General features: G+C 67.9%; 103 protein-coding genes and 2 pseudogenes (2 of these 105 only partly in view). 38 read left to right on the plus strand and 67 right to left on the minus strand.

Annotated elements, in window-relative coordinates; genetic code table 11:
- Positions 1-699, minus strand: partial view of a quinone oxidoreductase family protein gene (locus QTI17_RS02175; RefSeq protein WP_286530736.1) — the 5' portion only. Its footprint begins 270 nt before the window's first position; only the first 699 of its 969 coding nucleotides appear in the window; the start codon lies at positions 697-699; its stop codon lies beyond the left edge, outside the window.
- Positions 700-892: 193 nt separating this feature from the next.
- Between QTI17_RS02175 and QTI17_RS02180 the strand changes: the two genes are divergently transcribed.
- The 4 genes from QTI17_RS02180 to QTI17_RS02195 all read left to right on the plus strand — a co-directional run bounded on the left by QTI17_RS02180 (position 893) and on the right by QTI17_RS02195 (position 5,060).
- Positions 893-1,861, plus strand: a complete 969-nt coding sequence (locus QTI17_RS02180) for a Bug family tripartite tricarboxylate transporter substrate binding protein (RefSeq protein ID WP_286530737.1) — start codon at positions 893-895, stop codon at positions 1,859-1,861.
- A gap of 217 nt (positions 1,862-2,078) precedes the next feature.
- On the plus strand, positions 2,079-3,047 hold the full coding sequence (locus QTI17_RS02185; protein ID WP_286530738.1) for a Bug family tripartite tricarboxylate transporter substrate binding protein: 969 nt from the start codon (positions 2,079-2,081) through the stop codon (positions 3,045-3,047).
- A 31-nt stretch (positions 3,048-3,078) separates the two neighbouring features.
- On the plus strand, positions 3,079-3,921 hold the full coding sequence (locus QTI17_RS02190) for a TauD/TfdA dioxygenase family protein (RefSeq protein ID WP_286530739.1): 843 nt from the start codon (positions 3,079-3,081) through the stop codon (positions 3,919-3,921).
- Between the two features lie 68 nt (positions 3,922-3,989).
- A complete protein-coding gene (locus QTI17_RS02195; protein WP_286530740.1) occupies positions 3,990-5,060 on the plus strand; it encodes a beta-keto acid cleavage family enzyme in 1,071 nt (356 codons plus the stop codon).
- A gap of 12 nt (positions 5,061-5,072) precedes the next feature.
- On the opposite strand, the gene QTI17_RS02200 is transcribed toward QTI17_RS02195, so the two are convergent.
- Positions 5,073-6,104, minus strand: a complete 1,032-nt coding sequence (locus QTI17_RS02200) for an AraC family transcriptional regulator ligand-binding domain-containing protein (RefSeq protein ID WP_286530741.1) — start codon at positions 6,102-6,104, stop codon at positions 5,073-5,075.
- Positions 6,101-7,030, minus strand: a complete 930-nt coding sequence (locus QTI17_RS02205; RefSeq protein ID WP_286530742.1) for a LysR family transcriptional regulator — start codon at positions 7,028-7,030, stop codon at positions 6,101-6,103. Before QTI17_RS02205 ends, QTI17_RS02200 begins: the two co-directional genes overlap by 4 nt.
- Before the next feature lie 114 nt (positions 7,031-7,144).
- Here QTI17_RS02205 and QTI17_RS02210 point away from each other — a divergent pair, with 114 nt between their 5' ends.
- Positions 7,145-7,915: an SDR family NAD(P)-dependent oxidoreductase gene (locus QTI17_RS02210; RefSeq protein WP_286530743.1), complete on the plus strand. Its 771-nt coding sequence runs from the start codon at positions 7,145-7,147 to the stop codon at positions 7,913-7,915.
- Positions 7,916-7,925: 10 nt separating this feature from the next.
- Here the strand turns inward: QTI17_RS02210 and QTI17_RS02215 are convergent, their stop codons facing one another.
- From QTI17_RS02215 to QTI17_RS02230, 4 genes are all read right to left on the minus strand, one after another.
- On the minus strand, positions 7,926-8,579 hold the full coding sequence (locus tag QTI17_RS02215; RefSeq protein ID WP_286530744.1) for an aspartate/glutamate racemase family protein: 654 nt from the start codon (positions 8,577-8,579) through the stop codon (positions 7,926-7,928).
- Between the two features lie 19 nt (positions 8,580-8,598).
- Positions 8,599-10,050: an MFS transporter gene (locus QTI17_RS02220; protein WP_286530745.1), complete on the minus strand. Its 1,452-nt coding sequence runs from the start codon at positions 10,048-10,050 to the stop codon at positions 8,599-8,601.
- A 233-nt stretch (positions 10,051-10,283) separates the two neighbouring features.
- Positions 10,284-11,129 (minus strand): MurR/RpiR family transcriptional regulator, encoded by an 846-nt coding sequence (locus QTI17_RS02225; protein WP_286530746.1) that lies wholly within the window; start codon positions 11,127-11,129, stop codon positions 10,284-10,286.
- 97 nt (positions 11,130-11,226) lie between these two features.
- Positions 11,227-11,898 (minus strand): hypothetical protein, encoded by a 672-nt coding sequence (locus QTI17_RS02230; protein ID WP_286530747.1) that lies wholly within the window; start codon positions 11,896-11,898, stop codon positions 11,227-11,229.
- A 79-nt stretch (positions 11,899-11,977) separates the two neighbouring features.
- Between QTI17_RS02230 and QTI17_RS02235 the strand changes: the two genes are divergently transcribed.
- Both QTI17_RS02235 and QTI17_RS02240 read left to right on the plus strand, forming a co-directional pair.
- Positions 11,978-15,151: an adenylate/guanylate cyclase domain-containing protein gene (locus tag QTI17_RS02235; protein WP_286530748.1), complete on the plus strand. Its 3,174-nt coding sequence runs from the start codon at positions 11,978-11,980 to the stop codon at positions 15,149-15,151.
- A 22-nt stretch (positions 15,152-15,173) separates the two neighbouring features.
- Positions 15,174-15,827, plus strand: coding sequence for a peroxiredoxin family protein (locus QTI17_RS02240; RefSeq protein ID WP_286530749.1), 654 nt, complete (start codon positions 15,174-15,176; stop codon positions 15,825-15,827).
- Between the two features lie 39 nt (positions 15,828-15,866).
- Here QTI17_RS02240 and QTI17_RS02245 read toward each other — a convergent pair whose 3' ends face one another.
- Positions 15,867-16,571 (minus strand): Crp/Fnr family transcriptional regulator, encoded by a 705-nt coding sequence (locus QTI17_RS02245; RefSeq protein ID WP_286530750.1) that lies wholly within the window; start codon positions 16,569-16,571, stop codon positions 15,867-15,869.
- A gap of 76 nt (positions 16,572-16,647) precedes the next feature.
- The gene (locus tag QTI17_RS02250; protein WP_286530751.1) at positions 16,648-17,400 is read right to left on the minus strand and encodes a sulfite exporter TauE/SafE family protein; all 753 of its coding nucleotides are present in this window, start codon (positions 17,398-17,400) and stop codon (positions 16,648-16,650) included.
- A gap of 96 nt (positions 17,401-17,496) precedes the next feature.
- Between QTI17_RS02250 and QTI17_RS02255 the strand changes: the two genes are divergently transcribed.
- Both QTI17_RS02255 and QTI17_RS02260 read left to right on the plus strand, forming a co-directional pair.
- Entirely contained in the window at positions 17,497-18,390 is an 894-nt protein-coding gene (locus tag QTI17_RS02255; protein ID WP_286530752.1) for a LysR family transcriptional regulator, read from the plus strand.
- Positions 18,391-18,396: 6 nt separating this feature from the next.
- On the plus strand, positions 18,397-19,590 hold the full coding sequence (locus tag QTI17_RS02260) for a M20 family metallopeptidase (protein WP_286530753.1): 1,194 nt from the start codon (positions 18,397-18,399) through the stop codon (positions 19,588-19,590).
- Between the two features lie 9 nt (positions 19,591-19,599).
- Here the strand turns inward: QTI17_RS02260 and QTI17_RS02265 are convergent, their stop codons facing one another.
- Complete coding sequence (locus tag QTI17_RS02265) at positions 19,600-20,013, minus strand: hypothetical protein (protein WP_286530754.1); 414 nt, start codon at positions 20,011-20,013, stop codon at positions 19,600-19,602.
- Between the two features lie 83 nt (positions 20,014-20,096).
- Positions 20,097-21,008 (minus strand): LysR family transcriptional regulator, encoded by a 912-nt coding sequence (locus QTI17_RS02270; protein ID WP_286530755.1) that lies wholly within the window; start codon positions 21,006-21,008, stop codon positions 20,097-20,099.
- 161 nt (positions 21,009-21,169) lie between these two features.
- Here QTI17_RS02270 and QTI17_RS02275 point away from each other — a divergent pair, with 161 nt between their 5' ends.
- Positions 21,170-22,264, plus strand: a complete 1,095-nt coding sequence (locus QTI17_RS02275; RefSeq protein WP_286530756.1) for an Ldh family oxidoreductase — start codon at positions 21,170-21,172, stop codon at positions 22,262-22,264.
- Between the two features lie 28 nt (positions 22,265-22,292).
- On the plus strand, positions 22,293-23,261 hold the full coding sequence (locus QTI17_RS02280; protein WP_286530757.1) for a Bug family tripartite tricarboxylate transporter substrate binding protein: 969 nt from the start codon (positions 22,293-22,295) through the stop codon (positions 23,259-23,261).
- A gap of 100 nt (positions 23,262-23,361) precedes the next feature.
- Here QTI17_RS02280 and QTI17_RS02285 read toward each other — a convergent pair whose 3' ends face one another.
- The 6 genes from QTI17_RS02285 to QTI17_RS02310 form a co-directional block, all read right to left on the minus strand.
- Positions 23,362-24,060: an aspartate/glutamate racemase family protein gene (locus QTI17_RS02285; RefSeq protein WP_286530758.1), complete on the minus strand. Its 699-nt coding sequence runs from the start codon at positions 24,058-24,060 to the stop codon at positions 23,362-23,364.
- An 18-nt stretch (positions 24,061-24,078) separates the two neighbouring features.
- Entirely contained in the window at positions 24,079-25,242 is a 1,164-nt protein-coding gene (locus tag QTI17_RS02290) for an ATP-binding protein (protein ID WP_286530760.1), read from the minus strand.
- 110 nt (positions 25,243-25,352) lie between these two features.
- Positions 25,353-26,180 (minus strand): MetQ/NlpA family ABC transporter substrate-binding protein, encoded by an 828-nt coding sequence (locus QTI17_RS02295; RefSeq protein WP_286530761.1) that lies wholly within the window; start codon positions 26,178-26,180, stop codon positions 25,353-25,355.
- A gap of 42 nt (positions 26,181-26,222) precedes the next feature.
- Positions 26,223-26,885, minus strand: coding sequence for a methionine ABC transporter permease (locus tag QTI17_RS02300; protein ID WP_286520809.1), 663 nt, complete (start codon positions 26,883-26,885; stop codon positions 26,223-26,225).
- Entirely contained in the window at positions 26,878-27,756 is an 879-nt protein-coding gene (locus QTI17_RS02305; RefSeq protein ID WP_286530763.1) for a methionine ABC transporter ATP-binding protein, read from the minus strand. The genes QTI17_RS02300 and QTI17_RS02305 overlap by 8 nt, the downstream gene beginning before the upstream one ends.
- A 142-nt stretch (positions 27,757-27,898) precedes the next feature.
- Entirely contained in the window at positions 27,899-29,263 is a 1,365-nt protein-coding gene (locus QTI17_RS02310; RefSeq protein ID WP_286530764.1) for a replication initiation protein, read from the minus strand.
- 625 nt (positions 29,264-29,888) lie between these two features.
- Between QTI17_RS02310 and QTI17_RS02315 the strand changes: the two genes are divergently transcribed.
- The gene (locus QTI17_RS02315) at positions 29,889-31,085 is read left to right on the plus strand and encodes a ParA family protein (RefSeq protein WP_286507121.1); all 1,197 of its coding nucleotides are present in this window, start codon (positions 29,889-29,891) and stop codon (positions 31,083-31,085) included.
- Position 31,086: 1 nt separating this feature from the next.
- A complete protein-coding gene (locus tag QTI17_RS02320; RefSeq protein ID WP_286520805.1) occupies positions 31,087-32,142 on the plus strand; it encodes a ParB/RepB/Spo0J family partition protein in 1,056 nt (351 codons plus the stop codon).
- Between the two features lie 112 nt (positions 32,143-32,254).
- Here QTI17_RS02320 and QTI17_RS02325 read toward each other — a convergent pair whose 3' ends face one another.
- The 4 genes from QTI17_RS02325 to QTI17_RS02340 form a co-directional block, all read right to left on the minus strand.
- Positions 32,255-32,929 (minus strand): hypothetical protein, encoded by a 675-nt coding sequence (locus tag QTI17_RS02325; RefSeq protein WP_286530765.1) that lies wholly within the window; start codon positions 32,927-32,929, stop codon positions 32,255-32,257.
- A 613-nt stretch (positions 32,930-33,542) separates the two neighbouring features.
- Complete coding sequence (locus tag QTI17_RS02330; RefSeq protein WP_286530766.1) at positions 33,543-34,970, minus strand: hypothetical protein; 1,428 nt, start codon at positions 34,968-34,970, stop codon at positions 33,543-33,545.
- Between the two features lie 1,144 nt (positions 34,971-36,114).
- Positions 36,115-36,492, minus strand: coding sequence for a hypothetical protein (locus QTI17_RS02335; RefSeq protein WP_286530767.1), 378 nt, complete (start codon positions 36,490-36,492; stop codon positions 36,115-36,117).
- A gap of 1,211 nt (positions 36,493-37,703) precedes the next feature.
- Complete coding sequence (locus QTI17_RS02340; protein ID WP_286530768.1) at positions 37,704-37,946, minus strand: DUF3606 domain-containing protein; 243 nt, start codon at positions 37,944-37,946, stop codon at positions 37,704-37,706.
- 196 nt (positions 37,947-38,142) lie between these two features.
- On the opposite strand from QTI17_RS02340, the gene QTI17_RS02345 reads away from it, so the two are divergent.
- The gene (locus QTI17_RS02345; protein ID WP_286530769.1) at positions 38,143-38,760 is read left to right on the plus strand and encodes a hypothetical protein; all 618 of its coding nucleotides are present in this window, start codon (positions 38,143-38,145) and stop codon (positions 38,758-38,760) included.
- 303 nt (positions 38,761-39,063) lie between these two features.
- Positions 39,064-39,537, plus strand: a complete 474-nt coding sequence (locus QTI17_RS02350; protein ID WP_286530770.1) for a hypothetical protein — start codon at positions 39,064-39,066, stop codon at positions 39,535-39,537.
- 88 nt (positions 39,538-39,625) lie between these two features.
- Here the strand turns inward: QTI17_RS02350 and QTI17_RS02355 are convergent, their stop codons facing one another.
- Positions 39,626-40,906, minus strand: coding sequence for an IS256 family transposase (locus QTI17_RS02355; RefSeq protein WP_286530771.1), 1,281 nt, complete (start codon positions 40,904-40,906; stop codon positions 39,626-39,628).
- Positions 40,907-41,030: 124 nt separating this feature from the next.
- Between QTI17_RS02355 and QTI17_RS02360 the strand changes: the two genes are divergently transcribed.
- Positions 41,031-42,017, plus strand: a complete 987-nt coding sequence (locus tag QTI17_RS02360) for a hypothetical protein (RefSeq protein ID WP_286530772.1) — start codon at positions 41,031-41,033, stop codon at positions 42,015-42,017.
- 139 nt (positions 42,018-42,156) lie between these two features.
- On the opposite strand, the pseudogene paoC reads toward QTI17_RS02360, so the two are convergent.
- From paoC to paoA, 3 genes and pseudogenes are all read right to left on the minus strand, one after another.
- A pseudogene (paoC, locus tag QTI17_RS02365) lies at positions 42,157-44,366 on the minus strand (aldehyde oxidoreductase molybdenum-binding subunit PaoC).
- A 2-nt stretch (positions 44,367-44,368) separates the two neighbouring features.
- Positions 44,369-45,319: an FAD binding domain-containing protein gene (locus QTI17_RS02370; protein ID WP_286530773.1), complete on the minus strand. Its 951-nt coding sequence runs from the start codon at positions 45,317-45,319 to the stop codon at positions 44,369-44,371.
- Complete coding sequence (paoA, locus tag QTI17_RS02375; RefSeq protein WP_286530774.1) at positions 45,316-45,954, minus strand: aldehyde dehydrogenase iron-sulfur subunit PaoA; 639 nt, start codon at positions 45,952-45,954, stop codon at positions 45,316-45,318. The genes QTI17_RS02370 and paoA overlap by 4 nt, the downstream gene beginning before the upstream one ends.
- Positions 45,955-46,202: 248 nt before the next feature.
- Between paoA and QTI17_RS02380 the strand changes: the two genes are divergently transcribed.
- The 3 genes from QTI17_RS02380 (at position 46,203) to QTI17_RS02390 (ending at position 51,499) form a co-directional block, all read left to right on the plus strand.
- The gene (locus QTI17_RS02380; protein ID WP_286530775.1) at positions 46,203-48,989 is read left to right on the plus strand and encodes an ATP-binding protein; all 2,787 of its coding nucleotides are present in this window, start codon (positions 46,203-46,205) and stop codon (positions 48,987-48,989) included.
- A 288-nt stretch (positions 48,990-49,277) separates the two neighbouring features.
- Positions 49,278-50,639 (plus strand): alpha/beta fold hydrolase, encoded by a 1,362-nt coding sequence (locus QTI17_RS35010; RefSeq protein ID WP_353506683.1) that lies wholly within the window; start codon positions 49,278-49,280, stop codon positions 50,637-50,639.
- A 68-nt stretch (positions 50,640-50,707) separates the two neighbouring features.
- Positions 50,708-51,499: an SDR family NAD(P)-dependent oxidoreductase gene (locus QTI17_RS02390; RefSeq protein WP_286530776.1), complete on the plus strand. Its 792-nt coding sequence runs from the start codon at positions 50,708-50,710 to the stop codon at positions 51,497-51,499.
- Positions 51,500-51,689: 190 nt separating this feature from the next.
- On the opposite strand, the gene QTI17_RS02395 is transcribed toward QTI17_RS02390, so the two are convergent.
- The 3 genes from QTI17_RS02395 to QTI17_RS02405 all read right to left on the minus strand — a co-directional run bounded on the left by QTI17_RS02395 (position 51,690) and on the right by QTI17_RS02405 (position 54,453).
- Positions 51,690-52,364: a nitroreductase gene (locus tag QTI17_RS02395; RefSeq protein ID WP_286530777.1), complete on the minus strand. Its 675-nt coding sequence runs from the start codon at positions 52,362-52,364 to the stop codon at positions 51,690-51,692.
- A gap of 3 nt (positions 52,365-52,367) precedes the next feature.
- Positions 52,368-53,354: a tripartite tricarboxylate transporter substrate-binding protein gene (locus QTI17_RS02400; protein WP_286530778.1), complete on the minus strand. Its 987-nt coding sequence runs from the start codon at positions 53,352-53,354 to the stop codon at positions 52,368-52,370.
- A 118-nt stretch (positions 53,355-53,472) separates the two neighbouring features.
- Entirely contained in the window at positions 53,473-54,453 is a 981-nt protein-coding gene (locus QTI17_RS02405; protein WP_286530779.1) for a LysR family transcriptional regulator, read from the minus strand.
- Positions 54,454-54,570: 117 nt separating this feature from the next.
- On the opposite strand from QTI17_RS02405, the gene QTI17_RS02410 reads away from it, so the two are divergent.
- Positions 54,571-55,383, plus strand: a complete 813-nt coding sequence (locus tag QTI17_RS02410; RefSeq protein WP_353506685.1) for a nitroreductase — start codon at positions 54,571-54,573, stop codon at positions 55,381-55,383.
- Between the two features lie 68 nt (positions 55,384-55,451).
- Here QTI17_RS02410 and QTI17_RS02415 read toward each other — a convergent pair whose 3' ends face one another.
- From QTI17_RS02415 to pdxR, 3 genes are all read right to left on the minus strand, one after another.
- Positions 55,452-55,772 (minus strand): DMT family transporter, encoded by a 321-nt coding sequence (locus QTI17_RS02415; protein WP_286531312.1) that lies wholly within the window; start codon positions 55,770-55,772, stop codon positions 55,452-55,454.
- A gap of 18 nt (positions 55,773-55,790) precedes the next feature.
- Positions 55,791-56,246, minus strand: coding sequence for a carboxymuconolactone decarboxylase family protein (locus QTI17_RS02420; RefSeq protein WP_286530780.1), 456 nt, complete (start codon positions 56,244-56,246; stop codon positions 55,791-55,793).
- A gap of 116 nt (positions 56,247-56,362) precedes the next feature.
- Positions 56,363-57,787, minus strand: a complete 1,425-nt coding sequence (gene pdxR / locus QTI17_RS02425; RefSeq protein ID WP_286530781.1) for a MocR-like pyridoxine biosynthesis transcription factor PdxR — start codon at positions 57,785-57,787, stop codon at positions 56,363-56,365.
- A gap of 123 nt (positions 57,788-57,910) precedes the next feature.
- Here pdxR and QTI17_RS02430 point away from each other — a divergent pair, with 123 nt between their 5' ends.
- On the plus strand, positions 57,911-58,540 hold the full coding sequence (locus tag QTI17_RS02430; RefSeq protein ID WP_286530782.1) for an FMN-dependent NADH-azoreductase: 630 nt from the start codon (positions 57,911-57,913) through the stop codon (positions 58,538-58,540).
- Positions 58,541-58,950: 410 nt separating this feature from the next.
- On the opposite strand, the gene QTI17_RS02435 is transcribed toward QTI17_RS02430, so the two are convergent.
- Complete coding sequence (locus QTI17_RS02435; RefSeq protein WP_286530784.1) at positions 58,951-63,777, minus strand: NAD-glutamate dehydrogenase; 4,827 nt, start codon at positions 63,775-63,777, stop codon at positions 58,951-58,953.
- Positions 63,778-63,946: 169 nt separating this feature from the next.
- Between QTI17_RS02435 and QTI17_RS02440 the strand changes: the two genes are divergently transcribed.
- Positions 63,947-64,204, plus strand: a complete 258-nt coding sequence (locus QTI17_RS02440) for an SWIB/MDM2 domain-containing protein (protein ID WP_286530785.1) — start codon at positions 63,947-63,949, stop codon at positions 64,202-64,204.
- A gap of 158 nt (positions 64,205-64,362) precedes the next feature.
- Here the strand turns inward: QTI17_RS02440 and QTI17_RS02445 are convergent, their stop codons facing one another.
- Together QTI17_RS02445 and QTI17_RS02450 are read right to left on the minus strand one after the other, a co-directional pair.
- Positions 64,363-64,959 carry an Ntn hydrolase family protein gene (locus QTI17_RS02445; protein ID WP_286530786.1) on the minus strand — a complete coding sequence of 199 codons (597 nt, stop codon included), beginning with the start codon at positions 64,957-64,959 and terminating at the stop codon, positions 64,363-64,365.
- Entirely contained in the window at positions 64,950-65,369 is a 420-nt protein-coding gene (locus tag QTI17_RS02450; protein ID WP_353506688.1) for a penicillin acylase family protein, read from the minus strand. The genes QTI17_RS02445 and QTI17_RS02450 overlap by 10 nt, the downstream gene beginning before the upstream one ends.
- A gap of 137 nt (positions 65,370-65,506) precedes the next feature.
- Between QTI17_RS02450 and QTI17_RS02455 the strand changes: the two genes are divergently transcribed.
- The 3 genes and pseudogenes from QTI17_RS02455 to QTI17_RS02465 form a co-directional block, all read left to right on the plus strand.
- Positions 65,507-65,737, plus strand: a complete 231-nt coding sequence (locus QTI17_RS02455) for a hypothetical protein (RefSeq protein WP_286530787.1) — start codon at positions 65,507-65,509, stop codon at positions 65,735-65,737.
- A 316-nt stretch (positions 65,738-66,053) separates the two neighbouring features.
- On the plus strand, positions 66,054-66,251 hold the full coding sequence (locus QTI17_RS02460) for a hypothetical protein (RefSeq protein ID WP_286530788.1): 198 nt from the start codon (positions 66,054-66,056) through the stop codon (positions 66,249-66,251).
- A 27-nt stretch (positions 66,252-66,278) separates the two neighbouring features.
- Positions 66,279-66,410, plus strand: a pseudogene (locus tag QTI17_RS02465) (ABC transporter substrate-binding protein); the annotation flags it as partial.
- Between the two features lie 69 nt (positions 66,411-66,479).
- On the opposite strand, the gene QTI17_RS02470 reads toward QTI17_RS02465, so the two are convergent.
- The 7 genes from QTI17_RS02470 to QTI17_RS02500 form a co-directional block, all read right to left on the minus strand.
- Positions 66,480-67,301: a MetQ/NlpA family ABC transporter substrate-binding protein gene (locus QTI17_RS02470; RefSeq protein WP_286530790.1), complete on the minus strand. Its 822-nt coding sequence runs from the start codon at positions 67,299-67,301 to the stop codon at positions 66,480-66,482.
- Between the two features lie 143 nt (positions 67,302-67,444).
- Positions 67,445-68,512: an ABC transporter ATP-binding protein gene (locus tag QTI17_RS02475; RefSeq protein WP_286530791.1), complete on the minus strand. Its 1,068-nt coding sequence runs from the start codon at positions 68,510-68,512 to the stop codon at positions 67,445-67,447.
- A gap of 24 nt (positions 68,513-68,536) precedes the next feature.
- Positions 68,537-69,460, minus strand: a complete 924-nt coding sequence (locus QTI17_RS02480) for a carbohydrate ABC transporter permease (protein ID WP_286530792.1) — start codon at positions 69,458-69,460, stop codon at positions 68,537-68,539.
- A gap of 7 nt (positions 69,461-69,467) precedes the next feature.
- Complete coding sequence (locus QTI17_RS02485; RefSeq protein WP_286530793.1) at positions 69,468-70,355, minus strand: carbohydrate ABC transporter permease; 888 nt, start codon at positions 70,353-70,355, stop codon at positions 69,468-69,470.
- Positions 70,356-70,366: 11 nt separating this feature from the next.
- Positions 70,367-71,722, minus strand: a complete 1,356-nt coding sequence (locus QTI17_RS02490) for an ABC transporter substrate-binding protein (RefSeq protein ID WP_286530794.1) — start codon at positions 71,720-71,722, stop codon at positions 70,367-70,369.
- 14 nt (positions 71,723-71,736) lie between these two features.
- A complete protein-coding gene (locus tag QTI17_RS02495) occupies positions 71,737-72,693 on the minus strand; it encodes a TauD/TfdA dioxygenase family protein (protein WP_286530795.1) in 957 nt (318 codons plus the stop codon).
- Positions 72,694-72,824: 131 nt separating this feature from the next.
- A complete protein-coding gene (locus QTI17_RS02500) occupies positions 72,825-74,441 on the minus strand; it encodes a rhodanese-like domain-containing protein (RefSeq protein WP_286530796.1) in 1,617 nt (538 codons plus the stop codon).
- Positions 74,442-74,573: 132 nt separating this feature from the next.
- On the opposite strand from QTI17_RS02500, the gene QTI17_RS02505 reads away from it, so the two are divergent.
- The 5 genes from QTI17_RS02505 to QTI17_RS02525 all read left to right on the plus strand — a co-directional run bounded on the left by QTI17_RS02505 (position 74,574) and on the right by QTI17_RS02525 (position 78,658).
- A complete protein-coding gene (locus QTI17_RS02505) occupies positions 74,574-75,509 on the plus strand; it encodes a fatty acid desaturase (protein WP_286530797.1) in 936 nt (311 codons plus the stop codon).
- A gap of 52 nt (positions 75,510-75,561) precedes the next feature.
- On the plus strand, positions 75,562-76,602 hold the full coding sequence (mgrA, locus tag QTI17_RS02510; protein WP_286530798.1) for an L-glyceraldehyde 3-phosphate reductase: 1,041 nt from the start codon (positions 75,562-75,564) through the stop codon (positions 76,600-76,602).
- A gap of 122 nt (positions 76,603-76,724) precedes the next feature.
- Positions 76,725-76,982: a helix-turn-helix domain-containing protein gene (locus tag QTI17_RS02515; RefSeq protein ID WP_286530799.1), complete on the plus strand. Its 258-nt coding sequence runs from the start codon at positions 76,725-76,727 to the stop codon at positions 76,980-76,982.
- A gap of 3 nt (positions 76,983-76,985) precedes the next feature.
- Entirely contained in the window at positions 76,986-78,281 is a 1,296-nt protein-coding gene (locus tag QTI17_RS02520; protein ID WP_286530800.1) for a M16 family metallopeptidase, read from the plus strand.
- A 116-nt stretch (positions 78,282-78,397) separates the two neighbouring features.
- Positions 78,398-78,658, plus strand: coding sequence for a hypothetical protein (locus QTI17_RS02525; protein ID WP_286530801.1), 261 nt, complete (start codon positions 78,398-78,400; stop codon positions 78,656-78,658).
- Between the two features lie 23 nt (positions 78,659-78,681).
- On the opposite strand, the gene QTI17_RS02530 is transcribed toward QTI17_RS02525, so the two are convergent.
- Genes QTI17_RS02530 through QTI17_RS02575 form a run of 10 tightly spaced genes read right to left on the minus strand, consistent with a single transcriptional unit; the run spans position 78,682 to position 88,598 of the window.
- Positions 78,682-79,101, minus strand: coding sequence for a DUF3830 family protein (locus tag QTI17_RS02530; RefSeq protein WP_286530802.1), 420 nt, complete (start codon positions 79,099-79,101; stop codon positions 78,682-78,684).
- Between the two features lie 20 nt (positions 79,102-79,121).
- On the minus strand, positions 79,122-80,630 hold the full coding sequence (locus QTI17_RS02535) for an amidohydrolase family protein (protein WP_286530803.1): 1,509 nt from the start codon (positions 80,628-80,630) through the stop codon (positions 79,122-79,124).
- Positions 80,627-81,679 (minus strand): ABC transporter substrate-binding protein, encoded by a 1,053-nt coding sequence (locus tag QTI17_RS02540; RefSeq protein ID WP_286530804.1) that lies wholly within the window; start codon positions 81,677-81,679, stop codon positions 80,627-80,629. The genes QTI17_RS02535 and QTI17_RS02540 overlap by 4 nt, the downstream gene beginning before the upstream one ends.
- 44 nt (positions 81,680-81,723) lie before the next feature.
- On the minus strand, positions 81,724-82,503 hold the full coding sequence (locus QTI17_RS02545) for an ABC transporter permease (RefSeq protein ID WP_286530805.1): 780 nt from the start codon (positions 82,501-82,503) through the stop codon (positions 81,724-81,726).
- A complete protein-coding gene (locus QTI17_RS02550; RefSeq protein ID WP_286530806.1) occupies positions 82,500-83,390 on the minus strand; it encodes an ABC transporter ATP-binding protein in 891 nt (296 codons plus the stop codon). The genes QTI17_RS02545 and QTI17_RS02550 overlap by 4 nt, the downstream gene beginning before the upstream one ends.
- An 8-nt stretch (positions 83,391-83,398) precedes the next feature.
- On the minus strand, positions 83,399-84,517 hold the full coding sequence (gene atzD, locus QTI17_RS02555; RefSeq protein ID WP_286530807.1) for a cyanuric acid amidohydrolase: 1,119 nt from the start codon (positions 84,515-84,517) through the stop codon (positions 83,399-83,401).
- A complete protein-coding gene (allB, locus tag QTI17_RS02560) occupies positions 84,514-85,974 on the minus strand; it encodes an allantoinase AllB (RefSeq protein WP_286530808.1) in 1,461 nt (486 codons plus the stop codon). The genes atzD and allB overlap by 4 nt, the downstream gene beginning before the upstream one ends.
- A gap of 17 nt (positions 85,975-85,991) precedes the next feature.
- Positions 85,992-86,783, minus strand: coding sequence for an SDR family NAD(P)-dependent oxidoreductase (locus tag QTI17_RS02565; RefSeq protein WP_286530809.1), 792 nt, complete (start codon positions 86,781-86,783; stop codon positions 85,992-85,994).
- 22 nt (positions 86,784-86,805) lie between these two features.
- Positions 86,806-87,849, minus strand: coding sequence for an ABC transporter substrate-binding protein (locus QTI17_RS02570; RefSeq protein ID WP_286530810.1), 1,044 nt, complete (start codon positions 87,847-87,849; stop codon positions 86,806-86,808).
- Positions 87,850-87,851: 2 nt separating this feature from the next.
- On the minus strand, positions 87,852-88,598 hold the full coding sequence (locus QTI17_RS02575; protein ID WP_286530811.1) for a cysteine hydrolase family protein: 747 nt from the start codon (positions 88,596-88,598) through the stop codon (positions 87,852-87,854).
- A gap of 232 nt (positions 88,599-88,830) precedes the next feature.
- Here QTI17_RS02575 and QTI17_RS02580 point away from each other — a divergent pair, with 232 nt between their 5' ends.
- Complete coding sequence (locus QTI17_RS02580) at positions 88,831-89,754, plus strand: LysR family transcriptional regulator (protein WP_286530812.1); 924 nt, start codon at positions 88,831-88,833, stop codon at positions 89,752-89,754.
- 34 nt (positions 89,755-89,788) lie between these two features.
- On the opposite strand, the gene QTI17_RS02585 is transcribed toward QTI17_RS02580, so the two are convergent.
- From QTI17_RS02585 to QTI17_RS02615, 7 genes are all read right to left on the minus strand, one after another.
- Positions 89,789-90,331 (minus strand): M23 family metallopeptidase, encoded by a 543-nt coding sequence (locus tag QTI17_RS02585; RefSeq protein WP_286530813.1) that lies wholly within the window; start codon positions 90,329-90,331, stop codon positions 89,789-89,791.
- A 13-nt stretch (positions 90,332-90,344) separates the two neighbouring features.
- Positions 90,345-91,361, minus strand: coding sequence for a L,D-transpeptidase family protein (locus tag QTI17_RS02590; protein WP_286530814.1), 1,017 nt, complete (start codon positions 91,359-91,361; stop codon positions 90,345-90,347).
- 13 nt (positions 91,362-91,374) lie between these two features.
- The gene (locus QTI17_RS02595; RefSeq protein ID WP_286530815.1) at positions 91,375-91,644 is read right to left on the minus strand and encodes a hypothetical protein; all 270 of its coding nucleotides are present in this window, start codon (positions 91,642-91,644) and stop codon (positions 91,375-91,377) included.
- Positions 91,645-91,773: 129 nt separating this feature from the next.
- Complete coding sequence (locus QTI17_RS02600; RefSeq protein WP_286530816.1) at positions 91,774-92,901, minus strand: PAS domain-containing sensor histidine kinase; 1,128 nt, start codon at positions 92,899-92,901, stop codon at positions 91,774-91,776.
- A 6-nt stretch (positions 92,902-92,907) separates the two neighbouring features.
- Positions 92,908-93,714 (minus strand): alpha/beta fold hydrolase, encoded by an 807-nt coding sequence (locus QTI17_RS02605; RefSeq protein WP_286530817.1) that lies wholly within the window; start codon positions 93,712-93,714, stop codon positions 92,908-92,910.
- A gap of 130 nt (positions 93,715-93,844) precedes the next feature.
- Entirely contained in the window at positions 93,845-95,458 is a 1,614-nt protein-coding gene (locus QTI17_RS02610; protein ID WP_286530818.1) for an FAD-dependent monooxygenase, read from the minus strand.
- A 7-nt stretch (positions 95,459-95,465) separates the two neighbouring features.
- The gene (locus tag QTI17_RS02615) at positions 95,466-96,467 is read right to left on the minus strand and encodes a tripartite tricarboxylate transporter substrate binding protein (RefSeq protein ID WP_503011009.1); all 1,002 of its coding nucleotides are present in this window, start codon (positions 96,465-96,467) and stop codon (positions 95,466-95,468) included.
- A 71-nt stretch (positions 96,468-96,538) separates the two neighbouring features.
- Here QTI17_RS02615 and QTI17_RS02620 point away from each other — a divergent pair, with 71 nt between their 5' ends.
- From QTI17_RS02620 to QTI17_RS02640, 5 genes are read left to right on the plus strand one after another with little or no spacing between them, the layout of a single operon-like run.
- On the plus strand, positions 96,539-97,462 hold the full coding sequence (locus tag QTI17_RS02620) for a LysR family transcriptional regulator (RefSeq protein ID WP_286530819.1): 924 nt from the start codon (positions 96,539-96,541) through the stop codon (positions 97,460-97,462).
- Between the two features lie 34 nt (positions 97,463-97,496).
- A complete protein-coding gene (locus QTI17_RS02625; protein WP_286530820.1) occupies positions 97,497-98,444 on the plus strand; it encodes a YihY/virulence factor BrkB family protein in 948 nt (315 codons plus the stop codon).
- Position 98,445: 1 nt separating this feature from the next.
- Positions 98,446-99,288: a hypothetical protein gene (locus QTI17_RS02630; protein WP_286530821.1), complete on the plus strand. Its 843-nt coding sequence runs from the start codon at positions 98,446-98,448 to the stop codon at positions 99,286-99,288.
- A gap of 47 nt (positions 99,289-99,335) precedes the next feature.
- Positions 99,336-99,788: a hypothetical protein gene (locus QTI17_RS02635; protein ID WP_286530822.1), complete on the plus strand. Its 453-nt coding sequence runs from the start codon at positions 99,336-99,338 to the stop codon at positions 99,786-99,788.
- Between the two features lie 11 nt (positions 99,789-99,799).
- On the plus strand, positions 99,800-100,624 hold the full coding sequence (locus QTI17_RS02640; RefSeq protein WP_286530823.1) for an NAD-dependent protein deacetylase: 825 nt from the start codon (positions 99,800-99,802) through the stop codon (positions 100,622-100,624).
- Position 100,625: 1 nt separating this feature from the next.
- Here the strand turns inward: QTI17_RS02640 and QTI17_RS02645 are convergent, their stop codons facing one another.
- The 5 genes from QTI17_RS02645 to QTI17_RS02665 all read right to left on the minus strand — a co-directional run bounded on the left by QTI17_RS02645 (position 100,626) and on the right by QTI17_RS02665 (position 106,090).
- On the minus strand, positions 100,626-101,291 hold the full coding sequence (locus tag QTI17_RS02645) for an FHA domain-containing protein (protein WP_286530824.1): 666 nt from the start codon (positions 101,289-101,291) through the stop codon (positions 100,626-100,628).
- Between the two features lie 101 nt (positions 101,292-101,392).
- Positions 101,393-101,599 carry a hypothetical protein gene (locus tag QTI17_RS02650; RefSeq protein WP_286530825.1) on the minus strand — a complete coding sequence of 69 codons (207 nt, stop codon included), beginning with the start codon at positions 101,597-101,599 and terminating at the stop codon, positions 101,393-101,395.
- A gap of 90 nt (positions 101,600-101,689) precedes the next feature.
- Complete coding sequence (locus QTI17_RS02655) at positions 101,690-104,158, minus strand: response regulator (protein ID WP_286530826.1); 2,469 nt, start codon at positions 104,156-104,158, stop codon at positions 101,690-101,692.
- Positions 104,155-105,861 carry a SpoIIE family protein phosphatase gene (locus QTI17_RS02660; RefSeq protein ID WP_286530827.1) on the minus strand — a complete coding sequence of 569 codons (1,707 nt, stop codon included), beginning with the start codon at positions 105,859-105,861 and terminating at the stop codon, positions 104,155-104,157. The genes QTI17_RS02655 and QTI17_RS02660 overlap by 4 nt, the downstream gene beginning before the upstream one ends.
- Positions 105,862-105,919: 58 nt before the next feature.
- Positions 105,920-106,090, minus strand: a complete 171-nt coding sequence (locus QTI17_RS02665; protein WP_286530829.1) for a hypothetical protein — start codon at positions 106,088-106,090, stop codon at positions 105,920-105,922.
- Between the two features lie 123 nt (positions 106,091-106,213).
- Between QTI17_RS02665 and QTI17_RS02670 the strand changes: the two genes are divergently transcribed.
- Positions 106,214-107,086: a carbonic anhydrase gene (locus QTI17_RS02670; protein ID WP_286530830.1), complete on the plus strand. Its 873-nt coding sequence runs from the start codon at positions 106,214-106,216 to the stop codon at positions 107,084-107,086.
- 49 nt (positions 107,087-107,135) lie between these two features.
- Positions 107,136-108,779 (plus strand): mechanosensitive ion channel family protein, encoded by a 1,644-nt coding sequence (locus QTI17_RS02675; RefSeq protein ID WP_286530831.1) that lies wholly within the window; start codon positions 107,136-107,138, stop codon positions 108,777-108,779.
- Positions 108,780-108,794: 15 nt separating this feature from the next.
- Here QTI17_RS02675 and fabI read toward each other — a convergent pair whose 3' ends face one another.
- The 4 genes from fabI to QTI17_RS02695 form a co-directional block, all read right to left on the minus strand.
- Positions 108,795-109,574 (minus strand): enoyl-ACP reductase FabI, encoded by a 780-nt coding sequence (fabI, locus tag QTI17_RS02680; protein WP_286530832.1) that lies wholly within the window; start codon positions 109,572-109,574, stop codon positions 108,795-108,797.
- Between the two features lie 11 nt (positions 109,575-109,585).
- On the minus strand, positions 109,586-110,767 hold the full coding sequence (locus tag QTI17_RS02685; RefSeq protein WP_286530833.1) for an acetate/propionate family kinase: 1,182 nt from the start codon (positions 110,765-110,767) through the stop codon (positions 109,586-109,588).
- A 61-nt stretch (positions 110,768-110,828) separates the two neighbouring features.
- The gene (locus QTI17_RS02690) at positions 110,829-111,764 is read right to left on the minus strand and encodes a phosphate acetyltransferase (RefSeq protein ID WP_286530834.1); all 936 of its coding nucleotides are present in this window, start codon (positions 111,762-111,764) and stop codon (positions 110,829-110,831) included.
- A 61-nt stretch (positions 111,765-111,825) separates the two neighbouring features.
- On the minus strand, positions 111,826-112,129 hold the 3' end of the coding sequence (locus QTI17_RS02695; protein ID WP_286530835.1) for a TerB family tellurite resistance protein. The gene runs 1,913 nt beyond the window's last position; 304 of the gene's 2,217 nt are visible here — the last part of the coding sequence; its start codon lies beyond the right edge, outside the window — the gene reads right to left on this strand; it ends in the stop codon at positions 111,826-111,828.

The raw sequence follows: 112,129 nt of genomic DNA on the forward strand, positions 1-112,129 counted from the left end.
CGTTCCGCGCGTCTGAAGACAGGCGAGCGAAGCCTCCAGCGTGTCCTTGCCGACCGAGTCATAGACCACCGGAACGCCCTTCCCTTCGGTGATCTCGTGCACCCGTTGGGCGATGTCTTCGCGCGAGGTCACGATGGTGTGGGCGCAGCCGTTGGCCTTCGCCGCGGCAGCCTTCTCGTCCGTGCTGACGGTACCGATCATGGTGACGCCCATGGCGCGCGCCCACTGGCAGGCGATCAGGCCCACGCCACCGGCGGCGGCGTGGTAGAGGATCGTCTCGCCGCCCTGGAGCGGATGGACCTGGCGAAACAGATACTGGGCGGTCATGCCCTTCATGATGAGCGAGGAAGCGCTGCGATCCGAGATGCCGTCGGGCAGCGGGATCAGCACGTCCGCAGGCATCACGCGGGCCTGCGAATAGGCGCCCGGCGGTCCGACCAGGTAGCCCACGCGGTCGCCCACGCGGATGTCGGTCACGCCGGCCCCGACGGCCTCGACCACGCCCACCGCATCGGTGCCCAGGCCATTGGGCAGGTCCTGCGGGTAGAAGCCGGTGCGGAAGTAGATGTCGGCGAAGTTGACGGCGATGAAACTGTGGCGCACGCGAGCCTGGCCGGGTCCGGGTTCGCCGACTTCGACGTCCTCGAATTTCAGGACGTCGGCGCCCCCGGTTTCGTGAAAGCGAATGGCCTTGGTCATGCTGCGTCTCCTTGTGAATGCATGCGAGGACGCGATTCTTGCGGGACGCTCACCAGACGGGAAGCGGGTCGCCAGCTATGCCCCAAATAGACAAGTTGACGTCCCCATTAAGCAAGTACCAATCGTCGGTGCGGCAGATACTGACGGGATTGATACCCTTCCCGTGCGACACGGGGACGAATCGGAGACACAGATGAAACTGAAGCAATTGGCACGCCCTGCCCTGGTGTTGATCGGATGCTCGCTGGCACTCAGCGCCTGGGCGCTTGGCGACAAACCCTTGAAGGTCATCGTTCCGGCACCGGCGGGCGGAACGACGGACATCGCCGCCCGTGTGGTCGGACAACAGATTTCCGTCGACATCGGCCGGCCGGTGATCGTCGAGAACCGCCCCGGCGCCAGCGGGTCGATCGGCCTCCATGCCATGTTGCAGGCGGCGCCCGACGGCGACACGATCCTGGTCGGGCCGAACAACTTGCTGGTGGAATCGCCGCAGGTGATGAAGGTGCCTTACGACCCGCTGAAGGACGTCGTCAGCATCGCCAGAGTGGCCAAGACGAGCTATGCGCTCGTGACGGGTGCGAGCTACCCGGCCAAGGACTTCCAGGGTCTTCTGGCCCAGCTGAAGACGCGCAAGGGCAAGTCCAGCTTCGCCAACTATGGCAACGGCACCACCTCGCACTACTCGGGCCTGATCTTCAGCGACCAGGCCGACCTCGGGATGCAGAACGTGGGCTACCCCGGCTCGCCGCCCGCGCTGCAGGACGTGATCGGCGGCCAGGTCGACATCATGTTCGATGGCATGGCGACATCCTTGCCGCTGATCAAGGGCGGCAAGCTGCGCCTCTATGCCGTTTCCGGCAAGAGCCGATCGCGCTATTTCCCCGAGGTGCCGACCATGACCGAGCTCGGCTATCCGGAGATCCAGTTCCAGGGACAGATCCGTTTCTATGGCTCCAGCAAGCTGCCGCCCGACGTGCTGGCGAAGCTGCAGGCGATCATCAAGAAGGCGGCGGATGCGCCGGCGGTGCAACAGAAGCTGTTCGACGTGGGCCTGGAGCCCGATGTGAGCGTCGACACGCCGGCGATGCTCGCCGAGGACAAGTCGCTGTTCCAACGCAACGCGGCCATCGTCAAGAAGTTCAACATCCAGTTGAACTGAATCGCCCCGGGATTCGGGCAGACCGGCCCCGCCAGGCCACCGACAAGGTGGCTCGGCGGGGCCGGCGGCCTTCTGGCAGCACAGAACGGCAGCGCGACTGACTTTGACCCACATTGGCAAATCTCAGTCCCCGATAAGCAAGAACCAAACGCCCGTGCGCCAGATACTTTCATCACGTCGGCACCTCGGTCCGACACGAGATGAACTGGAGACAAAGATGAAACTGCAGCAATTGGCGCGCCCCGCCATGGTGTTGATCGGGTGGTCACTGGCGCTCAGCGCCTGGGCGATCGGCGACAAGCCCTTGAAGGTGATCGTTCCGGCACCGCCGGGCGGAACCATCGACGTCGCCGCTCGCGTGGTCGGCCAGCAGATTTCCGCGGACATCGGCCGGCCCGTGATCGTCGAGAACCGCGCCGGCGCGACCGGCTCGATCGGACTCAGCGCCATGCTGCACGCGGCGCCCGACGGCGACACGATCGCCATGGGCGCGATCAACCTGCTGGTGGAAGCACCGCTGGTGATGAAGGTGCCGTACGACCCGCTGAAGGACATCGTGCCGATCGTAAGGGTGGCCCAGACCAGCCGCGTGCTGGTGAGCGCCGCCACCAATCCGGCCAAGGACTTCCAGGGTCTTGTCGCACAGCTGAAGACGCGCAAGGGCCAGACCAGCTTCGCCAGTTTCGGTACCGGCACGTCGTCGCACTACGCGGGACTGATCCTGAGCGAACAGGCTGGACTGGGCATGCAGCACGTGGGCTACCCCGGGGCGCCGCCCGCGCTGCAGGACTTGCTGGGCGGCCAGGTCGACATCATGTTCGACAGCCTCCTGACTTCGCTGCCCCTGATCAAGGGCGGCAAGCTGCGCCCCTATGCCATTGCCGGGAAAAGCCGGTCCAGGTATTTCCCCGACGTGCCGACCATGACCGAGCTCGGCTATCCGGAGATCCAGTTCCCGGGAGAGGTCAGCTTCTACGGGTCCAGCAAGCTGCCCGCCGACGTGCTGGCGAAGCTTCAGGCGGCCATCAAGAAGGCGGCGGAAGCCCCTGCCGTGCAGCAGAAGCTGATCGACCTGGGCCTGGAGCCCGACGTGAACGTCGACACGCCCGCGATGCTGGCTGAGAGCAAGGCGCTGTTCCAGCGCAACGCCGCGATCGTCAAGAGATTCAACATCCAGCCGAACTGAACGGCAACACGCAACCCTACGGAGACGAGACATGAAGATCAGCCGAATCACGCCCGCCATCGGCGCCAGAGTCACGGATGTCCACCTCGGCGAAGCATCGCGCAACCCCGAACTCTTTGCCGAGATCAAGTCCGCACTGCTGAAGCACAAGGTGCTTTTCTTCCGCGGCCAGGAGATCACTCGCGCCGACCACGAAGCCTTTGCGCGCTGCTTCGGCGAGCTGGAAGATCACCCCGTGCTCAACAGCGATCCCGAGCACCCGGGCCTGGCGCTCATCTATCGCAGCGAAAGCAGGCACAGCTACGAGAACGCGTATCACTCGGACGGCCTGTGGCGCCCGAACCCTTCGATGGGCGCCGTGCTGCGCTGCATCGAATGCCCCGAGATCGGTGGCGACACCATCTGGGTCAACATGGTCCAGGCGTACGAAGAGCTGCCCGAGGACATCCAGCAGAAGATCCTGAAACTGCGCGCGCGGTCCAGCATCGAGCAATCGTTCGGCGCGGTGATGACCGACGAAGCCCGCAGGAAGCTGAACCAGGACAACCCACCGGCAGAGCATCCGGTGGTGCGCACGCATCCGGAAACCGGCGAGAAGATCTTGTACGTCGGCAGCTTCACCACGCACTTCGTCAACCACAACACGCCGGAGAACATTCGCCACGGCATCGACAAGACGCCCGGCGCATCGCTGCTGCTGAACTACCTGCTCAGCCGCGCCACCATTCCGGAGTACCAGGTGCGCTGGTCCTGGCAGCCTGGGGACATCGCTGTCTGGGACAACCGCAGCACCCAGCACTACGCCGTGAACGACTACTGGCCGGCACCGCGAAAGATGGAGCGCGCCGGCATCGTGGGCGACGTTCCGTACTGAGCTTCCAAAGCCTTTCCATCACGTTCGACATTCCCGATTTCTGCATATCAACCCGGAGACCACTCACCATGAACTTCCTCGACGGCCACCTGTATCCCGAAAACCAGCAGCCCCTGATCATCACGGCCGCGCCCTATGCGCCGGGCTGGATTCCCTCGGACTTCCCGGAAGACATTCCGGTCACCATGGCAGACCAGATCCAGAAGGCGGTGGATTGCTACGAAGCCGGCGCCACCGTGCTGCACCTGCATGTGCGCGAAGAAGACGGCAAGGGCAGCAAGCGCCTGTCCAAGTTCAACGAGCTGATCGCCGGAGTGCGCGCCCGCGTGCCCGAGATGATCATCCAGGTCGGCGGCTCCATCAGCTTCGCGCCTGAAGAAGGCCAGGGCGCCAAGTGGCTCAGCGACGACACGCGGCACATGCTGGCCGAACTCCAGCCGAGGCCCGACCAGGTCACGGTGACCGTCAACACCTCGCAGATGAACGTGACGGAGCATGCCGGCCTGGACGACTTCAAGGGCGTGTCCCGGGGCTTCCCGCATCTCTATGCCACCTACAAGGACATGGTCGTGCCCTCGAATCCCAGCTGGGCCGAGGAGCACATCCGGCGTCTGACGGCCGCCGGGATCCAGAGCGAATTCCAGGTCTACAACATCAACAGCTTCGAGACCATCGAGCGGATGATCCGCCGCGGCGTCTACAAGGGGCCGCTGGTGATGAACTGGGTCGCCATCAGCGGCGGCATGGACCAGGCCAACATCTACAACCTGGCCAACATGCTGCGTGCGGTGCCCGACGGCGCGGTGGTCACGGTGGAAAGCTCGGTGCTCAACGTGCTGCCCATCAACATGATCGGCATCGCCCTGGGCCTGCATGTGCGCTGCGGCATCGAGGACGTGCTCTGGAACCAGACCCGCACCGGCAAGGCCAGCACGGTCGACCAGATCAAACAGCTGGTGCGCATCTCGGGCGAATTCGGCCGTCCCATCGCAACCGCGCAACAGGCGCGCGAGATCATGCAGATCGGGGTCTTCTACGACACGGCCGAAGAGACCCTTCAGCGCAACGGCTTCGCACCCAATCGCAACGGGGGCAACCAGGGCTTCCTGCGCAAGCCGGACGCCGATCTCGGCCGCTGAGCCCGGACCGGCCTAGGCTTCCTGGGTCGCCGCGGCTTCGGCCGACTGCTTGCTCCATTGCGAGGCGCTGCAGCCGAACAGGCTGTGGAACCAATGGCTGAAGCTGCTGGGGCTGGAGAAGCCCAGCAGCTCGGCCACCTCGCTGAGCGGCAGGTCACCCTCGCGCAAATGGCTCTTGACCAGGTCCGAGCGCACCTGGTCGAGCAGGCCGCTGAAGGTGAGGCCCTCGGCGTCGAGCCGGCGGTGCAGCGTGCGACGATCGACGCGCAGGTGCCGAGCAACCTCCCGCGCGGTGCAGGCGCCGCCCGGCAGCAGTGCCAGGATCAGCTGGCGGCAGGTCTCCTGGACGCTTTCACTGCGATCCTTGAGCTCCGCCTCCAGGAACTTGCGCGCGAAGCCCGCGGCCACCTGGTCTCCGAGCTCGCGCGGCTTGGACAAGTCGATCGCCATGCAGACCAGCCCGTTGAATTCCTGGTTGAACTTGACGCTGCGTCCAAAGAATGCCCGATGGGCGGCGACGTCAGTCGGCGGGCGATGCGTGAAGCAGACTTCGAGCGGTCGCCAATGCGGTCCGATCAATTCGCTCAGCATGCGGAACAAGCTGCCCACGGCGAGTTCCACCGACTGCCGCATCGGCAAGCCGGGGCTCGGCAGCAGGTCTTCCCGGATGATGACCACGCTGTCGGCGTCTTCGACCCGAATCATCAGCGAGGGGTTCACCAGCTTCAGGTAGCGGCACAGCGTGTCGAGGGCATCCCTGGGCGTGGGCTCTTCCCTCAGCACGAGGCTGATGGGTCCGAGGGCGGAGAGCTTGCGCTGGGCCGCGAGACGCAGCGCCAGGTCTTCCGTCTTGGTGGCACGCGCGGTGATCTCCAGCAGCTCGCGCGCGGCGTCCCTCGGGATCAGTGTCTCGGGGTCATCCAGGAATCTCGCCTGCAGCCCCACGGTCCGCAGGAATGCATAAGGATCCCGGCCCAGCGATTTCACCAGTTCGACGTAGCCGTTCAGGCTCGCGCTGCGCATCAGTCGAGCGATGTGTCTCATGGGTGGCTAGTTTGCCCCAATGTCGCATCGACGAGGTACGGCTCGACCACCTGCGTGAGCCAGTTCAGCACCGCCTTCACGCGCGGCGCCAGCTGGCGCCGGTGCGGGTAGAGCAGGGAGACCGGCATCGGCGCCGCCGTGAGGTGAGGCATCACGTCCACCAGCAGGCCGGCATCGACCAGCCGCTGCGTGCCATGCGCCGGCGCCTGGATCAGCCCCAGGCCTGCCAGGCACGCAGCCTGGTAGGCATCGGTGCCGTTGACCACGATCGCGCTGCGCATCGGATGCACGCGGATCGCGCCGCCCTCCTCCTGGTACTCCCAGCCCGCGCCCTGCACGCCGAGCTTGGGCGCGTAGTGCACGATGCGGTGCCGGGCCAGGTCGGCCAGCGTCTTCGGCGTGCCGTTGGCACGCAGGTAGGCCGGACTCGCCACGTTGCGCATCTTCATCATCCCCAGCGGCCGCGCCACCAGTTCCGCGTCGACCAGCGGCCCGACGCGCAGCACGCAGTCGAAGCCTTCCTGCACCAGGTCGACGCGGCGGTCGGTGGTGCTGATGCCCAGCTCCAGCAGCGGATGCGCCGCCAGGAATTCCGGCAGCCGCGGAATGACCAGGTCGCGCGCCAGCGAGTTGGGCAGGTCGATGCGCAGCCGGCCCCGCAAGCCGCTGGCCGCCGGCTGGAACATGGCCTGCAGCTGGTCGGCGTCGGCGATCAGCTCCTGGCCGCGTTCGAGGAACTGCTCGCCATCGGGCGTCAGCCGTACGCGCCGCGTGGTCCGCTGCAGCAGCCGCGCGCCGACCTGGGCCTCGAGCCGCTGCACCACCTGTGAGACGCGGCCCTTCGCCATCCCGAGCTGGTCGGCGGCCTGGGTGAAGCTGCCGAGTTCGGCGACCCGGGCGAAGATGCGGAGCTGGTCGAGATCCATTTTTTGATTGTCCTTTGTGGAAGAACAGTTTGGACGATTTTCGACCATTTATCGTTTTCCGGTGAACTCCTAAAGTCAGGCCATCCCAACCCTTCCAGACTCAGGAATTCACCCATGAACGCCACCACCACCCCCCGCATCGCCCTCGTCACCGGCGCCAGCCGCGGCCTCGGCCGCAGCGCCGCCCTGAAGCTGGCCGAGCAAGGCAGCGACCTGATCCTCACCTACAAGGGCAGCGAGGCCGAGGCCCACGCCGTGGTGCGGCAGGTCGAGGCGCTCGGCCGCCGCGCGGTCGCGCTGCAGCTCGACGTGGCCGACAGCGGCAGCTTCGTCGGCTTCGCCGAACGCGTGAAGGCCGCGCTGGCCGGCACCTGGCAGCGCGAGCACTTCGACCACCTGGTCAACAACGCCGGCATCGGCGTGGCGGCGCCCTTCGCGGAGACGACCGAGGCGCAGTTCGACCTGCTTGCCAACATCCACCTCAAGGGCACCTTCTTCCTGACCCAGAAGCTGCTGCCGCTGATCGCGGACGGCGGGCGCATCGTCAACACCTCGACCGGCCTGGCCCGGTTCACCTTCCCGGGCTACGCCGCCTATGCGGCCATGAAGGGCGGCATCGAGGTGCTGACCCGCTACATGGCGAAGGAACTGGCCCCGCGCGGCATCACGGTCAACACCATCGCGCCGGGCGCCATCGAGACCGATTTCCGAGACGGCGCGGTGCGCGACGACCCGCAGGCGAATGCGCAGATCGCCGGCATCACGGCGCTGAGCCGGGTCGGCCAGCCCGACGACATCGGGGGCGCGGTCGCGGCGCTGCTGTCCGACGGCAACCGCTGGCTCACCGGCCAGCGCATCGAGGTCTCGGGCGGGATGATGCTCTGAGAGGCCGGCGTCAGTGGGGCGCCAGGCGTGACATCAGCAGCCGCATGGCGGCCGGAATGGGCGCGATCACCGGCACGGCGAAGCGCCCCTGGAGCCCGATCGCCGCCTGCCCCAGCGGCCCGCCGCCGATGATCACGGCCTCGGCGCCGTCGTCGTCGATGGAGCGCTGCACGGCCCGCGCCAGGGCCTCTTCCAGCGCCTGCGGATCGGCCGCGAGCTGGCGCGGGTCGCCGTCGGTCAACCGGATGCCGGCGTAGACGGCGAGCAGGCCGAGGGCGCGGGCACGGCCTTCGATCGGGCCGACCAGGTCAGGTGTCACGGTCGCGATGCCGAAGCGCCGGCCGCCGGCACTGGCCTCGCGCATCGAGGCCTCGGCGATTCCGACCACCGGCACCCGGCAGGCGGCGCGCACGCGCTCGATGCCCGGGTCGCCGAAGGCGCTGATGATCACGCCGGCCCAATGGGTTCCGCCGTCGCGCCAGGTGCGCTCGACCTCCAGTGCGGCCTGCTCGAGCTCGCCGGGGTTGACGATCATCGGCGGGCCATCCTGCGCGGTCCGGCCTTCCACCCGGTAGCCCGCGGGCGCATCGCCCGCGGCGATCGCCACCATCATGGCCGTGGTGGCGGAGGACGAATTCGGGTTGATGAGCAGGATGTCTTGCATGGTGTCTGCGGGTTGGATGTCAGTTCGCCTGCGGCGCCGCGACGACCGGTTTGGCGGGCGCGGCGTCGTCCGGCAGCGGCAGCGCATCGGGCGACTTGCCGTAGGTCTCGGGCACGCTCTGCACGCTGATCACGAAGACCGCATACATCGCGGCCGCCAGGCCGAACACGCCGACCAGGCCGAAGGCATCGAAGAGCCGGCCGGCCACCAGCGGCATGAAGGCACCGGCGGCCGTGCCGGTCGCGAGGATGAAGGCGGTGCCGAAGGCGCGCACCCGGGTCGGATAGAGCTCGGGCGCGAAGATCCAGATGGTCGTGTTCAGCAGCAGCACGAAGAACTGGAACACCGCGCCCGCGATCAGGATCACCACGATGCTCTTGGCGACGAAGCCGATGGTCAGGGCCGCCATGCAGGCGCAGACGGCGCCGGCGGTCAGCACCCGCTTGCGCGGGAAGTGGAAGCCGAGCAGCGACGCGGCAATGGCGCCCAGCAGGCTGCCGCCCTGCATCACCATCGTGAAGAGCAGGCTCTTCGACATGCTGTAGCCCAGCGCGACGAGGATGGTCGGCATCAAGGTCAGTACCGAGATCTGGGCGCCGTAGGTCATCCAGATCGTGATGCACAGCGGAATGGTGCGGCGCGCCAGCGCGCCGCGGAAGATCTCGGTGACGCGCACCTTGACCTTGGCCTTCGGCGCCGCGGCGCCGTCGTCGCTGATGTACTGCTGCTGCGGCACGTTGCGCGCCGTGAGCCGGCCCGAGGCCAGCCGCGACAGCACCGCATTGGTCTCCTTCACGCGGCCCTGGGCCAGCAGGAAGCGCGGCGTCTCGGGAATGTAGCGGCGATAGAAGGCGCCCAGCAGCGCGGGCACCATCAGGCAGGCGAACAGCCAGCGCCAGGCGTTGTCGCCCGGGAACAGCCAGAACACCAGCAGGCCGAAGCCGGGCGCGAGGAAGTTGCCCAGCCCGCCCGCGCCGACGTTGACCAGGCCGACCGCGGTGCCGCGGAACTTGGTCGAGCAGAACTCGGACAGCATCGTGACCGCGATCGCGATCTCGCCGCCGAGGCCGAAGCCGACGATCGCGCGGCCGATCGCCATCACGGTGAGGTTCGGCGCCATTGCGCAGACGCCGGCGCCGAGCGTGAACAGCAGCAGGTCGATGGTCAGCATCACGCGGCGGCCGAAGCGGTCGGCGATGTAGCCCGAGACGATGCGGCCCACCGCCGCGCAGGCGAAGGTGACGGTGTTGAGCAGCCCGATGTCGGACGCCGTGAGCCCCCACTGCTCCTTGAGCATCGGGCCCACGATGCCGACCGCGTTCTGCTCGAAGCTGTCGAAGAGGCAGCCGATGAGGATCAGGAAGATGATCGTGTGATGCGAGCGCGTGACGCCGATCGTGTCGAGCGCCCGGTCGAGCTCGGCGACTCGGGGTGAGTCGGTCCCGGAAGAGAGTACAGGTCCACCAGCCATTGGAAGGCTCCTTGTCGAAGGATTTGCGTGCTCGGCGCTGCTCGGAATCGCGTGTCGGATGCTAGATCGCGGCGCCTCGGATTGCCATATGGATTTCACCTATATGGTGCGCATGAAATTAGAATTTCATCCGCAACAAAGCACATGCAATCACCGTGCCAATCTCATCGGCCATATGAAATCCCGCTTGCAGGGTCGACCGGCGCACCAACGCAGTGCGCCTGTGGGCGGTTTCAGAGCTCGCCGGTCTCCGCGTGGCCCTGTTCGATGGCGGCCAGCCGCTTGCGGCCGGCGGGGCCCGAGGCTTCGATCACCATGGTCGCGATCAGGTCGCACACCGCCATCACCGCGGCATGGTTGTCCAGCAGCCCCGGGCCGCGGCAGTCGCACTGCAGCGACCAGGTGGCGCCAGCGAAGTCCGGCGAGGCCTGGTCGCTGATGAAGAGGACCTTGGCCCTGGCCCGGCTCGCACCTTCGAGCAGGAGCTCCATCTGGCGGGTCTGGCGGCGGGTGCCGAAGACGATCACGCAATCGCGCTCGCCGATGCCGGCCAGGTGCTCGGCCAGGGTTTCGCCGGCGCCGGGAATCGCGGTCACGCGGGGCACCACCTGGATGATCTGCCAGCGCAGGTACTGGGCGAAGGCGTGGCTGCTGCGGCTGCCGAAGATCAGCACCTGGCCGGCGGCGATGATGGCCTTGACGATCTCCGCCATCTGCCGGTCGCTCAAGCGCTCGAAGGTGCTGGCGAGATTGGCCTGCGAGCGCTGGAAATGCGTCGCCACCAGGTGGCCGCGCCGGGAGGCCTCGGTGGCCGACTGGAACAGCGGCGAGCCGCTCTCCTTCTCCTCCCGGACCTGGCGCCGGGCCTCCTCGTAGTTGTCGTAGCCGATGCGCCGGATGAAACGGCTCACGGTCGACGGCGAGACCCCTGCGAGTTCGGCCAGTTCGTTGCCCGCGTAGCTGGCGAGCTCGCCGGGAAACTCCAGCACGAAATCGGCGAGCTGCCGCTCGGTCGCGGAGAGGACGTCCAGGTGGCTGCGCACCCGGCGGACGAACGAATCGGTGCTGCTGCTGCGCATCGCATGGAAGGACGAGGGCCCGAAAAGCGCTGAACCCAGCCTTTCAAGCCTCGCCCGGGAGTGAAATCGGAATTCTAGGGGCGCCCGGCGGCACCGCTCATGGCGACGCCGGTCCGAGCAGCAGGAAGGCGAATCCGAAAGCCAGCAGGAAGGCGATCGTCATCAGCTTGAGCGCGATCGCGAAGGCATGCAGGCGCCCGATCCCCAGGCGGGTGCGAAACCATTCCGTCTCGACGCCGAGATACCAGAGGACCGCGCCGACGGTCAACCCGGTCGCCACCAGCGAGAACCCCAGCCGCGCGAAGACCGAGGCCACCGACAGCGTCACCACGAACGGCGAGGCGAAGAAGCACTGCAGGAAGAACGGACGGCGCAACGTCTTGCGGTCGATGTCGCGCCGCAGCCGATGCAGCAGGCCGGTCGCCATCAGCAGCGGGAACAGGCTGAAGGTGATGGCACGGAAGATCAGCAGGTTGGTGTCGGAAGTCAGCACCTCCTTCGCCACGCTGGAGGTGAAGGGCGCGAGGTTGGCATGCAGGCCGACCTCGAGCGCATGGGCCAGCAGGATCGACAGCATCAGGAACAGCGGCGGACTGACCAGGTCGATGAACTGGTCCTCCTCGCGCTCGCTCATCTCGGCTTCTGCCTGCGCCGCCAGCGCCAGCGGATGGCGCAGCACCCGCCACAGCGTGCGCGGATAGAACAGCATCCAGGTCATCACCTCGTAGAGGAGTTCTTCGAGCGAGCGGATGAATTTGAGGAATTCCATGGCCGGTGGCCGGATCATCGCGGATTTCTTCGGTGGCGCGCAGGCCCGAACTGGCGCAGCATCCGGCTCGGGACGACCCATGACCACGACCTGTGCCGGCTGCGGCGCCGAAGTGCTGCCCTCGTCATCGTTCTGCCAGCGCTGCGGGCGCCGGCTGGACAACCCGCGCCCGCCCGACCCCGAGCCCAGCGCCGACCGGCGCCAGGTCACGGTGCTGTTCGCCGACCTCACCGGCTTCACGGCGCTGGCCGAGGAGCTCGATCCCGAGACGGTGCGCTCGTTCCAGAACGCCCTGTTCGAGACCATGGCCCAGGCCATCGCCCAAGGCGACGGCTTCGTCGAGAAGTTCGTCGGCGACGCGGTGATGGCGGTGTTCGGTGCGCCGCGCGCACACGAGGACGACCCCCTGCGCGCCCTGGAAGCGGCGCAGGACATGATGCAGCGCGTCGAGCGGCTGAGCCGGCAATGGGGCCCGCGCCTGGGCCGCGGGGTCACGCTGCACATCGGCGTCCACACCGGGCCGGTGGTCGCCGGCAGCCTGGGCAGCGGTGCCGGCGGCGCCTATGCGGTCACCGGCGACACGGTCAACACCGCATCGCGCCTGCTCTCGGCCGCGCAGCCGGGCACCGTGCTGGTGTCGGACGCCACCTGGTCGCTGGTGCGGCACCGCTTCGACTTCGAACCCGCCACCGAGCTGGCGCTGCGCGGCAAGGCGCAGCCGATGCGGGTCCATGTGCTGCGCGGCGCCCGCACCGATGCGGTCTCCGCGCGCGGCCTCGCCGAACTCGGGCTGGCGGCGCCGCTGGTCGGTCGCGACGACGCCATCGAGCGCCTGCTGGCCGCCTTCGACCGCATGCAGGGCGGCGAGGCGCAGCTGGTCAGCGTCGTCGGCGAGGCCGGCGCCGGCAAGTCGCGCCTGCTGGCCGAGCTGTTCGCGCGGCTCGAGGCCCAGGGCCGCCTGGCCTCGACCGGCGTGCGCCGCACCACCTGCTCGTCGCACGGCGAGCCGACCTATGGCACCTTCGGGGCCCTGTTCCGCGAGGTCTACCAGGTCCGCGCCGACGACTCGCTGGAGGTGGCGCGGCGCAAGCTGCACGACGGCCTGCAGGCCCTGGGCGCCGATGCCGCCGAGGTCGAAGCGGTCGCCCGGGTGGTGGGCCACCTGCTCGGCATCGAGGAAGCCCGGCCGCAGGACATCGAGCCTGAGCAGCTGCAGCGCCAGATCACGCTGGCGGCCCGGGCGATGCTCGAACGCCGGCTGGCGCGCCAGCCGGTGGTCATCGTGATCGACGACATGCAGTGGGCCGACGCCGCCTCGGCCGACCTGCTGCGCGAAGTGATCGACCAGCTTGCCGACCGGCCGCTGATGCTGCTGGCCGCGCAGCGCCCCGATGCCCGCGCGCTGCGGCCGCTGCGGGCGGCGCATTCCACCATCGCGCTGGAACCGCTCGACGCCCGGCAGGCCGGCGCGCTGGTGGGCCACCTGCTGGGGGGCGCCGACGGCGACGCCCTGGCGCCGGTGCGCGAACTGGTCGCCGCGCGGGCCGGCGGCAATCCGCTGTTCGTCGAGGAGATCGTCCGCAGCCTGGCCGGATCCGGCCTGCTGGTGCGCCAGGGCGAGCGCTGGCATTGCAAGCCCACGCACGAGGCGGCGGCCGTGCCGTCGACGCTGTACGGCCTGCTGCTGTCGCGCATCGATCGGCTGGAGGCAGAAGATCGCCGCCTGCTGCAGGAGGCGGCCGTGCTCGGCGCCGAGTTCGACGCCTCGCTGCTGCAGCGCGTCGCCAGCGACCCGCCCTCGACCGGCGCCGCGCTGGGCCGCCTGGCGGCCGCCGACCTGGTGCGCCCGGTGCGCGCCGAGCCGGCGGGCGGACCCCGCTGGCGCTTCACGCACGCGCTGCTGCACGAGGTCGCCTACCAGAACCTGCTGCTGGCCCGGCGCACCGACCTGCATCAGCGGGCCGGCCAGGCCCTCGAGGACATGTCGGCCCCGGGCCGGCAGGCGGCGGTCGATGGCGAGGGCGCGAACCCGCGCCGCCTGGCCGAACTGGAGGCGCTCGGGCACCACTGGAGCCTGTCGACCGACAAGGCGCGCGGCGCCCGCTACCTGCTGGCCGCGGGCGACCGGGCCCGCGCCGTCTACGCCAACGACGACGCCATCCGCCACTACGAGCGCGCGCTGCGCACGCTGGCCGAAGCCCCGGCGGACACGCCGGCGGCCGCCGCCGAGGTCGAGCCCATGGCGCTCGACGCCCGCGAGCGGCTGGCCGACCTGTTCGGCCTGCAGGGGCGTCGCGCCGAAGCGCTGGCCCAGTACGAGCAGGTCCGGCAGGCGGCCGAACAGCGGCACGAACCGGTGCGCCTGGCGCGCGCCCTGCGCAAGACCGGCGGACTGCACTGGGAGGCCGGCGACCGCGAGCGCGCCGGCGCCTGCTTCGACGCCGGGCTGGCGGGCCTTGGCGAACAGGGCGACCCGATCGAGCGCGCCCACCTGTTCCAGGAGATGGGCCGGCTCGCCTTCCGCGCCGGCGACAGCGCCGCCGCGCTGGCACTGGCCGAACGCGCACTGGGCGAGCTGCCCGCCGACGCCCAGGGACGTGCGCGCGAGGCCACCGTGGTGCGGGCCGAGGCCTGCAACACGCTCGGCGTCGCGCTGGCGCGCCTGGGCCGCCCGTCCGAGGCGGTGGCGCAGATCGAGAGCAGCGTCGCCCAGGCCGAGGCGCACCAGCTGCTGCAGGCGGCCTGCCGGGGCTACACGAACCTGGGCGTTCTGTATGCGACGCTCGATCCGCAACGCAGCATCGAGACCTGCCTGCGCGGGCTCGAGACCGCGCGCAAGGTCGGCGACCTGGGCTTCCAGTCGCGGCTGTACGCGAACCTCGCGGTCGCCTACTGCGCCCTGACCAACCGCTGCGAGGACGAAGGCATCGAGGCCGCGCGCGCCGCCGCCAGCCTGGACCGCCGGCTCGGGCTGCTCGATCACCTGGCCGTGCCGCTGATCGTCCTGGGCCAGATCTACCAGTGCCACGGCGACCACGCGCGGGCCTTCGATTCCTACAACGAGGCGTTGCAACTGGCCGAGCAGATCGACGAACCCCAGCTGCTCTTTCCCTGCTACGATGGTTTGGCGACGTTGTATCTCGACGCCGGGCGCATCGCGCAGGCCGAGGCCTACCTGGCCAAGGCACAGACCGTCTGCGAGCGCGCCGGCCTCGAGCCCGACGCCCTGATGGTGCTTCCGTTCCTCTGCTGAACCTGCCGGAAGGAGTCTCTCCATGACCTCCTCGATGAATCCCCCCGTGGCACCCGGCGAAGCCGCCCCCGACTTCGCGCTGCCGGCGGTGGCCGGCCCCGAGACGGTGTCGCTGGCCGACTACCGAGGGCGCGCCCCGCTGTTCCTGGCGCTGATGGTCGGCCTGTGGTGCCCGTTCTGCCGCCGCCAGCTGGTCCAGATCGGCAAATTCGAGGTCAAGCTGAAGGCGCTCGGGGTCGAAAGCCTGGTGGTGGTGGCGACCGATCCCGAAAACGCCCGGCTCTACTTCAAGTTCCGGCCGACGCAGCTGCGGCTGGCTTCCGACCCCGCCCTGTCGACCCACCGCGCCTACCGCGTGCCCAAGCCCGAACCGACGCCCGAGCTGATGCAGGCCCTGCAGGAAACCCGCGTCAATCCCACCGGCGAGCTGCCCGAGCCGCTGCCGATCCCGCAGGCCGCCAAGGCCATCGAGGCGCTCGACAGCTACGTCTGCACGCCCACCGACCTCGGCGACGTCGAACGGCAGTGGCCGCAGCTGAAGGCGATGTTCATGATCGACCGCGAGGGCATCGTGCGCTGGCACGACATCGAGTGCGCCCGCGAAGGGCTGGCCGGCATCGGCAAGCTGCCGTCCGAGGCCATGATCCTGGACGCGGCCCGCGCCTGCGTGGCTTGAGCGGGCCCCCACGCTCCGCACTTCGTGTGGCCTGGGCGCCTAGCTTCCCAAAGGCGCCGGCCGGCTGGAAGCCATGAGCGATTCGAGCCGATGGCGGTCGGCGATCAGGCGCGAGGTCACCAGGTTGACGACCTGGAAGCCGAAGGCCGGATTCTGGAAATAGAGCTGCTTGAAGGTGGTCTCGTCGATGCGCAGCACGGTGCAGTCGGTCGCGCAGCGCGCGGTCAGCGTGCGGCGCTTGTCGGGGGCGAAGAAGGCGATCTCGCCGAACAGGCGCCCGGCCTCCATCATCTCGCCGATCTCGACGAACTCGATCTGGCCCGACGCCAGGAAATACAGATGCCTGGCCGCATCGCCCTTGCGGAACAGGACGCGGCCTGCCTTCATCCGGGCGCTGCGCATGTAGGGCCGCAGCCAGACCCCCGACAGGTCGTTCTCGGCCGCCGCCGCGGTCACGCGCCGCGTCAGGCGGACCATCTCGGCGGTCCGCCAGATGTTGATCGGCAGCAGCGCCCCGTGCAGGAGCATCATGATCAGCGAGGGATGGAGCGCACCGTAGAGCAGAAAGCCCAGGTTGCCCCCGACCGCCAGGCAGCGCAGCGGAATCATGGTCTTCACGAACGAGCTGACCACCACCAGCGCCCCGGCCACCGCCGCCGAACAGGCGGCCACGATGCCCGCCGGGGTGGCGAGCGACGATGTCAGGGTCGCGACCGCGGTGTCCCACAACAGTGCCATTGACATGCGTACTCCTGTTTGCCCCACACGCGGGCGGCGGCCCATCGCCGCGCGCTAGATTGTGCGTCGGCGCGCCGGATTCTCAACGCAGCAATTCACGTCCCGCCATGTAGAGCCCCAGCAGCGCCAGGCCGATGAAGAAGCAGCGCCTGAACACCGTCATCGAAATCCGCTGGCGCAGCCGCTGGCCCAGCGCCATGCCGGCCAGCGCCGGCACCAGCATCGCCAGCGAGGCGCCGGCCCCGGGCAACGAGTAGCCGCCCTGCCCGGCCAGCGCCAGGCCGAGCGCCAGGGTCGAACTGGTGAACGAGAGCCCCATCGCCTGGATCAGTTCGTCGCGCGGCAGCCGCAGCGCCTGCAGGTAGACCACCGCCGGCAGCACGAAGACGCCGGTCAGCGCCGTGATGGCGCCGGTGAGCGCGCCGACGACCGGGCCGAGCCACGCCTCGTGCCGCGCAGGCAGCACGAGCGAGCGCCCCAGCAGGCCCCAGGCCGCATAGCCGGCCAGCGCCAGCCCCAGCGCGAGCATCGCCCCCGAACCGGCCGGGGCGCCGAAGCACCAGGCGCCCAGCAGCGTGCCGGCGACGATGCCGAGCTGCATGCCGGCCAGGCGGCGCAGCATGGCCATGACGCCGGACCAGGGCTGGAGCTGCCACAGGTTGGTCACGAGCGAGGGCGCGATCAGCAGCGCGGCGGCGGCAGCCGGCGGCATCCAGATGGCCAGCAGCGCCATCGACAAGGTCGGCAGCCCCAGGCCGATGACGCCCTTGACGAGGCCCGCCAGCACGAAGACGGCCGACACCAGGGGCCACAGGGAAAGATCGGAATCCAGCATCGGGCCAGTGTCGCGGTCCGGGCGCGGCCTGCAAATGCGGAACTTTCAGAGCCGGCCTCAGGCCCGGCCTGAGGCTCGGCGTGCTACCTTGCCGGCATGCGATTCGACCTCACCGACCTGCGGCTGTTCGAGCACATCGTCGAGACCGGCAGCATCACCGGCGGCGCGGCCCGCACGCACATGACGCTGGCCTCCGCCAGCCAGCGCGTGCTCGGCATGGAGGCCGACCTCGGCACGCCGCTGTTGCTGCGCTCCCGCCTGGGCGCGCAGCCGACCGAGGCGGGGCGCACCCTGGCCCACCACGCCCGGCTGGTGCTGCAGCAGATGGAGCGCCTGCGCGGCGAGCTCGGCGAGTACGGCGGCGGCCTGCGCGGGCACGTGCGGCTGTCGTGCAACAGCTCGGCGATGACCGAGCACCTGCCCGAGGCGCTCGGCGCCTTCCTCGCGCAGCATCCGCAGATCTCGGTCGACCTCGAGGAACAGGGCAGCAGCGACATCGTCGATGCGCTGCGCGCCGGGCTGTGCGACATCGGCATCGTCTCCGACGTGGTCGACGTCGAAGGCCTGCAGCACTTCGTGTTCCGGCGCGACGACCTGGTGCTGGTGGTGCCGCGCGGTCATGCGCTGGCGCGGCGCCGGCGCGTCGTCCTGGCCGAGGTGGTCGACTGCCGCTTCGTCGGCCTGGCCGAAGGCAGCCCGCTGCAGCACCACGTCGCCCTGCACGCCCGCCGGCTCGGCAAGCGGCTGGCCTACCGGGTGCGGGTGCGCAGCTTCGAGGCCGTCTGCCGCATGGTCGAGCAGGGCATCGGTGTGGGCATCGTGCCGAAGGCCGCGGCCGACCGTTCGCCTTCGCTGCCGCGCATCCGGGCCATCCCGATCGCGGAGGCCTGGGCCGCCCGCCACCTGCTGGCCTGCGTGCGCGATGCCGACGCGCTGCCGCTTCCGGCGCGCCGCATGCTGCAGCACCTGCTGGCGCCGGCGCCACAATAGCCGCGCATGGCAAGCCCGCCCGTTCCCACCGACTCGATCGTCGCCCTGCTCCAGTCGCTGGTGCGCACGCCGAGCCGCGCCGGCACCGACACGCCGGCGCCGGTGCTGCGCTGCATGGAAGACTGGCTCGGCAGCCGGGGGCTGGCCTGTCGCCGGCTGCAGGGTGCCGGCGGCGAGCCGCTGGGCCTCTATGCCGAGATCGCCGGGACCCGGCCGGGCGGCCCCTGGACCGTGCTCGACGCCACGCTCGACACCGCGGGCTTCGGTGACGCCGCCAGCTGGACCTGGCCGCCGACCGATCCCCGCATCGAAGGCGGCTGGCTGCACGGCCGCGGCAGCGCCGACTCCAAGGGCGGCGCCGCCCTGTTCGCGCACCTGCTGGCGGAATTCGGCGCAGCGCGCGAAGGGTTCGCCGGCCGGCTCGGCCTGCTGCTCGATCTCGACGAGCATTCCGGGCGCTTCGGCGGCGCCCGCGCCTTCTTCGATCCTCCGCTGGGGAACGGGCCCGCGCCGAGGCCGGACGGCGTCATCATCGGCTACCCGGGGATGGACAGGATCGTCACCGGCGGCCGCGGCTTCCTGCGCGCCAGGCTGGCGGTGCACGGCATCGCCGCCCACGCCGGCGCCACCCGCCGGCGCGGCTTGAACGCCATCACGCGGGCCATGGCGCTGGCGAGAGCGCTCGAATCCGCGCCGCTGCCGCCGGCCGATCCGGCCTTCGGCCTCGCGCCCCGGCTCACGCTGACCGGCATCCAGGCCGGCGACGGCGGCTACACCCAGGTGCCCGATCGCTGCGAATTGCGGATCGACCTGCGGCTGACGCCCGGTTTCACCGACGCGCAGGCGCGCGCGCTGGTGCGGGCCACGATCGAACGGCAGGACGCGGACCATGCCGGCGCGGCCGCCACCGCCATCGAGTGGTTCGCCGGCTGGCCCGCCTACCGCGTGCCCGATGCCGACCCGATGGTCGCGGCGCTGCGCGAAGCGGGCCGCGCCGAGTTGGGCATCGACCTGCCGACCCGCGTGGCCGGACCATCGAACATCGGGAACTATCTGCATGGCCTGGGCGTGCCCGCCCTGTGCGGCTTCGGCCTGCGCGGCGAGAACATCCACGCCGCAGACGAGCGCATCGCGCTCGACAGCATCGGGCCCGTCTACCGGATCCATCGCGCCGCGCTCAGGCGATTGCAGCGCGGCTGAAGCCCCAGGCTAGCAGCGGCCCTTCTTGGCCTGGCCGGGGGGACAGTGGTAGCCGTCGTCGTCATGGTCGTGGTCATGCCCCCGGCCGTGCTTGCCGTGCTTCGGCGGCTTGCCGGGCTTCCACTGGTCATCGACCCAGCGCCAGCCGCCGCCCGCCTGGACCCAGCGGCCGGGCGCATAGACGTAGTCGGGCCGGTCGCGCTCCCAACGTCCACCCTGCCACACATAGTCGCGCTCGTTCCAGACCCAGCGGCCCGGCACCCAGACCTGGCCCGGACGCGGTCCGGGCATGACTTCGTAGCGCGGCGGCGGCGGTGCCACCTGCACCAGGCCGGGAACGTTGATGTTGATGTTGACCTGCGCGAACGCCGGCAGGGTGGCCGCGGCCGCGAGGGCTGCAAGGGCGAAGGTGGCAATGCGCAAAGGGAAGCTCCGTTCTACTCGTGGCCGCCGATTCTAGGGACACCGCTTGTATCGAAACGCAAGGCGCTTTGGTGCCGATCCGGTCAGGCCACGCCGGCGCCGAAGCTGAACACGCCGACGGCGGCCAGCCTGGCGGCTTCGGCGCGCACCAGGTCGCGCACGACGGCGAGCGCCGGACTCTGCGCCTGCTCGACCCGCGTGGCCAGCACCAGCATGCGGTGCAGCTGGGCGCCCGAGATCTCCGACAGCCTCACCGTGCCGGCGCGCGGCTCCTTGAACACCGACACCGGCATCAAGGTGGCCCACCGGCCCTGCAGCACCAGTTCGCGGATGGCATCGACCGAGTCGAACTCGGCCTCCACGTTGAGCCGGCCACCGAGCGGCGCCAGACTGGCTTCGACGATGCCGCGATGCAGGCGGGTCATCAGCAGCGGCACCCGGGCCAGCGACGACAGCGGCACCACCGGCGGCATGCCGCGCGAAGCCGGCGTGATCAGCGCGAAAGGCTCGGCCAGCAGTGGCTCGAAGGCGAGCGCGCGATGCGGCTGCGGATTGGTGACCACCGCCATGTCGACATGGCCGCGCTCCAGCCCTTCCACCAGCTGGGGCGTGAAGGCCTCGCGCACCGCCAGCCGCACGCCCGCCAGATGGCGGTGGCAGCGCTCGAACACCCCGGGCAGGAGAACCCGCGTGAGCGTGGGCGAGACGCCCAGCACCACGGTGCTGTCGGGCGCGGCGCCATCGCCGCCAAGCTGCAGGCGCACCCGCGCCGCCTCGGCCAGCATCCGGCGTGCCGATTCGTAGAGGGTGGCGCCGCCCTGCGTCAGCCGCACGCCGCGCGCCCCGCGCTGGAGCAGCTGCACGCCCAGTTCGGCTTCCAGGTCGCGCACCTGGCGGGTCAGCGCGGGCTGCGCCACCGACAGCGCCGCCGCCGCCGCGGTGAAGCTCCCGGCATCGGCTATGGCCACGAAATAGCGCAGGGTACGCAGGTTCACGAGGGGTCGGCGGCGCAGACGGCCGCAAGTTCTTGCATATCAATATGATATGGCTCGCGACCGAATCGGCATTGGACCGGCGGCGCCGCGCTTCCTAGACTGCCCTGCATTCGAGAACAGGAGACATTCGGCGCGCCGGCCACGGCGGGCCGACCCGCCGCATGCCGATCACTGGACAGAGCACCCTCCGGGCGCCGGGCGAGAGCCTGCGCCGCTTCATCGCCGCCGCGCTGCGCCGCATCGGCCTGCCGGACGAAGACGCCGCCAGCGTCGCACGCCTCATGGCCGATGCCGACCTGCAAGGCTCCGACGGCCACGGCGTGATCCGGCTGCCGCAATACGTGCAGCGCATCGAGGCGGGCGGCATCAACATCCGGCCCGACATCCGCGTGGTCGAAGAGCGGGCCGCCATGGCGGTGGTCGACGGCGACAACGGCATGGGCCACCTGGTGGTGTCGCGCGCGGTGCAGATCGCGATCGAGAAGGCGCGCAGCGCCGGTGTCGCCTGGGTCGGCACGCGTGCCAGCAACCATGCCGGACCGGCATCGCTCTACGCGCGCATGCCGCTGGCGCACGACATGATCGGGCTCTACTTCGCGGTCGGCAATGCCAACCACATGACGCCCTGGGGCGGCATGGAGATGCTGTTGTCGACCAATCCGATCGCCGCCGGCATCCCGGCCGGGGACGAACCCGCGGTGGTGCTCGACATGGCCACCACCGTGGCCGCCTACGGCAAGGTCAAGGCCAAGGCCAAGCGCGGCGAGGCTATGCCCGAAGGCTGGATGATCGACCGCGAGGGCCGGCCGCTGACCGACCCGAAGCGCGCCGGCGAAGGCTTCCTGCTGCCGATCGGCGGCCACAAGGGCTATGGCCTGGCGCTCATCGTGGGACTCCTGGCCGGCACGCTGCACGGCGCGGCCATGGGCCGCGAACTGGTGGACTTCAACGCCGACGACCGCACGCCGACCAACACCGGCCAGGCGATCCTGGTGATCGACCTCGCGGCCTTCGGCGGGGCGGCGCCCTTCAAGGCCGCGGTCGACGCGCTGGTGCGCGACATCCGCCAGAGCGAGCGCCTGCCCGGCGTGGAGCGCATCTGGCTGCCGGGCGAGCAGAGCCACGGCAAGCGCGAAGCCTATGGTCGCGACGGCGTCCCGCTGCCGGCCGCGCTGGCCGAAGACCTCGACCGGCTGGCCGAACGGCTGGGCATCGAGGCGCTCGAGCGGCTGCCGGAACCGCCGGGGCCGGCCTGACGGACAAGAACCACAAGGAGACCCCGCCATGACAGCCTTCCTCAAGCACCTGATCCTCGCAGCGGGCCTGGCCGCCGCGGCCGCCGCGCCGGCGCAGACCGCCTACCCCGCCAAGGGCATCCACATGATCATCCCGCTGGCCGCGGGCAGCGCCGTCGACAACGGGGCGCGGGTGCTGACGCAGCGCATGGGCAGCGAACTGGGGCAGTCGTTCTACCTGGAGAACATTCCGGGGTCGGCGGGGCTGATCGGCGCCGAGCGCGTCGCCAAGGCCGCGCCCGACGGCTACACCGTCGGCGGCTTCAACGACAGCGTGCTGACGATGGTGCCCAACATCTACAAGACCAGCTGGGACCCGCTGGCCGACTTCGCCCCGGTCTCGCTGGTCGGCACGATCGAATGGGGCCTGGTCGTGAAGGCCGATTCGCCCTACCAGACGGTCGCCGATTTCATCAACGCGGCGAAGGCGCGTCCGGCCAGGCTCAACTATGGCTCCGGCGGCAGCGGCAGCCCGCAGCATCTGGCGATGGCCCTGTTCGCCGGCCGTGCGGGCATCGACGTGACTCACGTGCCCTACAAGGGCGCGACGCCGGCCGCCATCGCAGTCGCCGGCGGCGAGGTCGACGCCGCCTTCCAGGGCCTGGGCACGGTCACCTCGCTGATCGCCGCCGGCAAGCTGCGTCTGCTGGCGGTGTCGACGCCGCAGCGCCTGGCGCAATACCCCGGCGTGCCGACCGTCAGCGAATCGGGCCTGCCCGATTTCTTCTTCAACTCTTGGTTCGCGATCGTGGCACCCAAGGGCACGCCCAAGCCGATCGTCGACCGGCTCTACGACGCGATGAAGGTATCGCTCGACGATCCCGAGACCCGCAAGCAGCTGGTGGCCCAGGGCATGACCCTGCGCGGCAGCACGCCGGCCGAATTCGCCGCCGCGCTGAAAGACCAGTACGCGCTCTACCGCAAAGTGATCCAGAGCAACAACATCAAAGCAGATTGAATGTGGCCCCCACGCTCCCCACTACGTGTGGTTCGCTGCCCCCCGAGGGGGCCGCAGGCCGCCTTGGGGCGGCCCGGCGCCGGCCTGGCCCCGCTCTTCGCTAGGACTGTCCGAGAGCGAAGTCGACCGCCGCAGCGGCATGCAATGCCGTGCTATCTAGCAGCGGCAGCGCGCTGTCCTCGTCCTTGACGAGCAGCGAGATCTCGGTGCATCCGAGCACGACGGCCTCGGCGCCGCGGGCCTGCAGAGCGCCGATGACGCGGCGGTAGCGCTCGCGTGAGGCGCCGTCGACGATGCCGACGCACAGTTCGTCGTAGATGATCCGGTGCACCTCGGCACGATCATCGGCGCCCGGGACCAGCACCTCCAGGCCATGCCGCTGCGCGAGCCGGTCCTTCATGAAGCCCTGCTCCATCGTGAACGCAGTGCCGAGCAGGCCCACGCGGCGCACGCCCGCGCGGGCCGCCGCGCGGCCGACCGGATCGGCGATATGGAGAAAGGGCAGCGGCGTCGCCGCCTCGATGCGATCGGCCAGCTTGTGCATGGTGTTGGTGCGCAGCACGATGCAGTCCGCCCCGCCGGCGTGGAGCCGGCGCGCGGCGTCTTCGAGGATGGCGCCGGCATCGTCCCATCGGCCCTCGTGCTGGGCCCGCTCGATCGGCCCGAAGTCGACGCTGTGCATCAGCAGCTGCGCCGAGCGCAGCGGCCCCAGGCGCTCGCGCACCCGCTGATTGACGAGGCGGTAGTACTCGGCGCTGGACTCCCAGCTCATGCCGCCGATGAGGCCGATGGTGCGCATGGTCGCCATCATGCCCGGCTACCCGATCTTGGCCTCGAATGCCTTCTTTTCTCGCCAGATCTGCTGCACGAAGGGATCCGTCACGCCGTACAGGCCATGGCCCTTGCGCATGATCAGGTTCGCCGCGAGGAGTTCGTTGACCACGGGCTGCGTTTCCTCGACCCGCACCTCGCGTCCCACGGCTTTCGAATACGCGGCGGCGGCCTCGGCCGAGAACACGCCACGGGCATCTCCATGGGTCGAGGCGATGCGCTCGAAGATGGCCGTGGCGAGTCCGCCGAGTTGCTCCACTTTCGCCAATTCGATGTCGGCGGCGGTGGACCGGAGAGTTGCGGCAATCACCGGCAGGTAGGCATCCGGATCGCCGCCGGGCGGCAAGTGCCGCCGCAGCTGGCCCAGGGCCTTGATCATTTCTTCCGGGCGGTTTCCCAGGGTCTTGAAGCTCTGGTTGGCGATCGCCAGGGAAGGCAGTGCGCCCGCGCCTTCTCCGGCGAGCCGCTGCAGCAAGTGCTCGACGTAGTCGGTCTCCAGCACGGGATAGGCAACCGACGTGGCACCCGCGAACGCCTGGTTGCGCCTCGCCGTCAGTTCATTCACCAGCGCGCGGTGCGAGCCCGTTCCGATGAAGAGGAAGTGGCCGGGCGTGGCTGGGCGCGGATTGATGGCGTCGCGCGCCGCCTTCAGCGCCAGCAGCATCTGGTTGCCATCCTCGGAGGTGATCGCGTGCTGCACCTCGTCCACGATCAGGACGACATCCGTCTTCGCCTGGTCGACGACCTCGGTCAGTGCCTGCGCCAGCGTCGGCCCGCCCTGGGCGCCCAGGCTGTCGAGCTTGAAGCCGAACTTGAAGGTGAATGCGCCCAGGTCGACGCCGCTGATGCGCTTGAGCTTTTGCAGCACCGAGGACGCGGGTGTCTGCAGTTCGGTCAGCGTTTTCCGGATCGCGGCCTGGACCAGAACGGCCGGGCTGGTCTGGGTATCGGCCCAGAGATCGACGTAGATCACGAGTGCGCCGGCCTCTTCCAGCGCAGGGATCAGGTCATTCAGCAGGAAGGTCGTCTTGCCCGTGCGGCGCAGGCCGGAAAGGAACAAGCCGGAACGCAGACCCTCGTCCAGGACGCCGGGCCGCAACAGCTGACCGGCCATCTGGACGGCCAGCGCAGGACGCCGGAAGATCGCCATGAGAGTTATCCAGTTTTATTGAATCTGAATAATTATAGCCATTCGATAATTTCCGATAAGGGGCCGCCTGCCGAGTTGGCGCAGGGAGGCCTGCGCGGCCCTTTTCCGTCCTACTGCAGGAAGCCCGGCTTCGCGTACCCCGGGAACTTGCTGTCGACGACCGCGCGGAAGTCCTTCGAGTGATAGGCCTCGACGATGTCCTTGGCCCACGGCGTGTCCTTGTCGGCACGCTTCACGGCGACCACGTTCAGATAGTGGTCGGGCGTCTTCTCGAGCACCACGGCTTCGGTCAGCTTCAGCCCAGAGGACATCGCGAAATTGCCGTTGATGATCGCGTACTCGGTGTCGCCCAGCGAGCGCGGCAGCTGGGCCGCCTCGAGCGGAATGAACTTCAGCTTGCGCGGGTTCTCGGCGATGTCCTTCTCGGTGGCGCGCAGCGCGTCGATGCCCGGCTTCAGCGTGATCAGCTTGTTCTGCTCCAGCAGCACCAGCGCGCGCGCCAGGTTGCTCGGGTCGTTGGGGATCGTGAAGCGGTCGCCGTCCTTGAGTTCGGCCAGTGTCTTGCGCTTGGTCGAGTAGACGCCCAGCGGCGCGATCGGGCCCTGCACCAGCTCGACGATGTCGAGCTTCTGGTCGGCCGCGAACTTCTGCAGATAGACGCGGTGCTGGAAGAAGTTGGCATCGAGCGAGCCCTGCGCCAGGGCGAGATTCGGCTGCACGTAGTCGTTGAACTCGACCAGCTTGACCTTGTAGCCCTTCTTTTCGAGCAGGGGCACGATGCCGGCCTTGAGCTGGTCGACGTTGGAGCCGGCGGTGCCGCCGATCACCAGGTCTTTCTTGGCGGCGGCCTGGGCGTGGGCCTCGAGCGAAAGGCCGCCGAGCGACAGGGCGAGCACCGACAGAGCGAGGACGGAACGGCGGACGAGAGATGTTTTCATGGGAACGGTCACGGTTGGAAATCGGAATCGGCTGCGCCAGGGTCAGCGTTTGTCCAGGCGACGGGCGGCAGTGTTGCCGACGAACTGGATGATCTGCACCAGCGCCACGAGCAGCGCCACGGTGAGCACCATGACGTCGGTCTGGAAGCGGTAGTAGCCGTAGCGGATCGCCAGGTCGCCGATGCCGCCGCCGCCCACCACGCCGGCGATCGCCGAATAGGACAGGAAGCTCACGGCAAGCACGGTGAAGGCCAACACCAGGCCCGAGCGGGCCTCGACGATCAGCACGCGCCAGATGATCTGCAGCTCGGAGGCGCCCATCGCATGGGCGGCCTCGATGACGCCGCGCGGCACTTCGCGCAGGCACTGGTCGACCAGCCGCGCGAGGTAGGGGATGGCCGCCACCGACAACGGCACGGCGGCCGCCAGCGGCCCGATCGAGGTGCCCGCGATCACCCGCGTGAAGGGCACCAGCGCCACCAGCAGGATGATGAACGGGAAGGAACGCACCGTGTTCACGATCCAGTTGAGGATCAGGAAGGCGGGCTTGTTCTCGAGCGACTGTCCGGGGCCGAGCAGGAAGAGCAGCACGCCGAGCGGGCCGCCGATCAGGAGCGCGGCCGTGAGGCCGATGCCCAGCATCATGAAAGTCTGGGCGATGGCGATCCCGAGCTCGGGCAGGATGGCGGCGATGTTCTCAGGCATGGGCCAGCTCCTGCGTGCCTGCCTGCTGGCGTTGGGGGGATGAAAGCGCCTGGGCGGCGAGCGCTTCGCGCGCGTCGCGCTCGCGCCGGCGCACCAGGGCATCGATCTCGCGTCCGAGCGCGGTGGCGCGTTCGGCGGCCGGCGAATCGACCTCGAACTGCTCGACCAGGCGGCCCTGCTCGAGGATCGCAACCTGGCGGCACAGCACCTCGACCACCGACAGCTCGTGGGTGACGATGACGATGGTCACGCCGAGTTTCAGGTTGATGTCGCGCAGCGTCTCGAGGAGCGCGCGCGTGGTCTCACTGTCGAGTGCCGAGGTGGGCTCGTCGCACAACAGCACCTGCGGCCGCGGCGCCAGCGCACGCGCGATCGCCACCCGCTGCTTCTGGCCGCCCGAGAGCTGGGCCGGGTAACTGCGAATCTTCTCGCCCAGGCCGACCAGTTCGAGGCACTCGCGCACGCGGGCCTCGATCTCGGCGCGCGAATGGCGGCCGTGGATCTTCAGCGGGAAGGCGACGTTGTCGAAGACGGTCGCATTCTGGATCAGGTTGAACTGCTGGAAGATCATGCCGATGTTCTGCCGCGTGTCGCGCAGCTCGCGGCGCGACAGGGTGGTCAGGTCGCGGCCGCCGACCAGCACCTTGCCGGCATCGGGGCGTTCGAGCAGGTTGATCAGCCGCAGCAGGGTCGACTTGCCGGCGCCGCTCTTGCCGATCAGGCCGAAGACGTCGCCTTCATGGATGTCGAGCGACAGCGATCGCACGGCATCGAAGACGGCGCCGTCGGGCAAGGTGAATGATTTCTGCACCGACTCGAGTCGGATCAGGGGGGGCCGGGGCTGGGCCTCGGCCGGGGAAGAGGAAGTCATGGACGGGATCGGCCGGCACGGCCTGCATGGCAGGCGGATGCAGCTGCGCCGCAAAGTCCGCAAGTATCGCGGCTCGCGGCACCGAGGGGAACGACGCAATAGAAGGCTGCTTATATGCCCTGGGCATAAGCGCCCCGCGGGGCTACTGCACCGCGTCGAACAATTGCCGGTCGACTTTCCAGTCCGGCCCGTAGGTGGCGTCGGCATAGGCATACACCACGGCCGAACCCAGCAAGCCGTGCAGGACGTCGCCCTGGGCCGCGCGCCGGCTGATCACAGCGTTCAGCGCCCCCTTGCGCGCCAGGTCCTGCAGCGCCTGGTCGACCCAGCGCTTGAGCTGCGCCGGCTCGAGCGCCGCGACCTCCTTCTTCATCGACTCGATCTGCTCGCGCAGCCAGTTCGCGCCTTCGAGACTGGGCACCGGCGCGGGGGTTTCCGGCACCGGCTGCAGCACCACCGGCGGGACGGCGGCGCGAGGGTCGGCGGCGCCTTCGGTGGCGGGCTCGTTGCGCAGCAGCGAGCGCAGGTACGAGAAGGCGTTCTCGATGGTGCGCAGCGATTTGTTGGCGGCGCGCCGCTCGAGCACCTCGATCTGGGCCCGCACGCGCTCGTCGCCGAATTCCTTCAGCAGCCCTTCCAGCTTGATCTCGCGGATGCCCAGCGTTTCGGCCCGCAGCACCAGGGTGGCGTCGACCGGCTCGCCGGTGAGCGGCCGCTGCAGCGGCGCCTGCCGCTTCTTGCGCACCGCGAACTGGACCTCGGTGATCACCCTGCCCTGCTTATGCTCGATCAGGTCGATCTCGAGATCGGTCTCGGCGTTGATCTCGATCACCGCGTCCTTGACCCGCTCGTTCTTGAACTTGCGCCATTCGCGCCGCTCGGGCCCAGGCCCGTTGCTGAGCGCGTCGACCCACCAGGTCACGGGCTTGCGGCTGGTGACCCCGCTCGGATTCTCCCGGTAGCGGGCGCAGATCTCGTAGAGCGCCACGGCGGTGTAGGAGCCCAGCTTGGCCAGCACGTCGAGGTCGATGCGGGCCCAGCGCTGCGGATCCCGAAGCGCTGCCATGATGGTCGGCGGATAGGACCAGCTGACCCAGTTCTCGCCACGCCTGAGCTCCAGCGCGACTTCGGACAGCATCGAAAAGCCGCGCCACTTGACGCCGTCGCCCGGCGCGGTCGACTCCCAGTCGACCTCCAGGCTGCGCATCTCGATCAGGTACTTCTTGGCGGCGGTGCGCTCGCTGCCGCTGGAGCCGGTGGTGCGCAGGATGGCTGCCAGCGGGGCCTCGAACATGAAGTCGGCCGCGGGCATGCCGGGCAAGGCGACCAGCCGCGTCTGCGCCACCTGCAGCAGCGCGCTGTAGATGCGGCGACCGGTCAGGGTTACGCGGGCCGAGCGCGGCATCATCACGATCATCTCGTGCGGCTTCCTGAGCTCCAGCACGTCGTCGACGGCGTGGCTCATGACTGGCTTGTCGCCCGGATTTCCCGCGATCTGTTGGCTCATAGCGGGGTCAATGTTATGTCCAACGCCGTTTGGACACAACCCCGTGCGGATTGAGGCACAGCGGCCCGAGCAAAACCTGGACATTTGTGCTGGGGGCAGGCGCAGGCGATCCGATTAAAAGCTGGACGGTTGGCGACAACGGGCCGCCCGGGTCCTCTTCGCTCCCCGATTAAAAGCCGGACATTGGCGCTTCCAGCGCTTCCGAAGGGCCCGGAATGAGCCTCAAAATGGCGCTTAAAACCTGGACGTTGGCGTCAAGCTGGTGCGGAACCGGCCGAATCGGGCTGTGGACAAGGTGCACGAAGGCACCGATGTCGACCCGGACAGTTGGCGATGGAAGGCTGGACGGATCCGATCAGGAGCCGGACGCAAGCGATTAAAGTCTGGACATTCGGACCATCAGGACACGCGTAAGCTGTTGATTTAATTGAAGAAAATCGAAGTTTCGACGGGCTTAATCTCTTGAATTTATTGAAGTTCCTTTCTTAATCTCCCGAGAGAGCTTAGGAAAAGGCCAAAAACCGCAGAAGAGGGCCATCACTTCAGGTGATGGATCGACGTTTCTTCGTTTTTTCGCGTGTGCCCTGCATAATCGCAAGACACTCCAACTTTCAAGGCAGATCCCGTGGACATCAAGCAAACCATTCGACGTCAAAACCTGGAGGATATCGAGCAGCAAGCCCACAAGATCGCCGGCATGATGGACCGGATCCGGTCCGCCATGCTGGCTCCCACCGCCGTGAAGTCTGCGCCCACGCTGAAGGCGGTGCAACTGGCGGACCTGTGCGGTGTCGACAAATCGAAGATCTCCTACCGCCTGACACGCGGTGACCTCCCGGCCGGCGAAATCCATGGCAACAGCCGCGAGTGGTCCATGGCGGAGGCCCAGAGTTGGGCCCGCGAACTGCGTGCTGAGCACCTGCGGCCGGAAGGCGCGGCCGGCATCACCATCACGGTGGCCAACTTCAAGGGCGGCGTGGCCAAGACGACCTCGGCGGTGACCCTGGCCCAGGGCCTGTCGATGCGTGGACACCGCGTGCTGCTGGTAGACCTCGATCCCCAGGGCTCTGCCACGACCTTGTTCGGCGTGCTGCCGGACGCGGAGGTCGAGACCGAGCACACGGCGATGTCGCTGTTCACCGGCGACCAGGAAAACCTCCAATACGCCGTGCGCCCGACCTACTGGCCCAATATCGACCTGGTGTGCGCCGCGCCCCTTCTCTACGGAGCGGAATTCCATCTGCCAGCACGCCAGGCGCGAGACCCGGGTTTCGAGTTCTGGCGCGTGCTCGACCGCGGCCTCGATCTTCCGCGTGAAGAGTACGACGTCATCGTGATCGACACCCCGCCTTCGCTGAGCTACGTCACCATCAACGCGCTGATGGCCGCCGATGGCGTGATCATGCCTTTGCCGCCTTCGGCACTGGATTTCGCGAGTTCGGCGCAGTTCTGGGATCTGTTCTCGGACCTGTGCAACCAGCTGGTGCGCAGCCGCGGCAAGGACAAGAGCTTCGAGTTCATCGATGTGCTGCTGTCGCGCGTCGAAGCCTCCGACACGGCCAGCTCGGTGGTGCGGCAGTGGGTGCTCGAGGGCTACGGCGACAAGGTGTTGCCGATCGAGATTCCAAAGACGGCGGTGGCCGCCACGGCGAGCGCCGAGTTCGGAACCGTCTACGACCTGCCGCGTGGCTCGGTGAATTCCAAGACCTTTTCACGGGCAAGGGTGGCCTACGACAGGATGTGCGAGTTGATCGAGCAGCAGATCGAAGCGGTCTGGGCCCGCCAGGTGGCGGAGCGTCAAGTACTGGAAACGGCGGTTTGACATGGGATTGAAAGACAAAGCCTCCAAGATCGACTTCGCATCGATCATGCCGAGTTCGCAGCCCAACCCGGAGCTCGCGAAACCCAAGACAGCGCCTGGCGCGATGATGGCCTTCGCCAACGACCAGCGTTCGGACCTGCTGCGCCAGAACGACGAACTGCGGGCCCGGGCGGCACAGGTCGACGAGCTGGAAGGGCGCCTGAGCGAAGTTCGCGACGAACTGCGCAGCTGGGACGGTGCCTTGCCGGCACGCCTGATCGACACCGCGGACATCGCGCGCAGCGAGTTCGCCAACCGGCATGCGTCCGCGTTCGAGGGGAAGCTGTTCGAGGATTTCAAGCGTGAGATCCAGGAGGCGGGACGCAACTCGCAGCCCATCAAGGTTCGCGCGATCGCGAACCCGGGCGACGGTCCGCACTATGAGCTGGTGTTCGGACATCGGCGCTACGAGGCCTGCCGCCAGATCGGCTTGCCGGTCTGGGCGGTGGTCGAGAACCTGGACGACCGGGCCTTGATCGAGGAAATGGATCGCGAGAATCGGGGCAGGGCGGATCCGTCACCCTGGGAGCAGGGAATGACCTATCTGCGTGCGCTCGAGAAGGGCATTTATCCGTCGAACCGTCAGATGGCGGCCGCGCTCGGGGTGGACATCAGCAACCTCGGAAAGGCGATCGCGTTGGCCAGACTGCCCGCCGCGGTGATCGCGGCCTTTCCCACGCCGCAGTCGATCCAGCTGGCATGGGCAACGGACCTGGGCAAGGCCATGACTGAGGACGAGTCGGGCGTGTTGGCACGGGCGCAGGCGTTGTCGACTGAAAAGACAGCCTTGCCGGCGAAGAGTGTTTTTGCGCGCCTTGTTTCACCGCCGTCGGTGGTGCCCGAGGCCGCCCCGTTGCCGGTTCAGGCGAGCCACGCGTTGAAGGTGGGCGGGCAAAAGGTGGGCTCGCTGAGGTTCGATGCCATCGGGCGTCCTTCGATCAGGCTGTCGATCAAGCTGTCGGATGATCAGCAGAAGGCGCTGATCAAGGCGATGCAAGGATTTGTCGATTCGATTTGAAGGCTGATTCAGGCAGGACGAAAGGGGGGTGGTTTCAAACCACCCCCCTTTTTTATGTGCGGCCGGTAGTGGACGGTGAAGGGGGTAGTTTGAAACTACCCCCTTTGGCGATTCAGCCTCGTCCCCTCTCGATACGCTCGAGCGTCGCAAGAATTTCGGACAACGTCGATTTCATGAGGCCCATGTCGCGGTCACGCCGAGCTTCGGCGAGCGGATCGAATCCGGCCGCCGATGTCTGGCCGCCGCCGCTGAAGGCATCCTTGGCGCGCGCCACCACGTCATCCAGCTTGGTGATGAGGTTGTTGCGCAATGCCGAAAACTGGGCCAGCTCCCGCCGCACCGCAGCCATCTCTCGCATCAGCGCCGTGAGTTGCTCCTGGACTTCTTGGAGTGCGGGCCCCGACACCGCAGCAGCAGGGAGTTCGGCGGCAGCCGTGGGCAGCGCCAGTGAAGGGCCGGCGGGGCCGAGAGCGGTCCGAAAGTGGTCGGCGGTCCGGGCGACCGCCAGTTCGAGGACGGCGTGAGAGTCGGAATCCGCCAGGAACGGCCACAGTTCGTAAACCCGGCCGATGGCTGCCGCGGTGCGCAAGCTCAGACCCGGCCGGCCGCCTCGCCGCGGGCGCTGCAGTACTTCATGCGTGAGGGAGGGGGCTTCGCTCGCATCGATATCTTCCCGGGTTGCCATGCAAGAACGGAACATGCCCGCGGCGCTCCATTTCTTGAGCGACGAATCCGCAGGAGCGCGAACGCCATGGATCAGCGTGAGTATCCGCCCCAGCTCGGCCAAGGTGCAGACCTTGGGCCAGCCGTGGCTGGCTGTGGAAGAGGGGATGGACCCACCTGAGGAGTTGGTGTCTTGGACCCCTTCTGCCTGGCCAGGGGCTTGCGTCGAATGCGGGTCCGCTACAAATTCTGGCATTGCCGGGCCTTGATGGTTACTAGATAACCTAATTATGAACGAAGGGCGACATTACTCGATAAAAAGTCGTGTAACGCCTACTGTTTCGTGAAACATTCACCTCTTCTTGTCGAGAAAACAGCGATAACTCCTTGTCCCATAAGAGAAAAATAAGATGCTTCAAAATGTCGTGAAACAATGTGGCGGAAGGCCGCGGGTGACGCGATTAAAAGCTGGACAGTATCGCGCGCGGGCGTCCCGCCTAGTTCGGTGGTCTCCATACATACATCCCTAATCAGGAATAGAGCGGAAACGTAGACACTGGTGGTGGGCGTACGGCCGAAGAAAAAACGCCCCTGCCGAGCTGGCAAGGGCGAAAGAGGTCGGTGGTCGACCTTGGAGAAACCGTCTGGGTTAGGGTCGAATCGAGGCGACCAGGTTCCCTGCGGACGCCCAAGCCGGCGCAGGCCCCGGACAAGGGCGCCTCGCGCCCCCGCAAGAATCATCCGGCTGCCTGCCCATTTCCGGTGGGCGCTGAGGAGACTCCGCCCAACCCACCGACATCCGCCTGACCCGAGTGATCCGCTGACCGGTCGGCTGCTTGGTCGCGTTGGTTCCCGGTGTCGGCCAGGCCCGGCGCGAAACGACCGGCGCCACGGTACGCCCGGTCGGGACCCGCGTAGTTCGCCTTGATCGTGCGCTTGCGCTTCATGTAGTGACCCATGACCGCGGCTGCCGCTTCGGCGCCGATGGTTGCCTGCATGTTGGCCGCGGCAGTCGACCTGGTGTCGTAGAGCGAGTACAGCCTCTTGTCGGGGAAGGCGCTGAGGCAGGCGGTGCGCAGGCGGTCCTGCACCCGTCGTAGTAGCGCTTGAAGGTTGGGGGGGCCACCTGCCAGGTTCGCTGGACAGGGACTGCTGCAGGTTCGTGAGGTGGGCGTCGACGGCTCCGATCCAGCGCACGGGCACCTCGAGTCGCGCCAAGCGAGCCCGGCGTTATGCAGTTCCCAGGCGCGCAGCCGACGGAGCGTGTCGATGGCCTCGGCATTGCTCGAATCGGTCCCGGCCTCGGCCTCATCGAAAAAGGCCAGATTCCGGGCCAGCAATTCGGAGTGGCGTTTGGCGGCCGCGACCACGATCGAGATGTTCTCGAGGTCGGCCTCGGCCATGGACGCCAGGTCGGCGTCCGCGCGGTTGAGCAGCCGCTCGGGAATGTGCTGCCACCGGAAAGGGGCCTGCTTCCTGAGCTTGGCGTTGGGTAGCCGCAGGATCCGGCGATCGCGGTCGAACCGGTACGCGGACTCCCACTCACCGGGGCGGGCGCCTGTCGCGATGCCCGCATTCAGCCAAGACGTGGTCTTCGTGGCCCATGCCTGCTTGGTTATGCGAGCGCCAAGGAGCGCGTTCAAGACCGGACCGAGATCCTCTTGGGGAATCGTGCGGGCCGATACGCGGCTGTTGCGCGTGACTTCCTGGGCCGGACCGCCGCGTGGGTTGAAGTTCCGAACGAGCGCCAGCCCGTGCTCGCGGACTGCCGGCGGGAAGTCGAAGTCGGGTTGTTTCAAGGCCCACGCTATCGCGGACGCGTAGGTGTTCTTGGTCCCCACTGTGATCGTCGTGTCGTCATGCAGCTGCGCGAGGAGGTCGTCGATCGACACGAAGTGCGGATCCAGATTGAGTGTCGCGGCGGCTCGCTCGACCATCATGTAGTAGTTGCGCATGTACGCCCTGGCAGTCTCGGGCGCGACGGGCTGGACGGTCTGCTCGAACCAGTTGCTCAGGCTTTCGACGGGCCGGGAATCCTCATTCGCAAGGCCGCCGTTCGCGGTCGCATCTGTGTTCGCGGAAGCGTCGAGTGGGCCCGAAAGATCGGTTTCACGGAGATCACTGTTCGGCTCGAAGTCAGGGTTCAGGTCTGGATTGCTGCTCATGTGGGGTCTCGGTCCCGGCGCCAGGTGGGAGGAACTGGGCTTGGTGGGTCTGGGTGTTTTGGAGGGGTCTGGGGAGCTGGGGGGATCTGGACCGTTTGGCTCGGGGCTCTCATCGAGGTCGGTTCCTGAGCTGCCCTGCTCGCGTGGATTCAAGGTTCCAACAAGGGCGTTTTCACCCGGTTTCCCCCCAAATGGCTGATAAGTGTGAGAAGTTCTGTTAACAAGTTCGGAAAATCGACCGAAAACAGCTCGAAATCAGGGCTGCGTCCAACTGCTAGAAAAGTACTTTTCACGCAGTTAACTGGCGAATTCAGGTGAGAAACGCTCGAAATCAGGCTGCGCCTAACTGCGTGAAAAGCACTTTCCACACAGTTAGTGGGCGAGCGCGGCACAGATCAAGAAAAATCGAGAGGGACCTACGCCCTTCCAGGGAACTGTGAGGAAAGTACTTTTCACGCAGTTGCCCGCACATGCTTCCAAGCCGGCAGGTGAGGTCGAACTGTGAGGAAAGCGTCTTCCTCACAGTTAGGGGCACACGCACACCCATCTCAAAGCGCCGCACAACTGTGAGAAAAGTACTTTCCTCACAGTTGGTTTGCCTGAAACCCGAACATTCGCACCGGCAGCTGACACCGAACTGCGTCAAAAGCGCTTTCCTCACGGTTGTCTGCGCGCCTGCTTCACTCGAACGACTCACCGTCCAACATCCGAACGGCTCTGGTGCCGCCAAGCCGCGGAGGAGGGCGGTCGTCGTCGCCAGGCGCGATGTTCCCGGCCACCGGAGCGGCGACCACCGCGATCTGCGGCGCTGGGACGACGGTAGGAGCAGGCGCCGGCGGGGCAGCCTCGGCTGGAGCCGGAACAGGAGCGGCCGAAACGGCGCGATCGGTTCCTGGCTCGGCCGGCGATTCGGGGAGCGCTGGGGCCGCAGCCGCGGGCAGCCCGGTCGAGGGCGATCGTCCCGGCGGAGGCGCTGAGTTCGTCGGCGAGTCCGCTGGAAACCCGAGTCGAGAGGCCGTCCTGGCGGCGCATCCGCTCCTCCATGACCATCAACCCCATTTCCATGAGTTGGCGTGCGAACATGTTTCGTTTGCGCATGCCAGGCGCGGCTTCCAAGCTTGCGAAGGCACGGAAAAGCATGGGGCTATCGTCCCGGTGGATTCGGATGCGGAAGTCCAAGGTATCGTCGCTCTTGCGGGTGCCTTTCAGCCAGGCCTTGGCCGAGCCCTTCGCCGATCAGCTGCAGGCCCTCGACGTTTCTGAAGACCGAGTGCTTGGGCACATAGATCGGCATGTCGGGCATGCGCTCGGCGATCTCTTCGGCGTAGTGCGAAGGGTGGCCACCGACCATCACGACCATGTCGATGATGTCCCACGCGCCCTTGATCCCGTTCATCATGATGCTCACCGGATCGCGCACGGCGCGGCGCGCGGCGGCCAGGATCTCCGGGTCCTTCATGTCGATGGCGCGGCCGTCGAGCTTGGCAACCTCGGGAACGTTGAGGACTCTCGGACGGTCCATCGGAAGCTCGCAGCGGCCGCCCGTACCTGGGGAAAACATCCCGCTCGGATTTTTCCCTTTCCAGCATCTATTCCCTCCGAACAGGATCCTTAGGGCCCCACGGTTCTGGCTGCGCAGCGCGTTCGCCGGCAGCCGCTTGACGTAGAGGCGGTGACCTCCAGGGCGTGACCCGCACGGTGCTCGCCTCGGCCAAGCTCGTGGTGGAGAAAGCCGCCTTGGACAGACCTCGGTGGTGGCGCTGATGAGCGTGGCGAACCAGCGCTCCAGCAAGACCGCCTGCATATTGGGCCAGCTCTGGCCGACTTCCTCTTGGCCTCCCAGGTCGGAGCCGCTGATCTCGCGGTGTTGCGAGGCGCGACCGGACCGTCGATCCGGCCAGGATTTGGAAAAGGATCCCTGGCGGGGGGGGTATCGGTTCTCAGCCAACTCCGAACTTTTCTCGCTCAAGTCTGAACCGAAGCGGGGTTCCGGTTATCGCCGCTGTCAGCCGCCGCGTGGCTGCCGAGGGAATACACCCCTCGACCGGGGCGAAATGATGGCGACCCATTTCGTCGATCAAGCCCCAGTTCGTTTGTCCGGTTCGGCGGTGCTCATGCCGAACGCCAGGCGTGGCTGACGTTGTAGGTCAGGCTCCGTCGCAGTCGTTGGCATTGGCCGACGTCGGCCGGCAGCAAGAAGAATGGAAATCATTCTCATGAATCGCCGGACCGATCTCGTTGCCGTCATCCAGGCCCTCTCCAGGGACGAAGGAGCTCGCCAGCCGAGCGCCGGCGAATGGCTGGCAGACCTGGACAGGCGGGCGAACGCAGCGACAAGCCACCCGCAGTCGGTTGTCGAGCAAATACCAGACCTCGCGCCCGACTCCCGAAAGCAAGGGGCGCCATAGCGCGGCGCTCCGATGCGACTGCGGGCCTTCGCTTCCCAAGGCGGCATGAAGGGATATCGGGCCGCCCCGTGATCCAGCGGCCGGGGCTCGCGTCGACGCGTCGGACCACCTCCGCCATGCATGGCGCCTCCCGGCAGCCGCTCAGCCGGCGCGGCCGCCACCGGAACACCACGGCGACGTAGAGATCCAGCAAGCTCAGCCGATCGCTCCGCAGGTAGCCAGGGCGCTCAAACGCATCGAGCGCATTGCATGGGAAGCCCACGAGGAAGTCGGCGCGCTGCAGCTTTTCGGGCGCCTGTCCTCATCGACTTCTCGGGGGTCATCACTACGGCCTGGCGCCGAGCTGCGCCCCCTTGCGAATTTCTTCGTTGTTCGTCGTGCTGGGCGAGCCCTTGAGATGCATCTCGACGTCGGTTGCGCGGTCGCCGACGGTCGCGACGGCCTCCTTGAGTTGGGCTTCGGATACGTCGAGCTTGTGCGCCCATTCGGCAATGGAAGCGTCGGAGTTCAGGTCGATGCTGCTCGGGCTGGTGGAATTTGGGGCGATAGGGGCGTCGTTCGCTGACATGGGACCTCCAGGGGATGGAAAAACACTCACGCTAGCGCGCGGGCGGAACGCGGCCTGTAGGTTCGTGCGGACTTGAACGTCGGCGCGCGCTGCTGCCGCTTGGGCGTTCTCCTACTCGCGCTGACTGATCTTTCTTCTGCGAGCCTGCATTCGAGGACGCGTACGCTGGCGTCCCTGCAATGGATCAGGGGGCAACATGAAGGACTGGCCGATTTCTGCCCGCGTCGCAATACTGGCGGCGCTCTTGGTTGCCGGATGCTCGGCGCCGCCGCAACGTTGGGGCGAATGGATCGACCCCGCCCTGGGACCGAACTCGGGCGTTCTGCGAGACGGCAAGGTTCTCGTGGCGTGCGACACCTTCGATTTGTCGAGCCGTGCGCAATGCCAGGACAACCTCCAGCGAGCCTTGCTGGCCAGAGGCGTCAATGCCGTCTCCGCCCCGATGGAAACCACTGCGATGAACCCGCGCGAGTGGGAGGCACAGTTGGCCGCTACCGCCAATGCCGCCGGAGCGAGGGCCGTCTTCATCCTTGGTCTGACTCCCGCAACGACTTCGATGGGTTCGGGGGTGACCGTCGGGCTGGGCGGCTTCAGTTTCGGTGGCAGCGGCGGCGCAGGAATAGGACTGAGCGCGCCGATCGGTGGCTGGGGGACGACTGGCTTTTCGGCGACCGGACGCATCACCGAGGTGCGGAGCGGTCGGATGATCTGGACGTCGACCTTCGCTGCTTCACCGTCGTCCGATTTCGGCGCACAGTTTCGAGACCTGACCCGCACCGTGCTGGACGCGGCGCAGGCCGCGGGCCTGCTTTGAGCCGACTGGTGGCGGCGCGCTACGTCAGAAGACCGCTACGACGCCGAAAGCTGCTCAGCCAGGCCGCGTTCCTGCCATTGACAGCGCGACCCTTTGCCGAGCGTTGCCGTCGACCGCCGCTGAAATGCGCAGCTCCCCCAATTGTTACCTATCGTACTATTAGTTACATTACTGGCCGTCTGCGCGATGGGCAGCCTGAATAACAAGACGAGGAGATCCACGATGAGGGTTAGGTGTTTGGCAGCCGCGCTCCCCGCGGCGCCAGGAGACGTCACGTCTTCCACGATCAGACGGCTGGCCGCGATGACGGTACTCACCGGGGTGCTGGCTGCCTGGGGCGGCGGCGGTGGCGGCGGCGGTGGTGGTGGTGGAATCCTCCCCACTGGCGGCGGCGGGACTGCGCCGCCTGCGGCGACGACCATCACGCCGCCTGGTTCGACGACGACCACGCCAACGGCGCAGACCGGCAATGTGAAAGTCAGCATTGACACTGCGACGTTGACGATGGGCTACCAAATGGGTGACACAGCTCCCGCCGCCAGCGTCGTGAACGTCGTCGCCTCGGGTGATGGACCCAACACGCTGTTCGTGAATGCAACAGGGGCCAACGGGACAACCGACCCCAACATCGAGAGCGCGAAGGGCACCGTGAGCGGAATGTCGGCGCGCGTCGTCGTGAAGCCCAAGGCCGGCCTTCCGCTCGGCGTCTACAAGGGCAGTCTGACGATCCAGTCCTGCGGGGGTGTCCGAATTTCTGTGTGTGAGGCGGTTGGTTGATTCGGTTTGACTGGTTTTTTCTCTGTCTTCAAGGCCCCTGCCAGGCCGCCGGAGGCGCCCCGGTTGAGCGATGTACTCATGCTCGACCTCATGATCTTGTGCCACCGTGCAGGGGCTGCGTGAATCGCTCTTCGTAGAGTATCGCGAACTGGTTCATGGCGTCTCGCCATTCCTTTGCCGCGCGGCCCCAATCGGCTGTGATGTTGCGCAGCGCCAGCCAGATGAGCTTGGTGGCGGCGTCGTCGCCCGGGAAGTGGCCTCGGGTCTTGATGATCTTGCGCAGCCGGCTGTGCACGCTCTCGATGGCATTGGTCGTGTAGACCACGCGACGCACGGCCGGCGGGAACGCAAAGAATGGAATCACGCGGTCCCAGGCGCGGCGCCACGACGCCGTGACGGTGGGGAACTTCTGCCCCCAAGGGCTGCGCTCGAACGCGTCCAGCGCCTCCTCGGCGGCCTCGGCGCTGGGCGCCGTGTACACCGGGCGCAGTGCTGCGGCGAGCAGCTTGCGGTCCTTCCAGCTCGCATAGTCCAGGCTGTTGCGGATCAAGTGCACGATGCACGTCTGCAGCGTGGTGGCAGGGAACACCGCGCCGAGCGCCTCCCCGATGCCCTTGAGGCCGTCGGTGACGGCAATCAGGATGTCACCCACGCCGCGCGTCTTCAGGTCGTTGAAGACCTTCATCCAGAACTTGGCACCCTCGGTGTTCTCGATCCACAGACCCAGGATGTCGCGCGTGCCGTCGGGCAGCACGCCCAGGGCCAGGTAGATGGCCTTGTTGCGCACCACGGCCTCTTCGCGGATCTTCACGCGCAGCGCGTCGAAGAAGATCACCGGGTACATCGGCTCGAGCGGGCGCGACTGCCAGGCGCCGACCTCGGCCATCACGGCGTCGGTGACCGAGCTGATGAACTCGGGGCTGACCTCGGTGCCGTATTGCTCGGCGAGGAAACCCTGGATCTCGCGCACCGTCATGCCCCGGGCGTACATGGCCACGATCTTGTCGTCGAAGCCGGTGAAGCGCCGCTCGTGCTTCGGGATCAGGACCGGCTCGAACGAGCCCTCCCGGTCGCGCGGCACCTCGATGCGCAGCGGGCCATCCTCGGTCAACACGGTCTTGCCGCTGGCGCCGTTGCGGTGGTTGCTGGCGTCTTCGGTCTTCGCTGCACCTGGCGGGTAGCCCAGGTGGTGCGACAGCTCCGCATCCAGGGCGCGCTCGATCAGCGCCTTCTTGAACGCCATCGAGGCGGCCTGGACCGCCTCGGCGCTCATGGGCCCCTTCACGAACTGGTCAATCAGTTCCTTGGGGATCGACGGCAACGCCGCCGCGGCGGCCGCTGCCGCCTTCGTCGTCTTCCTGCTTGGCATACATGCTCCTCTTTGACATGCTATGCCTCACACACAAAATTCCGGACAGGCTCAGTCCTGCCCGGACGCCGCTTGCAGCGCGAACTACGCGGGGTCTCCTTCGACAGTAACCTACACCCTGACCGTGACCCCTGCCTATACGGCGCTGGACACCAGCGCCTACGGCATGCCGAGGACGATGGTCTACGACGCGGTGCGCGGGGACATCTACGCTTCGTATCCGGCGACCTACGGCCTCATCAACATCAGCGCCATCGCGAAGTTCCATCGGACCGGCGCTGGGTGGAGCAGTTCGACTCTGTCTGTTCCGGGCTTGCAGGACATCGCGCTGACAACCGATGGCAGCGTCCTGGCCGCCACGGACATGTCCAGCAAGGTCCACCTGATTGATCCTGCGACCTTCACCATCAAGAACAGCCATGTGTCCGCAGTCGCCATTGGCGATTCGGGAAGCAGCAACGAAGTCAGCATCGCCTTCACCAATGATGACAAGCTGTGGATGCTGACGGGCACGACCAGTTGGCACGAGTTGGGCTACTTCGATCTCCGGACGCGGGCGTTCGGAGTCTCGAACCCGAGATGCACCAACTGCTCCGGCGGATCGTATTTCGCGGTGTCGGGCGACGGCTCCCGGTTGATGTTCACGCAATCAGCGTCGATCTCGCCCAGGCCGCCGATGCTCTACATGGACGCGGTCGACAACATTTTTCGCGTCAATCCGATCGGCCTGGATTTCTTCTACTGGCTGAGCAGCCTGAGCTATAGCGGAGATCGATTCCTGATGTCAGGCCAGGTGGTCTATGACCGCGCCTTCGGTACAGTGAGCCGCCTGCCTCAACCCTACACAGGTGTCAGGGCGGCGCAGATGCCGCCCGATGGCCGCCGCGCCTACATGCTGAACTACGCGGTTGAACCGGGCGATTCGGTGCCGCCGAGCGTCGATGTCTTCGACACAAGCGCCCCCGCAGGCACCCGGGTGAACGCGCCTTTGGTCGGCAGCTGCACTCTTCCTGACATGCCTAGTTGCCAGACGAGCTACTACCCGTACTACGAGTGCTCGCCCGCGGATGCGGGTGACTCCGGACGGCAACAGCCTGATCATCCGGGGTAGCCAGAAGCTGATCGTCACTCCCATTCCCAAGGCGCTGAGCGGCGTCATGCCGTGAGACGCTTCGCTGGGGCACGTGGGGCATGCGAGGTGCCGGCGAACGACCTCCTCGGGTGTCCAGGGTGCCTCGAACCGGTCGCCTTCAGGCAACCGGCGGCAGGCGGTCGATCAGCTTGTCCAGCGTGAGCGGATAGTCGCGGATGCGAACGCCGGTGGCGTTGTAGACGGCGTTCGCGATCGCCGCGCCCACGCCGCACAAGCCCAGCTCGCCGACGCCCTTGGCTTTCATCGGCGAAGAAATGGGATCGACCTCGTCGAGGAACACCACCTCCTGGTGCGGAATGTCGGCGTGCACCGGAACCTCATAGCCCGCCAGGTCGTGGTTGACGAAGAAGCCGCGCCGCTTGTCGACCGCAAGTTCCTCCATCAGGGCGGCACCCACGCCCATCGTCATCGCGCCGATGACCTGGCTGCGCGCGGAGAGCGGATTGATGATCCGGCCGGCGGCACAGACGGCGAGCATGCGCCGCACGCGGGTCTCGCCGGTATGGGCATCGACCGCCACTTCCACGAAATGCCCCGCGAAGGTCGACTGCTGGTACTTCTTGTCGAGTTCGCCATACTCGATCGAATCCTCGCCGGCCAGCCCCTGGGGGCCCGCCAGTTCCGCCAGCGGCACGACGCGTTCGCCGGCGCGCACGGTACCGTCGGCGAATACCGGCTCGCCGGGCGGCACGCCGGCCGCGGCGACCACCGCTTCGCGCAGCTTCATGCAGGCCGCGAAGACGCCGGAGGTCGAGTTGTTGCCGCCCCATTGGCCGCCGGAGCCCGAAGACTCCGGGAAGTCAGAATCGCCGAGCCGGACGACGACCTGAGACAGGGGCACGCCCATCATCTCGGCCGCCGTCTGCGCGATGATGGTGTAGGAGCCCGTGCCGATGTCGGTCATGTCGGTCTCCACGGTCACGATGCCACGGTTGTCTAGGCGCACGCGGGCGCCCGACTTGGTCAGCAGGTTGTTGCGAAAGCCCGCGGCGACGCCCATGCCGATCAGCCAGCTTCCCTCGCGCACCTGACCCGGGCGGGCGTTGCGCCGCTGCCATCCGAATCGTTCGGCACCCATGCGCAGGCACTTCACGAGCTGGCGCTGCGAGAAGGGGCGCTCGGGCTTTTCCGGGTCGACCTGCGTGTCGTTCAGCACGCGGAACTCCACCGGGTCCATGTCGAGCTTCTCCGCCATTTCGTCCATCGCGATCTCGAGGGCCATCATGCCGGGCGCCTCGCCCGGCGCGCGCAGGGCATTGCCTTCGGGCAAGTCCAGCACGGCGAGACGGGTCGCGGTCAGGCGGTTCGCACCCGCGTACAACAGCCGCGTCTGGTTGACCGCGGTCTCCGGCTGGCCACCGGGCAGATCGCCCGACCAGCCCTCGTGCGCAATGCTCGTGATCCGGCCGTCCTGATTGGCGCCGATGCGGATGCGCTGGATGGTCGCCGGTCGGTGCGTGGTGTTGTTGATCATCAGCGGGCGCTGCAACGCCACCTTCACGGGGCGGCCGGCCGCGCGGGCCCCGAGCGCCGCGAAGACCGCGTCAGCGCGCACGAACAGCTTGCCGCCAAATCCGCCACCGACAAATGACGACACCAGGCGAACGTTCTCCTTGGGAATTCCCAAGGTCTTGGCCACGTCGCCGACGCCCCAGCCGATCATCTGGTTCGACGTCCACACCGTGAGTTTGTCGCCGGCCCAGGCGGCGATGGAGGCATGCGGCTCCATCATGGCGTGGTCTGATCGGGCGTCGTGTAGATGGCGTCCAACTGCACTGGCGCCGCGGCGAACGCGCCGGCGAAGTCGCCTACGCGGGTATCCGGTGGGCCGGAGAATTCGGTGGCCTGGGGTGCCTTGGCGCCCGCCTTTTCGGCCTCCAGGTCGTACTTGCCCGGCGCGACCTCGTAGCTGATGCGCACCAGCTGCGCTGCCGCGCGGGCCTGCTCGAACGTGTTGGCCACCACCACGGCGACCGCTTGATGGTAGTGGTCGATGCCGGGCCCGCCCAGCAGCTTGGCGGTGTTGAATTCGCCCTTGCCGAGCTTGCCCGCGTTGCGCGAAGTGACGATCGCCAGCACGCCCGGCGCGGCGCGCGCCGCGCCCAGGTCCATGGAGGCGATGCGCCCCTTGGCAATGCCCGCGCCGATGACACAGCCGTATGCGGCACCGGGGGCCACGTCGTGGCGCTCGTAGGCATAGGGCGCCGTGCCGGTGGTCTTGAGCGGCCCATCCACCCGCGGCGTGGGCTTGCCCACGACCTTGAGCTGGTCGATCGGATTGGCGGTGGCGGGGGTGTCGAATTTCATGCTCAGCTCCTCGCCTGCAGCAGCGCCGCGGCGATGGTGCGTTCCGCCAGCGCCACCTTGAAGGCGTTGTCATGCGTGGGCTTGGCCTGCGCCATCAAGCGGGCGGTGGCAGCCTTGGCCCCCTCCCGCAGCGCTGCGTCGGCAGCCGGATCCCGCCAGGGCTTGGGCGCGACGCCGCCGAGCGCGAGGCGCCCGGTGCCGTCGCGCTGCACGATGGCCGCGACCGAGACCAGCGCGAACGCATAGGACGAGCGATCGCGCACCTTGCGGTAGACCTGCGTGCCGCCGGGCGGGCGCGGCAGCGTCACCGCCGTGATCAGTTCGTCGCGCCCCAGCGCGGTGTCGATGTGCGGCGTGTCGCCGGGCAGGCGATGAAAGTCCGCGATCGGGATGACCCGGGTGCGACCGTCGGAGCGCACCGTCTCGACGTTCGCATCCAGCACGCGCATGGCCACCGCCATGTCGCTCGGATGGGTGGCGATGCAGGCCTGGCTGCCGCCGACCACGGCCAACTGGCGGCTGTAGCCGCCGATGGCGCTGCAGCCGCTGCCCGGCTTGCGCTTGTTGCATGGCTGGTCGGTGTCGTAGAAATACGGACAGCGCGTGCGCTGCAGCAGATTGCCGGCGGTGGTGGCCCGGTTGCGCAGCTGGCCCGAAGCGCCCGCCATCAGTGCGCGCGACAGCACTGCATAGTCGCGCCGCACGCGCTCGTCCGACGCCAGCGCGGTGTTGCGCACCAGCGCACCGATCCTCAGCCCGCCGTCGGATGTGGCCTCGATCCTGTCGAGTGCCAGGCCGTTCACGTCGACCAGGTGGGCCGGCGCCTCGATCTGCAGCTTCATCAGGTCCAGCAGGTTGGTGCCGCCGGCGATGAACTTCGCGGCCGGATCGCGCGTCACCGCGGCGGCCGCCTCGGCGGGTGAACGGGCGCGTTCGTAGGTGAATGGCTTCATGTTCGCACCCCTTCGGTCTCGGAGATCGCGTCGAGGATGTTCGAGTACGCGCCGCAACGGCAGAGGTTGCCGCTCATGCGCTCTCGCAGCTCTTCGGCCGACAGCATCGGCTTGGCGTTCAGATCCGCGGTGACGTGGCTCGGGACGCCGCGGCGGATCTCGTCCAGCGCACCGACCGCGGAGCAGATCTGACCCGGCGTGCAATAGCCGCACTGGTAGCCGTCGTGCTTGACGAACGCGGCCTGGAGCGGATGCATGCGCGATGGGGTTCCCAGGCCTTCGATGGTCGTGACCTTCGCGCCGTCGTTCATCACGACCAACGTCAGGCATGCGTTGATCCGCTCGCCGTTCACGAGCACGGTGCAGGCGCCGCATTGGCCATGGTCACAGCCCTTTTTCGTCCCCGTGAGGTGAAGGTGCTCACGCAGCGCATCGAGAAGGGTGGTTCGGTTGTCGAGTTCGAGGGCATGGGCCGTGCCGTTCACCTCGAGCGAGACGCGCGAGGAAGGCACCGTGCCGGGCGGTCCCGACACAGGCGAAGTGGCTGCCTCGGTGGGGGCGGAGGCCCACGCCGCCGATGCCGCACCGGCGATCAGGAGGTCGCGGCGGGAAAGGGACAGATCGGGTTTGTCCATTGGAGATCCTTGCAAAGGAGAGCGCGAACGGTCGACTATGCGGGCGATCGTGCGATGCCATGTAGGTATCTGCCGCATGCCTCCGCCAGCGACGTCCCGCCTGGCAGTCGCCCCTCACCGGGGCGGGTCGGTCGACGTGAATATCACGGAGCCGCCACCGTTGAAGAGCATCCGGCCGAACTGCCGGCTGGCGCGGCGCCAGGGCGAGCGCTAGACTGGCGACGCCCTGCAACCCCCCATCCACGCTCATGCCCTTGCCAGTCGAGTCGGTCCCGTGTGACTTCGCGTTCGGACCGTTTCGCCTCCTGAAGGACCAGCGTCGGCTGCTGGACGGTGCGACGCCGGTTCGATTGGGCAGCAGGGCCTTCGACCTGCTCACGGCGCTCATCGAGCGCGCCGGAGAAATCGTCAGCCGCCGCGACCTCGAAGCGCGGGCCTGGCCCGGCACCGTCGTCGAGGAAACCAGCTTGCGCGTGCACATGTCGTCGCTGCGCCGCGCGATCGGCGACGGCCAGGGCGGTGCCCGCTACATCGAGAACGTTCCGGGCCGCGGTTACTGCTTCGTCGGCACAGTGGCGCGCGGTGACTCCGCGGTTGCGGTCTCGCCCGTCGTCAGGCCCACACGCGCGACCTTGCCACGCCCGTCGCGGATGATCGGCCGCGCAGAGGCGCTTGCCACGCTCGAAGACCAGCTTCAGGTGCACCGCCTGCTGACCATCGCCGGCCCCGGCGGCATCGGCAAGACGACGCTGGCACTGGCACTGGCCAACGAATGCGCCAGCCGCTATCGACAGGGGGTCGTTTTCGTCGACCTGACGCCCATCGCCGAGGGCAGCCTCGTGGCCGCGACGCTGGCGAGCGCGCTGGATGTCCCGTTCGCTGCGCAGGAACCGCTCGCGTCGTTGATGCAATCGCTCGCCCAGACGGATGTCCTCGTCGTGCTCGACAACTGCGAACACGTGATCGATGCGGTGGCCGGGTTGGTGGGTGCTCTTCTCGCGGAAACGACCGCCAGCATCCTGGCCACCAGCCGCGAGCCACTGGACGTCGACGGCGAACGGACCTACCGGATCGCGCCGCTCGCACTGCCGTCCATGGACGGCCCCCTGGACATCGATCGCGCGATGCAATCCGCCGCTGTCGAGCTGTTCGTCGAACGGGCGGCGATGGGTGGCCTCCCGTTCGCGCTCACCGACGACAACGTGCGCGACGTCTGCGCGCTCACCTGCCAGCTGGATGGGCTGCCACTGGCCGTCGAGCTGGTCGCCGCCCGGGTCGCGAGTCTGGGCGTGGTCGAGCTCAAATCGCGCGTCGGCGACCATCTGTCGCTCCTCTTTCGCGGCCGGCGTTCGACCGCGCCGCGGCATCAGACGCTTGCGGCCATGCTGGATTGGAGCTATCAGCTGCTGTCCACGCCCGAGCAGATCGTGTTGCGACGCCTGTCGGTCTTCCGAAGTGCGTTCGGCCTGGACGCCGCATGCAGCGTGGCGAGCGGCGACCGGATCACGCGGGAGGACGTGCTGGAGTCGCTCGTGAGCCTGACCAGCAAATCGCTGGTCAGCGTCGACTTGGCCCGAGGCCTTGCCAGCTACCGGCTGCTCGACACGACCCGCGCTTTCGCGACGCGCAAGCTGCGCGAAGCAGAACCGGTGAATCCGGTCTTCAGGCGCCACGCGCTGGAGGTGCACGACAAGCTGGTGGCCGCGGACACCGGGCGCGACGGCATGCTGCTGGCGGCCTCGCTGACCGAACATGGCGGGCACATCGAGGACGTCCGGGCCGCGCTGGACTGGTGTTTCTCCGAGGGTGGCGAGCTTCAGATCGGCATCGAGATCATGGCCTTCGCGATGCCGATCCATGAACTCGGCGTGCTCGCCGAACAGGTCGACCGCATCGAGCGGGCGCTCAACCACCTTCGGCTGCTGGACCCGCCGAGACCCGATCTGGAATTGCGATTGAACCTGGTGCTGGCGTGGCCCAGCGTCGAGCCGGGCTGGCGCGGGCAACGCACGCTCGCGATCCTGTCGCGCGCGGCCCAGCTCGCCGAGCGCATGGCCGACTCGGCCTCGCGGATCCTCGCCCTCTACAGCACGTGGCTGGGCAGTTTCGTGACCGGCGACTACGTGGGCGCGACGGCCGCCGCCGAGTCCGCACTGGAAGTGGCACGTCACGCCGAGGACGAGGCGGGCATGGTGCTGGCGGAGCGGCTGCTGGCGCAATGCCGACATTTCATGGGCGACCATGCCGCATCGCGCCGCTACGCCGAGCTCACGCTGGCCCGCGACGCGTACCGCTCGCCACCCGGGTATCCGAGCATCGTCCCACGCCGCATTTCGATGCGGATCCTGCTGGCCCGCATGCAGTGGATCGAAGGCCGGCCGGACAGTGCGTCGCGCACCATCGAAGAGTGCCTGGCGATGACCGGCGACGCCCATCACCACGCCCTGCTGCAAACGCTCGCCATGGGGGCGATCCCGCTGGCTTTCTGGCGTGGCGAGCAGGCGCTTGCGGAGTCCCTCGTGAAGCGGTTGGTCACGACGTCGCGCAAGAGCCATTCGCCGTACTGGGAATCGTGGGGACATTCGTTCGAGGCGGTCCTGGAGGTCGCACGCGACGGCTCGGGCGACTCCCTGCGGATGCCCTTCGCCCAGACCATCAACGCGAAGGAGTTGGACTGCATCGCCAGCGTGGCCGATCGATGGCACCACGCGGTCAGCCTGGATCGCGTGGCCGCCGGTGCGTGCGGCTGGTGCGCCCCGGAGATCCTGCGCAAGCACGGCGAGTACCTGTTGCTGCGCGCCGACGCCGCCGCCGGCGAAGCCGCAGAGCGCGAATTCAGGCGCGCGATGGACCTCGCGAGGCGCCAGGGCGCCCTGGCTTGGGAGCTGCGCGGCGCCATGAGCCTGGCCCGCTCGTGGATCGGACAAGGGCGCTTCGCCGAGGCGCGTGAATTGGTCGCCCCCCTGTACGGCCGCTTCGACGAAGGCCTGGAGACGGCCGACCTGCGCGCCGCGCGCGCCATCGTCTCCGCCTAGGCCGTACGGCGCGAGCGCCGGGCGCTTCGCGTCGGATCACGGAAATTCACGCAACTTCACTGGTCATCCTCGGCCCGATCACCGATTCTGCTCACCGGACGCTGCATGCCGCCGCGTCGGGTCGATCTGGTCGAGGAGCGTCGAGCATGAACAAGAGCATGACCGTGGAGGTGTGCCAGGTCGATCCGATCGTGGCGGCGGCCTTCCGTGCGATTGCGGACGGCTGAAGCCGGCCGGCGCTTCTGCTTCTTCTTCTTGACATCCCCCTCAACTTCTCGGAGAGATCACATGCCATTCCAGCCTGCACTTCAGGCGTCGCCGCTTCACTGGCTGCGCTATTGCTTCTGCGCCCTTGTCGTTGCGCTGGCGGCACACGCCGCACCGGCAGCGGCAGCCGTTCAGGCCTACCCGCCGACGTTCAGGGCCCAGCAGATGGCGGTCAGCGGCGGCACGCAGTTCGTGCGCATCGGGGGCGCCGGCCCGGCGGTGGTCTTGCTGCACGGCTTCGGCGACACGGGCGACATGTGGCAGCCACTCGCGGTGCTCCTCGCGAAGACACACACCGTCGTGGTTCCGGACCTTCGCGGCATGGGACTGTCGTCGCATCCGGAGGACGGGTACACGAAAGTGGCCCAGGCACACGACCTGATCGCGATCCTGGATCAACTCCAGATCGGCGAGTTCACGCTCGTGACGCACGACATCGGCAACATGGTGGGCTATGCGACGGCGGCCCAGAATCCGACGCGGGTCAACGCCTGGGCCATCATGGATGCGCCCCTGCCCGGTCTGGGAAGCTGGGACAAGCAGTTGACGAATCCCAAGGTCTGGCACTTCAACTTCCGCGGGCCCGATGTCGAGCGCCTCGTCGCGGGCCGCGAGCGCATCCTGCTGGATCGGTTCTACAACGAGTTGTCGGCGAATCCGGCCCGCATCGACGAGCCGACGCGGCGCCACTATGCCCGCCTCTATGCCAGGCCGGGTGCGATCCACAACGCGTTCGGCGGCCAGTTCGCCGCGTTCGCGACCGATGCGGTCGACAACCAGGCGCTGTTCGCGAAGACCGGCAAGCTGCCGATGCCCATTCTCGCGATCGGTGGCGATCACTCGTACGGCGCCTCGCTGGCCGCAGAGCTCGATACGGTGGCCAGCAACGTGCGCGGCGCCGTCATCACGAACTCGGGACACTGGATCATGGAAGAGCAGCCTGACCAGGCGCTGGCACTGCTCGTCCCGTTCGTCGTCTCTGCGCCGACGCAGGCGTCGCAGAAGCGACTCACGTCGAGCGAGATCGATGCGTTGCCGGCGCGGGTCGCGGGAGCGGGGACCTCGGGCCTGCCCGGCGTCTCGACGCGGGTGCTCCATGGTGATCCGGCGGCCCACGGGCTCTACAGCATTGAATTGTCGGTCCCGCCGAACACGGTGATCGAGGCCCACCGTCACCGGGACGACCGGACCGCCACGGTCGTGGCTGGTCTCTGGTATTTCGGCTACGGCACCGCGAACGACCCGGCCATCATCAAGTCGTTGCCGTCGGGGAGCTTCTATACCGAGCCCGGGGGCGTCGCGCATTTCGCCCGAACCGGTGCGGAGGGTGCGACTGTGGTCATCACGGGCTACGGGCCCTCGGACACCGACTACGTCAAATAGGGGCGCCTGCCAGCGCCTTGCGCCCCCCCGACAGCGGTTTCCCCCTCGAACGAACAAGGAGCATCGACATGAACCTGCAACTCGATGGCAAGTTGGCGCTGGTGAGCGGCAGCACGGCCGGCATCGGCTACGCGATCGCGCGCACGCTGGCCGAGGAGGGCGCGAGCGTCGTCGTCAACGGCAGGACCCAGGCCGGGGTCGACGAGGCGGTCGACCGCATCCGCGCCGAGACGCACGGCACGGTCCACGGGCTGGTCGCCGACCTCGGCCGTGCCGAGGCGGCCCAGGAGGCCGTGCGGCGCCACGCCGGCATCGCAATCCTGGTCAACAACCTCGGCATCTTCGAGCCCGAGGCCTTCGAGGACATTCCCGACGAAGACTGGCAGCGATTCTTCGACGTCAACGTCCTGAGCGGCGTCCGGCTCGCGCGCCTGGTTCTGCCCGAGATGAGGCGCGCCAACTGGGGGCGGATCATCTTCATCTCCAGCGAAAGCGCGGTGCAGATACCGACCGAAATGATCCACTACGGCATGACGAAGACCGCGCAACTCGCTGTGTCGCGCGGACTGGCGGAATCGGTCGCCGGCACGGGCATCACGGTCAACAGCGTACTGCCCGGCCCGACCAGATCACGCGGGGTCGGCGACTTCGTCGAAGGGATGGCACGCTCCAGCGACAAGAGTTTCGAGCAGGTCGAGGCGGAGTTCTTCGATCGCGTTCGGCCGACCTCGCTGATCAAGCGCTTCGCGGCACCGCAGGAAGTCGCCTCGCTCGTGGCCTACGTCGTCAGTCCGCTGGCGTCGGCGACCACGGGGGCGGCCCTGCGTGTCGACGGGGGCGTGATCAAGAGCGCGTTCTGACGAGAGCCCGATCCATTCCAGCTGGCTCGCCGCCTCGCGATGGCTGGCCAAATTCGCATGCTCGACGTCGAGACGCCGGGATTGGTGATGCCTGATGCCCGTATCGGTCTTCTCGCCGGCGGGGAGGGTGGCGTCGATGGGGATCGACACGTTGTGCACAGCACTTCGGGCGATCGCTGCCGCGAAGGCGTCAGGGAAAGCCGACGAGCTGCGCGAATTCGAGCGCGCTCGCTCGCGGCATGCGGACCTGGTTCACAGGTGCCGTGCTCTGCGCGAAGCCCATGGACATCCCGCAGGCCGTCACGTGCTGCGGCGCCATGCGCAGGTGCGACGCGATCACGGGATGAAAGCGCGCGAACGAGACCTGCGGGCAGGTGGCCAGCCCACGCGCACCCGCGGCGATCATCACGCCTTGCACGAACAGCCCCAAGTCCAGCCAGCTGTGTGCCGTCAGCCGCGAGTCGATGCTGAAGATGAGGCCGACGGGTGCGCCAAAGAAGTGGAAGTTCCGCTCGGTCTGCGCTGACCGGGCCGCGGCATCCTGCCGGTCGATGCCCAGGCACCCGTAGTAGCGGGCCGCGAAGTCCGCCTGACGTGCACCGAACTCTACCGGGAGCGGATCCGGGAAATGGGAGGAGGGCGGCAGAAGGTCCTCGCGGAAGCTCTTGACCAGCGCATCCCCCAGTTCGCGCATGGGTGCGCCAGCCAGCACATGCACGCGCCACGGCTGAGTGTTCGAGTTGCTGGGTGCGGTGGCAGCGCAGTCGAGGATGTCGAGCACCGCTTGCGCGGACACGGGGTCCGGTTTGTAGGCGCGCGTCGACCGACGCGATCGCAGGATCTGGTCCACGCAGTGGGTGAACATGTCTCACTCCTCGGAGCGGAACCCGGAGGCGCGAACGATGGGCGCCCAGAATTCCCGTTCGCGCTGAAGCTGCTTCGCGTAGTCCTGCGGCGCGAGCGTCAGCGGCTCGAGGCCGACCTGCTCGAAGGCCGTGCGCAGCGCAGGGTCCTTGGTTGCAGCCACCATCGCCGTGTGCAGCGCCTCGATGGTGCCTTCAGGCGTGCCGGGGGGCGCGAAGATCCCGTAGGTCTCGACGCCGCGAACCTTCGGGAACCCCTGCTCTGTGAAGGTCGCCACCTTGGGCAGGAAGGGCGTGCGCTTGTCGCCGGTGACGCCCAGGATACGGATACGTCCTTGCTGCAGGTAGGGCAGGAAATCCGCAACGAAGCCGAAGTAGGCCGGGATCTGTCCTCCGATCAGGTCCTGCATGGCAGGGGCGGACCCGCGGTATCCGACGTGCTGCAGCTTCAGCCCTGCCGCATCGGAAAACTGATACCCCAGGAAATGCGCAAAGGAGCCGGCAGCCGGGGAGGCATAGCTGGCGGCGTCCGGCGCGCGGCGGACCCAGTCGACATACGTCTTCACGTCGACAACGCCGGCAGGCGCGGTGCTGCTGACTGCGAACGCACAGGTGGCGGCGACCAGCGGTGACACGGGCTGAAGGTCCGCTGCCGGGTCGTACATGAGTCGCGAATACACGTGCGGGTAGATGGTCAGCGCGGAGGTGTGCGTGCAAAGAAGCGTGCCACCGTCGGGCCGTTCGCGCTTGAGCTGGCTGCTGGCGATGCGCCCGGCCGCACCCACCCGGTTGTCGACGATGTACTGGCGCCCCTGCTTGCGCCAGGCTTCCGCCAGTTGGCGTGCGGTCGTGTCGAGGGTGCCTCCGGCCGGATAGCCCACGAGAAGCTTGCCGACGCCGGCCATGGCCTGCGAGAACGAGGGCGGGAGCCAGCTCGCTGCCGGCACTGTCAAGGCGATACGCGCAAATGCGCGACGGTTCATTGCGTTCATTCTGCACCCCACACGGTTGGACGATTCGAAGTGGCGGAATGATGGTGGCCAGACGGGCCGAAGGGAACTGAAGTCTTTGCAAGGGCAAGATGCACGCCGTGCACTTGGGCGGCGCCAGCTAGCCCAGGGCCTCCTCGGTCAGCCGCGCTGCGTTGTCCACCATCTCGCGCAGCCAGCTGTGTCCCACGTCATGCTCGTCCCGGCGATGCCAGACTGCGCGGATGGTCGAGGTCCCCGCCGGGTAGGGAGGAGGGCGGCGCAGCAAGTCGCCGTGCTTTGCCAGCGCAACAGCAAGCGACGCGGGCACGATGGACAGCATGTCGGTCTCGCGAAGGAGTTCCGGTATCGCCAGCGAGTGCGGGACGGTCACGCGCGTGCGGGGAACCTCGCTCAATTCGCGCAGGGCCTCTTCGAGCGCCTGCCGATCGAACATCTCGGACTGGCGTGCGAGGCCGCGCTCCAGGATGAAGCCTCCCACCGCCCCTTCCTCCTGGCCCCCCACCGAGAGGGTGACCAGCGGGAACTTCGCCATGTCGCGCATGGTGAGCTTGCGGCGCGAGGCAGGGTGCCCCTTGCGCATCAGGATGGTTTCGCCCTGGGACATCAGCGTGCGCGCGTTCAGGCGGCTGGGCACCTGGGCGAAGATGCCGATGGCGAGGTCGATGCGTCCCAGATCGATCTGCTCTGCCAGGTCGAGCCGGGTAGAGGGCCGGATCACGAGGTCCACGCCGGGCGCCACCTGCTCGAGCGCGCGGGACAGCGGGGCGATGATCACGGCGGTGAGATGGTCGTTCGCCGCGATCACGAAGCGCCGCTTCGACTCCTGCGCAGAGAAAGGCTCCACGCCCAGCGTGGCCTGGATCTGGCGCAGCGCATCGCGCAGGGCTGGCGCCATGGCGGCAGCTCGCCCGGTGGGAACCATGCCCTTGCCCGTGCGCACGAAGAGCTCGTCGCCCACCAGTTCGCGCAGCCTCCCCAGTGCGTGGCTCACCGCGGACTGGGTCAGGTTCAGCCGCTTGCCCGCGACGACCAGGTTGCGCTCTTCGTAGATCGCATCGAAGACCTTGAGAAGGTTGAGGTCCATGCGGCCAAAGCTCATCTGGCGCTCTCCCGGTAAATTGAACGGCATGCATTATGAGCTTGCAGAAGCATCAGTTCCCTTCAGTGTGATCGCGGCCGATGATTGCCTTCAGATCATCGCGAGAGCGCACACACCATGACCACCGAGACCTTTATCCGAGACCGCGAAGCGCTGATCGAGCGCTCGGCTTCCTTCCTTGAGGAAGTGAAGGACGTGACCGCAGGCACAGCCGTCGCGATGGACAATTCAGTCAGTCAACGGGCGCAGGAGGCCATCGCGCAATGCGTGTCGAGCGTCGTGCGCTCCCGTCGCGCCACCCGCGCCTTCAAGCCGCTGCCGCTCGATCGCCAACTGGTCGAAGGCATCCTGGAGGATGCCGCGACGGCGCCCAGCGGGGCCAACATCCAGCCCTGGCGCGTCTACGTGGTCAGTGGCAGCGCCAAGGACGAACTGGCCGATGCGATGCTGGCGGCCTCTCGCGCAGGCTCCGTGCCGGCGCCCGCGCACTTCCCCGATCCGTTGCCGGAGGTGTTCCGCGCCCGCCTGCAGGATTTCGGCGCGCGCTACTACGCGTCCCTCGGCATCGATCGGAACGACGCACCCGCACGCACACGCCAGTCCGAACGCAACCTCTCGTTCTTCGGGGCGCCCGTTGGCCTTCTCTTCAGCATCGACCGTCGCCTGAAACCTCACAGCTGGATCGACCTGGGTCTGTTCGCGCAGAACGTGATGATCGCCGCGAAGGCGCGAGGCATCGACACCTGCCCGCAAGTGTCCTTCGCGCCCTTCCACGAGGTCATCGCGTCCCACCTGGAGATGGCCCCGGAGGAAGTGACGGCCTTCGGCATGTCCATGGGGTACGGCGACCCTGACGCGAAGGTCAACCGGGCGCCGATGCCACGCGAGTCTGTCCGTGGTTTTGCACGGCTGGTTGGCTTCCCGGAGTGAACTTCCGCGCGAGGCGCGGTCAATCGAGATGTCGAGGGCACTTTGCTGGAACCTTTCGAACGGTCGAATCATTCCGGCGTAACCAGCTTGAGCCCGATGACGCCTGCCAGGATCAGTCCAACACACAGGACCCGCATCGGCGCCGCAGAGTCGCCCAGCACCAGGATTCCCACGATCGCGGTGCCAGCCGCGCCGATGCCGGTCCATACCGCATAGCCGGTCCCCATGGGTAGCGTGCGCATCGACAGTGACAGAAGAAAGACACTCGTCAGGCCCGAGCCAACCGTGAAGAGCGCAGGCATCACCTTGGTGAAGCCGTGGGATGCCTTCATGCTGAATGCGAAGGCGATCTCGAGGATTCCCGCAATACAAAGTAGTGTCCATGCCATGGTTGCCAAGCCCACTCGTCAGGCAGCGGCAGCGGCGGCCGGGGTCGAGCGGAACGCGATCCCGAATCGATTGAAGGCGTTCATCAAACCTATGGCGTAGGTGAGCACGGCGAGTTCGTTGTCGCTGAATTCGTCCGCTGCAGCCTGGTACTCGGAATCAGGAGCGCCGGTCTCGGCGACGCGTGTGACGGTTTCAGCCCATGCAAGTGCGGCGCGTTCGCGGCTGCTGAACACCTCGATCGCGTCGCGCCAGACGGGAACCAGCACCAGCTTCTCGACTGCCAGGCCCGTCTTGAGCAAGTCTCGGGAATGCATGTCGATGCAGTAGGCACAGCCGTTGATCTGCGAGACGCGCAGGTACACGAGGTCGATCAGCGCTTTTGGCAGGCTGCTTCTCTGAAGCGTTGCGTAGACGCCGCCGAATGCCTTGTAGCCTTCGGGTGCTGCCTTGGAATAGTCAATGCGATGAGTCATGAAGAATCCTTTCAGTTGAAGGATCCGATGATGCGCGGCCTTGGTCTATGCCAAAAGGGCCAAGAATGGCCTTGCGTACTGGGCCATGATCCATGCACGACAGCGCTCGATTGTCACTATGGACGAAGCCGCGCCAGGATGCGCAGGGCAAGCTTCTCGGCAGTCCGCTGCGAGTCGATGTTCGTGAAGTTGAGCAGCACGGCCGAGGGTCCGCTTCCACGCGCCATCCAGTCCGTCAGTGCCTCCCCGTACAGGCCATCTTCCCGCATGCGAGCCACCACCCCTCGGTCTGAACGTCTGCCACGAAGTCGCAGCACCAGGTGCATGCCACCCGGCTGCGGGTCGATGTTCAGGTACTTCCCCAGCACGCCTTCGAGGCCCGCGGCTGTCGCCTCTCTGCGCTCTGCGTAGAGCTTGCGCATCCGCTGGATGTGCCGTGCGAAGTGTCCTTCTTCCATGAAGTCGCTCACCAGTGACTGGGTGAACCCCGAACTGCTGCCGGCAAACGCATGGCTGATCTGCTCGAACCGTTCGACGAGCGCATTCGGTACCACGAGGTAGGCGAGACGCAGACTGGGAAACAGCACCTTGCTGAACGTTCCCGCGTAGAGAACTCGACCGTCACGATCGAGGCCCTTGAGCGCGGGCAGCGGGCGGCTGGCATAGCGGTACTCGCCATCGTAGTCGTCTTCGATGATCCATGCCTTGCTGGCCGAGGCCCACTCGAGCAGCGCCAGGCGCCGAGGCAGCGACAAGGATACGCACAGCGGGCTTTGGTGCGCCGGCGTGACGACAGCCGCACGGGCGCCGGGGGCGGCCTTGATTCCATGCGCAACGACCATGCCCTCGCCGTCCACCGGCACCTGCACTGCCTTGATGTGCATGTGGGCCAGAACGTCCCGTGTGGGCGGATAGCCCGGGTCTTCGAGCCACACGCGGTCTTGCGCCTTCAGCAGCGCATGGGCGATGAGCGCGATCGTGTGGCGGTATCCGGACGTCACGAAGACTTGCGACGGGGAACAGTCGATGCCCCGGGCGACCTGCAGATACGCGGCGATCTGGGCTCGAAGCCGGTCGAGTCCGAACACGGAGGGATGGGCCATGTCGGCGGGCTGCATGGATCGCACGGATCGCGCTCCCAGGCGCGCCCAGATCTTCCGGGGAAAGGCATCGAGGGCGGGCAGGCCCATCTGGAATGGCAGGACCGAGTCCGGTCTGAAACTGGGTGGCGCGATGGCCTGCGCGCGCGTCGGCGCACTGGGGGCCCTGGCTCGCAGCTTGAGCCCGGGCGTCACGATCGTGCCCGCCTGGCCCCGGGCCTGGATGTACCCCTCTGCCGCAAGCAGCGAATACGCGGCCTCGATGGTGCCCCTGGCCAAGCCCAGCTCCTGGGTCAGCGCCCTCGCCGAGGGAATGCGGTCGCCAGGCTTGAGGACGCCACTCGCGATGGCGCCAAGAATGCGCCCGTAGATCTGCCGGTAATACGGCTGGGCCGCAGTCTGGTCCAGGGACAAGCCCAGTTTGGTTGTTTCGCGTTTCATGGCAGGCCAGGATCGCACGGATCATGGCCCAGTCGCAATGCTATTTCATGGCTCTTTTGTCAGGGCCATGTCGTTCTTAGACTGATCACCTTCCCTCATGCTTCCAACCTGAAAGACCGGATGATGAATATCCTGCATGTCAGCTGCAGCCCCCGTGGCCGCGCCTCTGAAAGCCATCGGCTCTCCCAGGAAGTAATTGCGCACCTGCTGAAAAGCAGGCCGGCTGCCAAAGTGGTGGAGCGTCTGCTCGGTGAAGGCGCCTTGTTGCGCATCGACGAAGACTACGCACTGTCGCAGCAGTCGTCCGCGGACGCGTCGAAGGCGGGAACGGCGGCAACGTCCGAAGAGCTGATCAAGGAGCTCGAGCAGTCCGATTGCCTCGTCATCGCAACGCCGATGCACAACTACACCGTCCCTGCGGCGTTGAAACTCTGGATCGACCACGTCGCTCGCGTGCGACGCACCTTCGATGTCGGTCCGAACGGGAAGGTCGGGTTGTTGTGCGACCGCCCTGTCTTCGTTGCCGTGGCCTCGGGCGGCAGATTCTCCGGCGAAGGTTCACGGCAGCCGGACTTCCTGACGCCCTACCTGAAAGCCATCCTGGGCATGATCGGCCTTCGCGACGTGAGCTTCTTCTGTGTCGAAGGTGTCGCCTCCGGCCCGGCAGCGGTTGCAGGGGCGAGGGCGCAGGCAAGGCTGGCCCTGCAGCATCACTTTGCTGCCGGGCTTCGGGGGAGCGCTCCTTCCCGTTGACTACCGCGTGTGCAATGCCCGCTGCTCGACCCCGGCACCCGGCCACCGCGCATGCAACTTGGCTTGCGGCCAATCGCGTCGGATGCGGTGTCCATCAGCGGGTAGCGGCGCGTCGTCTTGGGTGGAGGCGCTGCGCGAACCGCCCTCGACCCCATCGGGGTCATATTCATTCAACGCCCTATCTCCAGCTCGGCGGGATCAGCGCAAGCGCGTCGGGGTCGGAAAGCGCGTACCGCCGCACCTAGGGCTCAGGGCGGCGAATCGCCTCAATGGCGGCCGACTTCCGCTACGAATTCACGGCGAAGGCGACTTTCGCGTGTGCGGAGCCCGCGTTCACGATGTCTGCGCGATCAGTTCCAGCGGCACGACTTCGACTTCTCCACCGGCCACGCTGCGCCGCCATGCAGACACTACGCCAATGCCCGCAGTTCCCGCAATGCAACAGACAACATCGAGGCATCAGGCGCCGGCACCGCACGCAGTTCGCCCATCAACTCCGCCGCGCGTTCGAGCGACCGGCCATTGGTGGCGCGCCATGCCTCGACGAGTACCGCCGGCGACTCGTCGCCGCCCCCGGCAAGCACCGCGCCAGTGATCGAGCGCTGCAGGCTCGACAGGTCGTCGAGCATCGCGGCTTTCGCAAGCATCTGCCAATGCTGGTCCCCGGGCAGCGCCCCGATGCGCTCGCGCAGCCACGGCATGCCGAGGCGATTCGCGAGGTCGAAGTAGATCACTGCCACGAGTGCCACCGGCCGACTGGCGCTGCCGGCGATCTCTGCGATGTCGAGCGTCGCGTACAACGAGTCGAAAGTGACGACGCGCTCGGCCAGTTCGCGCGGCACGCCGCCGGCCACATAGTGCGAGACCGCGGTGTCGACGCGGGCCCGCTCGTCGGGGGCCAGCAGTTCGGTCAGCCGTGCCGACAGCGCCTCGACGTTCGGCGTGAAGTGTGCAATGGTCGATTCCATGTCCTCGTTCAACCGCCGCGAGCGCAGGAACCACTTCGTGCCGCGCTCCAGTTGCCGGCTGGTGTCGATCAGCAGGCTGGACTGCACGGCGTCGTCGATGCGGTTGTCGAGCGCTTCGATGGACAGCCACAGCGGCACCATGCCGAAGATCTCGCGGCTCATGAGATAGGCGCGCACGACCTCGAACGCACGGGCGCCGGTGGTCTCGACCAAGCGATGCACGAAGGTGCTGCCGATCCGGTTGATGGCGCTGTTGGTGACGTGCGTGGCAATGATCTCGCGCCGCAGCGGATGCCTGGGCATGTAGACCGCGAACTTCTCGCTCAGCAGCTTCGGGAAGTAGCGCGCCAGCGCCGTCGCAACCCAGGGGTCGTCGGGCAGCGGCGAGGCCAGCAGTTCGTCGTAGAGCCAGATCTTGCTGTAGGCCAACAGCACCGCGCGCTCCGGACTGGTCAGGCCCTGGCCTTGGGCACGGCGCTCGGCCAGTTCTTCGTCGGACGGCAGGTACTCGATCGCACGATGCAACCGCCCGGCTTTCTCGAGGTACTGCATGAACCGGGTTTGCGCATCGAGCAGTTGTGGCGCGATGCGCCCTGTGACCGACAGCACCTGCGTCTGGAAGATGTTGTCGCGCAGCACCAGCGCGGCCACGTCGTCGGTCATCTCCGGCAGCAGCGCATTGCGTTGCTTCTCGGTGAGCTCGCCTTCGGTGATGGGGAGGCCGACCAGGATCTTGATGTTGACCTCGTGATCCGAAGTGTCGACGCCGGCCGAGTTGTCGATCGCGTCGGTGTTGATGCGCCCACCCGCCTGCGCGAATTCGATCCGGCCCAATTGCGTGCAGCCGAGGTTGCCGCCTTCGGCGAGGACCTTGCAGCGCAACTCCCCGCCGTTGACGCGCAGGGCGTCGTTGGCACGGTCGCCCACCTGCGCGTGGCTCTCGCTCGCGGCCTTCACGTAGGTGCCGATGCCGCCGTTGTAGATCAGGTCGACCGGGGCCTTGAGGATGGCATTGACCAGTTCGGTCGGCGTGAGCGCGTCGGCGGTGATGTCGAGCACCTTCTTCATCTGCGGCGTGATCGGGATCGACTTGGCGCTGCGCGCATGGACTCCACCGCCTTCGGAGATCAGCGACGCGTCGTAGTCGGCCCACGATGATCGCGGCAGCTTGAACAGGCGCTGGCGCTCGGCAAAGCTCTTCGGCACATCGGGGGTCGGGTCGAGAAAGACGTGCCGATGGTCGAACGCCGCCACGAGCCGGATGTGCGGCGAAAGCAGCATGCCGTTGCCGAACACGTCGCCCGACATGTCGCCGATTCCGGCCACCGTGAATTCGGTCGTCTGCGTGTCGATGCCCATCTCGCGGAAGTGGCGCTTCACTGATTCCCAGGCTCCGCGTGCCGTGATGCCCATGACCTTGTGGTCGTAGCCCACCGAGCCGCCGGAGGCGAAGGCGTCGCCGAGCCAGAAGCCGTATTCCTTGCTGACGCCGTTGGCGTAGTCGCTGAAGGTGGCCGTGCCCTTGTCGGCCGCAACCACGAGGTAGGGGTCGTCATCGTCGTGGCGCCTGACCTGCGGCGGCGGCACGATCGTGTCGCCGACGCGGTTGTCGGTGATGTCGAGCAGGCCGCGCAGATAGTCCTGGTAGCAGGCCACGCCTTCGCGCAGGTACGCATCGCGGTCGCTCGCCGCGGGTGCGCGCTTGAGCACGAAGCCGCCCTTGGAGCCCACCGGCACGATCACGGTGTTCTTGACCATCTGCGCCTTCACGAGGCCTAGCACTTCGGTGCGGAAGTCTTCCGGCCGGTCCGACCAGCGCAGCCCTCCGCGCGCGACCCGGCCGCCGCGCAGGTGCACGCCCTCGAAGCGGGTCGAGTAGACGAAGATCTCGAACATCGGCTTGGGCGCCGGCAAATCGGGCACCTTCGAGGAATCGAACTTGAACGACAGGAAATCGCGCTGGCCGCCTGCCGCATCGCGACGCCAGTAGTTGGTGCGTGTGGTGGCGAGGATCAGCGCGAGGTATTGCCGCAGCACTCGGTCTTCAGACAGGTTGGCCACGTTCTCGAGCGCGGCTTCGATCTCGCGCACCTTCTCGCCCGCCAGCGTGTCGGCGCCGGCCGCCTGCGCCGGATCGAAGCGCAGCTTGAACAGTTCGACCAGCGCGCGCGCAACGGGAGCGTTCGCCGCCAGCGTGCTCTCCATGAACGGCTGCGACAGCGCGAAGCCGATCTGCCGCATGTACTTCGCGTAGGCGCGAAGCACCACGATCTCGTGCGCGGGCAGGCGCGCTGCGAGAACCAGGCGGTTGAAGTCGTCGTTCTCGACCTTGCCGCCGAGCACGGCGGCGAAGGCGTCTTCGAACACCGGCCGCAGCGCGTCGACCTCGACCTCGGCATCGCCCAGCGCACTGCGCAGGCCGAAATCGTGGACCCAGATCGGCGATGCGCCCTGCGGTGCGAGCCGGTGCGGATGTTCGTCCAGCACGCTCATGCCCAGGTGTTCGAGCATCGGCAGGCTGGTCGACAGGATGAGCGGTTCGCCGCGCCGCAGCACCTTGAAGCGCAGCGTGCCCGGCGCCGCTTCGAGCGGCCGGTAGAGATTCATGCCGATCGGCTGCGCGTCGCTCAGCCGTTCCATCAGTTCGATGTCGTGCACGGCGGTGCGCGCCGCGAACTCGTCGCGGTAGCCGGCCGGGAAGGCACCGGCGAACCGGCGCAGCAGTTCGTTGCCGCGCGCTTCGCCGGTGGTCTCGATCAGCGCCGACTTCAGGTCGTCGTCCCAGCGGCGGGCGGCGGCTACCAGGCGCTGCTCGACCTCGTGCACGTCGAAGGGCGGGATCTGTCCGGGCCGGGTGCGGACGGTGATCTGGATCAGGGCCAGGACCGATTCCGACAGATGCACATTGAACTCGGAACTGGTGCCGTTGAAGGCCTGCACCAGGATCGCCTGCCATTTCTCGCGCAGCTCGGTCGTGTAGTTCTCGCGTGGTGCGTAGATCATGCACGCCACGAAGCGCTCGAAGGGGTCGCGCCGCACGAACAGGCGAAAGCGCTGGCGCTCGCCCAGGTGGAGGATGCCCATGGACGTGGACAGCAATTCGTCCGCGCTGGTCTGGAACAGCTCGTCGCGCGGATAGGTCTCGAGGATGTTGACAAGCGCCTTGCCCGAATGGCTTCCGCTCGCGAGGCCGGCGCGCAAGACCACGTCAGCCACCTTGCGCCGCAGCAGTGGAATGTCGGCCGGGCTGGCGCTGTAGGCCGTGGAAGTGAACAGGCCGAGGAAACGGTCTTCGCCGCAGACAAGGCCTTCGGCATCGAAGCGCTTGATGGCGATGTAGTCAAGGTAGCCGGGCCGGTGCACGGTGGAGCGCGAGGTGGACTTGGTGACCACCAGCAACTCGGGCCGGCGTGCGTAGGCGCGCACCTCCGGTGGCAGCGCCGCGAAGGCGGCAGTCGGGTCCTTGATCACCTCGCGCAGGATGCCGAGGCTCGAATCCGGCACCACCTTGAGCGCGTCCTCGCCGTCGACCTTCACCAGCTCGTGGCTGCGGTGCCCGAGGAACGTGAAGTGATCGTCGGCCAGCCAGCGCAGGAAGGCCTGGCCTTCGGCAAGTTCCTGCGGCGGGATCGGCGGGGCGCGCTCGTCGAGGCCCTGGACGATGCCCAGCACGCGCTCCTTCATCGTCTTCCAGTCGGCCACGGCCAGCCGCACGTCGCCGAGCACTCGCGCCAGGTCGGCAGCGAGCGCCTCGAGCCGGCCTGCGTCGGCCACGCGGTCGACCTCGACATGGATGAACGACTCGCGCCGCGCATCGGGCGAAGGCGCTTCTGTCGCCAGCCCCTGGAGCGTGCCCTCGCTGTCGCGGATCACCGCGACCAGCGGATGGATGATCAGGTGCAGGGTCAGCCCGTGGCGGTTGACTTCCATCGTCACCGAATCGACGAGGAACGGCATGTCGTCGTTGACGATCTCGATGATGGTGTGCGTCGACTGCCAGCCGTGCTCCGCGATCGTCGGGTTGAAAACGCGCAACCTGGCGCGCCCCGGTTCGCGCTTTCGCGCGAAGCTCCAATGCGAGAGCGCGGCGCCATACAGGTCGGCGATCTGGCGGTCGGCCAGGTCTTCAGGGTCCACCTGGCCAAAGTACTGCCGAACGAACGCTGCAAGCAGATCCGCCTGGTCCGTGGCGACCTTGGCGCGAATCAGGCCAACGACCTCGTCCACGCGTTCGCTTGGGCGTCCAGCCTCGGGTGCATCGGTTTCCATGCTTGCCTCCTGATCGGTGTGTGTCCAGCCACTGTGGAAGCGACCGGGCGGAAAAGCAAGACCCATACGCCGCAGCTGGCGCGGGCCGCGCGGTGACCGCCTGTTCGGAACCGCGCCCAGCGAACCGTTTTTGGGGCGCTCGTAGAATTCACGCTTTGCCGAGACGAACATGACCACTGCCAAGAAGCAAACGGCGTTCACGCGCCCCCTGACACCCAGCGTCGAGCTCGCAGCCGTCATTGGCTCCGCAGCCCAGCCTCGAACCGAGGTCACCAAGCTGCTGTGGGACTACATCAAGCGGAACAACCTCCAAAACCCGGCGAACAAGCGCAATATCCTTTGCGATGCCAAGCTTCAAGCGGTGATGGGCAAGCCCGAGGTGACGATGTTCGAAATGTCGGGTCTTGTTGGGAAGCATCTGTCCTGAAGAGCGTCGCCGCACGCAGCCGGCCTACCCGCGTCACTCCCTTCGGGCGGTCGAACTGGGTCAAGTGACCGGGATGCTGACCTCCATAGGCTGGAAGCAGCCCTTCGCCCCTGCCTGCCGGTCCGCGGAAGTCCTGGGTGTGATGAATCCCGGGCCCGTCAGGGGCTCACAGTCAACGTCCTTGTGGACTCCAGATGTGCATCGACCCGCCGAGTCCCGACTGCGTCCTGCTTGCAGGAGCTCGCTTCGAATAGAGACATCTGGTCGTCGTAGTGCTTGGCCTTGTTTTTGAGGCCTGCGCTGACAAAGCCGCTCTGCCCGGCGCCATCAACGAGCACATCTCCACGGCGTTCTTTCGCAGAATCACTCGGAATCCCGCGGTACCGCGGTTTTGGTATGGCGCCGCCTCCTGGTCTCCCGCTGCCCACGGCACGCCAATGGCATTCGTCCTGGAGAACCGGCGCTTTGGGACTGGTGTCCGCCACTTGGCCATTCAGGAAGTCATAGCGTTGCGGAACGCCGGAGGAAGCGCTCTGAAGGGCATTGAACATGAGCTTGGACGCTCGGGCAGGCTGGAGGCTTCCCGGTGCGCCTCCCGTCAGCGGCGCGTACCCCAGGTCGACCAAGGAGTTGAAGACGCCGGCCGGCAAGTCATCCTTCAGGACCGCAACGGTCATCGCCTTCAACCATGCCTGAAGAATCGTGACACCGGGCCCGTCGTACCGGCCGTCCTTGTCGGCGTCTCTCAGACGCATGTCCCAAGCGACGAGTGCATCCGCTGCCTTTCGTGCCAGGTCTGACACAGGAAGCGTGGCGGTGGCCGATTTGATGACGGCACAAAATAGCGAGCATTGAGGTCTGCCACAGCCCATGCGATGGTTCCGTCGGTGCCGAAGAGGACAGGCAGCAGTCCGATGGGCGTCATGCCGGTCAGGTCATAGCCTGCGCCGTGAAGGCCGATGGCGGTCACGAAGGCGGGGTTGTTGAAGCCCTGCTGGGGGCCGTTGTGGAGGATGGCGATGCCATCGGACGTCTTCGAGGGGCCCAGGACCCAAGCGTTCTCAGGGCGAAATGAGAACCATCCTTTGCCTCGCGCGCGTGCGTGCCGGCGGCAACGCTCGTGGGTCCTCCAGCCACCGCATCTGCTCGTAAATCTGTTGCCCAGTGGCTGCGCCTTTCTCTGCCTTCAGCTGGTTCAAGAATGCAAGATTCGCGACCTCGGCGCTTCCCCCAGGCAAGTCATGGCACCATGAGCGCTTGCCAAGGTCGCGTCCTGGCCCGTAAAAGCCTGCAAAATTCAAAATGATGGTCCCTATAGTCTTCGTTGCGTTCAAGGTTCTCGTGTTCGGCACGGGGATGTTCTTCGCCATCAAGTGGCACTATGAGCAAGGGAAGAAGGGGAAGGAGAAGCAGAGCGCGGTGCTATGCGCGGGCGGCAAGGTGGCCGCAGTCTTCGTGCTATCGCTCCTGGGCCTCTCGCTCCTTGCCTTTGGCCTTGGCAGGGTGCTCGGTTTGGACTTGACCTTCCCATGACGGCAAAGAAATGGTCGACCGATATCCATACGGATCAAGTAGCGTGGCAATGCCCGCGAAGCCGGGCGGCACGCCAGTTGCGTTGCGCGCACTGACATTGTTCTAGAGTCCGATACGCGCGCTGGAACTGCAGCAGTCGCCGCTCAGGGCTTCAAGGCGATCCCCTGCCTGCGCATCACGCCGCAGCCGAACCTCTAGCCGTCGTGCCCGGACCGCACCTCGGCCCCAACGGAAAGCGCATCTGCAAACTCGCATTCCTTCGTTTGCGGGCCCGCTGCGCGTCCGCAGAATGCCCAGGACACGGAGTTCAAAGCGCATGCACATCGAGTCGACACCTGCCCAGCAAGCCCGCCACGTGGTCGAACGCACCGGTTCCGCCTGGCGCATCGCGCCGGCGTCGCCACGCGAAGTGGCGCGGTGCGCGCCGCGCGTCCATGTGCCGGCGCGGGTCGTGCTGCGCATCCAGGCGGCCGCGGTGGCTGCGGGCCTGCCGCTGCTGGCGCATTCCTGGTGATTCAAATTCAAATGCCAATCCGATCCCGTGGCCCAGGAGGCGCCTTCGCCGACCGCGCAGGCGATCGTGGTGCGTGCCGACTCGCCGCTCAAGTCCCTCGGAGACCTCAAGGGCAAGAAGGTCGGCGTGGCCAAGGGCTCCGGAGGCCACTACCTGCTGCCGCGCCGGGTCGACACCCTGCAGGCCGGGCTCTTTCAACCCGTCCGATAAGCCCAACGTCGGGCCGCTTCAGAACGCCGGCACGAGCGCGCCGCTGAACTTGGTCTCGATGAAGCTCTTCACCTCGGGCGAGTGGTAGGCCTTCACGAGCTGCTGCGCCCACGGCTTGTCCTTGTCGGCACGGCGCACCGCGATGATGTTGGCGTAGGGGCCCTTCGGCGCCTCCTTGAGCACCGCATCCTTCGCCAGCGTCAGCCCGGCCTTCTCGGCATAGTCGTTGTTGATCGAGGCGATCGTCAGGTCGTCCAGCGAGCGCGGCAGCTGCGCGGCGTCGAGCGGCACCAGCTTGAGCTTCCGGGGGTTGGACACCACGTCGAGCGGGGTCGCGCTGTTGTTCTTCACGGCCTCGGGCTTGAGCGTGATGAGCTTGGCCTCCTGCAGCAGCAGCAGCGCGCGGTTGCCGTTGGACGGGTCGTTCTGGATGCCGACCGACGCGCCGTCGGGCAGCGCATCGATCGACTTGATCTTGCGCGAGTAGAAGCCCAGCGGCGCGGTGATCGTCAGGCCCACGGGCACGATGTCGAAGCCGCGCGACTTGTTCTGGTTGTCGAGGAAGGGCTGGTGCTGGAAGGCGTTGGCGTCGAGATCGCCGGCCGCCAGCGCGGCGTTGGGCAGCTGGTAGTCGTTGAACACGACGACCTCGACGGCCAGGCCGTCGCGTGCCGCCGCCTTCTTGACGACTTCCCAGATCTGCTCGCCGCTGCCGACGGAGACGCCGATCTTCAGGGCTTTCCTGTCCTGCGCGTGCAGCGTGCCGCCGATGGTGAAAAGGGCCATGGAGGCAAGGGAGAGCGCGGCGATCAGCGCGGCGCGGCGGTGGACAGGAAGCATGGGAATGGGCATGTCGAATGAAAGAGCCATCACTGTGACGGCCGTCGGCCCGGCAGGGAACGAAGGAAAACGCGCAACCTTATGCGCCGGGCGTCGAGCGGTGGCGCGCCGGCGGCAGCACGCAGTCGGACAACGTGGGGCGGTCAGTTGAGGCGCTGCCCGCCGGCCGCGTCGAAGAGGTGCGCCTCGCCGGGCACTGGCCAAAGCGCCAGACGGTCGCCCGGCCGGGCGCCGATCCGGTCGCGGAACGCCGCCATGACGGTCTGGCCGGCCAGGCGAAGCGCCACCTGTGTCTCGGCGCCGGTGGGCTCGACCACGATCACATCGGCGGAAAGTCCGCGGCTCGGGTCGATCGTGAAATGTTCGGGGCGAGTGCCGTAGAGCACGCGATCGCCGTGAGCGCCGCGGGATGCCGACGTCAACGGCAGCCGCAAGCCGTCGTCCGTCAGGACGGAGGGGGCACCGTCGAGCTGCAGGCGTCCCGGTATGAAGTTCATCGCCGGCGAACCGATGAAGCCCGCCACGAAGGCATTCCGGGGCCGGTCGTAGAGCTCGAGCGGTGCCCCGACCTGCTCGATCAGGCCGTCCTTCAGCACCACGATCCGGTCGGCCATCGTCATCGCCTCGACCTGGTCGTGCGTCACGTAGACCGTGGTCGTTCCCAGGCGCTGGTGCAGGGCCTTGATCTCGGTGCGCATCTGCACCCGCAGCTTGGCGTCGAGATTCGACAGCGGCTCGTCGAAAAGGAAGGCCTGGGGCTGCCGCACGATGGCGCGACCCATGGCGACGCGCTGGCGCTGGCCGCCCGAGAGCTGGCGCGGCCGGCGATCGAGCAGGTCGCCGAGGCCCAGCGTTTCGGCCGCCTGCCGCACGCGGCGGGCGATGTCGGCGGGCTTCAAGCCCTGGATCGTCAGGCCGAAACCGAGGTTCTGGCCGACCGTCATGTGCGGATACAACGCGTAGTTCTGGAACACCATCGCGACATCGCGATCGCGCGGCGCCACGTCGTTGATGCGCCGGTCGCCCAGCAAGATCTCGCCTGCGTCGATGCTCTCGAGGCCGGCGATCATGCGCAGCAACGTGGACTTGCCGCAGCCGGACGGGCCGACCAGTGCGACGAATTCGCCGTCGCGGATGTCGATGTCGATGCCGCGGATGACGGGCGCAGGACCGAAGTTCTTGGCGAGTTGGCGGATGGTGATGGAGGCCATGAGGAGGTCGGAAAGGGGGGAGGGTCAATCCTTGACGCCGCCGGCCGTGAGGCCGCGCACCAGGTACTTTCGAACCAGCACGGTGAACACCACGACCGGAAACATCACGAGCGTGCCGCTGGCGGCGATCTTGGTCCACTCCCAGCCCTCGTATTGCAGGAAGTTGACGATCGCCACCGGCGCCGTGATGGCGTTGGTGCGGGTCAGGATCAGCGCGTAGAAGAAGTCGTTCCACGAGAAGATGAAGCACAGCACCGCGGTGGCCGCGAGTCCGGGGGCGGTGAGCGGCAGCGACACGCGCCAGAAGGCCTGCCAGATGCCGCAGCCGTCGATCCAGGCGGCTTCCTCCAGGGTCGCGGGCACGGCCTCGAAGAAGGTCTGCATCAGCCAGATCACGATCGCGAGGTTGAAGGTCAGGTAGACGATCGCGAGGCCGATCACGGTGTCCTGCAGGCCGAGGTACTGGTAGGCCAGGAAGAAAGGGATCGTGAAGGCGATCGGCGGCGCCATGCGGGTCACCAGGATCCACAGCGCGATGCGGTCGCGGCCCTTGAAGTTCCAGCGCGTCAGCGCGTAGGCGGCCGGCACGCCGATCAGGAGCGAGAAGCCGGTCGACAGCGTGCTGACCAGCAGGCTGTTGCCGAAGGACTTCGGGAAGTTGCCCTGCAGCAGGCTGATGAAGCCGTCCAGTGTCGGCGTGAACAGCAGGCTGTCGTCGAAGATGTCGGCCGCAGGCCGGAAGGCGAGCTGCACCAGCCAAAGGAAGGGCGACAGCACGACGACCAGCAGCAGCGCCACCGTGAGCGCGCGCGCATGCCGCGAGAGCCAGGATCGACGCCGCGTCGCGCCTGCGAGGCTGCCCGCCGCGCGCACAGGGCCCGCGGCGATGCCTTCGTCGTGGCCGAGCTCGATCTTGTCGGCGCTCCAGGTTCCACTAGCACTTGTCATGGTCGCTTCAGCCCAGTCTGCCGACCAGCCAGCTCAGCAGGAAGACGCCCACCAGCATCACGGTCGCGATGGCGCTCGCGTAGCCCCAGTAGGAAAAGTTGAAGGCCTGGATGAAGCCGTAGAAGTTCGTGACCTCGGTGACGCTGCCCGGGCCGCCATTGGTCAGCACGTAGATCAGCGGGAAGGCCTTGAAGCTGTCGATCAGTCGAAACAGCGCGCACACGACCAGCACCGGGCGGATGTACGGCAACACGATATGACGGAACAGCTGCCAGCGGCTGGCGCCCTCGAGCGTGGCGGCCTCGATGGGGTCGTCCGGGATCATCTGCAGAGAGGCCAGCACCATCAGCATCGTGAACGGAAACCACTGCCAGGTATCCGCGAGCGAGATGGCCCACAGCGCGGTGTCCGGGTTGGCGATCAGCGAGCGAACCGGCCAGCCCAGCGCTTCGAGGCCGCGGTGGAGCGGGCTGACGTCGGGCGTGTACATGATCTTCCAGATCAGCGCGACCACGATCGGCGGCAGCACCATCGGGATCAGGAACACCGTCCGGGCGCCTTCGAGCACGCGGGACTTCCCGTTCAGCAGCAGCGCCAGGCCGAGGCCCGCGGCCAGCTGCAGCAGCACGCTCGACGCCGACAGCTTCAGCTGCACCGCGATCGATGCGAGGAAGCGGCCGTCGTGCAGCAGCTGCCGGTAGTTGACCAGCGGGTCGTCGAAGCGGAAGGTGCCCGAAGGATCGGTGAGCTGCAGCGGCGTGAAGCTCGCCACCAGCAAGGCGGCCGCCGGCACCAGGGTGATGAGCAGCAGCACCGCCAGCGCGGGCGAGAGGCCGGCGAGGAAGGCCCGCCGCCGCTCGCCCTGCCAGCCATCCGCGGAGAGCGCGTGCGCCATGACTCAGGCCCTCACAGCTTGGCGCCCGAACGCTTGAGCTCCGCGATCGTGTTGGCCTGGGCTTGCTGGAAGGCCTGCTTGGCCGACAGCTGTCCGCTCGCGATCAGCTCGATGGCCTTGTTGAGTTGCTGGTCGACCTGCGGATAGACCGACACCGTGCGGTACTTCATGTGGCCGGTCTTGGCGGCGAGCTCGATCGAGTCGAGCGCCAGCTTCGCGAGGTCGCTGCCGTTGATGACCTGCTTCTCGCGGAACGCCGTCGAGTCGATGTCGGAGCGCCGCGCCGGCGATCCGTAGCCCGCGGCCACGGCGCGGCCCGTGGTCTGCTTGCTCAGCGCCCACTGGATGAAGGCCCAGGCGGCCTCCTTGTTCTTCGAGCCGGCCGGAATGCCGAGGCCGTGCACGGCAGTGCCGGGGAACCGGCCCGCCGGGCCCTTGGGCACCAGGCCGAACTTCACGGTCTTGATCGTCTTGCTGGTGGCGGGGTCGCCCAGTTGCGCGAGGTGCAACTGGCCGGCGTCGGTGAAGTTGACCCTGCCGAGCTTGAGCGCCTGCGTGACCTGGTCCGGCTGGTAGGTGATCGCGCCGTCGGGGCCGAATTCCTTCAGCAGGTTGGCGTAGTACTCGCCGGCGGCGATCGCCTCGGGCGTGTCCAGCGTCGGGAACAGGTCGTCGGGTGCCTTGCGAAAGACGTCGCCGCCGAAAGCGTGCAGGTAGGGCACGAAGGTCCAGCCGTAGTGGTTGTCGGCGACGAAGCCGGCCACGCGCTCCTTCTTGTTGACCGCGCGCAGCACCTTGACGAGGTCGTCGGTGGTGTCGGGAAAGCCCAGGCCGGCCTTCTCGACCAGGTCGAAGCGCGACGATGCGGTGAGCAGGGCCTCGGCGGTCCAGGGGATGCCGTAGAGCTTGCCATCGCGCCCGGTCTCGGGCGCACGGGCACCTGCCAGGAAGTCGTTGACGTCCCAGTCGGCCGCGGTCAGGTTGGGGTTGCGGATGAAGTCGTCGAGCGGCGTCAGCCAGCCCGAGTTGATCCAGCGGCTCGAGTAGATGAAGGTGACGTTGACGACGTCGTAGGCCGATCCCTTGGTCGACAGTTCGAGGTCGGCACGCTGGTTGTAGACCGGGAATGAAGGCGCATCGAAGTTCACCTTCGCGCCCGTGGCGGCCTCGAACTCGGGCAGCCAGCGCTGCAGCAGCGTCGGATAGGCGGCGCTGAAGGTCGAGACGTTGAGTGTCACGCCGGCGAATTTCTTCGCGCCACCCTGGGCGGCGGCCAGACGCGGCAGCAGCGCGCCGGCACCCAGTGCGGCGCCGGCCTGCAGCAAGCCTCGGCGGCGGCGATCGAAAGTCGAGAGTTCGTATGTCATGAGGGGTTGCAGGTTCAGGCGGTGGCGGAAATGACTTCGTCGATGCGCGCGTCGTTGGTGGCTTCGGGCCGGCTACGGGTGCGGCTGCGCTGGCCATCGATCGAGACCGCGGTCTCGCCGTGCACCGTGACGCGGCGCACCAGGCGCGGCTGGTTGCCGTAGTCGTTGATCGCGAAATGCTGCGTCGCGCGGTTGTCCCAGATCGCGACGTCGTCCTGCTGCCAGCTCCAGCGGACGGTGTTCTCGAGCCGCGTCACGCGGTTCTGGAGGATCTCGAAGATGCGAGCCGATTCCGCGGTCGACAGGCCGACCAGCTTCTTGACGAAGTGGCCGAGCAGCAGCGAACGCTCGCCCGACACCGGGTGCACGTGCACCACCGGATGCTCGGCCTCGTAGACCGCCGAGACGAACACCTTGCGGTGGTGGGTCAGGCGTTCGGCCTCGACCACCACGCGATCGGCGCCGTAGTCGTAGTCGTTGCTGTGCACGGCCCAGAGCTGGTCGGCGAGTTGCTTGAGCTGGGCCGGCAGGCGTTCGTAGGCCAGGGCCGTGTTGGCCCAGACGGTGTCGCCGCCATAGGCCGGGATCTCGACGGCGCGAAGGATCGATATCTTCGGAAAGGCATCCACGAATGTCACGTCGGTGTGCCAGGAGTCGGCCCGGCCGCCGCCCTTGGAGGCATCGAGCTCGAACAGCTTCGTGCCTTGGGGGGACGGCACCGTGGGATGCGCGACGGTGCGCCCGAAGCGGGCGCCGAACGCCTGGTGCTCCTGGTCGTCCAGGTGTTTCTGGCCACGAAAGAACAGCACCTTGTGCTTCACCAGCGCGGCGTTCAGCTGCTCGACGATGTCGGCGTGCAGATCGGCACGCAGCACGAGGTTCTGCACCTCGCCGCCGATGTTGCCAGCCACGCGCCGGATGCGCAGGTCGCCGATGCTGGTGTCGAGGGATGAAGGGGTGTCGTGGCTCATCGAGGGATCTCCTGGAAGCATGGAAGTCGTCGGTCGGGATTCGGCGGCCGATTCTGCGGGCCCTTCATCGGATCCCGAACGACCGAATCGTTGAATTCAAATAAGCGAATGATCTGAGCGGTCGAGCGCGTTCAGAACAGCCGGAACCGGACCGTGGGGTCCTGCGCGACCCTGGCACCGAGGCCACGTTCCCACGCCAGGTAGTCGGCCCATGCACGGTCTCGATGCAAGGCCGACACCCGCATCACCGAGCCCCAGTCGTCCTCGAAGGACGTCAGCAGTTGGGCGGGTTCCCAGCTCTGCGCGGTCGGCCGTCCGGCTGCCTGCCATGCCGCGGTTCCGCCGCGCAGCCAGTCGAATCGGCGTTCGGGCCAGCGCTCACGGGCCTGGGCTGCGACCCATCGGGCCGCATGACCATCCGGTGACGCGAAGACGATGCGGAGCCCGGCTTCCAGCAATGCGGCCAGTGGTGTCAGCGTGCTGGGCAGCAGGAAGTCCGCGGCTGGCAGATGCCGACCTTCGAAATCGGCACTGGGACCCACGTCGACCACCCGCACGCGCGTCGGCTCGGAGTCCAGCAGCGCGGCCACTTCGTCGGCCGCAAGACCTGCGCCGGCGGCCGCCGCGATGGCCTCGAACGCATCGGCCATCGCGGTCGATGCGGCGTTCGCGGCCCAGGAGGCAGGGGGTTCGCCATCGAGGATCCACACCTCGGACTGGTTGAGCTGGCGCAGCCAGAAGGCGGTGATGGCCGCGCGCAGGTGGTGCGGATCATCCAGCAGCACGATGCGGGCGCCGCGGGTGCCGACCAGGTTTTCGAAATGCATCAGCAGTTGACCGCCGGCGACGCTGCGAATGTCTGGTGCGGCTTCGGCGCCCGGCCGCAGGTCGAACAGGTAGAGCGTCCGGTCGCTTTCCGCCCGCCACCGTGACAGGGTGTCCGGCCGGAGCAACGGCAGTCGATGGCGCCCGATCAGCGCATCGGCGCGACGGCGCAGTTCCGCGTCGGGCGCGACGGGCAGATCGGCGGCGGGCCGCGCGTCGCTCCGCACCGGCGCGCCGTCCAGTGCCCACTGCATCACGCCGTCTTCCAGGAAGTGCGCATCGGAGTGGCCGAGCAAGCGCAAGGTGGTGCTGCCGATGATGCCGCGGGTGCGGCTGAAGCAGTGGACCAGCCAGGGTCCGGGCTGCCCTTCGGAGGGCCACTGGCGCAGTGCGAGTTCGGTGCCGGCGTGGTTGTGGGCCCCGGGCAGCGACAGGAAGGCATATTCGTCGGCTGGCCGCGCATCGATCAGGGTCGCCGACCGGCCCGCTTCGCGCAGGGCCCGCAAGGCTGCACCGGGAAGGGTCGGCGTCGCGTGGCGCGCCAGCACCTGGCCGCCGAAGGCCTTGACCAGGGTCGCATAGCCGTCGATCAGGGGCAAGCCTGCCGCCTGCCAGCCAACCGTTCCGCCGGCCAGCACCCGCACATCGGTGTAGCCGAGGCGGGCCAGCAATTTCGCGGCACGCGGCGCCGGACCCTTCGGATCACCCGCATCGACCAGCACCACCGGTGTGCCCTGGCGCGGAACCAGCGCCTGCACCTCGAGCCCCAGGGAGGACAGCGGCGCGAGCCGCGCGAGGTTCAGGTGGCCGTCGACGAAGGCACGCGCCTCCCGCACGTCGAGCAGCGCCAGTTCCTGGTCGCCGAGCAGCAGGGCATGGAGCGCCTGGACCGTGATCGACGAGGGAGAGCAGGAGGCGGGCATGGACGAGCGAAGCTACTCCACATGGAGGCCGCGGCCAAGCAGGCTCGGCGCATTTGCTCATGCGCAATGGGAGCAAGCGAATGCATCGAACGGGCCCAAGATCGACCGCCGATCGCCGCCCAACCCGCCCGCATGACAACGCTCGCCCGCACCCTCTCATCGGACGTCAAGGGCGCCGCGCGCTGGTGGCAGCGCTGCGAGGCGCCGACCCTGGTGCTGGCCGTGGGGGTCTATTCGGCCTGGGCGGCGCTGGTCTACTGGCATGCCGCGATGGGTGCCGTCGCGCTGTTCGTGCTGGGTGGCTGCATCGCTCAGCTGCACTCCTCGCTGCAGCACGAGGCCATTCACGCGATGCGCCGAATTCCGAGGCCCCTTCGATGGGCCCTGGTCTGGCCGCCGCTGAACCTGTGGCTTCCGTACCCGCTCTATCACCGGAGCCACAGCGTCCATCACGTCAACTTCCATCTCACCCATCCGCAGAAGGATTCGGAAAGCGTCTACCACTCGGCCGCGGCCTGGGCCGGCTACGGACCGGTGCGCCGCGCGGTCATCGCCGCCAACCAGACCCTGGCGTTCCGGCTGATCGCGGGGCCCTGGCTGTGCCTGGGCAACCTGGTGCGCTCGGAACTGCGCCGGTTCGCGGCTGGCGACTTTTCCCACTCCGGCATCTGGTTCGTGCACGCGGTGAGCATGGCGCCGATCCTCTGGTTCGTGATGTCGGTATCTGACATGAGCCTGGTCAGCTACCTGCTCTGCTTCGTCTACCCGGGCATGATGCTGGGCGCCCTGCGTTCCTTCACCGAACACCGCTGGGACGACTCGCCGCACGAGCGGGTGGCGATCGTCGAGTCGAATCCCGTCTTCGGACTGCTGTTTCTCAACAACAACCTGCACCATGTGCATCACCGTTGCCCGACGATGCCGTGGTACGAGATACCCGGCCACTTCCGCCGCAACAGGGCCGCGATCCTGGACGCCAATGGCAACTTCTACTACCGCGGCTACTGGCAGATCGTCAGGCGCTATCTGTGGCGGCCGATCTTCGAGCCGGTTCATCCGCACTGGTGAGGTCGCCAGCAACACGGGACAATCGATCGTTCCTTTCCTTGATGTCCTCCGCATGACCTACCTTGCCTCCCCCACGCGCTACGACGATATGCCATACCGCCGGGTCGGCCGCAGCGGCCTCGTGCTGCCGGCGATCTCGCTGGGCCTGTGGCACAACTTCGGAGACAGCACGCCCCTGGAACTCCAGCGCCGGCTGTTGCGCACGGCCTTCGACCACGGCATCAACCACTTCGACCTCGCCAACAACTATGGCCCGCCCTACGGCAGCGCCGAGGCCAATTTCGGGCGTCTGCTGCGCGAGGACTTCAAGGCGCATCGCGACGAACTGGTCATCTCGACCAAGGCGGGATGGGACATGTGGCCCGGGCCGTACGGCAAGGGCGGCGGCTCCCGCAAGCATGTGCTGAACAGTCTCGACCAGAGCCTGCAGCGACTGGGCATCGACCATGTCGACATCTTCTACTCGCACCGTTTCGATCCCGAGACGCCGCTGGAGGAAACGGCCGGCGCGCTGGCGCAGGCGGTGGGCCAGGGCAAGGCCCTCTACATCGGCATCTCCTCGTACTCCGCAGGCAAGACGCGAGAGATCGCCGGGTTGTTGCGCGAATGGAAGGTGCCGCTCCTGATCCATCAGCCGTCCTACAACCTGCTGAACCGCTGGGCCGAGAAGGATCTGCTGGCGGCGACCGACGAGCTGGGTGCGGGCGTGATCGCATTCACGCCGCTGGCGCAGGGCTTGCTGACCGACAAATACCTCGACGGCGTGCCCGCCGACGCGCGCGTCCATCGCCCCGGCGGCGGCTCGCTCAAGCCGGAGCATCTTTCCGAAGCCAACGTCGGGCGTGCGCGTGCGTTGAACGTCATCGCCCAGCGGCGCGGGCAGACGCTGGCGCAGCTCGCCCTGGCCTGGACCTTGAGGGACCCGCGCGTGAGCTCGGCGCTGATCGGCGCCAGCCGGCCCGAGCAGATCGTGGACAACGTCGCGGCGCTGCGGGGCCCGGCGTTCACCGCGCAAGAGCTGGCCGAGATCGATCGCCATGCGGTCGAAGGCGGCGTCAACCTGTGGGAGAAGCCGTCGACGGATTACGCCTGACGGGCGATTTCATGTGAGTGCTTACTCATTGAGCGAGCTAGGAGAAATATGGAGAGCCCGCAGGGCGGCCGGTTTCGGGTGCAAGCACTGAAGCAGGCCGCAGGCCCAGCGACAATCCACCCATGACCCAAGGCAAGCGCATCTCTGCAGACATCGGCGGCGACGCCTTGCAATCCATCCGGGATCTGGGGGCGGCGGCCAGGCTGGCCCGAACGGCGGCCGGGGAGGGCCAGGCCGCCGCCGCCGCGCGCCTGGGCGTGCATGTGCAAACCATCGGCCGCATCGAAGCAGGGGAGCCCGGCGTGGCCATCGGGCACGTGCTGGGCCTGCTCGCGCTCTACGGCATCGGCGTCAGGCTGCAGCGGCCGGCGGGCGGCTGAACCATGACCCTTCACACGCTTGCGAACGGGGTGAGGCTGCTCGCCATCCCCATGCCCCATGTGCAGAGCGCCAGCGTGGGGGTGTTCCTGCGCGTCGGCTCCCGCGACGAGACGCCGGCCACCAACGGCATCGGCCATGTCCTGGAGCACATGGCGTTCAAGGGGACCGCAACCCGCTCGGTGCAGGCCATCAACCTGGACGCGGAACGGCTGGGCGCGGATGTCAACGCGTTCACCGGCAAGGACAGCACCGGCTACTTCATGACCGGCCTGGGCCGCCACGCGGAGCAGCTGCTGCGCATGACGGCCGACATCGTCCTGAACAGTACATTTCCCGACAACGAATTGCAGCGCGAGCTGGAGGTGATCCGCCAGGAGGCCATCGAGTACGAGGAGGACCCTGAGGATTGCTCCAGCGACCTGCTCGACCGCGCCATCTGGGGTGACGACCCGATGGGCATGCCGGTGATCGGCACCATCGGCAACATCGAAGGCTTCACCCGGGACGACCTGGTCGGCCACGTGCAGTCCCGCTACGTCGCGCAGCAGACCGTCGTTGCCGCGGCCGGCAACTTCGACGTCGAAGCCTGGCTGGCGCTCGTCGGGGAACTCTTCGCAGCGATGCCCGCGTCGGCCGACCTGACCGTCTCGCGACCGCCGGAGCCGGCAAGGTATGTCGGCCAGGCCATGGCCCGGCGCTTCACGCAGGTGTCGCAGGTGTTCCTGAACATCGCCTACCCGCTGGCGCCCGCGCGGCCGGAGGAGATGTCGCAGCCGCGCTGGCGCCTTGCGGCTGCGCTGGCGGCCAACCTGTTCGGCGGCGGGATGTCGGCGCCCCTGGTCGACACCGTCCGGGAGCAGCTCGGCCTGGCCTACACGGCCCATTCCACGGTGGACAGCGGGGACGTCTGGGCCAACTTCGCGGTGCATGCGGTCACGACCCCGGACAAGCTCGACGCGCTGGTGACCGCGACCGGCCGCCTGCTGCGGGCGCAGGCCACGGCCATCGATCCGGTGCACCTGGAGCGGGCGAAGAACCAGTTGACAGTGTCCCGCGTGCGCGCCGGAGAGCGGACCTACGCGACCATGGAGCAGGCCGTCGAAGAGCTCTTCGCCAGCGGACGCGTGACGCCGATGGCCGAAGCGATCGCCATGATCGACGACATCCGGGCGGACGAAGTGCGGGCGGTCTTCGAGCGGATGCTGGCCCACCCTCCGGCGCTGGCGATCACCGGCAAGGGCGCCAGCGTGCGAGGCGCCCGACAGCTGGCGGCGCGCCTGGTCGACGGCGCCCGCTAGCATCCGCTAGCGGCCGGACCCGATCGCGCTGAGCGGATGCGCCCGGGTGTGCCGAAACGCACAGACAGCCGGGCGAGTTCACGGAAAAATGGGCCCAGCTCTTCAGGAGACGGACCATGAACTCCATCGATCGGCAACTGGCGCGGACCCCCACGCGGGCGCTGCAGAAAGCGCTGATGGCGCTGGGCGTCGCCCTCGCAGCGCTCGTGAGCGCGATCGTGCTGGTCCTGAATCCGCAACCGTTTCCCTATCCGTCGCAGGTGCCGCTCGCCTGCAGCGTGGCCGACACGCACGGATCGCCCAAGGTCGCCATGGTGCGGAACACGAGCTCCGTTTCCAGGCGCACCGATGACGTTGCCGATGCCCGGTGTGCGTGAGGCTGACCTGGAAATCCGGGCACCTAGCCAGCTTCGTCCAGTTCGAACAGCACCTCCTGCGCGCCTTCCCACAGCACCTTGGTGCCGAGCGCGCGCAGGTTCTCCTTGCCCTCGACGATCGTCAGGAAGTGGTTGCCGGCGAGCTGGCCCATCTTGCTCGCGAAGCTGCAGGCGCCGTAGGCCAGGATGATCTCGGTCTCGCTGTAGCCGCCGGGGTAGAACAGGATGTCCCCCACCGAGGGGTGGCTGGTGTGGTTCTCGAAGCCGACGCCGAGCCGGAAGTCGCCCAGCGGCACCCAGCAGCCTTCGCCGCTCCAGCGCACGTGGATGAGCCGCTGCCGATAGGGAAGCAGCTTGCAGAACGCCGCCACGGTGAGTGGTGCGTCGGGATGGGTGACGGCGACGAAGTCGAAGCCGCCGGCGGTGATCTTGATGCGGGTCATGTCTCGGTGTTTCCTGGAAGTCAGCCGCAGCAGCCGCCCATGCGGCCGTCGCGATAGAAGGGGGCAAGGTCCTGCGCGAGCGCGGCCACGGTGGCGCGCCAGCCGCCGTGCGCGGCGTCGGCGGCCAGGGCGGCGCGCGTGCGCGCGAGCAACTCGGCGCGCAATGCGGCCTCGTCGATGCCGGTCACCCGGCCCGCCTCGACCACGGTCCGGCCGCCGACGATCACGTCCGCGATGTGCGTGCCGTTGCCGCGCGCCAGCAGCAGCGCGAGCGGGTCGGTGTCGGCGAACAGGGCATCGTCATCGAGCGCGTCCCAGTCCAGCAGCACGATGTCGGCCGGTGCGCCGGGGGCGATCCGGCCGTTCGACAGTGCGGCGGCGCCCGACACGCTGCGGGGGCCGTTGCGCGACGCGAAGCCCCAGAGCTGCCCCGGCGTCATCGTCGTGTCGAAGCCCCAGCCGCGGTGCAGCGCATAGGCCAGGCGCGCCTCGCGCAGGGCGTCGTCGTCTTCGTCGAAGGCCATGCCATCGAGCCCCATGGCCACCCGGCAGCCCTGCGCGAGCATCTCGGGCAGGGGAGCGATGCCGGACTTCAGGCCCAGGTTCGAACTGGTGTTGACCGCGATGGTCGCGCCGCGTTCCGCGATCAGTGCCAGCTCATCGGGCCGCGCCCAGGCGCAATGCGCCAGGGTGAGGCGCGGGCTGAGCAGCCCGATGCTGTCGAGGAACTTGACGATGCCGCCGGGATGCACCCGGTCGGCCCATTGGCGCTGGTACCGGGTCTCCAGCAAGTGCATGTGCACCGGCCGGCCGGTGTCGGCCGAAGCCCGCGCAATGGCTTCGAGCAGGGGCGTGCTGCACCATTGCACGGCGCTCGGGCCGTACTGCACGGCGACGTGGTCGCCCGATCCGTCGTCCCGCACCATCGCGGCAACCTCGTCGACCAGCGCGAGCTGCTGCGCGGGCGCCACTGGCTGCACGGCGAGCCGCTTCGCGACCGCGTCGCGGATGCCCGGGCGCAGCGCGCCCAGTACCGTGGCGTCGTCGCAGTAGGCGATGCCGTTGCGGTCGCGCATGGCCACCGCGAAGCCGATGCGCACGCCGACGTCGCGCGCGGCCCGTGCCACGGCGCGCGCCTCGTCCACGTAGGGCATGCCGCCCTGCACCCGGGTGTAGTGCACCATGAGGTGGGCGACACCATTGCGCACCGAGCGTGCGAACGATGTCGCGGCGCACAGGTACGGGTCCATGCCCGGCACCACGCCGAGAAAGGGCAGCCAGCTTTCCAGCGGCTGGTTGAACGCGCCCAGCGTGGCGCTGCGAAAAGTGCGCGCGTGGTCGTGGGCGTTGGCGAGCGCGGGCAGCGCCAGCCTCCGGCGGCCGCTGCCCGCGCCCGGCCGTGCCTCGATGGAGGCCACGCGCCCATTCGCCAGGCCGACGCGCACATCGCGTCGCGCGGGCTCCGCGCCCGGGTCGGCCAGCAGCCAGTCGCAGTCGAGAAAGGCGGCGTCGGTCGCGGGCGTCGTCATGGGGCCGCCACCCTGCGCTCGGCCAGCGGCGGCAGGAAGCGGCGGTCGAAGACCTCGGCAGCGGTCGGCACGCGAGGCAGCTCGAACGCTTCCTGCACCTGGATGAGGGAGCGCGCGAAACGCGCATCGCTGACGTCGCCCAGGCCGATGGCGGCGGCTTCGGGTGTCAGCATCACGGTTTTCAGGGTGTACATGAGGCGGCGTTTCTCCAGGTCCTTGTTCAGCAGCGGCTCGCGCTTCATGAGTGCGGCGATCGCGGCGTCGGGGTTGGCGATGGTATCGCGCAGTCCCTTGTGGATGGCGCGCACCAAGCCCGCGACGGCCTGCGGTTTGTCCTTGACGAGCTTCTGCGACACCAGCACGCCGTTGCCATACAGCTCGACGCCGAGGTCGCCGTAGTGGAACCAGCGGATGTCCTTGTCGGGGTCGATGCCCTGCGCCACCAGGTTCATGTAGCTGGTGACCGAGAACACCGCCGACCCGTCGACGTGGACTTTCAGCATCATCTGCTCCTGCAGGTTGGGCGCCACGTTGGTCCATTTGACCTTGGCCGCGTCGACGCCGCCCTTGCCCGCGATCACGGGGAACATCCGTGAGGCCGCACCGCCGGCCACCGTGCCGAGCGTCTTGCCTTCGAGGTCCTTCAGCGTCCTGATCGGGCTGGTCGACTTCACGATCAGCGCGAACGGCGCCCGGTTGTAGATCATGTAGACCATCACCGGCGCGGTGCCCGGCTTGGCGACGGCGTTCTGGATGATGGCATTGACGTCGCCGAAGCCGGCCTGGTAGGCACCGGCCATCACCTTGGTCACGGCGGCGGCCGAGCCGTCGCCCTGGTCGATGGTGACCGCCAGCTTTTCCGCGGCGAAGTAGCCCTTGTCCTCGGCCAGGTAGTACCAGGCGTGGATGCCCTGCAGCTTCCAGTCGAGCACGAACTTGATGGGGGTGACGGGCTGCGCCGCGGCCGGGCGAACCGGCAGCCCCGCGGCGAGCGAAGCCAGTGCGGCGAAAGCGAAGGCCGCGGCGCGGCGCGAAAGACGGTGGTGCATGAAAGCTCCAGGATGGGATGAGGAAGGAAGGGGCCGCGACAGGCTCATGCCATCGCCATGTCGGTCTTGCGCTGCGCCCAGCCGGTCATGCGCTGTTCGACCAGCGAGGACACGGCGTAGAGCGCCACGCCCATCGCGGCCAGCAGGAAGAGCCCGGCGAACACCATCGGCACGTCGAAGTTGCCGCTGGCGATCATCATCACGGTGCCGATGCCCTTGTTCGACGCCACGGTCTCGGCCAGCACGGTGCCGACGAAGGACAGCGTGATCGCGATCTTGAGCGAGGCGAACAGATAGGGCAGGGTGCGTGGCAAGCCGACGTTCCAGAGGATGTCGCGCTTGCGGGCGCCGAGCACGCGCAGCACGTCCTCCAGTTCGGGCTCGGTGCTGGCGAGTCCGGTCGCCACGTTGACCACCACCGGGAAGATGCTGATCACCATCGAGGTCAGGATCGCCGGCACCGTGCCGGCGCCGAACCACACCACGAACAGCGGCACCACCGCCACCTTGGGGATGCTCGAGAAGCCGACCAGCAGCGGATAGGTGACGTCGTAGGCGAGCCTGGACGAGCCGATGCCGACGCCGATCACGATGCCCGCCAGCACGCCGAGCACGAAGCCGGCGAACGTGGTGTAGAGCGTCTGCACCGCATGCGGCCACAGCAGCGACATCTTGTCGATCAGCACGTTCGCGATCTGGCTCGGCCGCGGCAGGATCAGGTCGGACACGCCGAAGGCCAGGCAGGCCAGCTCCCACAGCAGGAAGAAGCCGACCAGCGCGCCGGCGGACAGCAGGCGCTGGCGGGTTCGAGGGGAAAGGGTCATGCCGCCACCTCTTCCAGAGAGGCGGCCGTGGCCGTGGCCGCGACCGGCGGCGTGGCATCGCCGTCACGCCGCGCATCGGCGATGCGCATGCGCAGCTGCTGCACCAGCGTGGCGAACTCGGGTGCATAGCTGCTTTCCAGCGTGCGCGGCCGGACAAAGCCGACCTCGCGCGTCTCCAGGATGCGGCCGGGCCGCGAGCTCATCACGCAGATCCGGTTGGCCAGGTAGGCGGACTCGCGCAGATCGTGCGTCACCAGCAGCACCGTGGGGCGCCGGTCCATCCACAGCGTCTGCATGATGTCCCACAGCTCCTCGCGCGTGAACTGGTCGAGCGCGCCGAAGGGCTCGTCGAGCAGGAGCAGTTCCGGGTCGTGCACCAGCGCGCGGCACAGCGACGCGCGCTGCAGCATGCCGCCCGACAGCTGCCAGGGCCGCTTGTCGCCGAAGCCCTTGAGCCCTACCTGGGCGAGCAATGCCTCGACGCGGTCCTTGTACTCGCCGTGCTTCTTCTTGCCGAAGTGCCGGCGGAACGGCTCGACGATCTTGAGCGGGATCATCACGTTGTCGCGGATGGTCAGCCACGGCAGCATGGTCGGGTTCTGGAACGCGAGGCCGATGCGCAGGCGCGGTGCCTGCGAGGCGTGCGCGCCGCCACCGGGCAGCGTGCCGGCCGCACCGACTTCGCGGCCGCCCGCGATCACGGCGCCTGCGCTGGGCCGCAACAGGCCGGCCACCAGCTTCAGGATGGTCGACTTGCCGCAGCCGCTCGGGCCGACCAGCGCCACGAAGTCGCCCTCGTCGATGCCGAGCGTCGTGTGGTCCAGGGCGACGGTGCCGCCGCCGTAGCGCAGCATCACGTCGGAGAGTTGGATGTAGGCGTTGCCCATGGCAGCTTTCAGAAGGAGGGAATGGCGAAGATGGCGGCCACCGGCCCGCCGCCGGGTGGCCCCTGGTGTTCGGCACCGCCCGACACGTAGAGCGCCGTCGACCCGACCACCGAAGCCAGCACGCCGCCGACGGCCGCACGCGCGTGCCGCGTCGAGTGGATGTCGGAGTCGTTGAGCATGGTGTGGCGCGCCTCGCGCACGAGGCCGCTGGGGCTGGCTTCGGCCTTGGCCAGCAGGTTGACCAGCCGGCTTGCGACGAGATCGGCATCGGCCTCCGGGTCGAGCCCGAAGCGCTCGCGCAGCATGCGGCGCACGCTGTTGCCGTCGATCGCGTCCTGCATCACCGTATGCGCGATGCGAAAACGCGAGGCACTGCCGGCCGCCTCGCCGAGCACGATGACCACGTTGCCGTCGAGTTCGATTCCGGCCGAGCACGAAGCCCGCGCCGAATAGAGCGTGCTGTCGCGCAGGATCGCCGCCTCGTCGACCGCCGCGCACTCGCCCAGGGCGAGGCCGACGCCGAGCGCCGAGGCGCCCCGCGACCAGGCCATCGACTCGTAGGTGTCGCGCGTGACGGTGGCCGCGCCGCTTTGCTGCGCCGCACGGACCTTGGCGGAGGTGAGCAACGGGCACTTGACCTGCACGAAGTGAACGTCCGCCGCGTCGTCGATGCCGGCATCGCGCATCGCGGCTTTTACCGCCTCGGCGGTGGCCTCGACCTGTGCCATGCGCCCGAGCTCTTCCGGGGCGAAGTCCCGTGTGTGCGCGATCCCGACCACCAGGCGCTTCTCGTGCGTCGCTTCAGCCGCGTCGGCCGGCCCGCGCGCGAACACCGTGAAATGCGGCGACAGCACGCCCTCGGTGCCGCCCGACATCACGAGCGCCACGCGTCCATGTACCTGCGCGGCCGTGCAGTCGAGGTGAGGCGCCAGGAAGTGGCACCAGGCCGTGGCCGCGAAGTCGCGCGTGTGGTCGTTCACGCAGCCGTTGCCTTCGGTCTTTCCCATCACGGCGATGATCTGCCGGGGGTCGAGGCGCCTCGCGTCGACCAGCGCCTGCACGCCCGACAGGTCGGCCGGCCCGTCGCAGGGAACGCGGAACACGTCGACCTTCTGTGCGGCGCTCACAGTGCATCCACCAGCGGTTTGGCGTTCGCCGGAATGCCCTCGGGCGCCTCGACGATGGCGCTGCTGTAGTGCGCCATGTTGCGCGGCTTCGCAGCCGGCATCTGCTGGATGCCCTTGACCGACCGGCCCCAGCCCGCCGCGTCGGCGACGAGCTTGCCGTCGCGCATCACGAAGCGTCCGCGCAGCAGGGTGTGAAGCGGATAGCCTTGCACCGACCGGCCGTTCCATGGCGAGATCTTGCTGATGCTCTGCAGCTTGTTCTGCGACAAGGTGCCGGTGCGCGCCATGTCGACGACCGCGATGTCGGCATGGGCACCGGGCGCGATCACGCCCTTGGTGCCATACAGCCCCCAGGCCCGGGCCGGCGCCACCGAACTCCAGCGGACATAGTCCATCAGCGAGGCGCGGCCGCGATTCACCTCGGTCAACATCAGCGGCATCTGCGTCTCCACGCCCGGAAAGCCGCAGTCGCATTCCCAGATGCTCTCGCGCGTCTTTTCTTCGGGTGTGTGCGGCGCGTGGTCGGTCGCGATCATGTCCAGGGTGCCGTCCATCAGTGCGTCCCACAGCGGCTGGTTGTGGCGAGGCTCGCGGATCGGGGGGTTCACGCGCATCACGCCACCGAGCTTGCGCATGTGATCGGTGTTGAGCAGCAGGTACTGGGGGCAGGTCTCGGCCGTGACGTCGACGCCGCGGCGCTTGAACTCGCGCAGCAGGTAGAGCGAATCGGCCGCGCTGTGGTGCGCGATGTGCACGCGCGCGCCGGTCCACTCGGCCAGCGTCAGCACGCGGTTGATGGCCTCGATCTCGGCCACCGCCGGGCGGGCCGCCAGGTGTGCCATCGCGTCGATGCGGCCGGCGTCCTGCAGGCGCTTCTGGCGCCGGAAGAGAATCGACGAGTTCTCCGCATGCACCACCGTGCGGATGCCCAGCGGCGCGAGGATCTCGAAGCCTTCGAGCAGCGCGCCGTCGGTCGGTGCCGGCAGGTTGCCGAAGGTGTTGCCGACGAAGGCCTTGAAGCTCGTCACCCCGGCGTCGAGCAGCGCTTCGAGCTGGTCGATGCTCTCGTCGCCCAGCAGGCCGTGGATGCCGAAGTCGCAATACGACGACTCGGCCGCCTTCAGCTTGATCCGCAGCGCCTCCACCGTGCCGGTCGGCGGGTGGGTGTTGGGCATCTCGAAGACCGTGGTCACGCCGCCCATCGCGGCAGCGGCGGAGCCGGTCTTCCAGGTCTCCTTGTTCGGATAGCCGGGGTCGCGAAAGTGGACGTGGCTGTCGATGGCGCCGGGCAGCAGGTAGAGGCCGTCGGCGCGCATCTCGGTGCGCGCGGGCGGCATGGTGTCGTCGTGGCCGACGGCGACGATGTGCTCGCCGGCAATCGCCACCGAGGCTTCGATGATCTGGTCCGGCGACACCACGCGGGCGCCGCGGATGACGAGGTCGACTTCTCTGGTCATGGGATGTCCTCGCGCGGTCAGAGTGCGGCCCAGCCGCCGTCGACGGGCAGGTCGACACCGGTGATCTGGCGCGACACCTCGCTCGCCATGAACAGGCAGGCGTTGGCGATGTCGGCATCGGTGGAGACGCGCTTCAGAGCGTAGTCGGCGGCATGGCGCGTCATGGCTTCTTCGAGCGTGATGCCCAGCTTCTCGGCCATGTTGGCGCAGACCTTCTCGCGAAAGCGCGGGCCGTCCACCATGCCGGGCGCGACGTTGTTGACGTTGATGTTGTAGGGGCCGGCTTCGAGCGCAAAGCTCTTGGTGATGCCGCGCAGGCCCCACTTCGAGGCCGAGTAGGCCAGCCGGCCGGCGCGCCCGCGCAGGCCGAAGGTGCCGCCGACGTTGACGATCTTGCCGCTGCGGCGGGCGATCATCGACGGCAGGATGGCGTGGATGGTGTTGAAGCAGCCGGTCATGTTGAGCTGCACGATCTCGTTGAACTCTTCGGTGCTGGTTTCCCAGCCGGTCTTTCCGATCGGGCCCGAGCCGCCGGCCACGTTGACCAGCACGTCCACATGGCCGAAGGCCTCGAGCGCGTGCGCGGCCAGCGCCTCGGTCTGCGCGGCCACGGTCAGGTCGCAGGGCACCACGATGGCCTGCACGCCGAGCGCGCGCGCCTCGGCGGCCACGGGTTCGATGGCGGCGGTGTCGCGGCCGGCCAGCACCAACCTGGCGCCTTCGCGCGCGAAGGCCAGCGTCACGGCGGCGCCCATGCCCTTGGCGGGGCCGGTGATGAGGGTCACCTTGTCTTTCAGTTGCAAGTCCATGTCGGGGGTCTCCTGTGCGGGTTCAGTGGGTGGTGGTGGCGGAAGGGCGATCGGCGCGGGCCGGCAGAAAGCTGCGGTCGAAGATCTCGCCCGGCTCGGGCGTGCGCGGCAGCGCGTTGGCTTCGACGACGATCGCGATGTCTTTCTTCAGCCGCGCGTCGTCGACGTCACCGAGGCCGATGCGCGCGATCTCGGGGTGGCTCATGTCGTTCTTCAGCGTGGCGAGCAGCTTGTCCTTCTCGACCTCGCGCTTGAGCAGGGGCTCGCGCTGGATCGCATGGTCGACGCCGGCATCCGGGTTCGCGATGACTTCCTTCACCGCGCGGTTGAGCGCCTTCACGAAGCCGGCCACCGCCTTCGGGTTCTCCTTCACGAAGCGCTTCGAGAAGAACACCGTGTTGGCATAGAGGTCCATGCCGTAGTCGCCGTAGCGGATGAAGCGCAGGTCCTTCGCCGGATCGAGCCCCATGCCCTTGGCGCTGAAGCTGACGGTGGTGACGTAGCCGAAGCCGGCGTCGATCTGGCCGCGCGAGAGCATCTGCTCGCGCAGGTTGGGCGCCATGTTCGTGACGTTGACCTTGGCGGCGTCGATCCCGGCGATCTTCGCGAAGGCCGGAAACAGCTTGAGTGCGCCGTCGTTGGCCGGGCCGCCCACCGTCTTGCCTTCGAGGTCCTTCGGCGTCCGGATCGGGCTGTCGCTCTTCACCACGAGCGCGAACGGCGGCGTGTTGTAGAGCATGTAGACGCCCACCGGGGCGTCGGCGGGGCGCCGGGACGCGAGGTCGACCAGCGCATTGATGTCGCCGAAGCCGGCCTGGTAGGCGCCGGCGGCCACCTTCGGGATCGACGCGGCCGAGCCTTCGCCCTGGTCGATCGTGACGTCGAGCCCTTCTTCCTTGAAGTAACCCTTGTCCTGCGCCAGGAAGAACCACGCCTGAGGGCCTTCGTATTTCCAGTTCAGCACCAACTTGATCGGCACTTGCGCCAAGGCCGGCTGCGCGGCCAGAGCGAGCGCGAGCGCGAGGCCGCAGGCGGACAGCAGGGCGTGCGGGAGAGGGAATTTCATGCTCAAGACTCCTTGGTTCTGGAAGAAGAGGTGGAAGAAGCGACTCGAAGCGCGTCGAGCAACGACGCGGCACTGGCGACGAAGCCGTGCAGCAACTGCACGATGTAGAGCACGCCCTTGGTCACGTAGGCCGGCGACGGCGTGCTGCAGGCGTCCTGCAGCAGCACGCAGTCGTAGCCGAGGAAGTTGGCGTCCTGCAGGGTCGAGAACACGCAGCGGTCGGTGTTGATGCCGGTGAACAGCAGCGTCGTGATGCCCTGCTGGCGCAGCAGCGTGTCGAGTTCGTTGTCCCAGAAACCGCTCAGGCGATGCTTGTGCACGCTGATGTCGGATGGCGCCACGGACAGCTCGTCGACGACTTGCGCGCCCCAGGAGCCCTGTACCAGCGAGGGGCCATGGTCGAGCGGCGAGTGCTCGGCATAGCCCACGCCATCGGCCGTGCGCTTGCCCTTGAACTGGACCGTGGGGGCGAGGTTGCGCTTGTCGGCGCGGATGCCCCAGTTGAGCCACACCACCGCGCCGCCCGCATCGCGCCAGGCCGGCAACAGCGCTTGCAGCACCGGGATCGGCTTGCGCGCGGCCTGGGTGCCCAGGCCCTTCTGAGCGAACCAGCCTTCGGCGTGGCAGAAGTCGTTCTGCATGTCGACCACCAGCAGCGCGGTGCGCGCCAGGTCGATCTCGACGGCCTGCGGCGCGGCGTCGGCGATCAGCAGCGGCCGCGGCTCGCGTGCCTTGCGCACGAAGCTCACGCGGTTGGCATCCTGCAAATGCCAGGCGTTGTGCGCGGCGGGGCCGAACGATGCCCTCGAAGGAGGCAAGCTGGGCGCCAATCTGGGGCGTGGGGGACGCGGAGGGGCTTTCATGCCCGATGTCATGCACGCGACGTGCCCGGGAGTGCGCCACCATGACGCTTTATCGCGTTCGCTGCGTTGCCGAAACGGCAACGGCCATCGAAGGCATGAAGGTTGCAAGACGGGCCGCATGAACCATTTGCGTCTTCTGCGCTACGTCGATGAAGTGGCCCGCGCGGGCTCGATCCGCCAGGCGGCCGAGCGGCTGCACGTGGCACCCTCCGCCGTGAACCGCCGCATCCAGGACATCGAGGACGAGCTCGGCACGCCGGTCTTCGAGCGCCTGCCGCGCGGCATGCGGCTGACGGCGGCCGGCGAACTCTTCGTGCGCTACATTCGCGGCCGCGCCGCCGACCTGGAGCGGGTGCGCTCGGAAATCGAGGAGCTGCAAGGCCTGCGGCGCGGCAGCGTGCGCCTGGTGGCGAGCCAGGCGCTGGCGCCGAAGTTCCTGCCGGGTGTGATCGGCGAGTTCCGCAAGGCGCATCCGCTGGTCGCCTTCGACGTCCACATCGGGGACCACGTGCAGGCCGCACGCGCGCTGCGCAGCTTCGAGACCGACCTGGCCCTGGTGTTCAACCTGGCGCCGGAGGCCGACATCCAGCGCGCGATCGTGGTCGAGCAGAAGCTCATGGCGATCCTGCATGCGAGGCATCCGCTCGCCGCCGGCAGCGCGTCGTCACTGCGCCTGCGCGACTGCGCCGAGTACCCGGTGGTGCTGCCGAACCGCGACACCGGGGGGCGCCAGCTGCTGGAACGCTTCCTGGCGCGCAGCTCGACCCGCCTCAATGCCATGGTGGAAAGCAACAGCTTCGAGTTCTTGCGCGGCTGCCTGGACGACCGGCGGTCGATCTCGTTCCAGATGGCCATCGGCGCCGCCTGGGACGACCGCGACATCGTCGCGCGCGATATCGAGGATCGAGGGTTTCCCAGGGGCGAGATGGTGCTGGCGAGCCTGCGGGGTCGACAGCTTCCGGTGATCGCCTATGCGTTCGCGGAGTTCCTGAGGAAGAGATTGGGGAGTCTGGGAGGTGGCGAGCCGCCCGCGGCGCGCTGAACCCGTCCTGGATCGCGGCCGGCCTCCCACCGGCTCATCGGGACGCCCGCATCAAGGCGCTGTGCGGGTTCACCGCTTCGCCCTTCCACCATTGCCTTTCAGGCCCGAGCATGAAGACCGCGAAATGGAGGTGAGGCGCGACGGTTGCAGCGTTTCCGGTCGTGCCCACATAGCCGATCAGGTCGCCGCGCCGCAGCTGCATGCCCTCGTGCAGGCCGTCGGCGTATCGGTCGAGGTGCGCGTAGTAATAGGCCAATTGCCCTGCGGGGTCGAACTGGTAGATGGTGAGCCCGCCCGGCTTGCTGTCGAACAGCTTGACCAGCTTGCCATCGTCCACGGCGCGCACCGGCGTACCGAGCGGGGCCATGATGTCGAGCGCCTCGTGGCGATGGCCGGGACGGCCGTCCTCGAAGGTGTCGCGCACCGTCTCGGGACGGATGCCGTCGACCGGGAACTGCAACGAACGGGCGGCGAGAAGCGCCGGCCCGATGCGCTCGGCGGCGGATTGCGCGAGCGCGCCGCAGCACGCCACGAGACAGGCGCAAGCCACCGCCAGTCGAACGCGGGCCACGTGCACGGCAGCCGCCCTCTCAGGCCTTGACCTCGACCGCGAAGCCGGCTTTCGCCAGCTGGGACAGGCGGGCCGCATCCCAATTGGTCAGGTGGATGCAGCCATTGGTTTCCTCGTGGCCGACGCGATCGGGCGCCGGCGTGCCATGGATGCCCCAGTGGGGCTTCGACAGGCCCATCCACACATTGCCGATCGGGTTGTTCGGGCCGGCAGCGACGTCGACTTTCACCGCGTCGGCCGGCGCGTTCTTGAGGATCGACGGATCGTAGGTGAAGGTCGGGTCCTTCACCTCGTTGATGATCTTCATCCTTCCCAGGGGCAGCGGGTCGAGAGGTCCGCCGATGCTGATCGGAAAGCCGGCCAGCGGCTTGCCCGTGCCGTCGAGCACGAACAGCATGTGTTCGCTCTTGTCGATCTCGATCGACTTCGCGGCCTTGACCACGCCGGCGTCGGCCGCGCCGGTGATGTTGACGACCACGATCTCGTCGCCGGCCTGGAATTTCGCTGCGCGGTTCAGTTCGGCCAGGGCCTTCGGCGACATGTGGTACTTCTCCGAGAGGGCCTCGCGCAGGTTCTCGTAGCCCATCGACTTGAGCTTGGCACGATCCGCCATCTCCTTCGGCGTCGGTGCGTAGGGACCCGCGACATCCTTGTCGGTCAGCACATGGGTGGTGAACAGCGGCGCGCTGTCGGCCTTGAGCGCGGCCCAGGTCGCGGCGTCGACCTTGCCGCTCTCGGCAAGACCGAACGAGCGCTGGTAGGCCGCGACGACGCGGCGCATGTTGGCACCGTAGCCGCCGTCGATCTCGCCGGGCGAGAACCAGGCGCGGTCGAGCAGGATCTGCGCCCGCATCACGGCCGCGCCCCGCGAACCTTGCGAGAGCAACGGCGTCTCGTCGGCTGCATTGAGCCGGTCGAGTGCGGCGGCACCCGTGGTCGGGGTGGCGGCGTTGGCGCTCCAGGGCGCGGCGCCGGCGGCGACCATGCCGAGGCAGGCGGCGGCGAGGAGAAAGGATCGGCGTGGAGAAGCGGTCATGGGACGTGCCGGACTACTTGTCCTTGGCAGGGGTCACCGAGACCTTGGGGACCTCGATCACCTTTTCCTCTGTCTTCACCGTCGGGACCGTGATCGTCTTCTCTTCCTTCGTCACTTTCACGTCGGGAGTGGTCACGTCGTACTTGGGAAGCGTCACGTCGCCCTCTTGCGTCTTTTCGTACTTCGGCACCGTGATGTTCCCGTCAGCCGTCTTCTTCACGTCGCAGGCGGCGAGCGTCATGATGGTGCCGATGGCGATAGCGATGGATGCAATGGCTTTCATGGGGTGTCCTCTAAGTTGTTCCGCCCATTCTGAATCGCACGCATCGTTGGCCTGTAAGACCGCGCCGCATGATCGCGGAGGCGTGTGGACTCACGCGATGTGGTCCGTCCTTGGCCGGACGTTCGCCGATCAGCGTTGCGCCTGCGCCGGAAAGCGCAGGGTGAAGGTGGTTCCCTCTGCCGCCGAGGACGCGACCGCCATCTCTCCGCCATGCGCCTTCGCGATCTCCCTGACGATGAACAACCCCAGGCCGACGCTGCGCACGGTGTTGCTGCTCGTGGCGCCGCGCACCATGGGCTCGAAGACGTTGGCGAGCATGCCGGAGGGAATAGGGTCGCCTTCGTTGTGGACCGCCACCAAGGCCGTGCCGGTGTCGATGGCCGATCGCACCACGATCGGCGTGCCGCTGCGGCCGTAGGTCGCCGCGTTGCTGACCAGATTGCCGATCAGCTGGGCCAGCCTGTCGGCGTCGGCGATGCATTGCGCCTCGCCCTGCGCCTCATGTGCGATGACGCGGTCGGGCAAGGCGAGCATCAGTTCGTCCAGCGTGCGCGCGGTGACCTGGTGGAGGTCGATGCGCTGGCGCTTCACGCTCAGACCGGCGCCGATCCGCGCCTGCGTGAAGTCAAGCAGTTCCTCGATCAGGCGCTGCGCGCGCTCGGCAGAATCGCGCACGTGGCCCAGCACCCGGGTCCGGCGCTCGTTTTCGGTCCGCCCCAGGAGTTGCACGCCCATGAGGATGGCCGACAGCGGGTTGCGCAGGTCATGGCTCACGATGCCGACCATCTGCTCGGCGAACAGCGCCCGGTCCCTCAGCAGGTTCTGTGCATCGAGTTCCGCCGCGAGCAGGCTGTCGGCCTTTTTCCGTGCGTTCATCAGCTCGCGCTCGTAGCGGTTGCGGTCTTCTGCCACGAAGGCGGCGATCTCGTCGAAGTCGCCTTCCGCCCGCTTGCGGCGCCGCGCGTTGAGGATCATCGGAATGCCGTGCCCGTCGCGGTGCCGCACCTCGAACTTCACTTCGGCCACGGAGCCTTGCATCTGCAGGGTCGGCGCCCAGTGGGTCTGATGGAAGATGCGGCCACCCATCGTGAACAGGTCCTGCACGCGCTTCGCACCGACGAGGTCTTCGCGCGGCATTCCGACCCAGGTGCAGAAGGTCGTGTTCACCTTCAGGATGGTGCCGTCCAGCGCGGTGACCAGCAGGCCGCAGGGGGCCTCGTCGAAGAGGTCGCTCGCGCTCGGGACCTGGAGGGTCATCGGCGGCTAGCGCTGGCCGAGCGCGCGCAGAAACTCGTCGATCGCGTCGCAACTCGCGCCCGGCGCACTCAGGTGCGGGCAATGGCCGGTGTTGTCGACGATCCGGAGCGTGCTGTGCGGCAAGGTCCTGTGCATGTATTCGCCCACGGCGACGGGTGCGATGAGGTCTTCCGACGACTGGATCACGAGCGTGGGCGTCTGGAGCCTGGCCACGTCCTGCCGGTTGTCCGACAGGAAGGTCGCCTTGGCGAATCGCTTGGCGATGTCCGGGTCGGTGCGGCAGAAGCTGGCCGTGAGCTCCTCGCCGAGTTCGGGCCGCTCGGGCACGCCCATGATCGCCGGCGCCATGCTGCCGGCCCAGCCGAGATAGTTGCTCTCCAGCGTGTCCAGCAGCGAATCGATGTCCTCGCGCGTGAAGCCGCCGACATAGTCGCCGTCGTTGATGTAGCAGGGCGACGGGCCGATCATCATGTGGGCCGCGAAAGTGCCAGGCGACTGCAGGTCGGCCAGCATGCCGATCATTGCGCTCACCGAATGGCCGACGAAAAAGACCGGTCCGAGCGGCACGTCGCGCGTGATCTCCAGGACATCGTCCGCGTAGCCTTGCAGGCTGGCGTACTTCGTCACCTCGTAGGCGCTCGGGTCGGAGTTGCCTGCCCCCACCAGATCGAAGGTGACCACGCGGTAGCGTTCGGCGAAATGGGGGGCCATGAAGCGCCACATGTTCTGGTCGCAGCCGAAGCCATGCGCAAAGATCATGGTCGCGGGACCGCTGCCCTGGATCTGTACGTTGTTGCGGTGGCGGATGTTCATTGGGAGGGTCGGGCGGGTCCCGATGGCGCGTGCGGGGCTGAGTCGCCCGCAAACAGCCATTTTGCCCCCTTTCGGCACGCTGGCCCAAGAAGCATCGGATCGCCCGCAGGACAGCAAGCCCGCCCCGGCTCTACCCCTGGCCCGACGCCACGGCCAGCACGCGCCGCGCGTCGTCGGGTGATGCCGCGTCGGCTGCCCAGGCGACGAATTGGTCCGGGCGCACCAGCACCAGCTTGGCCGCGTAGCGGGCGGTTTCGTCGCTGCTCTCCGCCATCACGATCGACAGGGGCAGCGACAGGTCGAGCGCCGCTTCGCGGAACGCCTCGACCGCCGAAGCCGGCCCGCCCATCACCAGGAGCGTGAATCCGGCGCCGAGCTCGTCGTAGATGTTCTTGCCGGACGCCTGTGCGGCGGGTGCCAGGTGGTGCCCCGCGCGGGCATCGAAGCGGTGGGACCCCTTCGCGCTGCTCACTCGGCCTTCGCTCCCGCATACCACGGTCGAGCCTTCGTAGTGGGGCTCGAAGGCGTGCACCTCGCCGACTGCGCCCTGGGCGCGCGCTTGCCAGGCGGCATCGAACGCCGCCTGGTCGCGAGCCGGATCGAATGCGTCCAGGAACTCCCGGTCGGCATCGATCGACTTGGCGATGAAGTCGCGGATCGTCGAGCCGAACACGGGGCGCCGCTCGGCATCGTAGGAGTCGAGCAGGCCTTCGCCACCCCAGCCCTGCAGCGTCGCGGCGAGCTTCCAGCCCAGGTTTCGCGCGTCCTCCAGCCCGGAGTTCACGCCGTAGCCGCCATAGGGCGGGTGGCTGTGGGCCGCATCGCCTGCAACGAAGATGCGGCCCTCGCGATAGCTGTCGGCCAGCATGAAGCGCAGGTCCCAGAAACCGATGTGCTCGAACTCGACGTCGAAATCCGCTCCGACGGCCTCGCGAAGGTATGCCGCGAAATCGAAGTTGTCCTTGGTGGTACCTGGAGGCACCGGCGCGTGAAAGAACCAGGTGCTGCCCAGATCGACGCGACCGAAGAATTTCCAGTAGCCCTTCAGCGCCGGCTGCAGCACGTTGTAGTAGGACTTGCCCGGGTAGCACTCGAGCAGCCTGTGCAACTCGTGCGACTTGAAGACCAGCAGCACCATCATGCGGTCGTGGTCGGTGCGCGTCTGCGTGATGCCGGCATGCTCCCTCACGAGCGAGCGGGCCCCATCCGAACCGATGGCGTAGGCGGACCTCAAGACGCGCCGGCCGCTTCCTTCGCGCTCGCCGATCGTGATCGACACGCCACTGGCGTCCTGGGTCACTGCTTCCGCGTCCCAGCCGTACAGGGTCTGGACCGAGGGAAGTTCGGCGACGCGTCGTCGCAGCACCGCCTCGGTGGCGTACTGTGGAAGCCTTTCGTTGGACGTGAAGTAATAAGGCTTGACCAGGTCGCGCTGCAGCCAGTCGTAGCTGTGAGGCCCGAGCAGCGTGCCGTAGGCGGTCAGGCCGCCGATCCCGTACGACGGTGGAATGGTGCGCGCGGCGCGCAGTTGCTTTTCCGCCCCCCAGAAGTGGAAGTGCTCCATCGTGCGCTGGGTGAGGTTCTGGCCCTTGGGGATGGGTTGGGGCTGCGGATAGCGTTCGACGACGATGGTGCGAGCGCCGCGCTGGCCCAACTCGATGGCGAGGCCCATGCCCACGGGACCTCCGCCGACGATGACGACCTCGGCATCGAATTGCGCCGAGATGGCTGATTCCTTGTTCATGCGCTGCCTACTCCGCGGTGATGCCTTGGGCCTTGATCAGGTCGGCCCAGCGCTTGGCGTCTGTCGCCAGCATTTGCTGAAACGCCTCGGGCGTGCTGTGGGCAGGCGTCATGCCCTGGGTCTCGAAGGCCTTGGCGATGGCCGGCTGCGCCAGGATCTCGCGCAACTCCTTGTTCAGGCGCTCGATGTACGGACGCGGCGTGCCCGCAGGTGCCAGGACGCCGTACCACATGTCGACGTTCATGTTCCCGAGCTTGAGAACGCTGAGCGGCGGCAGCTCCGGGAGCAACGGGCTCGGCTTGTCGGAGCTGATCGCAAGCGCCTTGAGCTTGCCCGCCTTGACGTGCTGCAGGGCGACATGGATCGGCAGGAACATGATGTCGATCTGGCCGCCCAGCAGGTCCGTGACGGCCGGCGCGGTGCCGCGATAGCTGATGTGCGTCAGGGACACCCCGGCGCGGTTCTTGAGCAGCTCCATGGCCAGGTGGTGCGGCGTGCCCGCACCGGGCGAGCCGTAGTTCAGGGCGCCCGGCTTTGCCTTGGCGCGTGCGATCAGATCCTGCAGGGAGTCGATCTTCGTCCCCGGATACGCGACCAGGAGCAGTTGACCCCAACTCGTCTGACTGACCGGCGCGAGATCGGTCACCGGATTGAATCCCAGCTTGGGATAGAGGGCCATGTTCATGACGAGCGTGTTGACGCTCACGAGCAGCGTGGTGCCGTCCGGTGTCGCGCGAACGACCTCCTGCGTGCCGATGTTGCCGGAGGCTCCGGGCCTGTTCTCGACGAAGAAGGGGCGCTTGAGGCGTTCGGAAAGGCCGGGGGCGATCTGGCGCGCGATCAGGTCGATGCCGGTGCCGGGCGTGAAAGGAACGATCAGGCGAACGGGAGCGTCCGCCGAGCCTTGGGCGCGGGCAAAGGGGGCTGCCAGCGCGGCGAGCCCGCCGAGCAGAATGCGGCGGCGGTGCCGGAATGAGGGCGACGGCTGCAAAGTCCTGGAAGTGTTCACGGCGATGTCTCTTTGGGAGTTGGGTGACAATTAAAGCGGTACCTTTGACATTGATCAAACGGAATATTCTGATGAATTCGTCAACAAAATTGATCAATGTGAGCAGCCGTCAGCTGCATGCGTTCCTTGAAATAGCGCGGCTCCAGAGCTTTGCCAAGGCCGCCGAGCAGGTTCATCTCTCGCCTTCGGGCATGAGCATGCTGGTCAAGGAACTGGAAGAGCAGGTCGGCGCTCGCCTTTTCGATCGAACGACGCGGTCCGTGACTCTGACCGGCGCCGGCCGGCGGCTGCAACCCGTGGCCGAACGCATCGTCGCCGAACTGCTTGCCCTGAGCGCCGTCGTGGGGGGATCCGAGGCGGCGGTACGTTCTCGGCTCCAGGTGGCGGCCACGCCCATGGTGTCGGCCAGCCTGCTGCCGGAGGTGATTCGCGCGTTCGCCGACAGCCATCGGCAGGTGAGTGTCGACCTGGCGGACGTCGACGTGAGCGTCGTCCGCCAGCGGGTGCTGGACGGCGAGGCGGACATCGGCCTGGGGTTCTTCGTCAAGCCCGCTGTCGGCCTGCTGCGCCAGCCCTTGTGCAAGTTCAGGCTGATGCGCGTCAGCCCGCCGGGAGCCGACTCGGGCGGCCTTGCGCCCAGCCAGCCCTGGAGCAGCATCGCGGGCTTGCCGCTCGTCAGCCTGCCGACCGACAATCCGATTCAAGTGGTGATCGAGAAGCACCTGGCCCGGCTGGGCCGCGCGCACGAGGAGCGGCCGCGGATGAACTTGATCGGGACCATCATCGGGATGGTTCGGGCGGGCCGCGGCCACGCCATCGTTCCTTCGTTCGCGATGGAAGAGTGCCTGGGGCAGGGCCTCGGCGTGGCGATGTTGCGCGAGCCCGTGGTTCACCTCGAACTGTTCGTGGTGTCGCGGCGTGGCGCGCAGCCGAAGCATGCGGCACTTGCCTTTGCCCGGGCGCTGAAGGAGGCCGCGGCGCGGTTGCCGGGGTAGGGCGCGTGGCGGCTATTTCAAGACTGGAGGCAAGGTGGCCCGCTCGATGAATCGCCTTTCCCTGGCCTGGAGCGGCCTGCGGCAAGCCGCGCTCTCCACCCCGGGCCTGCGCGTCCTGCTGCTGGCCATTCGCAACTACATCCTCCATCAAAGCGCGAACCAGGCAGGCAGCCTGGCGTTCTCGTCGGTGCTGGCGATGTTTCCGCTCTTGATCCTGGTGTCCGCCGCCGCCGGTTTCTTCGGGCAGCCCGGCGATGCGGCGGCCTTGGCGGCCCGCGTGATGGGCTATGCGCCGCAGGTGGTTCGCGACGCGGTGCAGCCGGTGATCGACCAGGTGCTTGCGCAACGCAATCAGGCCTTGCTGACGATCGGCGTGATCGCGACGCTCTGGACGGCCTCCTCGGGCCTGCAGGCGGTGCGCACGGCCCTCAACCGCTCCTATGGCATCCAGCGAGGTCTTCCTTTCTGGAAGGCGCGAATCAAGGTCACGCTGTTCACGGTGATCGTGGGGGGTGGCGTCCTGGCAGCGTTCAGTTCGGTTGTCATCATGCCGATCGTGTGGCAGCTGCTGGAAGCGAAACTGGGTGCAGGGAAAGAGATTCTCTGGCTGCGCAACAGCGTGCGCTACGGCTCGGCCTTCGTGGTGCTGAGTGTCCTGTACGCGCTTCTCTACGGCTGGCTGCCGGACGTCCGCCAGCGGCTGGCCTCCGTCATGCCCGGCGCCGTGATCGGTGCGTCGCTGTGGGTGGGCGCTGCCGCGACCCTCTCCTACACCCTGCATTCGGCGGGCAAGCTCGCACTGATCTATGGCAGCTTCGCCGGCGTGGTGGCGACGCTGGTCTTCCTCTACATCAGCGCCGCCACGCTGATCTTCGGCGCCGAGGTCAATGCGGTGCTGCGCAAACCGGAAAGCCCGCACGACGCGTCTGGCGAAGGTCGAACGCCTGGTTCGACGCGAGTATTGCCAGCGGAGAATCCGTGAAATGCCCATTGAAGCGCGAAGCGAAGAGAGTGCGTTCGTACGCGGCGAGCGCCGATTGAGCGTGTCGGCGTACATCGGCCTGGTCGCGTCCTGCCAGTCTGCCTTGAACGTCGCGATGGCTGGGCTCAGCCCGGCCAGCCAGGTGGCAATCTGGAGCTCGCTGCAGCCGGATGCGCTCCTGCCGTCCAGTGGAAGACGCACCTTGTGGGCGTTGCGCCGAGGCGTGCTGCATGACCTGGCGCCCCTGGCACAAAGCATGCTGCCCGCCGAACGGAAGTGGGTGCCCACCAAGCACGAGCAACTGGCTTTTCGGGCCGTGCTCGAGGCCCTCGCGACCGGCCGGCAGACGCAAGGCGAGATCAGCGCTTTCTGCAACCTGATCCATGACTGGCCGACGGTGCTGGGCGTGTCCGAGTACCTCAAGGGAGAGCTGGCGGCTGCTGTCCGCCTGGCGACGCTGGAAGTCGTGGGCAACGACCAGCCGAGGCAGGTGGAATTGCCCAGTTGGGGCCTGGTCGGCGCGTTGCTGGACCCGGTCCGTGCCGCCGGTCGCTGGTCGGAGGTGGGCCTCGACGCATTCACGGCGGCGCTGGCGTCGCTGCTGGGACCGGCGAGCGCGGTGCTCACCGAGGCGCACGCGCACCTGCTGGTTCGACTCTACGGGGCCACGCGGGCAGGCCGCAAGGTCTCAGTGCCGGAAATCGCGCTGCGCACCCTGCCGCAGGTCGTAGAGGCGTTGGAGAGCCTCGGGCTGATCCAGCGAACCGAGACCCAGGAGATACGCTGGGTATCGCTCACCCTCGTCCATCTCCCGCCTGGCCAGGGCGCCGCTCAGCCGACATGACGGCGTCGTCACTACACTCTTCGGTGTGCCCCACGAATCGCAACGCCATGTCCCTGTCCGACCAGCTCCATATTCCCGCGCCGAACCCGGACGGCAGCTTTGCCGCGCCGGCGCCTCCGCCGGCCGATAGCGCCGCCGACGCGCTGCGCGACGCGCAGGCACGGCAGGCCGCGCTGGCCGAGCAGCTCGACGCGGTCAACGAGCTGCTGGCCAAGCCGCTCAACGAGATCCTGGCGGACCGCGAGCGCTTCAAGGATTCGGCCGCCGCGTGGGACGCCTTCGGCGCCATGTGGATGCTGTCGCAGCGCGCGATGAAACGCGTGGCGATCGACCTCGCTGCGCAGCTCGGCGTGAGCGAGGACGAGGTGGTGGCCCGCGCGCTCGTGCACGCCAACGAGGTGCTCAACGGCGACGGCGTCGATCTGGGCGGCCTGGTTGCCGAGGCGCAGCTCGCGCACATCGCCAGGCACAAGCCGTTGCTGCGCAAGCAGTTCCGCTGAGCGCGGCGGCCATGGATGACATCGCTTCGCTCGCCGACTTCGCCGCGCGCCACCGCCGCCTCTTCGTGCTGACCGGCGCCGGCTGCAGCACCGACTCGGGCATTCCCGACTACCGCGATGCCAACGGCGACTGGAAGCGACCGTCGCCGGTGACTTTCCAGGCTTTCACCGGCGACGAGCTCACGCGCCGCCGCTACTGGGCACGCAGCCTCGTCGGCTGGCCGACCATGGCGACAGCCCGGCCCGGCGCCTCGCACCGCGCGCTGGCCCGGCTCGAGGCCTCGGGCCGCGTCGGACTGCTGCTGACGCAGAACGTCGACGGCCTGCACGATGCGGCCGGCAGCCGCCAGACCATCGACCTGCACGGCCGCATCGACACCGTGCGCTGCCTCGGCTGCGAGACGCGCACGCCGCGTGCCCGATTGCAGCAGGCGCTGCGTGCGCGCAACCCCGCGTGGGCCGCACTCGAAGCCCGCACAGCGCCCGACGGCGATGCGGATGTCGAGGGCCGGGATTTCGCCGGCTTCGACGTGCCGGCCTGTCCGCTGTGCGGCGGCATGCTCAAGCCCGACGTGGTGTTCTTCGGCGAGAGCGTGCCCCGCGAGCGCGTGCAAGCCGCCTACGCGGCGCTGAGCGAAGCCGATGCCGTGCTGGTCGCCGGATCGTCGCTGATGGTGTATTCGGGTTTCCGGTTCGTGCAGGCGGCCGTGGCCGCGGGCAAGCCGGTGGTGGCGGTCAACCTCGGACGCACGCGTGCCGACGATCTGTTGGCGCTCAAGGTCACGCGGCCGGTGGGCGACGCATTGACCGCCCTGGCAGAGCAGCTGGCGGCATGACTCAGAAATCGGAAGAGCGGACGATGATCGGTTCGCGGCGCGTGGCGTCATAGCGCGACCAGGCGGCCACGTTGATCGCCACGTAGTTTTCCTCGTAGGCGCTCACCGCACGGCTGGCGCCATCCGCGGCATGCACGTAGGCCCCGAAATGGGCCGCGAGCGCGTCGTCGGTGATCAAGGCTTCGATCTCTCGGCCTTGCGCCGGCAGTGCGAAGGCCACGCCATTGCCGACCCAGCGCGCGCCGCGCGAGCCGCCGATGCGATGGCCGCTGGCATCGATGCCCCGACGGGGTTCCAACGGCGCCCGCTCGGTTTCCACGGCTTGCTCGACCGGTTCTGGTTCTGGCCGCGGATCTTCGATGACTTCGGCCGAGGCGAAGTCCCGGTCCAGATACATCATTTCGTAGTTGCAGATCTGGATCACGTCGCGGTCCAGCAAAGGCCGCAGCGCCACGTCGTCGCCGTTGACCAGGGTCCCGTTGGTGCTGTGAAGATCGTGCAGGGTGACGAACTTCCCGAGCCTCGTGAGGACCGCGTGGGTCTTGCTGACGGTGGTGCTCGGCAGCACCAGGTGGTTGCGCATGCTGCGACCAATCCTGAATTCGCCCTCGAGCAGCCGCACGTTACGCAGCGCCACACCGTTCTTCGTCACGATCAGAGTCGGCATCGCTCGGGCTCCCCTTTCGGCGATGGTATTTCGTCACAGGCGTTGACGCCCACGATCGTCACAAGACGAGAGCAATGAGACGAACTGATACGGCGTTTGCGTCAATAGCGGTAAGGGTTGTCCGGACGGCGGTCGTAGCGGTCCGGCACGCCGTCGCGGTCGTAGTCACGCCGCCCGCCAGCGTGGGGTGGCGGCGGGGCAGGGCGGCTGTTGTAGTACGTGCCGGGCGGCGGACCGGCGTCATAGGGAACGGCGACGCAGCCGGTGAGTGCGGCAGCGGCCAGCAGGAGGGGAGTGAGTATTTTCATGCACCCAAGTTGCACCGATCCACCGCCTGTGACCACCGGCGCATCCACCCGTGTCCAGGTAGGTGGATGCCGCGTGATGCGCAGCGCCCTTCAGACCGCTTCCCTGCGTCCCGCGAAATAGTCGACCAGGCGCGTGTGTTCCTGCTCGAACGCCGGCATGCCGGCGAGCACCGTCTTCCAGTCCCCGTTGCGGCTGGCGCGGTCGATGGTCTCGCAGGCGGCCGCGAACGCGAGCGCACCGACCATCTTGCCGGCGCCGGCCATGCGGTGGGAAAACTGTGTGGCCTGGGCGGCGTCGTCCGCCGCCACCGCCTGCCGGAGTCCGGCGGAGTCGTCCTCGCAGGTTCGCCGGAACGTCGCCAGAACCTCTTCCACCATCGATCCGTCGCCGCCGCATTTCGCCGCCAGCAGCGCCTCGTCGATCGGGCCGGCCGCGGGCGCGATGGCCGGGCCTGCGCCGCCGGTCGCGGCGGGCGTCGGCGGCGCCAGGGGAAGCGGCAGCCATCGATCCAGCTTTTCGGTCAGCCGCGCCAGTTCGACCGGCTTGACCAGGAAGTCGTCCATGCCGGCGGCGAGACAGGCCTCGGCTTCCCCCTGGAGCGCGTTCGCGGTGCAGGCGACGATCGGGATGCGCCCGCCGGTCCCCGAGGCGGCTTCCTCGCTGCGGATGGCGCGCGCCAGTTCGTAGCCATCCATGTGAGGCATGTGGCAGTCGGTGATGACGAGGCCATAGCGGCCCGCCTGCCACATCTTCAGGGCCTGGGCGCCGTCGTCGGCGGTCTGGGCCGCATAGCCCAGCGTTCGCACCTGGCGCAGCAGCAGCATGCGGTTGACGGGATGGTCGTCCGCCAGCAGCACCAGCGTGCCCTCGGCCGCTGCCTGCGCGGCGGCGGGCGCCGCGCGCCGCATGGCGATGGCCGTCGAAAGCGCACGCACGCTCCCGGCGCTCTCCGGGAGGGCGTCGGCCACGGGCAGCGACAGCTCCAGGGCGACCGTCGTGCCGCTTCCCGGCCGGCTGTCCAGGCTGATCGAGCCACCCATCAGCTGCGCCAGCTGGCGGGAAATCACCAGCCCCAGTCCGGTGCCGCCGGGCCGCCTCCGCGCCTGCTCGCCGACCGCCTGGCTGAACGGCTGGAACAGGCGCCGCTGGTCTTCGGGCGAGATGCCGATGCCGGTGTCCTTCACCTCGAAGCGCAGGCGCTCCATCCCTTCCGACCGGCCCAGCCATTGCACGTTGATGTCGATCCAGCCCTCGGAGGTGAACTTGATCGCGTTGCTGACGAAGTTGTTGAGGATCTGGCGCAGGCGCACCGGGTCGACCGTCAGCGCCGGACTGACGCGCGGATCGACCATCCGGCGGACGATCAGGCACTTGCTGCTGGCATTGCCCAGGTAGATGCTCTGCACCTCCTCGACCAGGCGCTTGATCGACGCCACTTCGGGCCGGATCTCCAGCTTGCCGGCCTCGATCTTCGAGAAATCGAGGATGTCGTCGATGATGCGCAGCAGCGACCGGCTCGATTCCCGCACTAGCCCCAGCGTCTCGCGCTGCTCGGGGTCCAGCTCGGTCAGGCCGAGCAGTTCCAGCATCCCCAGCATGCCGTGCATGGGCGTCCTGATCTCGTGGCTCATGGTCGCCAGGAAGGTGCTCTTGGCGCGGGTGGCGGCCTCCACCTCGGCGCTGCGCTGCGCCAGGGCCGCGTTCAGCCGCTCGATCTCGCGCTCCCGCTTCTTTCTCTCCGTCACGTCCTCCGAGATCGTCAGCAGGTAGCGCGGCTGGCCGGCCTCGTCGAGGATCGGGATCTTCTTCGCGTGGAGCACGCGCACGCTGCCGTCGTTCGCATGCAGCGTCTCCTCGGGGATGTCCACTTCCCGGCCCAGCGCCAGCGCTTCCTTGTCCTTGGCCGTGAAGAAGGCGGCCTCGGCCGCGGAACTGACGAAGTCGTCCACCGTCTTGCCCAGCAGTTCTTGCTCGCTGCGGCCGGTCAGTTCCTCCATGCGGCGGTTGACCCGCACGAGCTTCAGGTCGGCGGCGTCCTTGACCATGACCTGATAGGGAATGTGGTGGATCACCGAGTTGAGGAAGGCGTTGGCCGTTTCCAGTTCGGCCGTGCGCAGGTGCACGCGCGCCTCCAGCTCGGTGTTCAGGGCCCGCAGCTCGTCTTCGGCCCGGCGCAGCGTCGCCTTCTGCCGCTGTTCGGCGAGCGCTCGACGGACCGAGTAGAACAGCCGTCGCACCCGCTCCTTGAAGACGTAGTCCGTGGCGCCCGCCTTCATGCATTCGACCGCCTCCTCCTCGCTGATCAGGCGGGTCGACAGCACGATCAGGAGCGCTTCCGGCTGCTGCTGGCGCACCGCGTGCAGCATCTCCAGGCCGCCGGCTTCGTAGTCGGACAGGACCAGGTCGAAGGCTTGCCGATGCAGGGCGCGGACGAAGTCCTCCCGGGTCTGCACCCAGACGATGTCGCAGACCAGGCCCTCGTCCTGCAGCGTCCCGCGGATGCGCTGCGCGTCGGCCGGGTCGTCCTCCAGTTGCAGCACGCGAATGGCGGCGGTCATCGCGCTGCATCCTGCTCGGCGCGCAGCGACTCGACGACCTCCTTGAACTCCTCGCGGTTGCGTTCGCTCAGCGCGGAGAGGGCCTCGTGCGCCTGCAGGATCCGCTGCTGCACGGCGGCACGAACGTCTCCTGTTCCGAGCGCGTAGAGAGGGGGCGCGGCGGGACCGTGCTCGCGGATCGCGGCCAGCACCTGCGCCATGCTCAGTTCCTCGAACAGGGCGCGCACGGCGGGCGTCACCCCTGTCAGCACCACGCCGCCGCCCCGGGCGACCAGTTCGTGAACCGTGCCGAGGCAGGTGCTGTCCATGTACTCGCAGCCGGAGAGGTCGAGGACCAGCGGTCGTCCGCCGTCCAGCACGGCGAGGGCCGTTTCATGGAAGGCATCGCAATGCAGCCAGGTGGCCCGGCCGCGCAGCGCGAGGTGCGCGGCATGGTCGGATTCGCCGTAGAACACCACCTCGCTCTCCGGGCGCGGCGCACCGGATGCCGTCGCCTCGGGCATCCCGGCGCCATTGTCGAACCAGGAGGCACCCGCGTGCGCGTCGATCAGCAGGATCGTCACGTCGTCCCGTTCCGCTCCCGCCGGGGCGCTGGCGTGAAGCCGGGTGATGACCTCCTGCGCGCTGGCGACCGGGCTGGCGAGCACCTGCTGCAGCAGGTCCAGGTCGCGTTCCGACCCGGAGGGCAGAAGCCCGTCGGTGTAGAGCAGGATCCGGTCGCCCGCCAGCAGCTGGAGACGCTCCTGCTGGAAGTGCGCGTCCGGTGCCAGCCCGAGCGCGGGCCCGGTGCGGCGGACCAGGAGCGTCGGCTGGCCGTCGCGGGCGTGCAGCACCGGCGGATGGCCTGCCGATGCCAGCGTGAGGCTTGCGTCCGAGGTGTCCAGCAGGCCGAAGACGGCCGTCAGGAACAGTCCCGGCGCGGCATGTGCCTCGCAGATCGAGCGGTTCACCGCGGCCAGCACGTCCGCCGGCGGCAGCGCGAGGCCGGTTGCCGGGTCCACCAGCACCAGCCGCTGCTTGAACAGCACCGAGAGCATCGCCGAGGTCACGCCGTGGCCGGTGGCGTCGGCCAGATAGAAGGCGAGGTGCCGCTCGCCCAGCCGGACCACGTCGTAGAGGTCGCCGCCCACGTGCTGCCCCGGGCGGTACAGCGCCTGGATGCAATAGCCCTCCATCGGAGGCGGGCTGCGCGGCAGCAGGGCGCGCTGGATCACTTCCGCCCGCTCGAGGTCGCGGCGCAGCACTTCGGAGGTCTCCTCGAGCTCGCGGACCTTGCGCTGCAGTTCCCGATGCAGACGCTCGCGTTCGGCCAGCAGTTGCCGCCGTTCGAGCGCGTTGCGCACCGCCACCCCCATTTCCTCGGCGCGCGGCGACTTCGGCAGGAAGTCGAATGCGCCCAGCCGGATGGCGGCCACCGCCGAGTCGAAGGTCTCCAGTCCCGACAGGACGATCCACATGGCGTCCGGCACGGCCTGGCGTCCCCAGCGCAGCAGTTCCAGGCCATCCATCCGCGGCATCATGATGTCGGTCAGCACCAGGACGATTTCGGGGTGCGCGCGCAGGACCGCCTGGGCGGCGATGCCGTCGACCGCCTCCAGGACCGGGGCGCAGCCGAGGCTTTCGAGGGCGCGCTTCACCAGCAGGCGAGTCACCGGCTCGTCATCCACCACCATCGCGACGGGAGGGGCAGCATCGAGGTTCATCAGGTCCGCCAGCGTTGCCGTGCAGACAGGGGATTTTCCGAGCCGGCGGGCGCGTTGTCTAGAAGCGGCCCGTGGCCCTTCGGATGACCGTCTTGTCCTTGGCCGGCGGCTTGCCGCCCGCGGGCGCTGCGGCCGACCGCGGCGCGCGCCTGGCGGGCTTGCGCCGGCCCTTGAGCGACTCGATCAGCGACAGGGCTTCCTTGTCGAACTTCGCTTTGTCGTCGGGCATGGCGGCCTCCTGGGGATGCGAAAGAGGATGGTACGACCGGCCGGCGCGGCGTGCACGGGGCAGTCCCCCCGCCTAGAATCGAAGCCCGCCCGGCCGCCATGTTCGTTCGCCAAGGGAGACCCGATGAGGCAAGTCGAGATCACCTACCGGTACGACGCCGACAGCACGGTCTCGCGGCCGCGGCCATCGGATGCGGACGAGGCATGCCGGCGCCTCGACGAGGGCAACCAGGCCTTCGCGACGCTGTTCGACAGCCTGGTGTCGGGAAGCGGCATGGCGCGACGGGTCATCGCTGTCGATTCGCGCGACCTCGGCATCCTGCCTGGCGACCATGGGCCGCCCAAGCAGCGCCCTTACGCGGCGGTGCTCGGCTGCTCCGACGCCCGCGTGCCGATCGAACTGATCTTCAACGAAGGGCCGAACGATCTCTTCGTCGTCCGGGTCGCGGGCAACGGCCTGGGCGGCGAAGTGCTGGGCAGCCTGCGATACGCCGCCGACAATTTGGGGGACAGCCTCAAGCTCGTTGTGGTCCTGGGCCACAGCGGCTGCGGCGCCGTGTCGGCGGCCGTCGACGCCTTCCTCCAGCCGGCGACCTACATCTCGCTGGCCCCGGACCATTCCCTGCGCGCGATCCTCGATCGCCTGCTGATCGTCGTCCACGCGTCGGCGACCCGGGTCCAGGCGATCCTCGGACCGGAGGTCACCCGCTGTCCGGGCTACCGCGATGCGCTCATCGAGGCCTCGGTGGTGCTGAACGCCGCGCTGACCGCCTACACGGTCCAGAAGGAACTCGGCGGCGTCGGGCAGGGCGACCTGCAGGCGACCTACGGCGTCTACCTCCTGTCGACCCGGCAGATCTGGGCCCCGCGCGGCGGCAGCGCCGAATGCGCCGGCCTCGCCCGCTGCCCCGCCGATCTGGCAGACTTTGCCGCCCTGGCCGACGCCGTGGTTCGATCGGATCGATTCACGAAACTTCTCGAGCAGGGTCCGACTTGAGGCGGCAGGCCTGCCCGGCCGGGCGCCTTCGCGTGCGAGAGGAAACACCATGGGACGCATGAACCGGACGTTGGCGATCGTGCTGCTGGGCACTTTGTTCGCGCTGGGCGCTGCCGGCGCGGCGGCGGACACGGCAGCCACGACCCACCCGCCGACCTCCGGCGCGGTCGTGGCCGATCAGGTCGACGAGCCCGCCACCCTGCGCATCCTGAATCGCGAGGTGCTGACGATGCGCGCGCGCCTGGCCGGCTTGACCCCGCAGGCGCGCGTGCAGCGCGCCCGCGAGCGGATCGGGACGCTGCCGGACGAGGCCGTGGACCTGCCGCTGAACCAGATCCAGTTCAACCTCGGCGGGGTGAACGGCGTGCAGTTCCTGCTCGGCGACCTGCCGCTCTTCTCGGTGCTCGAAGGCGACGCCGACATCGAAACCAAGCAGGGCTTCGGTGCGCTGGTGCTGCAGACGCGGGCGCGGCTGGAGGAGGTCCGCACCGCCTGGCGCCAGGCCCGCAGCAAGCCGCTGCTGCTGCAGGGCCTGCTGAGCACGCTGGTGGCCACCCTGGTGCTCGGCGCCCTGATCTGGATCGTCTATCGGGTCAGCGCCAAGGCGGTCGAATGGATGGAAAAAAAGCGCGACGTGCTGGCCGCACGCTTTCCCTACGTCGACTGGCGCGAGTTCCTGGCCCGGCTCGCCGTCGGGATTCTGCAGATCGTGCAGTGGGTCGTCCTGCTCGCCATCGGCTACTTCTACGTGTACTTCGTGCTCGACAGCTTCGTCGCCACCGAGCCGATCGCCAAGAGCCTGGGCAACTGGCTCCTGGGCAAGGTCGAATGGCTGGCCGAGGGCTCGCTGGACAGCCTGCCCGGCCTGGTCACCGTCTTCATCGTGCTGATGCTGACGCGCGCCGCGGTCGACGTGCTCGGCTACTTCTTCGATGCGCTGCAGAAAGGCCGGCTGCGCCTGCCGATGGTCCACGCGGAGACCGTGCCCGCCACCCGCCGGATCTTCACCCTGCTGACCTGGGCGCTGGGTGTCGCCATCGCCTATCCCTTTCTCCCGGGCTCGAGCAGCGATGTGTTCAAGGGACTCTCGGTGCTGTTCGGCCTGATGGTCACGCTCGGCTCGTCAGGGCTCGTCACCCAGGCCATGAGCGGACTGGTCGTCGTCTATTCGCGCTCGCTGCACAAGGGCGACTTCGTCGACGTCAACGGCGTGCAGGGCGTGGTGACCGAGGTGGCCTCCCTGGCGACCAAGATCGTCAACGTGCGCAACGAGGAGATCACGATTCCGAACTCGGTCCTGATCTCGAATCCGATCCACAACTTTTCGAAGCTCGCAGGCAGCCAGGGCACCTTGCTCACCACCCGGATCACGATCGGCTACGACGCGCCCTGGCGCCAGGTCCACGAACTCCTGCTTGGCGCCGCGAAGAAGACCGCCGGCGTGCGCGCCACGCCCGTGCCCTACGTCTACCAGCGCGCGCTGTCGGACTTCTATGTCGAGTACGAGCTGTTCGTCAGCATCGACAATCCGCTGGAGCGCGTTCCGATCCTGTCGGTCCTGCATGCGAGCATCCAGGACGAGTTCAATGCCTACGGCGTGCAGATCATGTCGCCGCATTTCCTCGGCCAGCCGGACCGGGCCGTCGTGGTCGACAAGGACCAGTGGTATGCGGCGCCTGCGCGCCAGCCTTGAGCGCGGCGCCCGGTCTCAGCCCATGATGTTCACGCCGCCATCCACGAACAGCGTCTGTCCCGTCAGCCTGCGCGCGTACGGCGTCGCCAGGTAGGCGCAGGCGAAGCCCACGTCGTCGATGTCGACCAGTTCGCCCACCGGCGCCCGGCTCGCGGCCTCGTTCAGCAGCAGGTCGAAATCCTTCAGGCCCGAGGCCGCGCGCGTCTTGAGCGGGCCGGGCGACACCGGGTGCACGCGGATGCCCTTGGGGCCGAGCTCGTACGCCAGGTAGCGGCACACGGCCTCCAGCGCGGCCTTCACCGGTCCCATCACGTTGTAGTTGGGCACCACCTTCTGCGCGCCGAGGTAGCTCATGGCGATCATGGTGCCGCCCTCGGTCATCAGCGGGGTCGCCAGCCGCGCCATGCGAACGAGGGAGTGGCAGGAGACGTCCATCGCGCGCTGGAAGCCCTCGGCCGAGCAGTCGAGCAGGCCCCCCTGGAGGTCGGCCTTGGGCGCGAAGGCGATCGAGTGCACCAGGATGTCGAGCCGGCCCCACTGCCTGGTGATGGCGTCGAACACGGCCTCGAGCTGCCCCGGCTGCTCGACGTCGAGCGGCATGAAGATGGGCGCGTCGAGCGCCTTCGCCAGGGGCTCGACGTGCGGCCGCGCCTTCTCGTTCAGGTAGGTGATCGCCAGTTCGGCGCCGAGGCTGCGAAAGGCATTGGCGCAGCCGTAGGCGATGGAGTACTCGTTGGCGACCCCCACCACCAGCGCCTTCATGCCGGCGAGGACGGGGTTGTGCGGTGGCGGCATGGGGTGGGTCCTCAGGCGAGAAGATCGCGCGTGTGGCGGGCGATCATCAGTTCTTCGTTGGTCGGGATCACCCAGGCGGCGGTGCGGCTGTCCGGCGTGCTGATGCGCGGGCCGCCGCCGGCATTCGCCTCGGGGTCGAGCGTGACGCCCAGCCAGGCGGCCTGGGCGCAGATGCGCTCGCGCACTGCGCTGGCGCGCTCGCCGATGCCGGCGGTGAAGACGATGGCGTCGAGCCCGCCGAGGGCCGCGGCCAGCGAGCCGAGTTCGCGGCCGATGCGATAGACGAAGAGGTCGACCGCCACCCGGGCCTGAGGCTGGTCGGACGCCAGCAGTTCGCGCATGTCGCTCGACACGCCCGAGACGCCGAGAAGGCCGGACTGGCTGTAGATCAGCTTCTCGACGGCGCGGGTGTCCATGCCGTGCTCGTCCATCAGGTAGAGGATCACGCCGGGGTCGAGCGCGCCGCAGCGCGTGCCCATCGGCAGCCCGTCGACGGCGGTGAAGCCCATGGTGCTGGCGACGCTGCGGCCGGCGTCGAGGGCGCACATGCTGGCGCCGTTGCCGAGGTGCAGCACCACGGTCTTGCCGCGCGCGGCGCGTTCGTCGAAGCGCGGCAGCACCGAGGCGATGTATTCGTAGGAAAGGCCGTGGAAGCCGTAGCGCCGCACGCCGGCATCGGAAAGCGCCTTCGGCAGCGCGAACATCTGCGCCAGCGCCGGGTTGGAGCGGTGCATGGCGGTGTCGAAGCAGGCCACCTGCGGCAGGCCGGGCGCCTGCTGCAGCAGCGCCCGGATCGGCGCCAGGTTGTGGGGCTGGTGCAGCGGCGCGAGCGGGATCAGCTTTTCGAGCCGGGTCACGATGTCGCCGTCGACCCGTACCGGCGCGGCGAAGTCCATGCCGCCGTGCACGACGCGGTGGCCGACCGCACTCAGGTGGTGTTCGTGGCCGTAGGTGGCGCGCAGCCATTCGACGATGTGCCCGATCGCGCCGTGGTGGTCGAGCCGGGCCTCGGCGTCCCAGCGCTTCTCGGCGATCGCATTGCCGCCGGTGTCTTTCGCCACGAAACGCGGCGCCGCGGTGTAGAGGCCCGAGACCTGGCCGCCGACCACGAAGGGCAGGTCGTCCGCGCCCGCGAACACCGAAAACTTCAGGCTCGACGAGCCGGCGTTGAGGACGACGATCGCGTCGGTCATGAGGCAACCTCCGTGCTGCGCACTGCGGTGCGAGCCCCCTTCGGAGCGGCCGGGCGGGGGCTCATTGAATGGCCTTCGCAGCGCTTTCGCGCCGGGCGTGGGCGACCATCACGGCGACCGCGCAGGAGGCCAGCCGCGCGGTCACAGAGTCGGCCCGGCTGGTGAGGATGATCGGCACCTTCGCCCCCAGCACGATGCCGGCGGAATCGGCCTGCGCCAGGAAGCTCAGGCTCTTGGCGAGCATGTTGCCGGCTTCGAGGTTGGGCACGATCAGCACGTTCGCGCGGCCGGCCACCGGCGAGACGATTTTCTTGATCCCCGCGGCTGCCATGTCGATGGCGTTGTCGAGCGCCAGTGGTCCGTCGAGGATGCCGCCGGTGATCTGGCCCCGGTCGGCCATCTTGCACAGCGCCGCGGCCTCGACGGTCGACGGCACCTTCGGATTGACCGTCTCCATCGCCGACAGGATCGCGACCCGCACCTCGACCTGGCGCAGCGCGTGCGCCAGGTCGATCGCGTTCTGCACGATGTCGACCTTCTCCTCCAGCGTGGGCGCGATGTTGACGGCGGCGTCGGAGATGATCAGTGCGTCGTCATGGCCGGGCACGTCCATCACGAAGCAATGGCTGATGCGGCGCGCGGTGCGCAGGCCGGTGTCCTTGCGCACCACGGCGGCCATCAGTTCGTCGGTGTGCAGGCTGCCCTTCATCAGCGCCTCGGCCTGGCCGCACTGCACCAGTTCGACCGCCTTGGCGGCGGCGGCGTGGCTGTGCGGCGCATCGACGATCTCGAAGCCGCCCAGGTCCTGGCCGCATTCCTTGGCCGCCGCCTCGATCTTGGCCCGGGGGCCGATCAGGATCGGCCGGATCAGGCCCAGCCGCGCCGCGTCCAGCGCGGCGGAGAGCGAGCTGACGTCGCACGGGTGCGCCACGGCGGTGGGGATGGTGTCGAGGGCCTTCGCGACCTCGATCAGCCGGTCGTACTTCTCATGACTCATTCGGTAACCTCCGTGCTTCGCACTGCGGTGCGAGCCCCCTTCGGAACGGCCGGGCGGGGGCTCATGCTGCTCTCCTGGGGCGCACAGGCGCATCGAGGGACAGGACGCTCGCCAGCCGGCGGAAGCGCTCCTCCTGGTGCGCCGACAGCTTGCCGCGCGCGCCCGCCACCTTGCGCGCAGCCTCGACGCCCTTGCGGCGAAGGTGCATCTCGGGGACCAGCGCCGGCAGCGCGGCGATGGCGCGTTCCTCGTCGAGCGCGAGGACGAAGGCCTGCCGCTTGATCGCCGTCTTGACGGCGGCCAGCGCGGGCCGATGCTCGGGATCCATCTCGTCGATCATGCGGCGCATCAGGTTGTAGGGACGT

Origin of the sequence: Variovorax sp. J31P179 (assembly GCF_030316985.1) — a bacterium.
Classification (GTDB): domain Bacteria; phylum Pseudomonadota; class Gammaproteobacteria; order Burkholderiales; family Burkholderiaceae_C; genus Variovorax; species Variovorax ginsengisoli_B.

What these genes read in the sequence shown, in the direction of transcription:
- QTI17_RS02665 (WP_286530829.1), bottom strand. Translation starts at nt 106,090, where the DNA reads ATGCCCGACGACAAAGCGAAGTTCGACAAGGAAGCCCTGTCGCTGATC.
- QTI17_RS02310 (WP_286530764.1), bottom strand. Translation starts at nt 29,263, where the DNA reads ATGAGCCAACAGATCGCGGGAAATCCGGGCGACAAGCCAGTCATGAGC.
- QTI17_RS02495 (WP_286530795.1), bottom strand. Translation starts at nt 72,693, where the DNA reads ATGAGCCACGACACCCCTTCATCCCTCGACACCAGCATCGGCGACCTG.
- QTI17_RS02220 (WP_286530745.1), bottom strand. Translation starts at nt 10,050, where the DNA reads ATGGCTGGTGGACCTGTACTCTCTTCCGGGACCGACTCACCCCGAGTC.
- QTI17_RS02200 (WP_286530741.1), bottom strand. Translation starts at nt 6,104, where the DNA reads ATGAGACACATCGCTCGACTGATGCGCAGCGCGAGCCTGAACGGCTAC.
- QTI17_RS02330 (WP_286530766.1), bottom strand. Translation starts at nt 34,970, where the DNA reads ATGAGCAGCAATCCAGACCTGAACCCTGACTTCGAGCCGAACAGTGAT.
- QTI17_RS02685 (WP_286530833.1), bottom strand. Translation starts at nt 110,767, where the DNA reads ATGACCGACGCGATCGTCGTCCTCAACGCCGGCTCGTCGAGCCTGAAG.
- QTI17_RS02445 (WP_286530786.1), bottom strand. Translation starts at nt 64,959, where the DNA reads ATGCGTCTGAGAGACGCCGACAAGGACGGCCGGTACGACGGGCCCGGT.
- QTI17_RS02595 (WP_286530815.1), bottom strand. Translation starts at nt 91,644, where the DNA reads ATGAAAGCCATTGCATCCATCGCTATCGCCATCGGCACCATCATGACG.
- QTI17_RS02190 (WP_286530739.1), top strand. Translation starts at nt 3,079, where the DNA reads ATGAAGATCAGCCGAATCACGCCCGCCATCGGCGCCAGAGTCACGGAT.
- QTI17_RS02635 (WP_286530822.1), top strand. Translation starts at nt 99,336, where the DNA reads ATGTCCCTGTCCGACCAGCTCCATATTCCCGCGCCGAACCCGGACGGC.
- QTI17_RS02255 (WP_286530752.1), top strand. Translation starts at nt 17,497, where the DNA reads ATGCGATTCGACCTCACCGACCTGCGGCTGTTCGAGCACATCGTCGAG.
- QTI17_RS02600 (WP_286530816.1), bottom strand. Translation starts at nt 92,901, where the DNA reads ATGACCCTCCAGGTCCCGAGCGCGAGCGACCTCTTCGACGAGGCCCCC.
- QTI17_RS02480 (WP_286530792.1), bottom strand. Translation starts at nt 69,460, where the DNA reads ATGACAAGTGCTAGTGGAACCTGGAGCGCCGACAAGATCGAGCTCGGC.
- QTI17_RS35010 (WP_353506683.1), top strand. Translation starts at nt 49,278, where the DNA reads ATGCCATTCCAGCCTGCACTTCAGGCGTCGCCGCTTCACTGGCTGCGC.
- mgrA (WP_286530798.1), top strand. Translation starts at nt 75,562, where the DNA reads ATGACCTACCTTGCCTCCCCCACGCGCTACGACGATATGCCATACCGC.
- QTI17_RS02210 (WP_286530743.1), top strand. Translation starts at nt 7,145, where the DNA reads ATGAACGCCACCACCACCCCCCGCATCGCCCTCGTCACCGGCGCCAGC.
- QTI17_RS02675 (WP_286530831.1), top strand. Translation starts at nt 107,136, where the DNA reads ATGGGACGCATGAACCGGACGTTGGCGATCGTGCTGCTGGGCACTTTG.
- QTI17_RS02565 (WP_286530809.1), bottom strand. Translation starts at nt 86,783, where the DNA reads ATGGACTTGCAACTGAAAGACAAGGTGACCCTCATCACCGGCCCCGCC.
- QTI17_RS02690 (WP_286530834.1), bottom strand. Translation starts at nt 111,764, where the DNA reads ATGAGTCATGAGAAGTACGACCGGCTGATCGAGGTCGCGAAGGCCCTC.
- QTI17_RS02235 (WP_286530748.1), top strand. Translation starts at nt 11,978, where the DNA reads ATGACCACGACCTGTGCCGGCTGCGGCGCCGAAGTGCTGCCCTCGTCA.
- QTI17_RS02180 (WP_286530737.1), top strand. Translation starts at nt 893, where the DNA reads ATGAAACTGAAGCAATTGGCACGCCCTGCCCTGGTGTTGATCGGATGC.
- QTI17_RS02515 (WP_286530799.1), top strand. Translation starts at nt 76,725, where the DNA reads ATGACCCAAGGCAAGCGCATCTCTGCAGACATCGGCGGCGACGCCTTG.
- QTI17_RS02545 (WP_286530805.1), bottom strand. Translation starts at nt 82,503, where the DNA reads ATGACCCTTTCCCCTCGAACCCGCCAGCGCCTGCTGTCCGCCGGCGCG.
- QTI17_RS02490 (WP_286530794.1), bottom strand. Translation starts at nt 71,722, where the DNA reads ATGACATACGAACTCTCGACTTTCGATCGCCGCCGCCGAGGCTTGCTG.
- QTI17_RS02530 (WP_286530802.1), bottom strand. Translation starts at nt 79,101, where the DNA reads ATGACCCGCATCAAGATCACCGCCGGCGGCTTCGACTTCGTCGCCGTC.
- QTI17_RS02650 (WP_286530825.1), bottom strand. Translation starts at nt 101,599, where the DNA reads ATGAAAATACTCACTCCCCTCCTGCTGGCCGCTGCCGCACTCACCGGC.
- QTI17_RS02250 (WP_286530751.1), bottom strand. Translation starts at nt 17,400, where the DNA reads ATGCTGGATTCCGATCTTTCCCTGTGGCCCCTGGTGTCGGCCGTCTTC.
- QTI17_RS02640 (WP_286530823.1), top strand. Translation starts at nt 99,800, where the DNA reads ATGGATGACATCGCTTCGCTCGCCGACTTCGCCGCGCGCCACCGCCGC.
- QTI17_RS02655 (WP_286530826.1), bottom strand. Translation starts at nt 104,158, where the DNA reads ATGACCGCCGCCATTCGCGTGCTGCAACTGGAGGACGACCCGGCCGAC.
- QTI17_RS02275 (WP_286530756.1), top strand. Translation starts at nt 21,170, where the DNA reads ATGCCGATCACTGGACAGAGCACCCTCCGGGCGCCGGGCGAGAGCCTG.
- QTI17_RS02540 (WP_286530804.1), bottom strand. Translation starts at nt 81,679, where the DNA reads ATGCACCACCGTCTTTCGCGCCGCGCCGCGGCCTTCGCTTTCGCCGCA.
- QTI17_RS02225 (WP_286530746.1), bottom strand. Translation starts at nt 11,129, where the DNA reads ATGCGCAGCAGCAGCACCGATTCGTTCGTCCGCCGGGTGCGCAGCCAC.
- QTI17_RS02195 (WP_286530740.1), top strand. Translation starts at nt 3,990, where the DNA reads ATGAACTTCCTCGACGGCCACCTGTATCCCGAAAACCAGCAGCCCCTG.
- QTI17_RS02520 (WP_286530800.1), top strand. Translation starts at nt 76,986, where the DNA reads ATGACCCTTCACACGCTTGCGAACGGGGTGAGGCTGCTCGCCATCCCC.
- QTI17_RS02320 (WP_286520805.1), top strand. Translation starts at nt 31,087, where the DNA reads ATGGGATTGAAAGACAAAGCCTCCAAGATCGACTTCGCATCGATCATG.
- QTI17_RS02610 (WP_286530818.1), bottom strand. Translation starts at nt 95,458, where the DNA reads ATGAACAAGGAATCAGCCATCTCGGCGCAATTCGATGCCGAGGTCGTC.
- QTI17_RS02470 (WP_286530790.1), bottom strand. Translation starts at nt 67,301, where the DNA reads ATGCTTCCTGTCCACCGCCGCGCCGCGCTGATCGCCGCGCTCTCCCTT.
- QTI17_RS02405 (WP_286530779.1), bottom strand. Translation starts at nt 54,453, where the DNA reads ATGAGCTTTGGCCGCATGGACCTCAACCTTCTCAAGGTCTTCGATGCG.
- QTI17_RS02370 (WP_286530773.1), bottom strand. Translation starts at nt 45,319, where the DNA reads ATGAAGCCATTCACCTACGAACGCGCCCGTTCACCCGCCGAGGCGGCC.
- QTI17_RS02505 (WP_286530797.1), top strand. Translation starts at nt 74,574, where the DNA reads ATGACAACGCTCGCCCGCACCCTCTCATCGGACGTCAAGGGCGCCGCG.
- QTI17_RS02290 (WP_286530760.1), bottom strand. Translation starts at nt 25,242, where the DNA reads ATGGCGATCTTCCGGCGTCCTGCGCTGGCCGTCCAGATGGCCGGTCAG.
- allB (WP_286530808.1), bottom strand. Translation starts at nt 85,974, where the DNA reads ATGACCAGAGAAGTCGACCTCGTCATCCGCGGCGCCCGCGTGGTGTCG.
- QTI17_RS02305 (WP_286530763.1), bottom strand. Translation starts at nt 27,756, where the DNA reads ATGACTTCCTCTTCCCCGGCCGAGGCCCAGCCCCGGCCCCCCCTGATC.
- QTI17_RS02350 (WP_286530770.1), top strand. Translation starts at nt 39,064, where the DNA reads ATGACGGTACTCACCGGGGTGCTGGCTGCCTGGGGCGGCGGCGGTGGC.
- QTI17_RS02620 (WP_286530819.1), top strand. Translation starts at nt 96,539, where the DNA reads ATGAATTCGTCAACAAAATTGATCAATGTGAGCAGCCGTCAGCTGCAT.
- QTI17_RS02525 (WP_286530801.1), top strand. Translation starts at nt 78,398, where the DNA reads ATGAACTCCATCGATCGGCAACTGGCGCGGACCCCCACGCGGGCGCTG.
- QTI17_RS02535 (WP_286530803.1), bottom strand. Translation starts at nt 80,630, where the DNA reads ATGACGACGCCCGCGACCGACGCCGCCTTTCTCGACTGCGACTGGCTG.
- QTI17_RS02285 (WP_286530758.1), bottom strand. Translation starts at nt 24,060, where the DNA reads ATGCGCACCATCGGCCTCATCGGCGGCATGAGCTGGGAGTCCAGCGCC.
- QTI17_RS02395 (WP_286530777.1), bottom strand. Translation starts at nt 52,364, where the DNA reads ATGTTCACCCACTGCGTGGACCAGATCCTGCGATCGCGTCGGTCGACG.
- QTI17_RS02280 (WP_286530757.1), top strand. Translation starts at nt 22,293, where the DNA reads ATGACAGCCTTCCTCAAGCACCTGATCCTCGCAGCGGGCCTGGCCGCC.
- QTI17_RS02410 (WP_353506685.1), top strand. Translation starts at nt 54,571, where the DNA reads ATGACCACCGAGACCTTTATCCGAGACCGCGAAGCGCTGATCGAGCGC.
- QTI17_RS02475 (WP_286530791.1), bottom strand. Translation starts at nt 68,512, where the DNA reads ATGGCCTCCATCACCATCCGCCAACTCGCCAAGAACTTCGGTCCTGCG.
- QTI17_RS02355 (WP_286530771.1), bottom strand. Translation starts at nt 40,906, where the DNA reads ATGCCAAGCAGGAAGACGACGAAGGCGGCAGCGGCCGCCGCGGCGGCG.
- QTI17_RS02670 (WP_286530830.1), top strand. Translation starts at nt 106,214, where the DNA reads ATGAGGCAAGTCGAGATCACCTACCGGTACGACGCCGACAGCACGGTC.
- QTI17_RS02335 (WP_286530767.1), bottom strand. Translation starts at nt 36,492, where the DNA reads ATGGACCGTCCGAGAGTCCTCAACGTTCCCGAGGTTGCCAAGCTCGAC.
- QTI17_RS02590 (WP_286530814.1), bottom strand. Translation starts at nt 91,361, where the DNA reads ATGACCGCTTCTCCACGCCGATCCTTTCTCCTCGCCGCCGCCTGCCTC.
- QTI17_RS02570 (WP_286530810.1), bottom strand. Translation starts at nt 87,849, where the DNA reads ATGAAATTCCCTCTCCCGCACGCCCTGCTGTCCGCCTGCGGCCTCGCG.
- QTI17_RS02300 (WP_286520809.1), bottom strand. Translation starts at nt 26,885, where the DNA reads ATGCCTGAGAACATCGCCGCCATCCTGCCCGAGCTCGGGATCGCCATC.
- QTI17_RS02205 (WP_286530742.1), bottom strand. Translation starts at nt 7,030, where the DNA reads ATGGATCTCGACCAGCTCCGCATCTTCGCCCGGGTCGCCGAACTCGGC.
- QTI17_RS02240 (WP_286530749.1), top strand. Translation starts at nt 15,174, where the DNA reads ATGACCTCCTCGATGAATCCCCCCGTGGCACCCGGCGAAGCCGCCCCC.
- QTI17_RS02455 (WP_286530787.1), top strand. Translation starts at nt 65,507, where the DNA reads ATGATGGTCCCTATAGTCTTCGTTGCGTTCAAGGTTCTCGTGTTCGGC.
- QTI17_RS02230 (WP_286530747.1), bottom strand. Translation starts at nt 11,898, where the DNA reads ATGGAATTCCTCAAATTCATCCGCTCGCTCGAAGAACTCCTCTACGAG.
- QTI17_RS02550 (WP_286530806.1), bottom strand. Translation starts at nt 83,390, where the DNA reads ATGGGCAACGCCTACATCCAACTCTCCGACGTGATGCTGCGCTACGGC.
- QTI17_RS02500 (WP_286530796.1), bottom strand. Translation starts at nt 74,441, where the DNA reads ATGCCCGCCTCCTGCTCTCCCTCGTCGATCACGGTCCAGGCGCTCCAT.
- fabI (WP_286530832.1), bottom strand. Translation starts at nt 109,574, where the DNA reads ATGCCGCCACCGCACAACCCCGTCCTCGCCGGCATGAAGGCGCTGGTG.
- QTI17_RS02215 (WP_286530744.1), bottom strand. Translation starts at nt 8,579, where the DNA reads ATGCAAGACATCCTGCTCATCAACCCGAATTCGTCCTCCGCCACCACG.
- QTI17_RS02295 (WP_286530761.1), bottom strand. Translation starts at nt 26,180, where the DNA reads ATGAAAACATCTCTCGTCCGCCGTTCCGTCCTCGCTCTGTCGGTGCTC.
- QTI17_RS02660 (WP_286530827.1), bottom strand. Translation starts at nt 105,861, where the DNA reads ATGAACCTCGATGCTGCCCCTCCCGTCGCGATGGTGGTGGATGACGAG.
- paoA (WP_286530774.1), bottom strand. Translation starts at nt 45,954, where the DNA reads ATGGACAAACCCGATCTGTCCCTTTCCCGCCGCGACCTCCTGATCGCC.
- QTI17_RS02260 (WP_286530753.1), top strand. Translation starts at nt 18,397, where the DNA reads ATGGCAAGCCCGCCCGTTCCCACCGACTCGATCGTCGCCCTGCTCCAG.
- QTI17_RS02435 (WP_286530784.1), bottom strand. Translation starts at nt 63,777, where the DNA reads ATGGAAACCGATGCACCCGAGGCTGGACGCCCAAGCGAACGCGTGGAC.
- QTI17_RS02580 (WP_286530812.1), top strand. Translation starts at nt 88,831, where the DNA reads ATGAACCATTTGCGTCTTCTGCGCTACGTCGATGAAGTGGCCCGCGCG.
- QTI17_RS02485 (WP_286530793.1), bottom strand. Translation starts at nt 70,355, where the DNA reads ATGGCGCACGCGCTCTCCGCGGATGGCTGGCAGGGCGAGCGGCGGCGG.
- QTI17_RS02400 (WP_286530778.1), bottom strand. Translation starts at nt 53,354, where the DNA reads ATGAACGCAATGAACCGTCGCGCATTTGCGCGTATCGCCTTGACAGTG.
- QTI17_RS02430 (WP_286530782.1), top strand. Translation starts at nt 57,911, where the DNA reads ATGAATATCCTGCATGTCAGCTGCAGCCCCCGTGGCCGCGCCTCTGAA.
- QTI17_RS02390 (WP_286530776.1), top strand. Translation starts at nt 50,708, where the DNA reads ATGAACCTGCAACTCGATGGCAAGTTGGCGCTGGTGAGCGGCAGCACG.
- QTI17_RS02245 (WP_286530750.1), bottom strand. Translation starts at nt 16,571, where the DNA reads ATGTCAATGGCACTGTTGTGGGACACCGCGGTCGCGACCCTGACATCG.
- QTI17_RS02185 (WP_286530738.1), top strand. Translation starts at nt 2,079, where the DNA reads ATGAAACTGCAGCAATTGGCGCGCCCCGCCATGGTGTTGATCGGGTGG.
- QTI17_RS02630 (WP_286530821.1), top strand. Translation starts at nt 98,446, where the DNA reads ATGCCCATTGAAGCGCGAAGCGAAGAGAGTGCGTTCGTACGCGGCGAG.
- QTI17_RS02440 (WP_286530785.1), top strand. Translation starts at nt 63,947, where the DNA reads ATGACCACTGCCAAGAAGCAAACGGCGTTCACGCGCCCCCTGACACCC.
- QTI17_RS02345 (WP_286530769.1), top strand. Translation starts at nt 38,143, where the DNA reads ATGAAGGACTGGCCGATTTCTGCCCGCGTCGCAATACTGGCGGCGCTC.
- QTI17_RS02420 (WP_286530780.1), bottom strand. Translation starts at nt 56,246, where the DNA reads ATGACTCATCGCATTGACTATTCCAAGGCAGCACCCGAAGGCTACAAG.
- QTI17_RS02380 (WP_286530775.1), top strand. Translation starts at nt 46,203, where the DNA reads ATGCCCTTGCCAGTCGAGTCGGTCCCGTGTGACTTCGCGTTCGGACCG.
- QTI17_RS02645 (WP_286530824.1), bottom strand. Translation starts at nt 101,291, where the DNA reads ATGCCGACTCTGATCGTGACGAAGAACGGTGTGGCGCTGCGTAACGTG.
- QTI17_RS02605 (WP_286530817.1), bottom strand. Translation starts at nt 93,714, where the DNA reads ATGAACATCCGCCACCGCAACAACGTACAGATCCAGGGCAGCGGTCCC.
- QTI17_RS02340 (WP_286530768.1), bottom strand. Translation starts at nt 37,946, where the DNA reads ATGTCAGCGAACGACGCCCCTATCGCCCCAAATTCCACCAGCCCGAGC.
- QTI17_RS02460 (WP_286530788.1), top strand. Translation starts at nt 66,054, where the DNA reads ATGCACATCGAGTCGACACCTGCCCAGCAAGCCCGCCACGTGGTCGAA.
- pdxR (WP_286530781.1), bottom strand. Translation starts at nt 57,787, where the DNA reads ATGAAACGCGAAACAACCAAACTGGGCTTGTCCCTGGACCAGACTGCG.
- QTI17_RS02415 (WP_286531312.1), bottom strand. Translation starts at nt 55,772, where the DNA reads ATGGCATGGACACTACTTTGTATTGCGGGAATCCTCGAGATCGCCTTC.